Origin of the sequence: Mitsuaria sp. 7 (assembly GCF_001653795.1) — a bacterium.
GTDB lineage: Bacteria > Pseudomonadota > Gammaproteobacteria > Burkholderiales > Burkholderiaceae_C > Roseateles.
On the sequence record NZ_CP011514.1, the window covers coordinates 737,977 to 851,005 of the forward strand.

Genomic DNA, 113,029 nt, shown 5'->3' on the forward strand with positions numbered 1-113,029 from the left:
CACCGCCGCCCGCACGCAGGCCGCCGAGATCGCCAGCCAGCATCCCGCATTCAAGCAGCCAGTCGACCCATCGATTGACACGTCGATCTCGCACGTCGATCCGGCGCCTGTCACGAACTGACCCTGCGACGGACCAGCATCGCATCATGGCGCCGCAAGTCTTCTTCCATTGCTATCCGACGGTGCTCGGTCACTGCGGCATCGCGTGGACCGAGCGCGGCATCGTCGGTTCGCAGCTGCCGGAGGAGAGCCTGTCCGTCACGCGTGATCGCATGCGGGTGCGCTACCCCGCGGGGCGCGAGGAGACGGACTTCGAGCGCCTGCCCGAGCCGGTGAAGCAGGCCTGCCTCGGCGTGCGCGCGCTGCTGGCCGGCGAGGCGCGCGATCTGCTCGAGGTCGAGCTCGACGACAGCGCCGTCCCGGCCTTCGACCGCGAGGTGCTCGCGTTCACGCGGCGCATCCCGGTCGGGCAGACGCTGACCTACGGCGAGGTGGCGTCGCGGCTCGGACAGCCGAACGCGGCACGCGCCGTCGGCCGTGCGGAGGGCCACAACCCGTTCGCACCCATCGTGCCCTGCCATCGCGTGATGGGCGCGCCGACGGCCGGCAAGGCGGCGAACCTCACGGGCTTCTCCGCGCCGGGCGGCGTCGTGACGAAGCTCAAGATCCTCGCGATCGAGGCGCGCGCGACTGGGCAGCAGGTCGGCGAACAGCAGGATCTGTTCTAGGCAAGGAACGTCCTGCGAACATCGGGTGGCACGCGAACACGAGATGTCGTCCGAACACTGAGAGGCCCTTGCGACTTCTCGGAACTTCTCATGTTGAACGGACTCTCCCACGTGATCGCCGCCGACCCCGCGTCGACCTTCCTGTCTGATACCCGCCGGAGCGGCACCGACGGACCGGGCGCCCACATCGGGCCAGGCTCCGCAGACACCTCGGCGATCGATCGCGCCACGCAGGTCGACCAGGCCAACGCCTTGTTCAAGAAGATCTTCGACGACGAGGAGGCCTGGCTCGATCCCCAAGAGCAGCGTTCGATGATCGGCGCCATGGCCGGCGTGGGCCTGGCAATCTCTGGATTCGACGGCTTGGGGGTGAGGGTCCGCCAAGCGATCGCGGACAGCTCTTCCCCGGATTACGTCCCGCGCCCTGGCGCCCGGGTCTTGGAAATCGTCTACGGCCCCGGTCGTGATGGAACGCTCCGGATCATGGCGACAATCAACGACAGCGTCAGAGTTCTCAACCGGCATCCTCCGATAGGGTTCGGCGCGTTGGACGTCGAAGGCGTTGTCGAGGCGCTGTCCGGAGCGCTGCGCCGTCCTCGGGGGGAGAGAAAGACCGACCTTTCGCCGGGTGATGCCGATGACTTCGGGAAGTCGCTGCGCAGCGCCATGCGCCGGGTCGTCGAAGACGATCCAGCGGAGTTCCTGCGCCTGGCGCGACAGGGCGCCCGGGTGTCTTGATCGGACGACTCAGACCCAGCGGTCGTTCGGCTGCGTGCGCTCGTTGTGCGCGGCGCCGGTGTTCACCACGCCGCGCGGTTCGATGACCAGGATGTGCGTCTCGTGCGTGGCGCTGGGCTTGTGCTCGACGCCGCGCGGGACGACGAACAGCTCCCCCGCGCGCAGCGTCACCGCGCCATCGCGGAAGTCCAGCCGCAGTTCGCCGGCGACGACGAGGAAGGCCTCGTCCGTCTCGGCGTGCGCGTGCCAGAGGAACTCGCCTTCCACCTTGGCGATCTTGAACTGGTAGTCGTTCATCTCGGCCACCACGCGCTGCGACCACTGCTCGTGCAGCAGCGAGAGCTTGTCGGCGAGGTTGACGGCGCGGTAGTCCCGGAGCGGCGTGGGGCCGGTGATCGGGTGGGGGTAGTCGTTGTCATGGCGTTCAAGGCGGTCAGCGTGCGGAAGTCGGTTGGAGCGCCCATCTTGGCGACCGGCCGGCGGTCCGTCTTGAACGATCGTGCGTCTAGCTCGAACTGTCCGACATGCGCAGCCACCGCGCGGGCGTGACACCGAAGGCCTTCGCGAACTGGCGCGTCAGATGGCTCTGGTCCGCGAAGCCGGCGTGGACGGCGCAGTCCGCGAGCGGCTGTCCGGCGAGCATCAGCCGGCGCGCGAGGTCCAGCCGCCGCAGCGTCAGGTAGCGATACGGACTGGTCCCGAAGCTGGCGCGGAAATCGCGCGAGAGGCTCCATCGATCGCGGCCCGCGGCGGCGCCGAGTTCCTCCAGCGTGACGGCGCGGTCGAGCCGGTCGTCCATGAACTCGCGTGCGAGGAGGGCGGCCCGGTAGTCGCCGCGCAAGGGGCGCGGCGATGAGCCGGCGGCCAGCTGCAGCGCGGTGGCGAGTTCCAGCAGCCCGTCGTCCTGCTCCAGCGGGTCGAGCGGCGCGGCGAGTTGCGCCAGCAGCGCGCGCGTCGCGCGGGCGAGGCGAGGATCGGTCGACACGCCGCCCGGCACGAAGGGCAGGGCGACGCCGCCGAGCATCTCCTGCAGCCGCGCCGGCGCCAGGTAGAGGATGCGATAGCGGAAGCCGGCATCGGTGCCCGCGTGCCCGTCATGCGGCTCGTCCGGATGCAGCACCACCGTGTGCCCGGCCAGGCTGTGCCGCAGCGCCGAGCGGTAGGTGAAGGACTGGACGCCGCTCAGCGTGCTGCCGATGGCGTAGGTGTCGTGGCGATGCGGCGTGTAGGCCTCGCCATGAAAAAAGGCCTCGAGTCGATCGAGGCCGTCCTGGCCCGCGCCGTGACGCACCCAGTCGGTGTCCGCGGCGGGGGCATGCGTCATGGCAGGCTCAGTCCCAGGGCGCCGCTTCGGTGGCGAGGTCCTCGTCCTTCGAGGGCGAGGCGGTCTGCGACGCCTTGGCGTCCTTAGCATCGGTCGCCGCCGGCTTGGCCGCCGCGCCGCCCGGGGCATGTTCCGCCGCGATCTTGGCCGACTGGCCGATGAAATCCAGCTCGCCGCCCAGGCCCTCGATCATGTCGGGGATCAGCTGCGAGAGTTCGCCGGTCGCCAGCGCGGCGTCCACGTCGAAAGCCTCGTCCTTGGCCGGCTTGTCGCGGCCGTCGAAGACGATGTCCAGGAACTTGATGCCCTTGATCTGCATCGTGTCCGTCAGCGTGAAGGACACGCGTTCCTTCCACGTCATCGCCAGGCGCGTCGGCATCTTGCCGCTGGTCAGGTGCGCCTTCACCTCGTCGGTGTCCAGGTTGTGGCGGGCGTAGCGCACCGCGGCCTTCATCTCGTCGGCGGCCTTGAGTTCGCAGTCGCGGTCGATGATGAAGTCCGCCGGCGGCACGCCGTCCATCAGCCACGCGGACATGCAGGCGGCCGGCGATTCGGCGCTCTGCAGCAGGTGCAGGTTGATCGAGGAGTCGGCCTTCACCAGCAGCGTGATCAGCTCATCGGCCTTGCCGATCGAGCCCGCGTCCACCATCAGGAAGCCCTGCTTGGGGGAGATCCACACCTTCAGGTGGGACTGCAGCGTGAACGCGCGCGGCAGCAGCTCCAGCGTGGCCTGGTCCTTCATGTCGCGCTGCTGCTTCTTGCCGGGACGGCGACCGGTCTCGAGCTCGACGCGCTCGACCATCTCGTCGACCTTCTCGCGCACCACCGAGCCCGGCAGCACACGCTTTTCCATGCGCAGGCTCAGCAGCCAGTGGTCGCCGATCTCTTCCAGCAGGCGGGCGCCCGGTTCGCCACGCGGCGGCACCCAGCCGGCCGACAGCGCTTCCGTGGCGCCGCAAGGAACGAAACGCTCGTTCTCAAGGGCATCCTCGAGCTTCTCGAGATTGGGCTGCCAGTCGTTGGACAGACGGTAAACGATCAGGTTCTTGAACATACGGACGACAACTCGCGACAACTACAGACGACAGCAATGAAAACGGGGCCACGCGGACGACGCGGGCCCCGTTCAAACGATGGGGGATTGTCTCAGTTCTGGCGCTCGCGTCGGCAGCGGAACAACCCCCTTGCGTTCGTTACGACGCTTGCGCTTGCTGTTCGCTGGCGATCTGGCGCAGCGCCTGCTCGAAAGCCTCCGGTGGCTGGCCGCCCGAGATCAGGTACTTCTCGTTGATCACGACCGCGGGCACCGAGCTGATGCCACGGCTCTGCCACAGCGACTCGGACTCGCGCACGTCATCGGCGAACTCACCGCTGTCGAAGACGCGTGCCGCTTCAGCGGCGTCGAGGCCGATCTCGCGGACCGTGTCCAGCAGCGTCTCGCGGTCGCCGGGGTTCTTGCCGTTGGTGTGATACGCCGTCAGCAACGCGAGCTTCAGATCGCGCTGCGCCTGCGCCGACTGCAGCCCGGCCCAGTGCAGCAGCCGGTGCGCGTCGAAGGTGTTCCAGACGCGGCTGCGCGCGCCTTCGGTGAAGGTGAAACCGACGTCGGCGCCGCGCTGCTTCAGATGCGCGCGGATGTCCTTGCGCTGCTCGGGCGTCGAACGGTACTTGCGCGACAGGTGCTCTTCGATGTCCTCGCCCTCGGGGACCATCTGCGGGTTCAGCTCGAAGGGCTGGAAGTGGAGGTCGACCTTCACGTCCGGCACGCGGGCGAGGGCCGTCTCCAGCGACTTCAGGCCGACGGCGCACCAGGGGCAGGCGACGTCGGAGACGAAATCGATGCGCAGCGGTTGCAGCGGCTGGCCGGTGGGAACGGAGGCGGAAGCGGTGGTGTCGTTCATGACACCCACTCTAGCCAGAAGCTCAAGTCAACACGCGGTCGCTGGGCTTTGCCAGATAGAACCACTCGTGGCCGGGCTCCGCGTTGTTGTTCGGGAAGACGATGCGCCCGCCGAAGGGCGCCAGCACCGGCGTGCCGTCGGCGCGGGTGCCGATGCGCTCGCCTTCGGCGATCGCGTCGAAGCTGGCCCAGGCGCGGGTGAACGCGTCATCCATGCTCTCGCGGTCCACGACTTCGTAGAGCTGCAGGCACTCCACGGGGCGTTTCGGGTCGGCGAGCTCGACGCTCTCGGGCGCGATCATGCCCAGCAGCACCAGCGTGCGCAGGATCGCCTTGAACGCGACCTCGGGACCCTGCGGATCGGCGTGCTGGCCGCATTCCAGCGTGATGCAGTAGCCGCCGGTGCTGCGCATGTACTCGGTGGTGCCGACGCCGTAATGCGGGTCCTGCTGCAGCGCCATCTTGCGCGAGCCGTCCGCGGCCTTGTCGGCTCGGCGCTTCAGGCCCAGCGCGTAGGTCGACAGCCAGCCCTCGACCAGACGGGAGGTGCCGACGGCCATCGCCAGCGCGCTCTCGGCCGCCTGGTGGCGGAAGGGCTCCAGTCCGCCGTCGTTGTCGCGCGGGCCGATCATCGCGAAGGCGGGGCCGGGGTTGTTGAAGCTGTGCAGGTCCAGCAGCACGTCGCTGGCGGCGATCCACGGGCACAGGCGGTTGGCGATGCGGTCCTCGAAGTCCTGCGGGATCGGGTTGACGCGCAGGTTGCGGTTCAGGTTGCGTTCGCCCTCGCGGCGCTGCAGCCGGTGGGCCAGCGGATTGACGATGGGGATCATCGTCAGCGTGCCCTTGAGCAGCGTCAGTGCGCCCTCATCCAGCATCGCCAGCACGCGCTGGATGCCGCTGACGCCGGCGACCTCGTTGCCGTGTACGGCGCCCGTCACCAGCAGCTTGGGGCCGGGCTTGAGGCCGGCGAACTGGTGGACGCGGAGATGGGTCGGGTGGTCGGTGCGGGCGTCGCTCATGGCGTGGCGGAGGGGCTCGAAAAAGGAACGCCAAGCATAGGCCCGCACGAGCCCGCGCACCGCGCTGGCGTGCGCGGCGCGTATGCCGGAAACGCGGGCGGCGATGAGTTGAAGTTGGGGGCCGGAAAGGAGGCGGTCAGTCGCCGAGCAACGCTTGCGGATCGAGCGGCGCGTCGCAGGACCAGTGCGTGTTCGGCAACTCGCCGGCGGCGACGCCGTCGACCCAGCGCGTCAGCCGGTACAGCGTGCCGAAGGCGAAGTCCGGCGGCGCTTCGCCGGGACCGGCGAGGAGCTCGCCGCCGCGGCGCACGTTGTCGGCCATCCAGGCCGGCAGGCGCAGGTGATATGGGTTGCGGGCGATCTCGCCGTGGTGGCAGGCAAGCGCCCGCACCAGCAGCGCGGTGTCGCGCTGGCCGGTCTCGACGAGCGTCGTCGGCGCCGGCTGCGTGGCCCAGAACTCGGTGTGCGCGAAGACGGTGGAGATCTTCGCCTGCGCGAGCGCCTCGCTCACGAGCAGGTGCACGCCGATGTGGGTCGGGATGCCGTCGCCCGCGTGCGGCACGAGGATCAGCGCGGGCTTTTCGGCGACCAGCAGTTCGGCGACCAGCCGGACCTGCTGCTGCCACAGCGGCGTGCGCGCGGCGGCGGCTTCCGGCTTCACCTGCTCGAAGCCGTCGGCGGCCAGCAGGCGGAGGTCGAAGCCCAGCACGTCGCAGGCGGCGCCGAGTTCCGTCCAGCGCTCGGCGCGGCGGTCCTGCCGGCTGCCCAGGGTCACGGCGATGTTGGTGACGCGCCAGCCGGCCTCCTGACGCAGCCGCAGCGGTAGCGCGCCGACGATGCATTCATCGTCCGGATGGGGCGCGAAGACCAGCACATGTGGCGCACGCGTCACGTGCGGCACGTGCGATGGCTTGGTACCGGAACCAGCCGGGACCGGCTTCGACGCCAAAGGACTCACACCGGTACGCACGGGTTGCCGCAGCACGGCATACCAGCTGGCGATCCAGGATTCCCAGTCGGCCTGGCTGGCGGCGGGGCTGACGGTCGTCGGAAAACTGGGCGTGGAGGCCGGGGAAGGGGCGTTCGCGTTCATCGGCGGGGCGTTGGCGGCCCGGGCGCCAAGCGTCCGGGCAAGTTCGAGCTACCCATCTTAGCGGGGCGGATCTCTGAATGGTATTACATTGGTAGTAAAACTAGATCAAGACCGGTGTAATCCCGGACAAGACCGGTTGAATCGCCTCAGGGAGCCCGCCGTTGGCCCCCTGTCAGCCCCTTTCGGCCCTTTTCGGCCTTTTCGGCCATTCGCCGCGTCGTCAGGGCGAGGCGCGACCGGGCCAGGTCGCCAGCACGACGCCGCCCAGCGCCAGCGCGTAGGCGAACAGCTGGGTGCCGCTCATCTGCTCGCCGAGCAGGAACAGGCCCACGAGGGCGGTCGAGATCGGCAGGAACACCATGAAGACCCCGGCCTTGGCGGCGCTGACGTACTGCAGGCCCTTCATCCAGAGCCAGACCGTGACGGTGCTGGCGGCGATGGCATAGAAGAGCAGCAGCCCCCAGTCCTTGACCGCGACGGTGCCGAAGTCGAAATCCATGGCCTGCCAGAGTCCCAGCGGCGTGACGAGGACCAGGCCCCAGAGGTTGATCAGCGCGCTGATGCGACGCGGCGCCAGGTCGGCGGTGAGGCGCTTGCCGATGACGACATAGCTGGCCTCGCAACACATGGCCCCCACCAGCAGCAGCGCGCCCCAGGCGGAGGTGTCGCCGAGGTGCTCACCGCCGCCATGGCGATCGAGCGCCACCATCACGATGCCGCCGACCGCCATGGCGATGCCGAACAGCGTTCTCGGCGCGATGCGTTCGCGCAGGAAGAGCCAGCTCATCAGCGCGACCGTCGCCGGGATGCCGGCCATGATCACGCCGGCCACGACGGCCGAGCTGTGCTTCATCCCGAACAGCAGGCAGATCGAGAACAGGAAGTTCCCGAAGAAGGATTCGAGGAAGAGCAGGAAGCGCGTGCGGCCGGTGAGCGGCTTCTCGGTGGGGCCGCGCCTGAGCCACGGCAGCATGAACACGGCGGCCATGCCGAAGCGCAGGAAGGCCAGCAGGAAGACCGGGAACACGACGACCAGCAGCTTGGACAGCCCGACATAGCTGCCGATCACGCTGGTGCTGGCGGCGAGGCTGAGATAGGAGAGCCACGGGACGTGATGCGCCGCGGCGGTGTGCAGACCGGCACCGGTGGGGGCGGGGGACTTCGGCTCGGTTGTGGCGCTGGACATGGTGGGTGATGATGCCCGACGCAAGGAGGGATCAGACATGGCGACAGGGGTGGGAGCGACGACGGCGGGCTCCTCGGGAACGCCCCTCGCACGCAAGCTCGGGATCCAGGCGGGAAGCACGCTGTGGACGCTGGGTGCGCCCGAGGACTACGACGACTGGCTCGCGCCCATGCCCGAGGGCGTCACGCGCGTGAAGCAGCCGTCGGCGACAGTCGACGTCGCCCATGTGTTCCTCGTCGAGCGGCAGGACCTCGCGCATCAGCTGAAGGCCTTGCGCGGCAAGCTGCGCGACGATGCGGCGCTGTGGATCTCGTGGCCGAAGAAGGCCTCGAAGGTCCCGACCACGATCACCGAGGACGTCATCCGCGAGGAGTGTCTGCCGCTGGGCTGGGTCGACGTGAAGGTCTGCGCCGTCAGCGAGGTGTGGTCGGGGCTCAAGCTGGTAGTCCGCAAGGAATTGAGACAAGGGACAGGCACATGAGTTGGACGAATGCATTTGCCGGGGCCGTTGTGGCGCTCGGGCTCGGCGTGTCTGCCGCGGCGCAGGCCTGCAGTTGCATCAGGCCGGACGCGGCGACGATCTTCCGGGAGGCCGACAGCATCGTGATCGCCCGCGTGAAGGCTGTTCACTACCAGCCTGCCTGGATCGGCGAAGCGAGGGTGGTGGGCGACATCGAGGTCCTGGACACGCTGAAGACCACGACGGGAACGCCGATCACACGCATCTGGACCGAGCCGGAGACTCCGGCGTGTGGCCTGCCTCTGCAGGCAGGACTGGTGTATCTGCTGGTGCCCACCGGTGTGGACGGAGATCAGGTCGATCACTGCTGGAGCTGGGCGCTGGGTAGCGGGGACAAGCAAAGGGCTGCGGTGACGAAGGCGCTGTTTGCTCGTCGAAATGAAAGAGAACGGGCCCGCGCCCTTCGTGGAAAGGCAATCGCCGGGGCCGTGGCGGCATCCGGAGGAGCGTCGCGATGAGCGCGCTGTCATGGAGAGCGTTGAGCCTGTCGATGGTTGTCGCGCTGTACGCGCCGTGTGCCGCGCAGGCCTGTTCCTGCGAAATGCCGATCGCGACCCCCTTTTTCAACGACCACGAGCGGATCGTCGTGGCGCGCGTCAAACGGGTGGTGGTGGAGCCGTCGCAGTACGGTGCCGAGCGGCATTTCGCCGCCGTCGAGGTGTTGGAGACGATCCGTTCGACCACGGGGGAATCGCTCACCCGCGTTCATACGCCAGGCGCTGAATCGATGTGCGGACTCCGTCTGGTCGTCGGGCGCGACTATCTGATGTCGCCGATCCCAGGCACCAATGGCGGCGTCACCATGTGCAGCAGCTATGCGATGAGGAACGAGTACGGCTTCGAGGAAAACCTGGTCGCCGACTTGCGACGCCTCCGCGACGAGCGGCGGGAAGGCGTGCCGGTAGGTGTCCGCATCCTTGTCCCGAAGGCATCGGCTGCGTCGACAACGTCATCGAACCAGGCCGTGACGCCGCCCCGCTGATCACTTCAAGCGCCGCAGCGCCATGCGGATCGCATCGATCATCCGATCCAGGTGTTCACGTTCAGCGATCAGCGGCGGCGACAGCGCCAGGATGTCGCCCGTGGTCCGGATCAGCACGCCCTGCTGCCAGCAGTCGAGGAAGGTCTCGAACGCGCGTTTGGTCGGCTCGCCCGCGCGCGGCGCGAGCTCGACGCCGCCGACCAGCCCGAGGTTGCGCACGTCGATGACGTTGGGCTCGCCGCGCAGCGAATGCAGCTGTTCGGCGAAGTAGCCCTGCAGCTCCGACGCGCGCGTCAGCAGGCCGTCCTCCGCGTAGGTGTCCAGCGTCGCGAGGCCCGCCGCGCAGGCCAGCGGATGCGCCGAGTAGGTGTACCCGTGGAAGAACTCGATCAGGTGCTCCGGCCCGGTCATGAAGGTGTCGTGGACGCGCTGCTGGGCGAACACCGCGCCCATCGGCACGCAGCCGTTGGTCAGGCCCTTGGCCACCGTCATCAGGTCCGGCGTCACGCCGAAGGTCTGCGCCGCGAAGGGGCTGCCGGTGCGGCCGAAGCCGGTGATGACCTCGTCGAAGATCAGCAGGATGCCGTGCCTGTCGCAGATCTCGCGCAGGCGCTGCAGGTAGCCCTGCGGCGGGATCAGCACGCCGGCCGAGCCGGCCACCGGCTCCACGATCACCGCGGCGATCGTCGACGCGTCGTGCAGCGCGACCATTCTTTCGAGGTCGTCAGCCAGTTCGGCGCCGTGCGGCGGCAGGCCGACGCTGAAGGCGTTGCGCGCGATGTCGTGCGTGTGGCGCAGATGATCGACGCCCGCCAGCAGCGAGCCGAACATCTTGCGGTTCGCGACCATGCCGCCCACCGACATGCCGCCGAAGTTGACGCCGTGATAGCCGCGCTCGCGACCGATGAGGCGCGTACGCTGGCCTTCGCCGCGGACGCGGTGGTAGGCGAGCGCGATCTTCAGCGCCGTCTCCACCGACTCCGATCCGGAGTTGGTGAAAAACACCTTGTTCATGCCCTCGGGCGCGATCTCCGCAAGCCGCGACGCGAGCTCGAAGGCCTTCGGATGCCCCATCTGGAAGGGCGGCGCGAAGTCGAGCTCCGCCGCCTGCTCCTGGATCGCCTTCACGATGCGCGGCCGGTTGTGGCCCGCGTTCACGCACCACAGGCCCGCGACGCCGTCCAGGATCTGGCGTCCCTGGTCGTCGGTGAAGAACATGCCGTCGGCGCGCGTCAGCAGGCGCGGCGCCTGCTTGAACTGGCGGTTCGCCGTGAACGGCATCCAGTAGGCGTCGAGGTCGGGGCGGGTGGGGGTGGACATGAGGGCTCCCGGAGCGCGCTCGGCGCGCGTGATCAATGGGTTCAACGATGGGCTCAGCGATGAACCCAGTCTAGGCAAGCCCGCGCGCAATCGGTGAGCGTTCCGGCGGCGGGAAAACCCGCACCGGCGCAATCCAGTGCGGCTTGAAGTTGAATTCCTCGAACACAATGCCGTCCATGATCAAGGAAGTGCAACTGGATGCGATCGACCGCGCGATCCTCGCGGTCTTGCAGCACGACGCGCGCATCTCGAACCAGGACCTCGCGCAGCAGGTCCATCTGTCGCCGTCGGCGTGTCTGCGGCGGGTGAAGCGGCTGGAGGATTCCGGCGTGATCGACCGTGTCGTCGCGCTGCTCAATCCGAAGGCGATCGGCAAGCCCGGCACCAGCTGGACCATCGTCAACGTCGAGCGCATGACGCCCACCGCGCTGGCCGAGTTCGAGCAGGCGGTGAAGGACGCGCCCGACATCCTCGACTGCTTCTACGTCGCCGGCAGCAACGACTACCTGCTGCGCTTCGCCTACAAGGACGCCGAGGACCTCGAACGCCTCCACACCCATGTGCTCATGCAGTTGCCGGGCGTGGCGAAGGCGAACTCGATGCTGGTGCTGCGCACCGTCAAGAAGACCAGCGCATTTCCCTTGGAATGAGCGTTGGATTGAGTGTCGGCTTCAGCGTTGGATCCAGCGCTGCGGCGAGCGCTGATCGGGGCTGGCTGCGGAGGGTCAGGCCGTGCGCGGCCGCAGCACGCGCAGCATCGGCAGCAGCTGGATCAGCAGCATCGCGCCGAGGATCAGCGCGCAGCCCAGCAGCCCGGCGCTGTTGAGGCGGTCGCCCATCATCAGGTAGCCGAAGACGGCGGCGAACAGCGTCTCGGACGACAGGATGATCGCCGCGTCCGCCGCATGTGCGTAGCGCTGCGCGACGACCTGGCCGGTGAAGGCCACGCCCACGGACAGCACGCCGGTGTAGAGCAGGGGCCAGGCGGCGGCCTCGATGCCGGCCCAGCTCCACGATTCGAAGCCCAGCGCCCACGCCAGCGAGACGGCGCCGCAGAACAGGAACTGCCCGCCCGCCACGGTGAACGGCGAGTTCATGCGGTCCGCGACCACGCCGACCAGCAGCACATGCACGGCCCAGGGCAGCGAGGAGGCGATGACCCAGGCGTCGCCTGCGCCGATGTTCAGCTCATGCGCGCCCGACAGCAGGAAGGCGCCGACCAGGCAGGCCAGCGCGCCCGGCCACACCGACCAGTGCGGCAGATGGCGCAGCACCAGCCAGCCCAGCAGTGGCACCAGTGGCACGTACAGCGCGGTCAGGAAACCGGCGTTGGTCACCGACGTGTACTGGATGCCGATCTGCTGAAGCGCCGCGCCCGTGGTGAGCAGCGCGCCCAGGCCCATGATCTTCAGCGCGTCGCTGCCGCGCAGCGTCGTCGCGCCCGGCGCGCGCCGCTCGCGCACGATCAGCGGCAGCACGACCAGCGCGCCGATCAGGAACCGGATGCCGGTGAACATCATCGGGCCCATGCTCTCCATCCCGTGGGCCTGGGCGACGAAGGCCGAGCCCCAGATCATCGCGATGAGGGTCAGCAGCAGATTGGCTTGGATGCGGGTCATGGGCAGGGAGTGTCGGGGATCTCGAGGCCCGCGCCGGATGGCACGGGCGGGTCAGCCTTCTTCGGCTGGCAGGGGAGGCTTGCGGGAGCGTTGTCGAGGGGCTCGACGTTCAACTGCTCAGGTAGGCGATCTCTTCATCGCTGAAGCCGGCGGCGCTGCGCGCTTCGACGTTGAACGGCGGACGCAGCCGCGGCGCCTCGTAGCGCTCGACGAGCTCGGGATAGAGCGTGAGTGGATCCAGCCCGCGCTCGCGGCACAGATGGCGGTACCAGTGATTGCCGATGCGGACATGGCCGACCTCGTCGCGCAGGATCACGTCCAGGATCTCCACCGCGCGCGCGTCGCCGGCCTTGGCGAACTTCGCCTGCAGCGGCGGCGTCGCATCCAGCCCGCGCGCCTCCAGCGTGCGCGGCACCAGCGCCATGCGCGCCAGCACGTCGCCCGCGGTGCGCATCGCCATCGTCCACAGGCCGTCGTGCGCGTCGAAGTCGCCGTAGGACTTTCCGAGGCTGCGCAGATGCTCATTGAGGAGCGTGAAGTGCAACGCCTCCTCGGACGCGACCTGCAGCCAGTCGAGATAGTAGGCGCGTGGCATGCCGGGGAAGCGCCAGACCGCGTCCAGCGCCAGGTTGATCGCATTGAACTCGATGTGCGCGATCGCGTGGATCAACGCCGCGCGGCCTTCCGGCGTGAACGGCGAGCGCGAGCCCACCTGCAACGCCGCGAGCAGCCGCGGCCGCTCCGGGCGGCCGGGTGGTTCGGTGTCGGGGGTGAGGAGGGCGGCGATGTCGAGCTCGGCGGCATCGGCCGCACCGTGCAGCTCCCGGGCCGCGAGCGCCTTGGCCTGCGGATCCGCGATCAGAAGCACCTGCAGCGCGCGGGTTCGAAGTTCCATTCGTAGAATTATCCCTTTTGGAGAACCGCATGGCCGTCTACCGCCTCGGCGAACACACGCCGGAACTCGGCACCGGCGTCTGGGTCGCCGACAGCGCGCAGGTCGTCGGCCGCGTCACGCTCGGGGACGAGGTCAGCGTCTGGTTCAACGCCGTCCTGCGCGGCGACAGCGAGCACCTCACCATCGGCGCCGGCAGCAACATCCAGGACGGCAGCGTGCTGCACGCCGACGCCGGCATGCCGCTGGTCCTCGGCCGCAACGTCACCGTCGGGCACCAGGTCATGCTGCACGGCTGCACCGTCGGCGACAACGCGCTGATCGGCATCGGCGCGGTCGTGCTCAACGGCGCGCGCATCGGCGCCAACTGTCTCGTCGGCGCCGGCGCCCTCGTCACCGAGGGCAAGGAATTCCCCGACGGCAGCCTCATCGTCGGCTCGCCCGCCCGCGTCGTGCGTCCGCTCACGCCGGAGCAGATCCAGGGCCTGGCGATGAGCGCCGCCCATTACGTCAAGAACGGCCAGCGTTACGCCGAGGAACTCGTCCGCATTGACGATCCGCAATCCGTCCCCAGATAACTCGAATTCAAAGGAACCTCATGGCTACGTCGATCAAGCCCGCTCCGAGCGAGCTCCACAAATTCCTCTTCGAAGGCCTGCCCGTGCGCGGCATGCTGGTCCGGCTCGACGACAGCTGGAAGGAACTGCTTGGCCGCCGCAAGGAGCCGCTGGCGCCGGCGGTGCGCGACCTGCTCGGCCAGATGACCGCGGCCGGCGTGCTGATGCAGGCCAACATCAAGTTCAACGGCGCGCTGATCTTCCAGGTGATGGGCGACGGGCCGCTGAAGCTGGCGGTCGTCGAGGTGCAGCCGGACGCGAGCTTCCGTTCGACCGCCAAGACGCGCGAGACGGTGGTCGACGATGCGACCCTGCAGCAGATGCTCAACGTGCACGGCCAGGGCCGCGTCGCGATCACGCTCGATCCGAAGGACCGCCTGCCAGGTCAGCAGCCGTATCAAGGCGTCGTGCCGCTGAGCGGCCCGCAGGGGCAGCCGCTGGAGAAGCTCAGCGACGTGCTGCAGCACTACATGCGCCAGTCCGAGCAGCTCGAGACCACGCTGGTGCTGGCTGCCAACGACCAGCTCGCCGCCGGCCTGCTGATCCAGCGTCTGCCGATCGAGGGCGAGGGCAACCTCGAGCCGGGCGCGAGCTCGGGCGTCGAGCGCGAGGAGATGGAAGACGCCTACAACCGCATCAGCATGCTGGCCGCGACCTTGACGGCGGAAGAGCTGCTGACGCTGGACAGCGACACGATCCTGCGCCGCCTGTTCTGGGAAGAGAACGTCCGCCGTTTCGATCCGCAGTACCCGCGCTTCGCCTGCACCTGCTCGCGCGAGCGCGTGGGCCGCATGCTGCTGGGCCTGGGCAGACAGGAAGTGGACGAGATCCTGGCGGAGCTGGGCGGTGTCGAGATCGGCTGCGAGTTCTGCGGCAACCACTATGTCTTCGACCCGGTGGATGTCGGCGAACTCTTCACCGACCCGCAGTACCAGGCCCCCGGCTCGAAGAACGTCCAGTAGCAGGAACCGGGGTCAGCGAGCGCTCGTGGGGCCGGAGTGATGCTGGGGGTTCGCGGACGCGATGCCCCCTGCGTCGCGGAGAGCCCGCGCTTGGCTTTCCGACGTCAGGGCGTATCCACGCGCACAGCCCGATCCAGCGCCGTGGGCTTCACGCGCTGGGTCCCGTGGGCCTTGAAGTAGGCTTCCAGCGCCTCCACGTCCATCGGCCCGGTCTGCACCAGCCGTGCGGTGGTGAAGGTCTTGAAGCTGTCTCCGCCGACCTGCAGGAAGTTGTTGATGGTGACGCGGAGCTTCTGGTCCGGCGTGATCGCCTTGCCGTTCAGCGTCATGCTCCCGGGCACCACGCGCGAGCCGAACGGACGGCGCTTGTCCCAGCGGTAGCTGAAGCCTTGCGAGGTCTGCAGCGCCAGGAATTTCTTCGGGTCGTTGGCCCACCATTGCTCTTCGAGCACGGCTTGCAGCTGCGAGCCGGTCATCTCGACCACCACCAGCGCGTTCGAGAACGGCAGCGCCGCGAAGAGGTCGCCGAAGGTGACCGTGTTGTCCGCGCGGTGGATGAGCCCGGTGCGGACGCCGCCGTTGTTCTGGAACGCGATCTGCGCGCCGCCGTTCTCCGGTGCGCGCGTCGCGGCCAGCATCGCGTCGGCCACGAGCTGGCCCATGGTCGAGCCGCCGCCTTCGTTCTTGTCGTCGCCTTCCTTGCTCAGCGCCTGCGCCAGGAAACCGACCTGGCGCTCGATCAACGGTTGAGCGACGTGCTGGTAGCTGCTGATCAGCAGCGTCTGGCGCGGGTCCTTCGCCGTCTCCGGGCGGACCACGACGTTGTTGGCACGGGCTTCGGTCATGGTGCCGGTGGCGCGGTCCAGGGTCAGGTCGATCTCCGTGACCAGCGTGCCGTACTTGTCGCCGCTGGTGACCAGGCGGCCGTCGATGCGGCAGTTGTAGGCGCGGTGCGTGTGGCCGGAGACGATCAGGCCGACGCGCTTGTCGAGCTGCTTGACGATGTCCACGATCGGGCCGGAGATTTCCGGGCAGTCGTTGATACCGCCGCTCGGGTAGCCGCCTTCGTGGATCATCACGACGAAGGCATGCACGCCCTGGCGTTCGAGCTCGGGCACCAGGCGGTTGATCGTCTGCGCCTCGTCGTCGAAGCGCAGGCCGCGGATGCCGGTCGGGCTCACCAGTTCCGGCGTGCCCTTCAGCGACAGGCCGATGAAGCCCACCGGCACGCCGTCGAAACGCTTGATCGCATAGGCCGGCAGCACGGACTGGCCGGTCTTCTCGTCGATGGTGCTGGCGGCGAGGTACTGGTACTTCGCGCCCTTGAATTCGGTGGGACCCTTGCAGCCGTCCTTCGGATGGCAGCCGCCGCGCTGCTTGCGCAGCAGTTCCTCGATGCCCTGGTCGAACTCGTGGTTGCCGACCGAGGAGAGGTCCAGCCCCATCATGCCCAGCGACTCGATGGTCGACTCGTCATGGAAGAGCGCCGACAGCAGCGGACTCGCGCCGACCAGGTCGCCCGCGGCCACGAACACGTGGTTGGGATTCTTCGCCTTGATCTGCGCAACCACCGTCGCCATCCGCTCGGCGCCGCCGGCGTCCAGCGTGATCGTCTTGTCCGGGTTCTGCGGATCGGGCAGCTTGATGCCGCCGGCCGGCGGGAGCAGGTTGCCGTGGAAGTCGTTGATCGCCAGGACCTTGACCGAGACCGAACCGGTGGTCGGCTTCGCGCTCTTGGCAGCGGCAGGCGACGCCTCCAGCGAGGGCGGCCGCGGCGCCTGCGGGCCGGAGGAACTCAGCGATCCGCAGGCGGCGAGCAGGGCCGCGCTCAGCAGCAGCGACAGGGCGCCCAGCGGGCGGCGGACGGAAGGACGGTTCATCGGGGGAGGCTCCAGGAACGCCGTGAATCTCTGAAATCGCGAAACTTCAGCCCTCCGCAAATGTTTGCGGCGGCGAAGCGGCGGATTGTGCCTCGGCTATATGGCGGGTCCGTGAGCGCTGCGTTCAGGCGCGCGGCAGGCGATCGGTGCCACGGAGGGCGGTGCGGCTGGCGTGCTCGCAGGCCGGGTCGTCGCAGAGTTCGCAGCCTTGCCAGCGGCCATCGCCGCCCAGGCTTTCCTCGCGCTGGAGCAGGCGGCCGAAGAGGCCGTCCTCGCGTCCCAGATGGGGTCTCAGCAGTGGGCCCAGCGCGTTGAGCGCCTGTTGCAGGCGCTCCGGGCCGGCGCCCGACACCAGGCTGTAGCCGAGGCCCGCATCACGCAGCGCGCGGCGCAGCAATCGATCTGTCGGCTGCTGGGCGTGAGGACCGTCGCGCATGTCGTCGGCGATCCAGGGCAGGTCCAGCGCCATCAGCAGCGTGGCGTCCATGCGGGCCTGGACCTGCAGCGCGAACGGGTAAAGGCTGGTGTCGTCGAAGAGCTGCTCGCTGTAGACGGCGGTCATCAGCGGCGTCGTGTCGTGCAGGACGAGGTCGTGATCCGCGGCGGCCGCTTCGGCGCGGCGCCATTGCTCCTCGGCGATCGCGCGTTGCTCGTCGGGGCGGGGCGTGCGCTGCTCGCGCTCGCACCACTCGCGCAGATACTCGCCGACCAGCGCGCAACGCAGCCGCGTCTGGGCGCTCAGGTGCTCCAGCAGCGCGACGCCGAGGCGGCTCTTGCCGGTGCTCTCGGCGCCGACGAGGGCAATGTGCAAGGGCATGGTCAGGCGGCGATGGCCGCCGGTCGCAGCTGCCGCTGCCACGCGCGCCAGCCCGCCACCGACATCGGCACGAACACCGCGTACAGCACGACCGTCAGCCAGTAGCCCTTGAGCGCGAACAAGCCGATGCTCACCAGATTGACCATCACCCAGACGGGCCAGTTCTCCTGGTATTTGCGGCCAAGCAGCCACTGTCCGGTGATGCTCGCCACCGTGGGGAGGGCATCCCAATAGGGGAGGGGGGAATCGGTGCGGTGCTGCAGGAACAGCCCCAGCAGCGGCCAGGCCGCCAGCGTGAACAGCACGGCGGTGACACGGCCCTTCGGCCCCAGCGTGCGCACGTGCAAGGTGTCGCCGTCCGCGGTGCGGCCGCGCATCCACTGCCACCAGCCCCACAGCGCGAGTGCGGCGAACAGCAGCTGCAGCGAGGCTTCGCCGTAGAGCTTGCCGCTCCAGAACAGCAGGAAGTAGAGCAGCGAACTGGTCAGCGCCAGCGGCCATGCCATCACCTGCACGCGCATGTTGCACACGACCATCCAGATCGCGAGCGCGAAGGCGACGAGTTCCAGCCAGCTGATCGGGCTGCCGAGGGCATGGAAGGCGGGCGAGAGCGCCCAGGCGAGCACGGCATCCATCGGCGAGAGCATGCGGGAATTGCGGGGAGGAGTTCGGAAGAGCGATTGTCGCGTGGTCCCGGCGTCTCAGCGACGCAGCGGCACGAAGACCTCGTCCGGCTTGACCATGCCCAGTTCCATGCGGGCCTTCTCCTCGACCATCTCGAGGCCTTCACGCAGGTCGAGCAGTTCGGCCTGCAGCTGCGTGTTGCGCGCGCGGGCCTTCTCGTTGGCCTCGGCCTGCTCGCGCAGTTCGGCGCGCAGCTGGACGCCGCGGGCCAGGCCGCCCTTGCCGAACCAGAGCTGGGCCTGGATGGCGACGAGGAACGCGGTGAGGACGATGGCCAGGGCTTTCACAGGCCGCGAGTTTAGCTGCAACGAAAAAGGGCAGGCCCACGGGCCTGCCCTTCGAACGCGGGGAGCGCCCGCTCTGCGGACGTTCCCGTCGTCGGTCGACGCGGAGGATCAGCGCAGGTTGTAGAACGCCGCGCGGCCCGGGTACACGGCCACGTCGCCCAGGTCTTCCTCGATGCGCAGCAGCTGGTTGTACTTGGCCATGCGGTCCGAGCGCGACAGCGAGCCCGTCTTGATCTGCCCGGCGTTCAGGCCGACGGCGATGTCGGAGATGGTCGAGTCCTCGGTCTCGCCCGAGCGGTGCGAGATCACGGCCGTGTAGCCGGCGCGCTTGGCCATCTCGATGGCGGCGAAGGTCTCGGTCAGCGTGCCGATCTGGTTGATCTTGATCAGGATCGAATTGGCGATGCCCTTGTCGATGCCTTCCTTCAGGATCTTGGTGTTGGTGACGAACAGGTCGTCGCCCACCAGCTGCACCTTCTCGCCCAGCTTCTCGGTGATGTGCTTCCAGCCGTCCCAGTCGCCTTCGGCCATGCCGTCCTCGATCGAGATGATGGGGTACTTGTCGACCCAGGTGGCCAGCATGTCGGTCCACTGCTCGGCCGTCAGCTGGATGCCGCCTTCGCCTTCCAGCACGTACTTGCCGTCCTTGTAGAACTCGCTGGCGGCGCAGTCCAGGCCCAGGGCGATCTGCTCGCCGGCGGTGTAGCCGGCCTTGTCGATCGCTTCCAGGATCATCTGGATCGCGGCTTCGTGGTTCTCGACGTTGGGGGCGAAGCCGCCTTCGTCGCCGACGGCGGTCGACATGCCCTTGGCGTCGATGATCTTCTTCAGCGCATGGAAGACTTCCGCGCCCCAGCGCAGCGCCTCGCGGAACGACGGCGCGCCCACGGGGATGATCATCAGCTCCTGCAGGTCGATGGAGTTGTTGGCGTGCGCGCCGCCGTTGATGACGTTCATCATCGGCACCGGCAGCTGGTTGCCGCTCATGCCGCCGAAGTAGCGGTACAGCGGCAGGCCCGATTCTTCCGCGGCGGCACGCGCCACGGCCATCGAGACGGCCAGCATCGCGTTCGCGCCCAGGCGGCTCTTGTTCTCGGTGCCGTCCAGGTCGATCAGGGTCTTGTCCAGGAATGCCTGCTCGGAGGCGTCCAGGCCCAGCACGGCTTCCGAGATCTCGGTGTTGATGTGCTCGACGGCCTTCAGCACGCCCTTGCCCAGGTAACGCGACTTGTCGCCGTCACGCAGCTCGATGGCTTCACGCGAGCCGGTCGACGCGCCCGACGGCACGGCGGCGCGGCCCATCACGCCGGACTCCAGCAGGACGTCGCATTCCACGGTGGGGTTGCCGCGGCTGTCGAGGATCTCTCGGCCGACGATGTCAACGATGGCGCTCATGGGAACAGTCTCCAGAAGTGAAAAAACTCGGTCGGCGCGCATGGTGCCAGCAACGGGTTACCTTGGCTGAACAACCTGCGTCCGGAAAGAGGGACGACAAAAATGAGGACGGAAAAAAACCACCGGGCCGCATGCCGTCCGTCTGGACAGGCTTGCGGCGCGATGGCTCGTGTCGGGCATGCGGGGGAATCAGACGCCGTCGACCACGATCATGCGCATGACGCCGGCGTTCTCGCGCAGCGATTTGGCATGCTGGTAGGTCTCCGAGGCGTAGAAGGCCTTGGCCGCCGCGCGGTCGGGGAACTTCAGCACCACCAGGCGGTTGGGCGTCCAGGGGCCTTCCAGCACCTCGAACGCGCCGCCGCGGACCAGCACCTCCGCGCCGTGTTCCTGCATCGCCTTCGTGCTCCATTCGCGGTACTTGGCCATCTGGTCGGCATCGGTCACGGTCACGTCGGCAATGATGAAGGCGGGCATGGGCGGTGTCTCTGATCGTTGGTGTCTGAAGTCGTCCCGGATCCCGAGGGCTCAGGCCGCCGCGGGCGCGCTGACCTCGTGGCCGGCCTTGGCCTTGTGCTCCAGCGCGGCCTTGATGAACGCGATGAACAGCGGGTGGCCGTCCCACGGGGTCGACTTGAACTCCGGATGGAACTGCACGCCCATGTACCAGGGGTGCACGGTGCGCGGCAACTCGACGATCTCGGTCAGCTTCTCGCGCTGCGTGATCGCCGAGATCACCAGGCCGGCGTCCTGCAGCTGGTCCAGGTACTGCTCGTTGGCTTCGTAGCGGTGGCGGTGACGCTCGTTCACGACCGGGCCGTAGATCTCGTAGGCCAGCGTGCCCGGCTTGACGTCGGAGCTCTGCGCGCCCAGGCGCATCGTGCCGCCGAGGTCGGACTGGGCCGTGCGCTTCTGGATAGAGCCGTCCGCGTCCTGCCACTCGTCGATCAGCGCGATCACCTTGTGCGGGGCGTCGGGTTCGAACTCGGTCGAGTTCGCGCCGTCCAGGTGGGCCTTGTGGCGCGCGTATTCGATGGTCGCGACCTGCATGCCCAGGCAGATGCCCAGGTAGGGCGTCCTGTGCTCGCGGGCGTACTGGGCGGCGAGGATCTTGCCCTCGACGCCGCGCTTGCCGAAGCCGCCCGGCACCAGGATCGCGTCGTACTTGTCCAGCTGCTTCGAGTGTTCCGCGTCCAGCGTCTCCGAGTCCACATACTCGATGTTGACGCGGGCGTGGTTGTGGATGCCGGCGTGGCGCAGCGCCTCGTTCAGCGACTTGTAGCTGTCCGACAGGTCGGTGTACTTGCCGCACATCGCGATGGTGACTTCGGTCTTCGGGTTCTCGACCTCGTTGACCAGCGTGTCCCAGCGCTTCAGGTCCGCGGACTTGGTGTTGAGCTGCAGCTTGGTGCAGATCATCTGGTCCAGGCCCTGCTCGTGCAGCATGCGCGGGACCTTGTAGATCGTGTTCACGTCCCACATCGAGATCACGCCGTACTCGGGCACGTTCGTGAACAGCGAGATCTTCTCGCGCTCGTCGTCCGGGATGCGGCGGTCGGCGCGGCACAGCAGCGCGTCGGGCTGGATGCCGATCTCGCGCAGCTTCTGCACCGTGTGCTGCGTGGGCTTGGTCTTGAGTTCGCCGGCGGCGGCGATCCAGGGCACGTAGGTCAGGTGCACGAACGCGACGTTGTTCGGACCGGACTTCAGGCTCATCTGACGCGCGGCTTCCAGGAAGGGCAGCGACTCGATGTCGCCGACCGTGCCGCCGATCTCGACGATCGCCACGTCCACGCCGTCCGGCGTGCCGTGACCGGCGCCGCGACGGATGAAGTCCTGCATCTCGTTCGTGATGTGCGGGATGACCTGGACGGTCTTGCCGAGGTAGTCGCCACGGCGCTCCTTCTCCAGCACCGACATGTAGATCTGTCCGGTGGTGAAGTTGTTGCTCTTCTTCATCCGCGTGGTGATGAAGCGCTCGTAATGGCCCAGGTCCAGGTCGGTCTCGGCACCGTCGTCCGTCACGAACACCTCACCGTGCTGGAACGGCGACATCGTGCCCGGATCCACGTTGATGTAGGGATCCAGCTTGATCAGGGTGACTTTGAGGCCGCGGGACTCAAGAAGGGCCGCGAGAGAGGCTGATGCGATGCCCTTGCCGAGAGAGGACACGACACCGCCGGTGACGAAGACGTACTTGGTCATTGTCTTGCAGCGCCGGTTTTCCGAGCGGAGAACCGAAAACGCCGTGGTGGTAAAGCGCGATTATAGACCCACCCCCTACCGGCTTCGCCGGCCCCCTCAAGGGGGCGAGCCCGGTGGCTTGGCGGAGCCAACCCACGGGCTCCGCTTGATATGTCGGCCCTCACGGGCCTCCTCATTCGGCCGTCTTCGCCTTGATCGAATCCATCAGTTCGAGCACCAGCTCGGCGGTGTCGTCGGGTCTTTCGAAGGGGTAGAGGTGGGTGCCCTCGAACCAGCGGAACAGGTCCTTCGCGAGTGCCTTGGAGCCGGCGGCATTGGCCTGGCGGAGTTCCTCGGACTGCGTGCCCGCGATGAAGGCCACCGGGCACTTCGGCGCGTGGTTCTTCAGGATGCGCGGCAGGTTGTGCGGCAGCGTGTTGTAGATGCGGGTCTCGATCTCGCGTGTGAAGCCCAGGCGCACCTGACCGTCCTCGTGCGCGTCGAAGCCGCTGGCGATGTAGTCCTTCAACACGCGGGGATCCCAGCGTGCGAACTTGTTCTTGGCCGCGAAGTGCGCGTGCGCCTCGTCGAGGCTGGGCCACTCGTAGCGGCGCTGGTGCGAGACCTTGCCCGGCGAGACGCGCTTGATCAGTCCGGCGGACTTCACCACCTGCAGGCTGTGCGCGCGCCAGCCGTCGATCACCGGGGAGTCCAGCATCACCAGCCCGGAAGCCAGTGCCGGTTTCCGGCAGGCGACCAGCAGCGACAGCAGCCCGCCGAGCGAGTGGCCGATCAGCATCACCGGCGCGGTCGGCTTGACCTCGTCCTGGATGAAGTGGAGCAGCTCGTCGCGCAGGTGCGGCCAGTTGGTGGTCACCGGATACCGCGGGTCGTGGCCGATGCGCGGCAGCGCATGCACGGTCCAGCCCGCGTCGCGCCAGCGGTCGAAGAGCACCCGGTAGCACCCCGCGGGAAACCCGTTGGCGTGCGAGAAGACGATGGTCCTGGCGGCGTCCATGGGGTCAGGTCTGGCGTGGCGGCGGAGGGCTCACTGCCGGCTGGCGGCCAGCAACTTCAGCTGGTACAGCGCCGCGTGGGCCTCGCGCGGACTCAGGGCGTCGGGGTCGATGTCCCGCAACGCGTCGAGCAGCTCGGACGGCTCCTCGGCCACGGCGCCGGGCGCGGGCTCCGGCGGCGGGGCGAACAGGTCGATCTGCGTCTCGCCTTCGGTGGCGCGGGCTTCGAGCGCCTCCAGCGCCGCGCGGGCCTGGCGCACGACCGGACCCGGCATGCCGGCCAGACGCGCGACCTGCACGCCGTAGCTGCGGCTCGCGGGGCCGGGCTGGATCTCGTGCAGGAAGACGATGTCCTCGCCGCTCTCGACCGCCGACACATGCATGTTGACCGCCTGCGGGTGCTTGGCGGGGAACTCGGTCAGCTCGAAGTAGTGCGTCGCGAACAGCGTGAACGCGCGGCACTTGTCATGCAGGTGGGTGGCGATCGCGCCGGCCAGCGCGAGGCCGTCGAAGGTCGAAGTGCCGCGGCCGATCTCGTCCATCAGCACCAGCGACTGTTCGGTCGCGCTGTGCAGGATGGCGGCGCCTTCGGTCATCTCCAGCATGAAGGTGGACTGCGCGTTCGCGAGGTCGTCCGCCGCGCCGATCCGCGTGTGGATCGCGTCGATCGGGCCGAGCCGACACGCCGACGCCGGCACATAGGCGCCGATCGCCGCCAGCAGCGCGATCAGCGCGACCTGGCGCATGAAGGTGCTCTTGCCGCCCATGTTGGGGCCTGTGATGACCATCAGCTTGGTGCGGGCGTCGAGCCGGCAGTCGTTGGCCATGAACTCGCCGGCGCCGGTTTCGCGCAGCCGCGCCTCGACCACCGGATGGCGGCCGCCCTGGATGTCGATGCAGGGATGCGGGACGAACTCGGGACGGCACCAGTTCAGCGTCGCCGCGCGTTCCGCCAACGCGGCCAGCACGTCCAGCGAGGCGAGCGAGCGCGCCAGGCGGCTCAGCGCCGGCATCTCCTCGGTGAGCTGGTCGATGACCAGATCGAAGAGCATCTTCTCGCGGGCCAGCGCGCGCTCGTTCGCGGACAGCGACTTGTCCTCGAAGGCCTTGAGCTCGGGGGTGATGAAACGCTCGGCGTTCGTCAGCGTCTGCCGGCGCGTGTAGTCGGCGGGAATCTTGCCGAGGCCGCTGTTGGTGACCTCGATATGGAAGCCGTGCACCTTGTTGAACTTGACCCGCAGGTTGTTGATGCCGGTGCGCGCGCGCTCGCGGACCTCCATCGCGAGCAGGAACTGGTCGCAGTCGGTCTGCACGGCGCGCAGGTCGTCGAGTTCCTCGTCGAAGCCCTTGGCGATCACGCCGCCTTCGCGGATCAGCGCCTGCGGTTCTTCCGCGATCGCGCGGGTCAGCAGCTCGGCGATGTGCGGCGATGCGCGCAGGCCTTCGGACAGCTGGTCGAGCAGCGCTGCGCCGCCCGGGACCGTCTGTGCGAGTTCGGGCAGGATCAGCAGCGTCGCGCGCAGTCCGGCGAGTTCGCGCGGACGCACTTGGCGCAGCGCGATGCGAGCGGTGATGCGCTCGACATCGGAGACCTGCCGGAACGCCTCGCGCAGCGGCTCGAAACCGGTGCTCACCAGCTCGGCGATCGCGCCCTGACGCTCGCGGGCGACGGTGCGATCCCGCTCCGGATGCAGCAGCCAGGAACGCAGGGCGCGGCTGCCCATGCCGGTGCGGCAGGTGTCCAGCAGCGACAGCAGCGTCGGCGAGGTCTCGCCGCGCAGCGTCTGCGTCAATTCCAGGTTGCGTTGCGTGGCCGGCGGCAGGTCCAGCAGGTCGGACGCGCGCAGCACGCGCAGGCTCTTCACATGCTTGAGCGCGCGAGTGCCCTGCGTGCTCTCGGCATAGGACAGCAGGCAGGACGCGGCCGCATGGGCGACGGGCAGGTCCTGCGCGTTGAGGCCCTGCAGGTTGACGACGCCCAGCTGTTCGCAGAGCTTGCGGTTGCCCAGGTTGGCATCGAACTGCCAGCTCTGGCGGTTCGTGATCGGCAGCTTGGCGGCCAGCACGGCCTGAGGATGCTTCTCGCGGTCGACCAGGACCTCGGCCGGCGACAAACGGGCGAGCCACGAGGCGAGGTCGCGCTCGCCGCATTGCGCCAGCCCGACCTGACCCTGCGTCATCGAGAGCCAGGCCAGACCGAAGGTCTTGCCCTGCGTCGCGATGGACAGGAGGACCGAGTCCTGCTTGTCGGCGAGCAGTTCCGCATCGATCACGGTGCCCGGCGTGGCGACCCGCGTCACCTTGCGCTCGACGGGGCCCTTGGTGGCGCCCACTTCACCGGTCTGTTCGGCGATTGCCACGGACTCGCCGAGCTTGATCAGCTTGCCGAGATAGGACTCCAGCGAATGCACCGGCACGCCGGCCATGACCACCGGCTCGCCACCGCTCTGGCCGCGGGTCGTCAGCGTGACGTCTAGCAGTGCGTTCGCCTTGCGCGCGTCGTCGAAGAAGACCTCGTAGAAGTCCCCCATCCGGTAGAAAAGCAGCGTGTCCGGATGCTCGGCCTTGAGGCCGAAATACTGCTGCATCATCGGCGTGTGGTGGCTGAAATCGGCGGAGACGGCGCTGGTCATCGGAAGCGGCGGGAGTGGGAAATGGACAACGCCCTCGGGCTGAGGGCGCTGGGGTGGCGGATTGGAGGACGAGTGTAGGGCATGGCCGTTCATGATCGGGCGCTCCGGGTTCATTGGTAGAGGCGGTGCTCGGGATCGAGCCAGACGATGTAGAAGACTTCGTCGACCAGGATGCCGTGGACGCGACCGTGCTTGTTGGCGCTGAGTTGGAATTGCCAGGCTTCGAGTCGCCTCCAATCCGCTGTCAGATGAACGTATCCGGCTGGCTCCGTTGTCGCCCCCCAGTCATGGCGGTGGGCCCGGAGCGACTTGTCCTTCGCGGTGCGGAATTCTGCGGGCCGCAAGGTGGACATGGCCTGAAGTCGCAGTAGCAATTGGCGGAAGTAGGCAGACGCATCAGGCATGTCACTCCACTCGAACTTTCGACTCGACTGCAGATGCATGAATGAAAACCTCAACAGGTGATCCGGCAATCCGAGTGCAGCGTGTTGTCGCGTGGCCGTCCCTGGAAGGGCGTGTTTCCTGGCGGTCATGCAGCCTCCGGGCGAGCGGCTTCGGCTTGAAAGAACCTCTTCATCGACTCGTGTGAGATCTCCTCGGTGCAGCCCGGTTCATGCCTGGAGAAGTCCTTGCGTGCCTCGTTCCATGGGGCTTCGTACCTCGTCCGCATGTGCAAGGAATATCCGGTGTCGACGCCGTAAAGGTCGATGATCTCGTCCACGTGTTTCTGGAGGCGCTCACCCAGATCCTTGGGCTGGGCGATGCGTTCGGTGATCGGGCAATGCCAGTGGTCTCCGTAGAGAGCGTCGATCTCTGGGCAGGAAGGGCCGTGCATCCATGCCTCAAAGCGTTCCTCAAAGGCGGGCTCGTCGAAGTTCGCGAGGTGCCACCCTTGAACGTAGTACAGCAGCTTGTGGAGCTTGGCCGTCGTGATGGGATCGCCGACTTCCTGGAAGGCAGCAAGGATGTATTCGGCGATCTTCTTGGCGGTGGAGGGCATGGCGTTCACCTCTCGGGTCGTTGTGCGAAATGCTTGCAGCCATGCTAGGTCTGCGCCGGCAGCTCGCGCTTCAACCGTTCGCGCCAAAAACGACAAAGCCCTCCAAGGGAGGGCTTCGTTGATCGGCGTCAAGAACGCCGCGGATCGTCGGGAATGCCGATGGAATCAGGCTTCCGCGCCGCCGTCGTTCTTCTTGATGCGCACCGGGGCGCGCTTCTTGGGCGCTTCGGTTCCCCCTTCGGTGGTGGCCGCCGCCTTCTTGCGGGGGGCTGCCTTCTCGGTCGGCTCTCCACCAGCCGCCGCTTCCGCATCGGCATCCAGCGCGTCCTGCGTGATCACGCGGGTGTAGGGCGCCAGGATCTGCACCAGCGGACCGTAGATGCGCGGCGTGCCGGCCACGATCTCGCGCTGGTGCAGGAAGTCCGGCTCGCCGGTGAAGTTGCCCACCAGGCCGCCCGCTTCCTGGATGATCAGCGAGCCCGCGGCCACGTCCCACGGGTGCAGGCCGGTCTCGAAGAAGCCGTCGTAATGGCCGGCGGCCACGTAGCACAGGTCCAGCGCGGCCGCGCCCGGACGGCGCACGCCGGCGACCTCGGTCATGACTTCCTCGAACATCTTCAGGTAGCGCTTGAAGTTGTCGCCGCGGCGGAACGGGAAGCCCGTGCCGATCAGCGCGTCGCTCATGCGGGTGCGCTTGCTCACGCGGATGCGCTTGTCGTTCAGGTAGGCGCCGCGGCCCTTGGTCGCGTAGAACAGGTCGTTGCGGGTCGGGTCGTAGACGACGGCCTGCTGCACGATGTTGCGGTGGGCCAGCGCGATGGACACGCAGTAGAACGGCAGGCCGTGGATGAAGTTGGTCGTGCCGTCCAGCGGGTCGATGATCCACTGGTACTCGGAGTGCTTGGCGCCGTATTCGCGGCCGGACTCTTCGGCCAGGATGCCGTGGTCGGGGTAGGCCTGCAGCAGCGTCTCGATGATCGCCTGCTCGGCGGCCTGGTCCACTTCGGTCACGAAGTCGTTGGGCGACTTGGTGTTGATCTTCAGGATGTCCAGGTCCATCGACGCGCGGTTGATGATCGCGCCGGCGGTACGCGCCGCCTTGATGGCGACGTTGAGCATGGGATGGTGAGCGGCTTGCGTCATGCGGGACGGTTCCTGTGGGAAGTGGACTGGCGAAAGGAAAGAGCGTGCACGCGGCCTTGGGACACTCGGGCCGAATTGAATCGGGAACGAGGCAGGGCCGGCGCGGATAATCGACCATTTTGACACAGACTCGTGGTTTCCCCTATGCCCCCGGCTGACTCCAGCACGACCGCCCGCCCTCCGACGTCGGATCCGACACGTTTCGTGCTGATCGAGACCAGCCACCCCGGCAACGTCGGTTCGACCGCGCGGGCGATGAAGGTGATGGGCTTCCGCGACCTGGTGCTGGTGCGGCCGCGCTTCGCCGACGTGCTGAGCCAGGAGGAGACGGTCGCGATGGCCAGCGGCGCGGCCGACATCCTGGCCCGCGCGCGCATCGTGGATCGCGTCGAGGACGCGCTCGACGGCTGCACCTTCGTCTGCGCGACGGCGATGACGCCGAGGGACTTCGGACCGCCGACGCGCGAGCCCAGATCGCTCTTCGCAGAACTGGCGAGAGGGGAGTCGACCCCCCATCAGGTGGCCTTCCTTTTCGGGTCCGAGCGCTACGGCATGAGCAACGAGGACGTCTACCGCGCGCATGCGGTGCTGTCGATCCCGACGCATCCGGAGTACGGCTCACTGAACCTCGCGCAGGCGGTGCAACTGGTGTCCTACGACTGGCGCCAGGCGCTGGGCGGCTTCGCGGTGGCGGCGCGCACCGCGGATCCGCAACTCGCGGATGCGCAGGCGGTGCAGGGACTGCTGACGCATCTGGAGAGCAGCCTCGTCCACCTCGGCTACCTGGACCCGGCTTCGCCCAAGAAGCTGATGCCGCGCTTGAACCAGCTCTTCAACCGCGCCGGGCTGACGAAGGAGGAGATCCACATCCTTCGCGGCATCGCCCGGGCGATCGAGAAGACCCACCCCGCGGCGGGCACGCCCCCCGCACTTGGGGGAGACGAGTAGGCAGGGCGTCGCCCTCGACGTGGCGCCCATGCGGCACCGCAGTAAGCCTGCGCCGGGCAAGGTCGGGACCCGCCGCTAAACTGGCCGACCCTCAGCTCCAGCCCCTCGCGGGCTGCCATCGGGTCCCCCCACCATGTTCCAGCGTCTTCGCGAAGACATCGCCTGCATCCTCGAACGCGACCCCGCCGCCCGCTCGGCCTGGGAGGTGCTGACCTGTTACCCGGGTCTGCACGCGCTGGTGATGCATCGATGTGCGCACTGGTTCTGGCTGCGTGGCTTCCGCTGGCTGGGGCGCTTCACGTCCCACATCGGACGCTTCCTGACGGGCATCGAGATCCACCCCGGCGCGACCATCGGCCGGCGGGTGTTCATCGACCACGGCATGGGCGTCGTCATCGGCGAGATGACCGAGATCGGCGACGAGGTCACCATCTACCAGGGCGTGACCCTGGGCGGCACCTCGCTGGTGAAGGGCGCCAAGCGGCACCCGACGCTGGAGCGCGGCGTCATCGTCGGTGCGAACGCCTGCATCCTCGGCGGCTTCACGGTCGGGGAGGGCGCGCGCGTCGGCTCCGGCGCGGTGGTGACCAAGCCGGTGCCGCCGGGCGCGACGGCGGTCGGCAATCCGGCGCGTGTCATCGAGGCCAAGCTCGATGCCAGACGCGAGGAAGCGGCTGCGCGCATGGGCTTCTCGGCCTATGGCGTGACGCAGGGCGACGACCCGGTGGCGCTGGCCATGAAGGGCCTGATCGACAACGCCGCGACCCAGGAGCACCAGATCGCGCTGCTGTGGCAGGCGATCGCGAAGCTGTCCGAGCAGGAGCAGACCGATTGCGTGCCGCAGGGCGCGCAGCAGGGCGAGCACTTCGATGCGGCGGAACTGTCGCGGCTGGTGAAGTGAGCCGCTGATCCACTCCGCTCCGCGCGGAAACGCAGAAGGGCGCCGATGGCGCCCTTCGTTCTTTCGAGTGCCCCATCGAGGGGGCTCGAGCAGTGATCAGTGATGGTGACCGTGGTCGCCGTGCGCGTGGCCGTGTTCGACCTCTTCCTGCGACGCGGCGCGGACGTCGGTCACCTTGACGCTGATCTTCAGGTGCTGGCCGGCCAGCGGGTGGTTGCCGTCCAGGTGCACGGTGTCGCCCTTCACCTTCACGACCGTGAAGACATGGAAGCCGTCATCGGCCACCGGCTCTTCCTCGCCGTCCTTGGCCTGGCGGATCTGGATCTGGCCGCCGACCTTCACGCCGGGCGGGAAGTCCTTCTTCGGGATGGTGATCAGCAGGCTCTCGTCGCGCTCGCCGAAGCCGGTCTCGGGCGTCAGCTCGATCGTGGTGGCGAAGCCCTTCTCCTGGCCTTCCAGCGCCGCTTCGACGGCGGGCAGCGTGTTGCCGTAGCCGCCGATCAGCAGCGCCATCGGCTCATCGGTCTTCTCGATGATCTGGCCGAGCTTGTTCGCGACCTTCAGTTCGACGGTGGCGATGGTGTCCTTGGTGATCTTCATGGTGGGTGTGCGTGGTGGAGTTCAGCCCTGGCGCGGCGGCCGTTGGGCGGTCTTGGGACGGAACGCGGCGCAGATCGCGTCGCGTGTTTCGAGGTAGGGGCCGCCGATCAGGTCGATGCAGTACGGCACGGCGGCGAAGATGCCGCTGGCGGCCTCGTGGCCGGCGAGCGTCTCGGCGATCGCCTTGGGCTGGCCGGGCAGGTTGATGATCAGCGCCTGGCCGCGGATCACCGCGACCTGCCGCGACAGGATCGCGGTCGGGACGAAGCGCAGCGAGATCTGCCGCATCTGTTCGCCGAAGCCCGGCATCACGCGGTCGGCGACGTCCATGGTCGCCTCGGGCGTGACGTCGCGGATCGCGGGGCCGGTGCCGCCGGTGGTCAGCACGAGGTCGCACCGCGTCTCGTCGACGAGCTCGCGCAAGGTCCTCGCGATGAGCTCGCGCTCATCGGGGATCAGCCGCGGCTGGAACTCGATCGGATTGATCAGCGCCGAGCGCAGCCAGTCCTGCAGCGCGGGCAGGCCCTTGTCCTCGTAGACGCCGCTGGAGGCGCGGTCGCTGATCGACACGATGCCGATGCGCACCGGTTCCGGAGGAGGCGCGGAAGACAAGGACGCGGACTCACTCATCGTCGTCCTCGGCGCCGTCCGCGTCATCGTCGGCGGACGTCTGGCCCTTGGCCGCGAGCACGTGGCTCTTCACGAGCTGGAACAGCTCGCGCCAGGCGCGGCCGTTGCGCTGCTCGGGCGCCTGGGCGCGGTCCTTGCGGGCGGCGCGGATCAGGCTGCGCAGCTGCTGCGTGTCGACCTCGTCGAAGGCGTCGAGGAAGCCCTGCAGCGCGTTGTCGTCCTCGACGAGGCGCACGCGCCAGCGCTCGGCCTGGTGCAGTTCGAGCGAGTCCTGCGCGCGGCCGAGCTTGAACTCGGCGACGGCTTCGCGGATCGGTTCGGGATCGACCTGGCGCATCAGCTTGCCGATCAGCTGCAGATGGCGCTTCTTGCCGCTGCGGGCGGTGCCGGCGACGATGCGGCGGCCTTCCTTGATCGCGTCGAGCAGCGACTCGGGCAGGTCGAGCGCGGCCACGCGCTTCTCGGGCAGCGTGAGCAGCTCCTCGCCCAGCGCCTGCAGCGCATCCATGTCGCGCTTGAGCTGGCTCTTGCTGGGGCGGTCGTCTTCGAAGTCGTCGAAGTCCGCGCGGTCGTCTTGGTCGTCGTGGTCGGCGTTCATGAGAGGGGAAAAGCGAGAAGCCCCGACCGGGAGGGCGGGGCACAGCGCCCGTATGATAGTCGCCACCCCGCCGCGGCCTCGGATTCCCCCAGGCCGCGCTGCTTTCAAAGAGACCGCATTCATGAGTCAAGCCGAGCAAGGATTCGCCTACAGCCAGGACCACTTCCGCCAGTTGATCGAGGACGTCCTGGCCGAGGCCAAACGCCAGGGCGCCACCGACGCCGGCGCGGAAGTGTCCGAGGGCAGCGGCATGTCCGTGTCGGTGCGGCGCGGCCAGCTGGAGAACGTGGAGCGCAACCGCGACAAGTCGCTGGGCATCTCGGTCTACCTGGGCCAGCGCAGAGGCAACGCGAGCACGTCGGATTTCTCGCCGCAGGCGCTGAAGGACACGGTCCGTGCGGCCTACGACATCGCCCGCTTCACGGCCGAGGATGAGTTCGCCGGCCTGCCGGACGAGCAGGACCTGTCGCTCGACGAGGCGGCGCGGCCGTCGTTGGACCTGTTCCACCCGTGGGCGGTCACCGCCGAGCAGGCCGCCGAACTGGCGCTGCGCTGCGAGGACGCGGCGCTGAAGACGGACGCGCGCATCACCAACTCGGAAGGCGCGGCGGTCTCTGCGCAGCAGTCGCACTTCTATTCGGGCAACTCGCGCGGCTTCCGCGGCGGGTATTCGAGCTCGCGGCATTCGCTGTCGGTGGCTCCGATCGCAGGACGCGGCGCCGGCATGGAGCGCGACGCCTGGTACAGCTCGATGCGCGATGCGGCCGACCTGTCCTCCGCTGAAACGATCGGCCGCTACGCCGCCGAGCGCGCGCTGGCACGGCTCAAGGGCCGCAAGGTCAAGACGGCCAGCGTGCCGGTGCTGTTCGAGGCCCCGGTCGCGGCCGGCCTGCTGGGCGCGCTCGTGCAGGCCACCAGCGGCGGCGCGCTGTATCGCCGCGCCACCTTCCTGCTGGACAGCCTGGACCAGCAGATCCTCTCGCCGCACGTCGAGGTGGTCGAGGATCCGCACATCATCAAGGGCAAGGGCAGCTCGCCCTTCGACGACGAAGGCGTGGTCACCAAGGCCCGCACCGTGGTCGACGCGGGCGTGCTGAAGGGCTACTTCCTGTCGACCTATTCGGCGCGCAAGCTGGGCCTGCGCACGACGGGCCACGCGGGCGGCTCGCACAACCTGACGATGCGCAGCAAGGCGACGGCACCCGGCGACGATCTGCCGACGATGCTGCGCCGCCTCGGCACCGGCCTGTTCGTGACCGAGCTGATGGGGCAGGGCGTCAACTACGTGACCGGCGACTACTCGCGCGGCGCGAGCGGCTACTGGGTCGAGAACGGCGTCATCGCCTTCCCGGTCAACGAGATCACGATCGCGGGCAACGTCAAGGAGATGTTCAAGCAGATCGTGGGCATCGGCGCCGACACGTACACGCTGGGCAGCAAGACGGTGGGATCCATCCTGCTGGAGAACATGAAGCTCGCAGGCGCGTGATCGCCGACTGATCCCGACCGATCTCCGATGAAGCGGCGCCTTGGGCGCCGCTTCGCTTTTGGGGAGCTCTCCGGGGTTGTCAGGTTGACGCCAGCCGTGCGGTGGTTAATCCTCTTTTCGCTCAGAGGCGCCCGTGACGGGGCGCCCATACCAACGAAAAAGGAGACTTCATGGAGCGTCGTTCGTTCGTCAAGAATGCCGGCCTGGCCGGCGTGCTGGCCGCGGGTGCGGCACCGGCCATCGTGCATGCGCAGGCCAACATCCGGTGGCGGATGGCGTCGAGCTTCCCCAAGCAGCTCGACACGATCTACGGCGGCGGCGAGGTCTTCGCCAAGAAGGTCAGCGAGCTCAGCGGCGGCAAGTTCCAGATCAGCGTGCACGCGGGCGGCGAGCTGATGCCGGCCTTCGGCGTGGTCGACGGCGTGCAGAACGCGACGGTCGAGATCGCGCACACGGTGCCGTACTACTTCTTCGGCAAGGACGAGACCTTCGCGATCGGCGCGTCCATCCCGTTCGGACTGAACTCGCGGCAGATGACGGCGTGGACGTTCCACGGCAACGGCCTGAAGCTGATGCGCGAGTTCTACCGGAACTACAACATCATCAACTTCCCCGGCGGCAACACCGGCGCGCAGATGGCGGGCTGGTACCGCAAGGAGATCAAGTCGGCGGCGGACTTCAAGGGCTTGAAGTTCCGCATCGGCGGTTTCGCGGGCCGGGTGATCGAGCGCATGGGCGGCGTGCCGCAGAACCTGCCGGGCGGCGAGCTCTATTCGGCGCTGGAGAAGGGCACGATCGACGCGGCGGAATGGGTCGGCCCGTACGACGACCTGAAGCTGGGCTTCAACAAGGTCGCGCCGTTCTACTACTACCCCGGCTGGTGGGAGGGCGGCCCGCAGGTCGACTTCTTCATCAACACCAAGGCCTATGAAGGGCTGTCGCCGGAGTACAAGGCGATCGTCGAGGCGGCGTCCGCGTACGTGCACGTGGACATGCAGGCCAAGTACGACGTGCTGAACCCGCAGGCGCTCAAGCAACTGGTCGCGGCCAAGACCAAGCTGATGCGCTTCCCGAAGGACACCATGGACCTGGCGTTCAAGGAGTCGATGGCGCTGTACGCGGAGCTGTCGGCGAAGAACCCGAACTGGAAGAAGGTCTACGAGGATTACGCCAACTTCCGGCGTGACCAAAACCTGTGGTTCCGCTTCGCGGAAGCGGGCTTCGACGACTACATGCAGTCGCAGCGGTTCTGATCGAGACCGACATCCGCACTGACATCTGCACCAGGTTCCGCTGACCGCGGGCCGCGCTTCGACAGGGGCGCGGCCCGTTCCGCTTGTGAGGTGACTGTGGGCCGAGGACCGGGTTCACGAGGTCACAATCGGTCCTCGATCAAACGGCATCAGGATGAGTTCATGAATCAGGAAACGCAGTCGCTCGAAGCGCTCCTCAAGGCCCTTCGCGTGCTGCTCACGGTGCTGCTGACGCTGGTCGTCATCGCCGTCATCTGCTTCCGGCTCTTCGCCTACACGTTCACGTATGCGTCGCCGCCGTTCTGGGCGCTTGTGCCGGCGGGCGTGCTCGCGGGGCTGCTGGTCATGATGCTTGTGCCGCAACGGATGCGCCGTGTCGGCGCGGTGCTGCTGCTGGTGCTGTATGCGCTCAGCATCGTCTTCTTCGGCTGGCGCCACGTGATGGAGCTGTACGCATCGGACGGCCCCTACGCCTTCGATCTCTTCGAGGCGGTGTTGATCGTCCTGCTGGCCGTGCCGAGCCTGGTGCGGCCGAGATCCACCTTCTGAGTCCTAACGGTCACCGCGCAGTCGATACCGGCCGCCGATGTTTGAGATCGCAATCTGCGATCTCAAACGCGGTCGAGCGGCGGCCAGGGTTCGCTCTCAGTGCTCGGGTCCTTCCATGGTGAGGATCTGGAAGAAGTGCTCCTCATGGATGGCCACTTCCAGGACGGTCAGGAGCGTCGACATCTCGTGGACCATGTCCGCGGTCATCGCGTTGAGGTGACCGGCTTCGGAGTTGGCGGCACCGAGCGGAACCTGCGTCGCCTTGTTGAGCGCCGACATCTGGATCAGACGCTCGCGCAGGCTGATCAGCGCGGAGCGCGTCGTCATGCGACGGTTCGCGAGGAAGCAGCGGGCGCCGACGCGATCGGGGCGTTGCACTTCGTGTGCACCATCGACCGACGCGTGGTCGGAGATGAGTTCCAGGATCACGTCGAACTCGTTTTCCAGCGGACGGCGATCGAGGATCGGCGTGCGCTCGGGCCAGAACGGCGCGACGCGGATGCCATCGCCCGGAGGGTCCGACGGCGGCAGCTCGCACGCCTTCTCAACGGCGCGCCAGGCGATCTCGCGGGACAGTAGATGGCCCGTGGTCGCGATTTGCTCATGAGTCACTTCAACAGACATGACGTCTTCCTTTCGGAGGGCAGAGGGATCCACCGGGACGGCTCATGTCCATGTGCCATCGGGGTGGGCGAGATGTCGAAAACACGGCATGAGACACGTGCGGCCGCCCTCACGGAACGACCCATCTCGCCCTCGGAATCGAGCCCGAGAAGGAATGAGTTGACCGCTTATCGGAGCGGCCGCCCGTCTCATGCAAAGGTGTTTTCGAGCACCTGGGACGTAGTCTCTGCCTCCGCCAGAAAAAGCGCGATCCGCTAAATCAGTACTCGTCGAGCCAAACACTACTGGTTCCAGTAGGTGCGCAGACTGGAACCGGTCGAGGCGCTCAACGCGTTCGCCGTATGTGCGTCGCCACCCCCATCAGTAGGCCGTCTTCAGAACGAATCGTTCGCATGCAAGACCCGGCACTGACCTTCATCGCAGTGATGCGCGGAGGTCGATGTGGCGGTGTATGTCTCACGCAAATTCCACCGCTGGATGCGGGAGTGCGGTGTGGTGGACGGAGATCTTTGCCGTTCAGTCTTGGAGATGACTCAGGGTCTTGTGGATGCGGACCTTGGAGGAGGGTTGCTGAAAAAGCGGATTGCCCGAAACGGTCAAGGAAAGCGTGGCGGTTTTCGGACGATCGTGACCAAACCGAAATTGGAGGCCTGTCTCTTCGTTTACGGTTTCGCTAAGGGTGATCTGGGGAACATCAGCGCGGCAAGGGAGCTGCACTGCCGAGACATCGCGAGGAAGTTCCTTTCATTGCCCCTCGATCAACGTAAGAAGGAGATCGAGGAGGGCGCATTTTTTGAGGTGAATTGCAATGCACAAGTCCGTATCCCCGTTTGATCGAATGCTGCTGGAGAGCTACTTCAGTCTCAAGCGCGCTGGCGTAGTGAGCGGCGCGAAATACATGGCGGTGCAGGCGCTGTGTCGGCCCACGTTGCAACCGCGGCGGCCGGCCGAGCCCTTCCGTCCGCATAAGCGGCGAGCACTCAGTGCGGCCGGTCCCCGTCGTTGATCAGCGACCCGGTTTTGATTGGAGCGCGATGCACAAGTCCCTATCCCCATTTGATCGAATGCTTCTGCAAACTTACTTTGATCTCAAGCGCGCTGGCTTGGTCAGCGGTGCGAAGTACATGGCAGTTCAGTCGGTGTGCCGACCCACGATGCAGCCGCGTCAACCCGCAGAACCGTTTCGTCCTCGCAAACGCCGAGCGCTCAGTGCCGGCGGTCCCCGACGTTGATACGCGACACGGAACCGCTCATTCGCATCGTCCCGTCTGCCAGTTCGGCGAACTCTCCGGAATGGGCTTGATCCGTCGTTCAGCGCCAGCGCCAACGATGCAGAACTTCGCGTAGTAGCCTCGTGTGGGATCGGAGCGGTCCGAGGGCTTCACGTTGAGCGACACGTAGTAGGCCCTGCCATCTCGCAGCTCGCTCAGCGGTTCCGAAGTACCGCCTTCCGGAACCTCGCCGTATGCAAGGCAGGTAAACGTCGAGACAGGCAATCCACCCACCGCGCGGAAATGCATCGACCACATCTTGCGGTTGGATTGCTCCGCGTCATCGGCGACCGAGATCGCCTGAAGGCGCGCGGCGGGGTCGCGCTTCGCATCCTTGGCCGGCACGGCGAAACAGGGCCGGCCGTTCTCCGGCTTCACCTCTGCCGTACCCATGGCCGATGTGGCCCAGCAGGGGATCGACAGGCAGATCAGCGCACTGACACCAATAGTCTTATGGAAGGTTGCTGCAGCTCGCGAGCCTCTTGAGAAATTCACCGAGCGCTGACCCTCAATCTCCACCCGCCTTGCGCCCCAACGCGACTTGGATCGCCCGCGTGAGTGCCGCCAATTCGATCGGCTTCGCGACATAGCCCTGGAACCCGGCGGAAAGCCCTTCCTGCCGATCCGCCACCATCGCGAACGCCGTCAGCGCCACTGCCGGCAATTGCTCCGGACTGCCTCCCGGCAGCTGCCGCACCGCGCGGATCAGCGAGCGCCCGTCCATCTCCGGCATCCCGATGTCGGACACCAGCAGGTCGTAGTGCTCCTCGCCTTCCTCGAGCCGCGACAGCACCTCCGCCGCGCTCGTCGCCACGCTGACCTTCGCGCCCAGGCGGCTCAGCGCCACCTGGCCGACCTCGCGCGCGTCCTCCTCGTCGTCGACGAGCAGTACCCGCACGCCCGACAGCGTGTCTTCCGACAACTCAACCGGCTCCGCGCACGGCGGCGGCGCCAGCGCCTGGTCCTTCAGCATCGGCAGGCGCAGCGCGAAGACCGAACCGCCGCCCGGGCCCGGACTGTCCGCGCTGATCTGGCCTTGATGCAGCTGCGCGATCGCGCGCGCGATCGCCAGGCCCAGGCCGAGGCCGCCGACCTTGCGGGTCTTCGAGCCGTCCTCCTGACGGAGCCGGTCGAAGACGAAGGGCAGGAAGTCCGGCGAGATGCCGCGCCCCGTGTCCCGCACGCGCAGCAGCGCGCAGCCGTCTTCGTCGACATCGACGTGCACATCGACGCTGCCGCCGCTTTCCGTGAACTTGATGGCGTTGCCGATCAGGTTCGTGAGCACCTGCGACAGGCGCTGCGCGTCACCCGAGATCCACACCGCGTCCGCCGCATGGCAGTTCAACGCGACGCCCTTGCCCTGCGCCTCGTGCAGCGCGCCCAGCACCGAGTCCGAGGCCAGCGCCGCCAGGTCCATCGGCGTCGTCTGCAGCATCAGCTTGCCGGCCGCGACCGCGCTCATGTCGAGCAGGTCGTTGATCATCCGCGCCTGCAGCTGCGCATTGCGACGGATCACCGTCGACGCCTTGCCCAGCAGCGGATGCGCATCCGAGAAGTTGGTCAGGATGTCCGCCCAGCCCGTGATCGCGCTCAGCGGCGAACGCAGCTCGTGCGACAGCACCGCGAGGAACTGGTCCTTGAGCTCGTTGGCGCGCTCGGCCTCTTCCTTGCCCTGGCGCAGCGCCTGCTGCGCCTCGTAGGCCGGCGTCGAGTCCTTGATGATCTTGGAGAAGCCCGTCGTCGCCCCCGCCGCGCTGAACAGCGGCGTCACCACGCCCTCGGCGCGCAGCCGCGTGCCGTCCTGGCGCATCAGCCAGCGGTCGTCGCGCGCCGCGCCCTGCGTCAGCGCCAGCGCCAGCTCGTTCTCCAGCACGCCCGCCGCGCGGTCCTCCGGCGTCAGCAGGATCTCCGCCGACAGGCCGCGCACGGCGTCCAGCGCATGGCCGAAGATCGTGCCCGCCGCGCGATTCCAGTCGCGGATCCGGCCCTCGGTGTCCAGCAGGATCACCGCGTGGTCCTGCAGCGAATCGACCACCCGCGCGTACAGCGCGTCGGCCTCGCGCAACTGCGCCTCGACCTGGATCTGCGCCTCGCGCTGGCGCACCTCGCGCAGCGCGCGGTCGATCGCGACCGGCAGCCGCGTCAGCCGGCCCTTCATCACGTAGTCGGTGGCGCCGCGCTTGAGCAGCTCCACCGTGTTCTCCTCGCCGATCACGCCCGACACGAAGATGAACGGCGTCCCCGGCACCAGCCGCTGCGCCAGCGTCAGCGCCTCCGCGCCGGTGAAACCCGGCAGCTGGTAATCCGACAGAATCAGGTCGAAGCGCTGCGTCTCCAGCGCGCCCAGCAACTGGGCCTCGTCCTTCACCCAGGTCACCCGCGCGCGCGGATGCGTCGTCTCCAGCGACGCGAGCAGCAGTTCGGCGTCGAAGGTCGAATCCTCCAGCAGCAGGATCTCCAGCGGCGGTGAGCCCGCTTCGCTGGGTGGCAGCGACGATTCAGTCATCGGTTCATTCGTAGCGGCGCGTCGTGGCGCGCAGAGAACCCGGCGGCGGTTCGTTCAGCACGGCCCAGAAAACGCCGAGATCCGCGATCGCCCCGACGAACTGCTTGAACTCCACCGGCTTGACGACATACGCGTTCACGCCCAGTTCATAGCTGTGCACCACGTCCGATTCCGTCTGCGACGAGGTCAGCATCACCACCGGGATGCTCTTCAGATGCGCCGTGGCGCGCACCGTCTTCAGCACCTCCAGGCCGTTCACCTTCGGCAGCTTCAGGTCCAGCAGGATCACCGCCGGATTGCCTTCGGCGCGATCCGCATGGGCGCCTTCGCGGTTCAGGTAATCCAGCGCCTCGGCGCCGTCGCGCACGATGATCACTTCATTGGCGAGCTGGCTGCGTTCCAGGGCGACCAGCGTCAGTTCGAGATCGCGGGCGTCGTCTTCAACAAGCAGGATGGGCTTGAGCATGGCGTTCGGGGGTCAGGAGGTCAGAGAAGGGTGTGGCCCGCACCGGCCGATCGCTCGAAGGCGGTCAGGGTGGCATCGCCAGGTGGGAAAGCCCCGTTGCCGGGGGAGGGTTCGATGGCCAGGGACTCCGCCATCTCGCGGGTGGGCACGGTGAACCGGAAACGCGCGCCGCGGTCGGCCTCGCCCCAGGCCTCGACCTGGCCGCCGTGCCGCTCGACGATGCGTCGCACGCTCGCCAGACCGATGCCGGTGCCTTCGAAGGCCTCGGTCTGATGCAGCCGCTGGAACACGCCGAACAGCTTGCCGACGTACTTCATCTGGAAGCCCACGCCGTTGTCCGAGATGCTCAGACCGACGCCTTCCTCGGTGTCGATGCCGGTGATCTCGATGCGCGCGGGATCGCGCGGCCGCGTGTACTTCACGGCGTTGGACACGAGGTTGCGGATGGCCACCTGCAGCAGGATGGGATCGCCCCACAGCCGCGGCAGCGGGCGTTGCACGATCCACTCGATGCGGCGGTCCTTGTTCAGCGTGTTCTGTTCCGCGATCAGGTCGTCGATCAGGTGGCCGGTGTTGATCGAGCCGTGCTTGATCGCCGAGCGTCCCATGCGCGAGAAGTCCAGCAGCGCATCCACCAGCTGACCGGCGTGCGCGGAGGCTTCCTTCACATGCGCCAGGTAGCGGCGCGAGCGCTCGGACAGGAGGCTGCCTTCCATCTCCAGCACCAGATCGACGAAGCCCGCGATGTGGCGCATCGGCGCGCGCAGGTCGTGCGACACGGTGTACGAGAAGGCTTCCAGCTCCTTGTTGACGCGGCCCAGCTCCATGGCGACTTCGGCCATTTCCTCGGCGCGCCGCAACACGATGCCGATCAAGGCTTGCCGCAGCTCCTGCACCGCGTGGACCTCGCCCTGGGTCCAGGGCAGGGACCGTCCGCTGAGCTGCTGCTTCCAGCTCGCGAAACTGCGCCGCGGATGCAGGCGCGAGTCCTGGCCCGTGGCCGATTCCTTGCGCGGATCGCCGGCCCAGACGATGGTCTGGACGATCTCGGGACGGAACCAGACGATGTGGTGGCGATGCAGCTTGGAGATGGAGATCGCCAGCAGCCCCGCCGTCGGTCCCAGCGCCTGTTCCGGCGACGCGTCCGGCAACTCGCTCAGCGACGAGGCTTCGACCGGCAGCCGGTCGCTGTGCCAGACCTGGTCGATGCGGTTGCCCAGCCACTGGCCCAGGGCCAGCAGCGTCGCCTGGTCCGGCGTCTCGCCGACCGCCCAGCAGCTGTCGTTGAGGATCACCGCCGCGCCGGTCGCGCGCGCCAGACGCAGCAGCGGGCCGGGCTCCTCGATCAGGCGCTGCAGCGTCGCGTCGCTGTCCGACAGGTGCGACACGATCGCCAGCGTCAGCTGGCGCAGCCGGAGCTGCTCGGTGACCTGCTCGTTCTCTTCCTTGGCCTCGATCTGCAGCGACAGCAGCTGCCCCAGATGCTCGCAGGCCATGCGCGTCTGCCAGGACAGCTGGCGCGGGTCGTGGTCGTGGCAGGACACCAGTCCCCACAGCTTCCCGCCCACGATGATGGACACCGACATCGAGGCCAGCGTCCGCATGTTGCGCATGTATTCGAGGTGCACCGGCGACACGCTGCGCAGCGCGGCCTGCGACAGGTCCAGCGCCGTGCCGTCGCGCCCGTCGACGAAGCGCACCGGCACCGGCTCGTAGTGCGCGTCGGCGATCAGCCGGATGTGATTGATGCGGTAGAGCTCGCGCGCCTGCGGCGGGATGTCCGAGCCCGGGAAGCGGTGGCCGGCGTAGGCGTCGTAGCCCGGATCGATCGCTTCGGCGAGCACCTCGCCGTGGCCTTCCGCGTCGAAGCGGTAGGCCAGGCAGCGACCGAAGCCGGTCAGCCGCTTCATCTCCGCGACCACGACCCGGCACAGCTCGGTCACCGCGGCGGTGCGCTGCATCATCGGCACCAGGTGGCGCGCCAGGCTGTAGATCGGCGCGCGGTTGCCGGCGTCCTCGGTGTCGGCTTCGAGTTCGAGGTAGGCGAGCTCACCGATGCGGTGACCCGACACGTGCAGCCGGCGCTCGCCGATCGTCAGCGTGCCGCAGGAGACGGGGCCTTCTCCGTCCACCAGACCCGGGCGCGCACCGCGGATCGCGTCCAGCGCACCCTCGATGCGGGCGGGCAGGGCGTCCGGCGCCGACGACAGCAGCGTCGCCCAGTTCTCGCTGAATGCGACCAGGCTGCCGCTGCGCCAGTCCACCGCGGCCAGCCAGCCGTGCGGCTGGATCGCGCCGGGCACGCGGATCGGCTCGCTCGCGCATTGCGCGATCTGCAGGTCGGTCGGGGAGGCGGCCAGCGCGACGGTGTGCATCATGACCTCGGCGAGGCTGAGGATGCGGCGGAAGGGCCGGTCGCAAGAGGCGCGCCGGACGAAGCCGTCGGGGTGTCCGTGGCATCGAGCGGCCCGAAGGTCGCGATCAGCGCGCGGAAGGTGTCCACCGCGGCGCGGCAGGCGGTGGCGCGCTGGTCCTCGTAGTGACCGGCTTCGGATTGGGCGAGCTGGCGGAACTCACGCCACATCGCGCCGGTCCGCGCGCCGAAGCCGTGGAAGTAGGCCGTGCCGTGCTCCGGGGTCAGGCCGTGCGCGGCGAGCAGTTTCGGCGTCAGGACCTGGCCGCCGAGCGCGGAGCCCTCGATGACGTACATCGATCCGATCGCCGCCGCCGGCGACTCCAGCCACAGGCCGTGCTGCGCGGCGAGGGCCGAGGCGCGTATCGCCTCGTCCGCATCGTCTACGGGCAGCTCGAGCGCGGCCAGGTCGCGCGCGGCGAAGGGGGAGCGCACCCGGGCGTCGAACCAGGGGCGCAGTCGCTCGGGCAAGACCAGGCGCACACGCGGTTCCCAGAGCTGCAGGAACTCGTGGAAGCCGCGCAGGATCAAGCCGTAGCGCACGAGCGGCATCGGCGCCTCCAGCCGGAGCAGCGCCTCGATGTCGTCATGCAGCGGCCCGGTGCTGCGGCGCAGGCGGGGGAGCAGGTCGGTGTCGATCGTGGCGTCGGTCGTCGTCATGAAGCTCGGCAAACAGGGCGGAGGCGCATCGCGGATCCGGAAGTGGCGGCCTTGCCGCAACTCCGGTCCGTGAAGGCGCGGATTATGTGCACGCAGGCGTAGGGCAAACATGGGGCCCGCCCCCTACGGACGGGGGGTCTGACGCCGCTGCGCGATACCGGCAAGAATGTCGGACCGTCCTTCCGAGGGAAGGCGATGAGGGCGGCACGCCGTTTGCCGAGTGTTCCCGAATCGACTAATCGCACGTCCGTCGCGCGGCGGCCCATGCCGCGCGCGAGGATGTTGCTTCCCGGACCTCTTGCCGCAGGGTTTGCCATGCCTCCCCACGCCGTCATCGTCGACGACAACCTTGAGTCCAGCGAAACGCTGGGCATCCTCCTTGAGTTGGAGGGTTACACCGCCGCGACCGCCGGGACCTTGCGCGAGGCGCGACAGCGCATGGCCGAGCACCGACCTGACGTCCTCATCCTGGACCGGGCGCTGCCGGACGGGCAGGGCATGGATTTCCTGACGGAGGCGTTGCTGCAGGGGCCGATGACGGTGGTGATGTTGACCGGCACGTCGAGCCCTGGGGATGCCGCTGAAGCGATCCGCCGCGGCGCGAGCGCGTACCTCGTCAAGCCCGCGACGATCGATCAGTTGAAGGAAGTGCTGGACCGTGCGTCGCAGGTGACGCGTCAGGCGGCCTGAGGGCAACACCCGACCCCGCCTCCACAAAATCCCGACTCGATTCCCTCGGTGCGCTGCCGTCGAAGGACGGTGCTGTGTCGGTGTATGGGGGAAGGGTTTTCGCGGCGGAGCCGGGAAAATCTTTCCCCCATGCGGACGCAGAGAGGGGGAAGGGAATCGGGCTTGCGTACTTCCACCGCCGCTGGCCCTCACCCCAGCCCTCTCCCGCAAGCGAGAGAGGGAGTCTGAGCGGCTCGACTCGCGGCGCTGGCTCCTCTTGCCTCGTCTCCCGCTTGCGGGAAAGCGCTGGCTCCTCTTGCCCCCTCTCCCGCTTGCGGGAGAGGGTTGGGGTGAGGGGCGCGCGTAGCGCGCGGGGTCTGTGAAGTCAGCGGAAATCGTCGAGCTGGATCCCGTGGCGGTGCAGCTTGTCGTAGAGCGTCTTGCGCGGTGTCCCGAGCAACTCCATCGCTGCCGGCACCTTGCCGCCTGAGCGGCGCAGCGCCTGCTCGATGAGCGCTTTCTCGACCATCTCCATCTGGCGTGCCAGCGCCAGGTTGGGCACGGCCTGCAGCGCGGCCGAGGAGTCGAGGTCGTCGAGCGCCAGCACGAAGCGGTCGGCGGCGTTGCGGATCTCGCGCACGTTGCCGGGCCAGTCGTGGGCCATCAGCTCGCGCAGCTTTTCCGGGGTCAGTTCCGGCGCCTCGCGCTCGTAGCGCTTGCAGGCCTGGGCGACGAAGTGCTCGAACAGCAGCGGGATGTCCTCGCGACGCTCGCGCAACGGCGGCAGCAGCAGCGTGGCGATGTTGAGCCGGTAGTACAGGTCGCTGCGGAACTGTCCGCGCTCGCCCATCTCCTTCAGGTCGGCCTTGCTGGCCGCGATGAAGCGGACGTTGATGACCTGCTCCTCGTTGGAGCCGAGGCGCTCCACGCGACGTTCCTGCAGCACGCGCAGCAGTTTGATCTGCAGCGCGACCGGCATGGTCTCGATCTCGTCGAGCAGCAGCGTGCCGCCGTTGGCGTGTTCGATCTTGCCGATGCGGCGCTTGCCCGCCGAGGTGAACGCGCCGGACTCGTGGCCGAAGAGTTCGCTCTCGAAGAGGGCCTCGGGGAGGCCGCCGCAGTTGATCGCGACGAAGTTGCGATCGCGGCGCGGGCTCTGGTCGTGCAGGCAGCGCGCGACCAGTTCCTTGCCGGTGCCGGTCTCGCCCAGGATCATCACGTCCGCCGAGGTCGAGGCCAGGTTGAGCACCTGCCGACGCAGTTGCTGCATCGCGGCCGACTTGCCCAGCAGCGCGGCCTCGATGCCGCTGGCGGCCGACAGCTGCGCGCGCAGTTCATCGGCCGAGTGCCGGATCAATCGCAGGTCGAGCGCGCGGCTCGCCGTGTCCAGCAGCCGCTCGGGCGCGAAGGGCTTCTCGATGAAATCGTAGGCGCCGCTGCGCATCGCCTGCACGGCCATGTTCACGTCGCCGTGCGCGGTGATCAGGATCACCGGGATCTGCGGATCGGTCGCCTGCACGTGCGCCAGCAGCGCGCGGCCGTCCATGCCGGGCAGCCGCACGTCGGTGATCACGATGATCTGCGCGCCCGGCTGCACATGCGGCAGCGCTTCTTCAGCCGAGCGGCACGGCACCACGGCCAGCCCCTCGAGTTCCAGCGTCTGCGTCAGGCTGACGCGCACCGGCAGGTCGTCCTCGACGAACACGACCTTGTAGCCCTCAAACATACTGCCCCTCCTCGGCCTGCCAGGTGTCGACCTCCAGGTCGAACTCGAAACACATGCCATGGTCCAGACGGTGCGCCCGCAGCGCGCCGCCGAACTCGTGGACGATCTTTGAAGAGATCACCAGCCCCAGCCCCAGGCCTTCGCCCGCCGGCTTGGTGGTGAAGAACGGCTCGAACAGCCGCGGCAGCAGCGATTCGCTCAAGCCCGGTCCGGTGTCCAGCACCTGCACGCGCACGCGTCGGCCGTCTTCCGCCGGCACGGCCGCGACGCGCAGCCGGCGTTCGTGGCCGTCCTCCGCATGGTGGGCCGGCTCCGACGCGATCGCGTCGATGCCGTTGGCCAGCAGGTTCACGAGCACCTGCTCCAGCCGGTTGGATTCGGCGCTGACCCGCAGTCCCGGCGGCACGTCGACCTCGACGGGCAGGTCCAGCTGGCGCGTGCGGTGCTCCAGCAGCAGTCTCGCGTTGTTCACGCTCGCCAGCAGCGACACCGCCGTGCGCGCGGGCTCCGCCTTGCGGGCGAAGCTCTTCAACTGGCGCGTGATCTGACCCATCCGCTCGACCATGTCGTCCATCGTCTGCAGGTTGTCCGCGACCGCTTGCGTGCGGCCGGCCTCCAGCAGCCTTTGCGAATTCCGTGCCAGCGCACGCAGCGCCGTCAGCGGCTGGTTGACTTCATGCGACAGGCCCGCCGACATCTGCCCCAGCACCGCCAGTTTGCTGGTCTGCAGCAGCTCGCCTTCGGCCTGTCGGCGCTGCGCGATCTGGTCCAGCAATTCTTCGTTGGTCTGGCGGAGTTCCGCCGTGCGCTCGTCGACGATCAGCTCCAACTGGGCATGCGCGTTCTGCAATTCGGTCTTCGCGTGGAAGAGCTGCCGCAGCGCGCGCCGACGCGAGGCGAGGTAGAGCAGCAGGATCCCGATCGCCGCGCCGAAGGCCGCGCCGCTCCACGCCGCGAGCCGCGCCTGCCGCCGCACTTCGGACAGATCGGACAGCGCCAGCAGCCGCAGCCCCAGCGGCAGCAGCTGCCGCTCCTGCGCGAGCAGGGTCGCGCTGGCCGGCGCGGGCGCGCGTACGAGCAGGCTGTTGTAGGCCTCCAGCGCGCCCGGCAGGCCCAGGTCCGGCCCCACCCGCGGGTAGCGCGCGCTGGCCTGCAGCCGGTCGCGCTCGGACGAGTCCGCGCGGTTGAGCACCGCATAGCGCCAGTCCTCGACCGAGCTCATGATCACCACGCCCTGGTCGTCCGAGACCAGGATCCGCTCGCCCTGCGAGCGCAGCCCGAGGTCCACCCAGGTCGACTCCAGCGGCGCGAGATTCAGCTTCACGACGATCACGCCCTGCAGCTGCTGGTTGCGCCGCAGCGGATGCAGCAGGAAGAAGTTGGTCGAGCCGCTCAGCCCCGTCTGGCCGGCGTCGGAGGCGAAGAAGTGGTGCCGGTCCTGCTCGATGGCCTGCTGCAGTCGCAGCGGCGGCGTCAGCGGCTCGCTGGACGCGAGCACGCGGCCCTCCGGATCGGCCACGAAGATCTGCGTCGTGCCCGCGCGCACGTTGACCCGCGCCAGCAGCAGGCTCGCCGCCTTGCGCCTGGCCTCGTCGTCGGGATGTTCGATCAGCCGCGACACGTCGCCGTCGATGGCCAGCAGGCTCGGCAGGTACGCGTGCCGGCCCAGCTCGGTCTGCAGGTTGGAGGCGTAGAGCTCCAGCCGTTCGGTCGCCAGCGCGCTCAATTGATCGAGACTCGCGCGTTCGCTGAAGCGGTGGCCCAGCAGCAGGCCCAGCAGCATCAGCACGCCGGTCAGGTAGAGGTAGAAGGTCGGCCGGCCGAGGAAGTACGCCAGCCGCTGGCGGGCTGAGGTGGGGGCGAAGGAGGAGGAGACGACCGAGGGCATGGGAGGCGGAAAATCGACGCCCAGTGTGCCCAACTTGGCGCATGCCTTGCACCCGGCGCGGCGGCTTTTTTGTCACTGGCGAGGAATCGCCCGGCTGGCTAGGCGGTTTGTGCGGATTTCCGCACCCTGTTGTGTCGCCGAGACTGGGAACACAACGTCGGCTCGCGCGCACGGATGTCGCCTTGTCGGTGAATACCCTTGAAACGAGGCGCTTGGCACGGGGGTTGCACCCCGAAGCGCCGTCACGCGGTGCGAGCCGCGTCCAACTACACGCTGGGGCCTTATGGAGATACTTTTTCAGCAGATCATCAACGGCCTGGTGCTCGGGAGCATGTATGCCCTCGTCGCGCTGGGCTACACGATGGTCTACGGCATCATCAACCTCATCAACTTCGCCCACGGCGACGTGCTGATGGTGGGGGCGCTCGTGAGCTGGACCGTGGTCACGGCGCTCGCGTCGCTGGGCCTGCCCGGCTGGGTGCTGATGCTGGCCGCGCTGGTGTGCGCGATCCTGGTCTGCACGCTGCTGAACTACACGATCGAGAAGATCGCCTACCGGCCGCTGCGCAGCGCGCCGAGACTGGCGCCGCTGATCACCGCCATGGGCATGTCGCTGCTGCTGCAGACGCTGGCCATGATCATCTGGAAGCCGAACCCCAAGCCCTTCCCGCAGCTGCTGCCGGCTGACCCGATCCACCTCGGCGGCGCCGTGATCACGGTGACGCAGATCGTGATCCTCGTGACGACGGTCGTGATCCTGGGCGGTCTGCTGTTCCTGGTGAACCACACCAAGATGGGCCGCGCGATGCGTGCCACCGCGGAGAACCCGCGCGTGGCCTCGCTGATGGGCGTCAAGCCCGACGCGGTCATCTCGCTGACCTTCATCATCGGCGCCGCGCTGGCCGCGGTGGCCGGCCTGATGTGGGCCGCCAACTACGGCACCGCGCAGCACACCATGGGCGTGCTGCCGGGCCTGAAGGCCTTCACCGCCGCGGTGGTGGGCGGCATCGGCAACCTGGCCGGCGCGATGGTCGGCGGGGTGCTGCTGGGCCTGATCGAGGCCATCGGCGCGGGCTACCTCGGCGACTGGACCGGCGGGGTGCTGGGCAGCCATTACTCCGACATCTTCGCCTTCATCGCGCTGATCCTGGTGCTGACGCTGCGGCCGTCCGGCCTGCTGGGCGAACGCGTCGCCGACCGCGCCTGAGGAGCCGACCATGTTCCAGACCAAATCCTCCAAGCTGATCACCTTCTTGATCGCCGGCGTGCTGCTGCTGGTGCTGCCGCTGTTCGCGCAGCAATTCGGCAACGGCCCGGTCCGCATCATCGACCTGGCCCTGCTGTACGTGCTGCTCGCGCTGGGGCTGAACATCGTGGTCGGCTACGCCGGCCTGCTGGACCTGGGCTACGTCGCGTTCTACGCGGTGGGCGCGTACCTCTTCGCGCTGCTCAACAGCCCGCACCTGTCGGAGAACTTCGAGCACATCGCCGCCGCCTTCCCCAACGGGCTGCACCTGCCGCTGCTGCTGGCGATCGCGCTGGCGGCGCTGCTGGCGGGGCTGTTCGGCGTGCTGCTGGGCGCGCCGACGCTGAAGCTGCGCGGCGACTACCTGGCCATCGTGACGCTGGGCTTCGGCGAGATCATCCGGGTGTTCCTGAACAACATGGAATATCCGCTGAACATCACCAACGGCCCGCGCGGCATCGGCCAGATCGACGGCGTGCACTTCCTGGGCTTCGAGTTCAGCCAGAGCCACGAGATCCTGGGCCTGTCCGTCAACTCGGTATCGATGTACTACTACCTGTTCCTGGCGCTGGTGATCGCCTCGGTGCTGATCTGCTACCGGCTCGAGAACTCCCGCATCGGCCGCGCCTGGATGGCCATCCGCGAGGACGAGATCGCCGCCAAGGCCATGGGCATCAACACCCGCAACATGAAGCTGCTGGCCTTCGGCATGGGCGCGACCTTCGGCGGCGTGGCGGGCTCGATGTTCGGCGCGTTCCAGGGCTTCGTGTCGCCGGAATCGTTCAGCCTGCAGGAGTCGATCATGATCGTCGCCATGGTGGTGCTGGGCGGCATCGGCCACATCCCGGGCGTGATCCTGGGCGCGCTGCTGCTGGCCGCGCTGCCGGAAGTGCTGCGCTACGTCGCCGGCCCGCTGCAGGAGATGACCGACGGCCGCCTGGATGCGTCCATCCTGCGCCAGCTGCTGGTGGCGCTGGCCATGATCGTGATCATGCTGATGCGCCCGCGCGGCCTGTGGCCCTCGCCGGAACACGGCAAGTCCCGGCCCTTGCCGCCGGGAGCGCAGCCGCCCGCCAATGCCGGCAGCGCCATCAACGCCTGACCCGCGCCAGGAGCAAGAACCAATGACTGAAACCGTACTGAAAGTGGCCGGCGCCTCCAAGCGCTTCGGCGGTCTGCAGGCGCTGTCGGATGTGGGCATCGAGATCAAGAAGGGCCAGGTCTACGGCCTGATCGGTCCCAACGGCGCCGGCAAGACGACCTTCTTCAACGTGATCACCGGGCTGTACGTGCCCGACGGCGGCAGCTTCGAACTCGGCGGCCAGCCCTACAAGCCGCAGGCGGTGCACCAGGTCGCCAAGACCGGCATCGCGCGGACCTTCCAGAACATCCGGCTGTTCGCCGACATGACGGCGCTGGAGAACGTGATGGTGGGGCGCCATGTGCGCACGCACTCGGGCCTGATCGGCGCGGTGCTGCGCACGCCGGGCTTCAAGAAGGAAGAGGCCGAGATCACCGCCCGCGCCCGCGAGCTGCTCGACTACGTCGGCATCGCCCGGCACGCCGACTTCAAGGCGCGCACGCTGTCCTACGGCGACCAGCGTCGCCTGGAGATCGCGCGCGCGCTGGCGACCGATCCCAAGCTGATCGCGCTGGACGAGCCCGCCGCCGGCATGAACGCGACCGAGAAGGTCGTGCTGCGCGAGCTGATCGACCGCATCCGCAACGACGGCCGCACCATCCTGCTGATCGAGCACGACGTGAAGCTGGTGATGGGCCTGTGCGACCGCGTGTCGGTGCTGGACTACGGCAAGCTGATCGCCTCCGGCACGCCGGCGGAAGTGCAGCGCGACCCCAAGGTGATCGAGGCCTACCTCGGCGCCCACGCGGCGCAAGAAGTTCACGCGGCTCCCTGATCCCGACCCATGGAAACTGAAAAGATGGCAGACAACATCCTCCTCCAGGTCGAAGGCCTCAAGGTCGCGTACGGCGGGATCCAGGCGGTCAAGGGCGTGGACTTCGACGTGCGCCAGGGCGAGCTCGTCTCGCTGATCGGCGCCAACGGCGCGGGCAAGACCACCACGCTCAAGGCCATCACCGGACTGCAGCCGCTGGGCGTGGGCGACGTGAAGTTCATGGGCCGCTCGATCAAGGGCCAGGGCGCCTGGGACCTGGCCAAGCAGGGCCTGGTGATGGTGCCCGAGGGCCGCGGCACCTTCACCCGCATGACGATCACCGAGAACCTGCAGATGGGCGCCTTCATCCGCAAGGACAAGGAGATCGAGGCCGACATCGAGAAGGTCTTCGCCCTGTTCCCGCGCTTGAAGGAGCGTCGCAACCAGCTCGCCGGCACGATGTCCGGCGGCGAGCAGCAGATGCTGGCCATGGGCCGCGCGCTGATGGCCAAGCCCAAGCTGCTGCTGCTGGACGAGCCGTCGATGGGCCTGTCGCCGATCATGGTCGACAAGATCTTCGAGGTCGTGAACGACATCCATCAGCGGGGCGTGACGGTGCTGCTCGTCGAGCAGAACGCCAGCCGCGCGCTGGAGCTGGCCAACCGCGGCTACGTCATGGAGTCCGGCGTGATCACGATGCAGGGCGACGGCAAGACGCTGCTGAACGACCCGAAGGTGCGCGCGGCGTATCTGGGCGAGTAGGTCGGCGAGTCAGCGGGGGAGTGAGCCGGGAGGCTCCTCCTCAAGGTTCCCCGGGCCGGTCCCGGGGCACCATCGCCAGATACTCGTCGATCCGGCCGCCGGCCAGCGGCTTGACCATCACGCGCAGCTCGTTGACGCGCTGCCCCATCGTGAGCCCGTCGCGGCGGCGGACCTCGGTGAAGCCCTGGCGCTCCCAGAAGCGCTCCGCGCGCTGGTTGCCGACCACCACGCCCAGCCGCACCCACAGGGCGCCGTTGCGCTGCATCCAGCGCTCCAGCTCCGCATAGATCTCGCGCGCGGCCGGTGAGCCGTGGAGCTCCGTGGCGACGATGAACAGGCCCACCAGCCAGACCCGGGGCGCCATCAGGTCCGAGACCAGCGAGGCCATCGCGACCAGTTCGCCCTCGTCGTCGGCGTAGCCCAGCAGGCGTTTGGCGCTGAAGCTCCAGCCTTCGGGCGGCAGGTCGCGGATCTCTTCGCGGGCCTCGTCGGGACGGGGCGGGGTGCCGTTCACCTGCTCGAAGTACAGCGGATTCCGTTCGTAGAACCGTTGGAGCAGATCCTCATCGCTGGCCTGGAGTTCGACGACACGGACATTGGGCAGCAAGGGGGAGGACGGGAGAGGGGTCGGCATCGGCGGGGTCCACGCGCCGGCGCGTCGAGGCGCCGGCCATCGGAAAGATCACCGAGCGTACCAAACGGAGCGGCAGGCGAAACCCCGCGTCTGACTTCCCCCGAAGGTGGGGGGACGGGTCTTGCCACCCCGTGATCACCCCGTGACCAGGCCGCCTTCCCAGGCGACCCGGCCACCGGGTGTTGCCAGCCGTTACTGGCGGATGAAGGCCAGCAGGTCGGCGTTGACGCGATCCTTGTGGGTGTCGGTCAGGCCGTGCGGCGCGCCCGCGTAGACCTTCAGCACCGAGCCCTTGATCAGCTTGGCCGAGGCGCGGCCCGCGGCGTCGATGGGCACGATCTGGTCGTCGTCGCCGTGGATGATCAGCGTGGGCTTGTCGAACTTCTTCAGGTCCTCGGTGAAGTCGGTCTCGGAGAACGCCTTGATCGAGTCATAGGTGTTCTTGTGGCCGCCTTGCATGCCCTGGAACCACCAGTTGTCGATCAGGCCTTGCGAGACCTTGGCGCCCGGGCGGTTGAAGCCGTAGAACGGGCCGGCGGGGATGTCCTTGTAGAGCTGCGAGCGGTTGTCGAGCTGCGCCTTGCGGATGCCGTCGAAGACAGCGATGGGCAGGCCGCCGGGGTTCTTCTCGGACTTGACCATGAGGGGCGGGACGGCGGAGATGAGCACCGCCTTGGCGACGCGCGAGGTGCCGTGGCGGCCGATGTAGCGGGCGACTTCGCCGCCGCCGGTGGAGAAGCCGACCAGCACGGCGTTCTTCAGGTTCAGCGTCTCGATGACGGTGGACAGGTCGTCGGCATAGTGGTCCATGTCGTTGCCGTCCCACGGCTGGCTGGAGCGGCCGTGGCCGCGTCGGTCATGGGCGATGACGCGGTAGCCCTGGTCGGCCAGGAAGATCATCTGCGATTCCCAGCTGTCCGAGTTCAGCGGCCAGCCGTGGCTGAACACGATGGGCTGGCCGTTCTTCGGGCCCCAGTCCTTGTAATAGAGCTGCACGCCGTCCTTGGTCGTGATGTAGGAACCCGACGGCTGCGCGCTGACGATGGGCGCCGGCGAGGACTTGGCGTCGGCGGCGAAGGCCGGTGTGGCGACTGCGCCGGTAATGGCGACGGCCAGCGTCGACAGGACCAGCAGTTGACGACGCGATTGGCGGGCGAGGGTGGCGATGGCGTTCATGGTGGGCTCCTTCTTGGGTGGTGAGAGGGGGTGGTGAGAGGGTGGTGGAAAGGCGGGTTGGTGCTGCGGGAAGAGGTGTCAGGTATTTGACTTGCTTGCTAATGGTTTGTGTGCGAAGTAATTGATGCGGTAAAGCGATGGTCTTGTTCGTCGGGTGGGCGTTCAGGCGGCCTTGCGGGCCATCCGTCCGCGCAGCACGAGCAGGCGGTCGCGGAGTTCCATCAGCTCGGAGAGGTCCGAATCCGAGGCGTCGACGATGCACTGCGGCAGATGCGTGGAGCGCTTGCGCAGCGCGCGGCCGGCGGTGGTCAGCGTGATCAGCACCTGACGCTCGTCCTGCGGCGAGCGGTCCCGGCTGACCAGGCCCGCGGCCTCCAGCCGCTTCAGCAGCGGGGTCACGGTGGGGGAGTCGAGGAACACACGTTCCGCGATCTCGCCGACCGTCAGGCCGTCGCGTTCCCACAGGACCAGCATCACGAGGTACTGGGGGTAGGTCAGATCGAGGTCCTTGAGCAGTTCGCGGTAGACCTTGTTCATGCCCAGCATCGTCGAGTACAGCGCGAAGCAGAGCTGTTGATCGATCTCCAGCGGCGGGCAGACGGCGTCGGCGCCGGTCTGCTTCTGCTGCTTGGGGGTGGTGTTGCGTGCCATGGGGTGAACTTTAATTAGTGTGCGAATGAATTGCAAGCGAAATTTTTCAACCCAGCACGCGATGCGGCCGCCCCCTCACTCCGGTTTCTTCGTACAGAAGAACTCCCACACCGACTTCGGCTTGCCGTAACGGTTCAGCGTGCGCTTGTCGAGGTGCTCGATGTCGAAGCACGCGGCGAGCACGTCCTCGATCTTCTCGCGGGTGAAAAACTGCTTGGCGACACCGTCGACGACCGTCAAGGCCCATGACGATGCGTCGTCCGGCGCGCCGTAGTGCCAGTCGTCCTCGGCGTTGACGCAGCCGATCAGGCGGCCGCCCGGGGCCAGCACGCGGGCGATCTCGCACAGCGCGCGGCAGGTGTCGTCACGGTCGAAGTAGTGCAGCGAGAGCTGCGCCACCGCCAGGTCGAAGCCGCCGTCCGGCAGCATCGGCATCGTGCGCACATCGGCCAGCACGTGCCGCGCCCGCGGCGACTGCTGCCGGCAGCGCGCGAGCGCCTCGGCGGAGATGTCGATGCCGGTGACCTCGACGCCCAGTTCGAGCAGCGCGGCCGTCTCCCAGCCGTCGCCGCAGCCGATGTCCAGCGCGCGGCGCACGCCCGGCAGGCGGTGCTGCCAGCCGCTGAGCCAGGCTTCATCCTGACTCAGCGGCTGCGCGGCGTAGCGGCGGTCCCAGACGTCCGATGGCGACTGAGCGTCAGCCGGAGGCGCCGGGGCCCCTTTCCGCTCAATCGCCTCCTCACGCTCGGCATTCGCTCCAAGGGGCCCCGGCGCCGCCGGCTGCGAGGCACCGAGCCCGTCGCCCGGCGGCGCAGCGAGCGGTTCGTCGTCCGGGTGAGGAGGAAGGGCGGTCGGCTCGGCACTCATGCGCTACAGCCTACCGCGTGCCGATGATCGTCGCCGTGCGCCGCCCCACCTTCGCCCGATACAGGCGACACGGCGACGCTCTGCAACGAACAGCGGCCCCGAGGGGCCGCTGTCGTTCCTGCGCTCAGGATGCCTGCGATCAGAACTCCTTCGTCAGACTTACGTAGACCGTGCGGCGCTGCCCGTACTGCGGCGCGCCGACGCCGATGCCCGAACCGTCGCGCAGCTGGTAGCCCTTGTCGAAGAGGTTGAGCACCGACAGCCGCGCCTCCACCGGACCGCCGCCGCCGAGGTCGAACTTCTTGCTCACGTCCGCGTTGACGCTGGTGTACGAGGGCAGGTGCGTGGTGTTGGCGAAACCGTTGCGCAGGCCGCTGCCGAACAGCGCGCTCGCGCCGACCGCGTAGCCGTCGTCCAGGCGCACGTTGACGCCGGCGGAGGCGCTCAGCTTCTGCTCGTGGTCCAGGTGCACCCAGTGGTTGGCGATGAAGTCCAGCTCATCCTGTTCGAAGTTGAACTGGCCCGTCTCCACCTGTTGCGCGCGGGCGTGAGTGGTGCCGAGGTTGGCGTACGCGGACCAGCTCTTCTCCTTGTAGCTCGCCGACAGGTCGACGCCGTAGATGCGGCCCTTCGCGTAGTTGAAGGCCGAATAGATCAGCGCGTTGCCGAACTGGCCCTCGTCCTGCAGGTGCTGCACCGCGCGGTAGTAGCCGTCGATGCCCAGCGTCAGCTTGGACGTGACCTGCCAGGCGGCGCCGGCGTCGTAGTAGTTCGAGCGCTCCGAGCGCACCGCCGTGTTGGCATCCGTCGGCAGCGCATTGGTCGTGCCGGCGAAGGCGGCGACCGAGGTGGTGTCGATCTTCTCGGTCGGCGGCGGCGTGAAGTAGCGCGCGTAGCCGGCATGCAGGCGCACCGTCGGCGCCGCGTCCCAGACGAGGCCGATGCGCGGGCTCAGCTGGTGTTCCTTCGTGACCGTGTCGACCTCGTCGTAGCGCGCGCCGTAGTTCAGCGTCAGCGTGCGGTCCAGCTTCCACTCGTCCTGCAGGTAGGCGCCCCACAGATGGCCGCTCAGCCGGCCGCTGTCGGCGATGCTGACGGGCGTGGTGCCGGTCTGGTTGCCGTCCTCGTCGGCCGGGAAGACCAGCGCGTCGTTGACGGTGCTGGCGTGCTCGCGCTGCGCGAAGAGCCCGGAGCGGATCGTGTGCGCGCTGTCGAGTCGCCAGCTGGCGTCGGCCTGCACGCCGTTGGCCTCGTTGCGGCGCAGGATGTCGGCAGCGACGCCGAGGTACTGCAGATCGCCGGTCTGGTCCGGCGTGTAGTGGACGTCGGTGAAGCGGTGGAACAGCGAGACCTGATAGTCGATGCTGCTGCCGATCACGCTCTGGTAGCTGACGACGGCGAAGCGGTTGCGTTCGCGCTGGTGCGCGTCCAGCGTGCTCGAGTCCTTGTCCGGCGTGTTGGCGAGCGTGAAGGCGGTCGACTGCCCCGGCGAGTTGGGAATCTGGAAGCGGTTGTCGGTCACGCCGGCCATCGCGGTGATGCGGCTGTCGTCGTCGAGCAGGTAGGACACCAGGCCGAAGCCCTTGCCCTGGTGCGTGCGGTCATGCAGCGCGTCGCGCGAGGCCGTCGGGTTCTCGATGCCCAGGTCGTTGCCGAGGAAGGAGCCGCTGAACTCGTAGCTCAGCCGGCCCTGCGTGCCGTGCATCGACAGGTCGAGCTCGCGCGAGCGCTGCGTGCCCAGCGTGATCCCGGCGCTGCCGGCGAAGGGCTTGTCATCGTCGCCGACGCCCTTGGTCGTGATGTCCACGATGCCGGCGGTCCGGTAGCCGTATTGCGCGGGCAGCGCGCCGGTCAGCAGGCTGATGCTGTCGGCGAAGCGCGTCTCCAGCGTCTGGCCGAAGCCGCTGATGGCCTCGGGGATGACGACGCCGTTGATGCGGTACTGCAGGTTGGCGTGGTCGCCGCGCACGTGCAGGCCGCCGTAGGAGTCCTGCACGACGCCGGGCGTCTGCAGCAGCACCTGGTTCAGCGGTGTGTCGTCGCCCTGCGGCAGGCGGGCGATGTCGGTCCTGTCGAACTTGTAGATCGTGCTGCCGGTGTCGGGGGACAGGCCGTTGCGCGCCGCGTCGAGGCGGCTGCGCGCGCCCTGGACCTGGACGGTCGGCAGCGGCGTGCCGCCGGCGGCGGTGGGCGCTTCAACCGTGCTGGCCGTGGTGGCGGCTGCGGAGGAGGCGGTGTCGTCGGCGCGTGCCGGCAGCGCGTGCAGCAGCGGATAGGCGAGCGAGAGGGACAGCGCGAGCGCGCGCAGAGGAGGGTGGGTCATGGTGGGACTCTGGAAATCTGAAATCGGTCGAGCGCAGGCCAGCCATCGAGCCCCGGCCGACTGAGGCTTCAACGAGGCGTTGGAAGCGTTCAGGCGAGGGCGGGCGGCGCTGCGGTCAGGAGGTCGAGGTCAGATCGCCAGCGGCGGGCCGCGGCTGCGCGGCGGCGGCGCGGGCATCGAGCGCGCGACGCGCTCGGCGGCGGCCGCCTGGACGTGCACGGCCTCGGCCAGTGCGAGGACCGGCGCTTCGGCGCGGGCCGAGGCGGCCAGATCGTCGAAGGCCAGACACACCTCGCACAGCTGATCGGCGGACAGGTCGTCCGGATCGGCGTGGGCGACGTCGTCGCGCCCGGCCTGGACCGTGGCGGTCGCGGGCGCGTGCCCCCGCGCACCGGTCAGATGACCGATGCCATGCCACATCGCGCCCTGCTGCGCGAGCAGCATGAACAGCGGGAGCAGCAAGTGCAGGAGGTGCTTGCGCATGGCGCGGAATTATGAAGGCCGCAAGGCGTCCGGCCGAACGTCAGGCTGTCGCGAAGCTGTCGTCAGGAGGTGGGCGTTCTGCGGGCGATCCAAGGCGCCGCCGAGGCCGCGCCCCAAGGCCGCTGCCACTCAGACGCGGATTCCCGCCAATCGCCGCATCCGACGCACGCGCGCCACGGGACTCGACACACTGGGGCCTCATCGCCCGACCTTGGAGTGTTCCCATGAAGATCCCCGTCGCCGCCTGGTTTCGCGAGAACCGCAGCTTCCTGCTGTTCCTCGTCGGCTTCCTGTTCTTCCGCACCGCGATCGCGGACTGGAACCCGGTCCCCAGCGGATCGATGCGGCCGACGATCCTCGAAGGCGACGTCGTCTTCGTCGATCGCGTCGCCTACGACTGGAAGCTGCCCTTGACCGACCTCTCGCTGCGCCGCGTCGGCGAGCCGCAGCGGGGCGACGTCGTCACCTTCGGCTCGCCGCGCGACGGCACGCGGCTGATCAAGCGCATCGTCGCGGTGCCTGGCGACACCGTGGAGCTGCGCGCCGACCGGCTGATCCTCAACGGCCAACCGGCGGACTACGCGCCGGTGGAGGAGGTGGCGGAGGCGATCGCGCCCGGCGTCGAGGTCCGCGGCGTGCGCGCCGTCGAGGCGTGGGGCGGCCAGCGCCGCATCGTGCAGTTCCTGCCCGAGATCCGCGCGCGGCGGGACTTCGGTCCCGTCGTCGTGCCGGCCGACCGGTTCTTCATGATGGGCGACAACCGCGACAACAGCGAGGACTCGCGCTTCATCGGCCTCGTGCCGCGGCGGCTGATCATCGGGCAGGCGCATCGCGTGCTCGTCTCGGCCGACATCACCGGGCACTGGGCGCCGCGCTGGGACCGGTTCGCGGCGCCGTTGCGGTGAGCGCGCACTGCAGGGCGGGCGGGCACCGCACCCCGCACGGATCGCATTGACCCGTCCCCCGCAAGGTCTCTCGCGGCCCGCAGAGAATGGTCCGTCCATCGCGCCGCCATCACGGCCTTCACAACATCCAGACGGAACCTTCATGACGGACCTCTCCAGCTTCCCCATCACCAAGAAGTGGCCAGCGCAGCACCCCGAGCGCCTGCAGCTCTACTCGCTGCCGACGCCCAACGGCGTGAAGGTGTCGATCGCGCTGGAGGAACTGGGTCTGGCCTACGAGCCGCACCTGGTCAGCTTCCAGACCGACGACCAGCTCACGCCCGAGTTCCTGTCGCTGAACCCGAACAACAAGATCCCCGCGATCATCGATCCCGACGGCCCCGGCGGCGAGCCGCTGCCGCTGTTCGAGTCCGGCGCCATCCTGGTCTACCTCGCCGAGAAGACCGGCAAGCTCATCCCGCAAGACCCGGCACGCCGCTACGAGACGCTGCAGTGGGTGATGTTCCAGATGGGCGGCATCGGGCCGATGTTCGGCCAGGTCGGCTTCTTCCACAAATTCGCCGGCAAGGACTTCGAGGACAAGCGTCCGCGCGATCGGTATCTCAACGAATCCAAGCGGCTGCTGGGCGTGCTCGAGCAGCGCCTGACCGGACGCGGCTGGATCATGGGCGACGAGTACACCATCGCCGACATCGCCATCTGGCCGTGGGTCAACAACCTGGTCGGCTTCTACGGCGCGGGCGACCTGGTCGGCTTCAACGAGTTCAAGAACGTCCAGCGCGTGCTGGAAGCGTTCCTGGCGCGCGACGCGGTCAAGCGCGGGCTGAACATCCCGGCGCGGCCGGCGGCCTGAGCCGAGGCCGGCGGGCGGTCAAACGCTCAGACGTCCAAACGCTGAGACGCTCAAACGGTCCAGGAGGTCCGGATCTGCGGCCGCCGCACGGCCGTGACGATCCAGTCGTTCTGGACCGCCGCCAACGGTTTGAAGGCCTCGATGGCGTAGGCGTCGCCTGTGGAGGTCACGACGCCGAAAGTCGTCATGCGGTTGAGCTGGCCGCCCACGTGCGGGCGCGCTACCGCAAAGCGCAGGATGAAGCCTGCGGCTTCGTCGTTGGTGTAGGGCTTGAACCAGCTCAACTGCTGGGCGTTCTGGCCTTGCAGCGTGGTCAGGAAGGCCTGCTTGCAGTCGCGGGCGGGATCCTGGCTCGCCGCCGAATGCGCGACCCGACGCTGGCCGCCGACCCTGTAGCTCACCATCAGGCAGCCGCTGAAATCCTTGCTGATGACGGCGCGGTCGGTGGCGATGTAGTTGCTGCGGCCGTCGACGTAGCCGACGAAGTCGCACAGCGTCGCGCCGAGGAACCGGTTCTGCGACGTGTGCGCCTTGACGGTGTCGGAGTAGCTCGCCAAGCGTGTCAGGCTGATGCCCGGGCGCAACTTCTTGGCCACCTCGGCGGCCATGTCGGCGAGCGGACCGGTCGGATGCGAGATCAAGTCGACGCGACCCAGCACCGACTGGGCGGTCCAGAGCGTCTCGGCGGTGATGTCGTTGCCCAAGGCCGTGGCGGCCGGCGGGGCAATGTCGCCCGGGTCCGTGCCGTTGAAGCGAAGCACATGGCCGGGTTTGATCTTGTCGAACATGGAAAGCTCCCTGGCGCGACGACCCACCGACCATCCGGCGGAACCGCAGCATCGCGCGACGCGATGCTGCCCCGGACAGCCGTCGTCCGCACCTGACTTTCGTCCTTTGAAGACCCGTGCTCAGTAGTGCGGCGGCAGTTCGTCCCGCAGAGCGCCCGCGGCGTCACCGCGGCCTTCGGGCACCTGCCGGCGCAGCTGCATCACCTCGCGCACCAGCGCGTCGATCTGCTCCTGCTGTTTCGCGACCTGCGCGTTCAGGTGGTCGACGAGGTCCTCGGCGAAGCTGGCCTTGATCTCCAGCTCCGTGACGCGGGCCTCGAGGACCCGGACCTCTTCAGCGGCATCGCCGCCGCCGACGTCGTGGCCCGAGGTCTCGCTCATGGCGCCGCCTTCGCCGCCGGCTGCGACATCAGCTCCGAGATCACCGACACCGGCGCGTTCCCGTAGCTCAGGAACTGCTCGTGGAAGGCCTTCAGCTGGAAGTCCTTGCCCAGCGCCTGCTTGCGCTGGTCGCGCAGCTCCATGATGTCGCTGTAGCCGCTGAAGTAGCTCGTCAGCTGCACCGAGGTCAGCTGCACGCGGCGCCATTTCTCACGCGCCTCGCGCTCGGTCTGGAAGGCCTGGCGCTGCAGCAGGTCCAGCGCCTGCGCCTCGGTCATGCCCAGCACGTGCACGTTGTAGTCCAGGATGGTGTTGGTGACGCTGCGCAGGTTCCACTTGCCCCACATCAGCCACATCTCCGGCGCGTTGGCGCCGTAGCCCGACTCGAGCATCATCCGCTCGCCGTAGACCGCCCAGCCCTCGACCATCGCGCCGTTGCCGAACAGCGTCTTCACCAGCGACGGCGACTTGTTCGCGTGCACCAGCTGCGTGTAGTGGCCCGGCACCGCCTCGTGGATGTTGAGGATCTGCAGGATCCAGCGGTTGTACTCGCGCAGCGAGCTCTCCGCCTGCTCCGGGGTCAGGTCATCCAGCGGCGTCACGTTGTAGTACGTGCGGTCCTGCGGCCGGTAGGGGCCGGGCGCCTCGATGCCGGCGCCGGCCACGCCGCGCTGGTAGACCGGCGTCTCGCGCACGATCAGCGGCTTGCTCGCGTCCTGCGTCAGCAGGTCGTGCTCGGTGATCCAGCGCTCCAGCTGCGGGATCTGCGCGCGGATCTCCTTGACGAAGTCCTCGCGCTTGACGTGCTGCTCGCTCAGCTTGCCGATCACCGCGCCGATGCGGGCGAAGCGGTCCTCCGGCTTGGGCGCGTCGCCCATCGTCTGCGTCCACAGCTGGTCGGAGATCTGCGCCATCTGCGTCAGCAGCGCCTCCCGCGCCTTCAACGCGCGCTGGTACATCTGCTCGGCCGAATGCACCGACTGGATGTCGTAGCCGAACTTCTGCTCGTAGAGCGCCTTGCCCAGACGGAAGCTGCGCGCCTTGCTTGTCGTCTTGTCCGTCGCCTTGCCGTCGGCCAGCAGCTGCTGGAGCTGCGTGCGGTAGCCCTCGACGGCGACCTTCGCCGCGGCGATGCGGTCGGCCAGTTGCTTGCGCTCGGCGGCGGTCAGCGAAGCGGCGTCCGGACCTTGCGCGGCCTTGACCACTTCATCCAGCACGCTCAGCACGCCCGGCGCCTGGTCGATCGCCAGCTGCGTGTGTTCCAGCGTCGGCTGCTTCAGCAGCGCCGCACCGGCGCGGTAGTACGCCGGCACCTGCGCCAGTCGCGCCGAGATCGTCTTCAGACGCACCGGCAACGGCGCGTAGTCCGTCGCGAGGATGTAGTCGATCGGGCCGGCGATGTTGAGGAAGGACGGATTCCACTCGTACTCGCGCAGCTCGGTCAGCTGGAAGCGGTCGCTGCGCAGCTTGTTGAGCAGTTGGCCGAGGTCGGTGCGCGAGGCCGCGCTCAGCGCCTTCGCATCGACGGTCTCGAAGCGCTTGAGCCAGTCGCTCGCGAAGCTCAGCGAGCGGGCGCGCATCGCGCGGTCCGGCGCGGGCAGCTCCGCGGCGAATTCGTAGCGGCCGGCGCCGATGGCGGCATCCGGGTCCAGGCGCCAGAGCGCCTCGATGTAGTCGTTGGCCAAGCGCTGGAAGCGGGTGTCGGCGTCAAGCGCCGCGTCCGGCGCGAGCTTGATGACGCCGCGCGTCGCCTGAGGGCCGTCGGCGGCGAGGGCGGCACCGGAGGACAGCGCGACCAGGCTGGTCAGCGCGGCCACGGCCAGCGCGCAAAGGGTGGGGCGGGGGTGACGGGTGGGGCGATTCATCATGGGGCGCGAGCATAGCTTTGCGGGACCCGCTGCGACAGCATGCCAAAAGCAAAGGGCGCCGGTCGATGCGACGGGCGCCCTTGTGTGTCGGCGTGGGTTGATCAAATGGCAACCATACTGGCCATTTGAGCGGAGGCCGGCTTCAGGTCAACAACCACCGGCTGACATGGAAAGTCAGCCAGGACGCGACGTACGCGAGCACGAACAGGTAGGTCAGCATGACCGCCGGGATCTTGTAGCCGCCGGTCTCGCGCTTCACCGCCGCGATCGTCGACAGGCACTGCGGCGCGAAGACGAACCAGGCCAGCAGCGAGAACGCCGTCGGCAGCCCCCAGGTCGAGGCGATCAGCGGCGTGAGCGCCTGCGCGGCCTCGTCGCCGGTGGCCGACAGCGAGTACACCGTGCCCAGCGCGCTGACCGCGATCTCGCGCGCGGCCATGCCCGGCACCAGCGCCAGGCTGATCTGCCAGTTGAAGCCGATGGGCTCGAAGATCGTCGCGAGGCCGCGGCCCAGGTAACCGGCGAAGCTGTACTCGATCGCCGGTCCGGTCGCGCCTTCGGGCGCACCCGGGAAGGTCGACAGCACCCACAGCAGCAGCGTCAGCGCCAGGATGATGCCGCCCACGCGCTTGATGAAGATCTCCGCGCGCTGCAGCAGTCCGATCGCGACGTTGCGCGCATGCGGCCAGTGGTAGCTGGGCAGCTCCATCATCAGCGGACGCACCTGGCGGCCCGCATTCGTGAAGCGCTTCAGCAGCCAGGCCACCGCCATCGCCGCGATGATCCCGGCGAAGTAAAGGACGAACAGCACCAGCCCCTGCAGCTCGATGACGCCCCACAGCTCGCGCTGCGGGATGAAGGCGCCGATCAGCAGCGCGTACACCGGCAGCCGCGCCGAGCAGGTCATCAGCGGCGCGATCAGGATGGTGACGAACCGGTCGCGCGGACTCGCGATCGAGCGCGTCGCCATGATCCCCGGGATCGCGCAGGCGAAGCTCGACAGCAGCGGGATGAAGCTGCGGCCCGACAGGCCCACCGAGCCCATCAGCCGGTCCAGCAGGAAGGCCGCGCGGGGCAGATAGCCTGACTCTTCCAGCAGCAGGATGAAGAAGAACAGGATCAGGATCTGCGGCAGGAACACCAGCACGCCGCCCACGCCCGCGATCAGGCCGTCCACGACCAGGCTGCGCAGATGGCCTTCGGGCAGCAGCGCGCCGGCCTGCTCGCCGAGCCACGCGGTGCCCGCCTCGATCCAGCCCATCGGCGCCTCGGCCCAGGCGAACACCGCCTGGAACAGGAAGAACAGCAGCACCGCCAGCAGGATCGGGCCCAGCACCGGATGCAGCACGAAGCGGTCGACCTTGTCGCTGGGCAGCTCGCCCTGCAGCGCGTCGAGGCCCAGCGCCTTCAGGATGTGGTTGATGCGCGCGGTGTCCTCGCCTTCGGCGGTGACGGCGTCGTTGCGCCAGCGCTCGGGCTCGTCCAGCACCGCACGCAGATCGTCGATGCCTTCGCCGTCCGTGGCCACCGTGCGGATCACCGGCACGCCCAGCAGCGTGCTCAGCTTCTGCGTGTCGACGTTGATGCCGCGGCGCTGCGCCAGGTCGGCCATGTTCAGCGCGACCACGCAAGGGAGGCCCTGACGCTGCACCGACAGGAACAGGCGCAGGTTGCGGCGCAGGTTGGTCGCGTCCAGCACGCACACGATCAGGTCGGGGCGCTTCTCGCCCTGTGCGCGACCGGCCAGCACGTCGACGGTGACGCGCTCGTCCGGCGAGCGCGGATACAGCGAATAGGTGCCCGGCAGGTCCAGCACGCGCAGCAGCTTGCCCGCGGCGGTCTTGAGTCGGCCTTCCTTGCGTTCGACGGTCACGCCGGCGTAGTTGGCGACCTTCTGGCGGCTGCCGGTCAGACGGTTGAACAGGGCGGTCTTGCCGCAGTTCGGATTGCCGACCAGCGCCAGCAGCGGTCCGGCCGGATGGATATGGACGACGGACTCACGCATGAGCGGCTCCCGCATGACCTGACCCTGCGTCGGTCGACGCCGCAAGCCCGGTGGAGGGGACGCCTTCGAGCTCGACGCATTCCGCCTCGGCGCGGCGCAGCGCGAAGGTCGACTGGCCGATGCGCACGACGAGCGGGTCGGCGCCGGGCATGGCGCGGGCGAGCACGGCGACGTGCTCGCCGGCGACGAAGCCCAGTTCCTCCAGCATCTGTTTCCATTCCGGCGCATGCGCCGGGGCCTGCAGCGCCTTGACGCGATGCGCCTGGCCGATGGCGGCCTGCGCGAGGGTGGGGACTTGGAGAACGGCGCTCATGTCGTAGAGATCTAGGGCGGGGCCTGCGGGCTTGCGAAGCGAAAGATTCTAAATGATAGTGATTCTCAACTTCTCTCGCCGAACCGAGGTGAGCGATCGGTCAACCCGAGTGCGGACTGCGATTCGCCCAGAACGGCGATCCCTCGAAAGGGACGAAGTCAGCGAGTGAGGGTGGGGCCGGAGTGATGCTGGAGGTTCGCGGACGCGAGGCCTCCTGCGTCGCGGAGAGCCCGCGCTTGGCAGAACGGAGTCGAGCAACCTGGGCACGAGACGTGCTAGCCGATACCGGCATTTCCGGGCCGACGCAACGCCCTCAAGTAGGGAGCCGCCTCCTGTTTTGGCGACCCCGCAAACGTTTAGCGTTTACCTTGACGTGGCTTACACTCGCGCCTTCTTAGAATGCCCGGCTGCTCCTCACCCTTCGCATCGAGACCGCAAATGATGAAGTCCTTCCTGTCGTTCTCCCCCATCGCGGCTGGCCTGGCCCTGGCCCTGACGGCTGGCGCGGCGACCGCGCAGAGCACCACCCCGGCGGTGATCTTCGACATGGGCGGCAAGTTCGACAAGTCGTTCAACGAGGCTGCGTATCGCGGCGTCGAGCAGTGGAAGAAGGACACGGGCGGCAAGTATCTCGAGTTCGAGATCAGCAACGAGACCCAGCGCGTGCAGGCGATCCGCCGCATGGCCGAGCGGGGCGCGAGCCCCATCATCTCGGTGGGCTTCGCCCAGGCGTCCGCACTGAACCAGGTGGCCAAGGACTTTCCCAAGACCAAGTTCGTCATCATCGACGAGAAGGTCAACCAGCCCAACGTGCAGTCGGTGCTGTTCAAGGAACAGGAAGGCAGCTTCCTCGTCGGCGCGCTGGCCGCGCTGACCAGCAAGACCGGCAAGGTCGGCTTCGTGGGCGGCATGGACATCCCGCTGATCCGCAAGTTCGAGTGCGGCTATGAGCAGGGCGCCAAGGCGGCCAACCCGAAGGCGGAAGTCTTCAAGAACATGACCGGCACCACGGCCTCGGCCTGGAATGATCCGACCCGCGGCGGCGAGCTGGCCAAGGCCCAGTTCGCCAAGGGCGTGGACGTGGTCTTCGCCGCGGCCGGCGGCACCGGCGTCGGCGTCTACCAGGCGGCCAAGGACGCGGGCAAGCTGGCCATCGGCGTCGACAGCAACCAGAACCACATCCAGCCCGGCACCATGCTGAGCTCCATGGTCAAGCGCGTGGACGTCGCCGTCTACAACGTGCTCAAGGAATGGAAGCCCGGCATCAGCGTGCTGGGCCTGAAGGAAGGCGGCGTCGAGTACGCCGTCGACGCGAACAACGCCAAGCTGATCGCCCCCGCGGTCAAGACCAAGGTGGACGCGTACAAGGCCGACATCATCGCCGGCAAGATCAAGGTCGCGGACTACATGGCGGACAACGCCTGCAAGAACTGACCCCTCGCGAGCGAGCGTTCCTGACATGACACAGTCCCCACGCGGCGCCGCCGCGCCCGCGGTCCGTCTGTGCGACATCTCCAAGCGCTTCGGCGCGGTGCAGGCCAACCGGTCGGTGAGCCTGGCCGTCGAGCGCGGCACGGTGCACGGCCTGGTCGGCGAGAACGGCGCCGGCAAGAGCACGCTGATGGCGATCCTGTACGGCTACTACCACGCCGACGAGGGCCACATCGAGGTGGACGGCCAGCGCGTCACCATCGCCAATTCGCAGCAGGCCATCGCCCTGGGCATCGGCATGGTGCATCAGCATTTCATGCTGGTGGACACCCTGTCCGCGCTGGACAACGTGATGCTGGGCGCGGAGCCGGCCTTCTTCCTCTCCCGCGCGAAGCGCCAGGTGCGCCAGGAGCTCGAGGCGCTGATGCGCGACACCGGCCTGACGGTGCGCCTGGATGCGACCGTCGCGGACCTGCCGGTCGGCGAGATGCAGCGCCTGGAGATCCTGAAGGCGCTGTACCGCGGCGCGAAGATCCTGATCCTGGACGAGCCGACGGCGGTGCTGACGCCGCAGGAGACCGACCAGCTGTTCGAGGTGCTGCGCCGCCTGCGCGAGCGCGGCACGACCATCCTGCTGATCACGCACAAGCTGCGCGAGGTGATGGCGCTGTGCGACGCCGTGACCGTGATGCGCGCGGGCGCCGTGATCAAGACCTGCGCGATCGGCGAGACCAGTCCCGAGGACCTGGCCGAGAGCATGGTCGGCCGCAAGGTCAACCTGGGCCGCGACGACGGCGCGGTGAAGCCGCCGTCGGCGCAGCCGGTGCTGAAGGCCGAGGGTCTGACGGTCGCCGGTGATTCCGGCTCCGGCGTGCATCTGCTGAGCAACGCGACGCTGGCGCTGCGTCCGGGCGAGATCGTCGGCGTGGCCGGCGTTTCCGGCAACGGCCAGAGCGAGCTGCTGGAAGTCCTCGCGGGCATGCGCGCGCCGGCCGCCGGCACGCTGCACGTCGCGGGGCGCGACTTCCGCCCGACGTCCTGGATGGACCCGCGCACGGCGCGTGAGCTCAAGCTCGCGCATGTGCCCGAGGACCGCCACGCGCTCGGCATGGTGCTGGACTTCCCCGCATGGGAAACGGCCGCGCTCGGTTATCACGAGCAGGACGCCTACCGCGCCGGCCCGATGGGCCTGGGCATGAACCAGCGCCACCTGCGGGCGCAGACCGCGGAGATGATGGAACGCTTCGACGTCCGTCCGCGCAACGCGGAGCTGGGCTCGTCCAAGTTCTCCGGCGGCAACCAGCAGAAGCTGATCCTGGCGCGCGAGATCGGCCAGAGCCCCGCGGTGCTGCTGGTCGGCCAGCCGACGCGCGGCGTCGACATCGGCGCGATCGAATTCATCCACAACCAGCTGCGCCGCCTGCGCGACGCCGGCTGCGCGATCCTGGTCGTGTCCAGCGAGCTCGACGAGATCCTGGCGCTGGCCGACCGCGTGATCGTCATGAACGCGGGCCGCATCACCGGCGAGCTCTCGATCGACGAGTGCACCGAGAAGAACCTGGGCCTGCTGATGTCGGCTTCCCCGAATCATGAAAAGACCGCCGCCGCGGCGACCGCGCCATGAGTAGCCAAGCCTTGCAGATGCCGCGCTGGATGGACCTGGTCCTCCTGCCGCTGTGGAACCTGCTGATCGCGCTGGCCGTGGCCGGCGGCGTGGTGCTGCTGATCGGCGCGAGCCCGATGCAGGCGCTGACCGTGCTGCTGGAAGGCGCGCTCGGCAGCGCGCGCGGCCTCGGCTACACGCTGTACTACACGACCACCTTCATCTTCACCGGCCTGGCGGTCGCGGTGGCCTTCCACGGCGGCCTGTTCAACATCGGCGGGGAAGGGCAGGCGACCCTCGGCGGCATCGGCGTGGGGCTGGTCTCGCTGTGGCTGGGCGCCAAGCTGCCGGGCTTCGTGATGATCCCGCTGGCGATCGTCGCGGCCGCGCTGTTCGGCATGGTGTGGGCCGCGGTGCCCGGCTACCTGCAGGCCTGGCGCGGCAGCCATGTGGTCATCACGACCATCATGTTCAACTTCCTCGCGGCCAGTCTCAACGGCTACCTGCTCGTGAACTGGCTGCGCCCCAACGGCTCGATGTCGGTCGAGAGCGATGCCTTCGCCGACTCGGCGCGCATGCCGGCGGTCCATGAACTGCTGGCGAAGGTCGGCGTCGAATGGCCGTCCTCGCCGCTGAACCTGTCCATCCTGCTGGCCGTCGCGGCCTGCGTCTTCGTCTGGTGGTTCCTGTGGAAGAGCCGCGCCGGCTACGTGCTGCGCGCGGTCGGTTCCAACCCGAGCGCCGCGCATTACGCGGGCATCAGGCCGCGCTGGCAGGTGCTCGCCGCGATGGGCCTGTCGGGCGCGCTGGCCGGGCTGGTCGGCGTCAACGAGATCGCCGGCGTGCAGGGCAAGCTGACGCTGGACTTCGTCGCCGGCGCCGGCTTCACCGGCATCGCCGTGGCGCTGATGGGCCGCAACCATCCGGTGGGCATCGTGCTGGCCTCGCTGCTGTTCGGCACGCTGTACCAGGGCGGCGTCGAGGTCTCGTTCGAGGTTCCCGGCTTCAGCCGCGAGATGGTGGTGACCGTGCAGGGCCTGATCGTGCTGTTCGCCGGCGCGATGGCAATGGTGAGCGCGCCGATGTTCGCGAAGCTCTATGCGGCCGTGGCCCGCAAGCGTGTTGCAGGCGGCGCAGGCGGTGCCAGCGTCGCTGGAGGGAAGTCGAATGGATGAGGTCCTGATCGGCTCCGTGCTGGCGTCGACGCTGCGCGTCACCACGCCGCTGCTGTTCGCCGCGCTCGCCGGCCTGTTGTCGGAGCGCTCCGGCGTCGTCGACATCGGCCTGGAAGGGAAGATGCTGTCCGCCGCGTTCGCCGCGGCGGCGGTGGCCAGCGTGTCGCACTCGACCACGTTGGGGCTGCTGGCCGCGATCGTCGTGGCCATCGCGATGTCGATGATCCACGGCTTCGCGACGGTGACGCACCGCGGCGACCAGGTCGTGTCCGGCGTCGCGTTGAACATGGTGGCCGCCGGCCTGACGGTCGTGCTGGGCATCGCCTGGTTCGCGCAGGGCGGCCAGACGCCGCCCATCGGCGCGGAGCAGCGCATCACCGGCCTGCTGCCGCAGTGGGCCGAGCCCACGCCCGGCAGCTGGATGGCCTCCGTCATCGGCCACGGCCTGCTGAGCCACAACGCGCTGGTCTACCTGGCCTTCGCGCTGGTCGTCGTCGTGTGGTTCTTCCTGGAGCGCACGCGCCCCGGCCTGCGCCTGCGCGCGGTCGGCGAGAACCCGGCGATGGTCGATGCGGCCGGCGTCTCCGTGCCGCGGCTGCGCTACACCGCGCTGGCGCTCAACGGCGTGCTGTGCGGTCTCGGCGGCGCCTACCTGACGCTGGCGCAGAACGCCTCGTTCTCCCCGAACATGACCGCGGGCCGCGGTTTCATCGCGCTGGCCGCGATGATCTTCGGCAAGTGGAAGCCGGTGCCCACGCTGTGCGCCTGCCTGCTGTTCGGCTTCCTGGACGCCGTCGCGATCCGCCTGCAGGGCGTGTCGCTGCCGGGCATCGGCGAGGTGCCGGTGCAGCTGATCCAGGCGCTGCCCTACATCCTGACGGTGGTGCTGCTGGCCGGCTTCATCGGCCAGGCGATCGCGCCAAAGGCGCTGAGCAAGCCCTACGTGAAGGAGCGCTGAGCATGAGCGCCGACTCGAACCAGACCCAGCCCCTGATCGCCTCGATCCCGCTGCCCGCCGACGTCATCGAGCGTCTGCTGAAGGCCGCGCTCGACGCGCGCCAGCATTCGCATGCGCCGTATTCGAAGTACTTCGTCGGCGCCGCGGTGCTCGACGAGCACGGCCGCATCCACGCCGGCTGCAACATCGAGAACGCCGCCTACCCGCAAGGCTGGTGCGCGGAGACCAACGCGCTGGGCCACATGATCATGGGCGGCGGGCGCGTGGCGCGCGCGGTGATGGTCACCGGCGCCGGGTCGGAAATCATCACCCCCTGCGGCGGCTGCCGCCAGAAGCTGCGCGAGTTCGCGCGGCCCGAAGAACTCATCGTGATCGCGGGCGACGCCTCCGGCGTGCGCGCGCACTGGACCCTGGAGCAGCTGCTGCCCGCCAGCTTCGGTCCGGATCACCTGAAGCCCTGAACGTCGACATCCGCGGCGACATCCCCATCGACATCGACGCGGTCCCGAGCGACCGCGACAGGAGAGAACACATGTCCATCCCACTGCAAGGCGCCGAACTCGACGCCGCCATCACCGCCAGCATCGCCACGCTGAAGTCGACCTTCGGCGAGCAAGGCCCTGAAGTGGCCGTCGTGCTGGGCTCCGGCTGGTCCGGCGCCGTCGACCAGCTGCAGGACGTGCAGCACCTGCCGTACGCGCAACTGCCCGCCTTCCCGCAGCCCAAGGTCGAAGGCCACGTGGCCGAGATCGCCGTGGGCCGCGTCGGCCAGCAACGCGTGGCGATGCTGCGCGGCCGCGCCCACACCTACGAGAGCGGCGACTGCACCGGCATGGCCGGCGCGATCCGCAGCCTGAAGGCCTGGGGCGTGAAGGTGCTGGTGCTGACGAACGCGTCGGGCAGCCTGCGCTCGCACCAGCCGCCGGGCAGCCTGATGCTGATCTCGGACCACATCAACGCGCCGCAGCGTTCGCCGCTGACGGGCCTGCCGGGCAGCGACCGCTTCTGCGACATGAGCGTCGCCTACGACGCCGAGCTGCGCCAGCAGGGCTTCAAGATCGCCCGCGAGCACAACATGGTGCTGACCGAAGGCGTGTACGTGTGGGCCGTCGGTCCGCATTTCGAAACGCCGGCGGAGATCCGCATGTTCGCCGCCTGGGGCGCGGACGCGGTCGGCATGAGCACCGTGCCGGAGACCATCCTGGCGCGTCACGCGGGCCTGCGCGTCGCCGGTCTGGCGCTGATCACCAACATGGCCGCGGGCATGTCCGACGAGGCCCTGACGCACGCGTTGACGCTGCAGCAGGCCAAGATCTCGGGCGACCGCGCGGCGGCCTACCTGGGCCACTACTTGGCCTCGTTGGCGACGCTGGAATCGCTGAAGGCCTGAGGCCCGAGAGCGAAGATCGGGACGCACCGCGTCCCGACGGCCACATAGGCCCCGGACGGGACGGGTCGCCGCGATCGTGCGCGACCCTCTGTGCAGAGCAGTAGGAGTAGTCGATGAAGTCGGAGATGAGTCTCGAACAAGCGGCGCGTCTGGCGCTGCAATGCCTGGACCTGACGAGCCTGAACGACGGCGACACCGCCGCCGACATCGAGGCCCTGTGCCAGCGCGCGATCGGTGCGCCGGAGCGTGGTCACGTGGCGGCCGTGTGCGTGTGGCCGAAGTTCGTCGCGCAGGCGCGCGCCGCGCTGCCCAAGGACATCCGCGTCGCCGCGGTGGCCAACTTCCCCGATGGCAGCCTGGATCTGCCGCGCGTGCTGGCCGAGATCGACGCGATCGCGCAGGCCGGCGCGCAGGAGGTGGACGTCGTGCTGCCGTACCGCGCGCTGATGGCGGGGCAGTCGACGGAGGTCGGTGAATTCCTGTCCGAGGTCCGCCACGCGACGCGACCGCTGACGCTGAAGGTCATCATCGAATCGGGCGAGCTCGGCTCGACCGCGCGCATCGCCGAAGCCACGCGCCAGGCGCTGATGGCGGGGGCGGATTTCGTCAAGACGAGCACCGGCAAGAGCAAGGTGTCGGCGACGCCGGAAGCGGCTGCGGCGATGCTGCGCGAGATCGCCGGCAGCGGCCTGGGCAACGCGGGCTTCAAGGCTTCGGGCGGCATCCGTTCGGTGGTCGATGCCCGCGCGTACCTGCAGCTGGCGGCCGAGGCGCTGGGCGTCGCCGCGCTGACGCCGCAGCGCCTGCGCTTCGGCGCGAGCGGCCTGCTGAGCGACATCGAGGCGGTGCTGGCCGGACAGGACAGCGCGGCCGTCAGCGCCGCGTACTGAAGCACCGGGGAAGCGCCGGGCGCTGAAGAAGCGCTGGAGAAGCGCTCAAGAAGCGCAAGCCGCGCAAGCCGCGACGACCTGCCTCGATGGACGAGGGGCGGGCGCATGACAACAACACATCGAAGGGACGCGGCGATCATGCTGGCGCAGGAAATCATTCGGACCAAGCGCGAGGGACGCGCGCTGGACGAGACCCAGATCCAGCACTTCGTGCGAGGGCTGGTGGACGGCAGCTGGAGCGAGGGCCAGGTGGCCTCGCTGGGCATGGCGGTGTTCCTGCGGGGCATGGGGCGCGACGAGGCGGTGGCGCTCACGCGCGCCATGATGAACAGCGGTCGCGTGCTGAGCTGGCCCGACATGCCGGGCCCGGTGCTCGACAAGCATTCGAGCGGCGGCGTCGGCGACAAGCTCAGCCTGATGATCGCGCCCCTGGTGGCGGCCTGCGGCGGCTATGTGCCGATGATCGCGGGACGTGGGCTCGGACACACGGGGGGAACCGTCGACAAGCTCGAGGCCATCCCCGGCTACACGACGACGCCGGCCCCGGCCGACTTCGACCGCATCGTGCGCACGCTGGGCTGCGCCATCATCGGCCAGACCAGCGACCTGGCGCCGGCGGACAAGCGCTTCTACGCGGTGCGCGACATCACCGCGACGGTGGAAAGCGTGCCGCTGATCACCGCGAGCATCCTGTCCAAGAAGCTCGCGGCCGGGCTGCAGGGCCTGGCGATGGACATCAAGTGCGGCAACGGCGCGTTCGCGGCCACGCCGGAATTCGGACGCGAGCTCGCGCAGAGCATCGTCGACGTGGCCGGCGGCGCAGGCCTGCGCACGCGGGCGCTGATCACCGACATGAACCAGGTGCTGGGCCAGGAAGTCGGCAACGCGCTGGAGGTGCGCGGCGCCATCGACTACCTCACCGGACGCCGACCGCGCGAGGCCCGCACCCATGAACTCACGCTGGCGTTGTGCGCCGAGATGCTGGTGCTGGGCGGGCTTGCGCCCGACACGGCCTCGGCGCGCGTGAAGCTGCAGGCGGCGCTGGACAGCGGCGCGGCCGCGGAGCGCTTCGCGAAGATGGCTGCGGCGCTCGGCGGCCCGGTGGATCTGCTGGAGAAGCCCGAGGCCTACCTCGCGGCGGCGCCGGTCGTCCGTCCGATCCCGGCACCGCGCGCGGGCCGCATCGTCGGCATGAACACGCGCGACCTCGGTCTCGTCATCGTGGAACTCGGCGGCGGTCGCCGCCTGCCCGGCGACGCGCTCGACATGCGCGTCGGGCTCGACCGCTTCGCGCAGCTCGGCGACATCGTGGCCGGGGGCGATCCGATCGCCTTCGTCCACGCCGCCGACGAAGCTTCGGCCGACCGCGCCATCACGCAGGTGCTCGCCGCGGTCACCCTCGGCGACGCCCCGTCGTGGACGCCGACGCCGCTCGTCATGGCGGAACTGGGCTGATCGCTAAAATCCCGGCCCTCGATTCCTGATTTCCGCTGATACGCGACATGTCCGATTCCATCGACCCCATCGACGATCCCATCGACAGCGACGACGCGAACGAGTCGCCAGCGGGCGAGGGCGTCAATCATCCGAAGGCGCGCATCCGCAGCTTCGTCGTGCGCGCCGGTCGCATGGGCACGGGGCAGGTCAAGGCCCTCGCGGAGCTCGGCCCGAAGTTCGTGCTGCCGTTCAAGCCCGAGGCCATGGACTACGAAGCCACCTTCGGGCGCAAGGCGCCCGTGGTCTTCGAGATCGGCTTCGGCATGGGCGGTCCGACCGCGCAGATCGCGCAGACGCTGCCCGGCATCGACTTCATCGGCTGCGAGGTCCACGAACCCGGCGTCGGTGCGCTGCTCAAGCTCATCGGCGAGCAGGACCTCGCGAACATCCGCATCTTCCAGCACGACGCCGTCGAAGTCCTGGACAGCATGATCCCCAAGGGCTCGCTGGCCGGCGTGCACATCTACTTCCCGGATCCCTGGCACAAGAAGCGCCACAACAAGCGCCGGCTCGTGCAGCCGCCGTTCGTGGCCAAGCTGGTGCAACACCTGGCGCCGGGCGGCTATCTGCACCTGGCCACCGACTGGGAGCCCTACGCCCAGCAGATGCTGGAGGTGCTGCGCGCCGATCCGGATCTGGAGAACACCTCGACCCGCGCGGACGGCTACGCCGACAAGCCGGACTACCGCCCGCTGACCAAGTTCGAGAACCGCGGCCTGAAGCTGGGACACGGCGTCTGGGACCTGGTGTTCAAGCGCAAGGCCTGACCCGCCCGCGCGCCACGTCGGGGCGCGCATGCTCCCGTCCCGCCCATCGGGGCGGGAACCCGCGTGACGAAGGTCAGGCGCGGTCGGACCTGCAAGGCCTTTCAGGCATCGCCGGAGGGGCGCACTGTTAGAGTTCCCGCCTATGTCCGAATCCAACTCCCTTGCCGGTCGGCACGTGCTCCTGGGCCTCTCCGGCGGCATCGCCTGCTACAAGATCGCCGAGCTGACGCGGCTGTTCGTGAAGGCCGGCGCCACGGTGCAGGTCATCATGACGGAGGGCGCGGAGGCCTTCATCACGCCGGTGACGATGCAGGCGCTGTCCAACCGCCCGGTCTACACCAGCCAGTGGGATGCGCGCCCCGACAACAACATGGCGCACATCAACCTCACGCGGGAAGCCGACGTGATGGTGATCGCGCCCGCCAGCGCGGACTTCATCGCCAAGCTGGCGCAGGGCCGCGCGGACGATCTGCTGTCGCTGACGGCGCTGGCGCGTCGCGCGCACGAGTGCGCGCTGCTGCTGGCCCCCGCGATGAACCGGGAGATGTGGGCGCACCCGGCCACGCAGCGCAACCTGGCGCAGGTGCAGGCGGACGGCGCCCTGGTGCTGGGCGTCGGTTCCGGCGACCAGGCCTGCGGCGAGGTCGGTGACGGCCGCATGCTGGAGCCGATGCAGCTGCTGGAGCACGTGGTCTCGCATTTCCAGCCCAAGGTGCTGGCCGGGCGCAAGCTGCTGATCACGGCCGGGCCGACCTACGAGGCGATCGATCCGGTGCGCGGCATCACGAACCGCTCCAGCGGCAAGATGGGTTTCGCCGTCGCCCGCGCGGCGGCGGAGGCCGGCGCCGAGGTGACGCTGGTCGCCGGCCCGGTGCACCTGCCGACGCCGCTGGGCGTGACCCGCATCGACGTGCAGAGCGCGCGCGAGATGCTGGACGCGGTGCTGCCGCGCGCGGCCACGCACCAGGTCTTCGTCGCGACGGCGGCGGTCGCGGACTGGCGCCCGGCGCAGACGGCCGAACACAAGATCAAGAAGAACGCGAAGGCCGGCGAGGCGATCGCGCCCGCGCTGGATCTGGCGGAGAACCCCGACATCCTGGCCACGGTCGCCGCGCTGCCGCATCCGCCGCTGTGCGTGGGCTTCGCGGCGGAGAGCCAGGACCTGATCAAGCATGCGCGCGAGAAGCGCCAGCGCAAGAACGTGCCGCTGATCGTGGCCAACATCGGTCCGGCGGCGTTCGGCCAGGAAGACAACGCGCTGACGCTGGTTGATGCCCGCGGCGAACGCGAGCTCTCGCGCGCCGACAAGCTGACGCTGGCCCGCGAGCTGGTGCGCGAGATCGCGCAGCGGCTGACGACCTACGGGGCCTGAGCCCGACGCCGACCTTCAGACCTGCTGATTCCCTCTTCGACTGCTTCTTCGACTGCTTCTTCGACTGTCTCTTCGACTGATTCCATGACCACCATCGATCTGAAGGTGCTCGACCGCCGCATGGCCGAGCAACTCCCCGCCTACGCGACGACCGGCAGCGCCGGCCTGGACCTGCGCGCCTGCCTGGACGAGGCGGTCACGCTGGCGCCCGGCGACACGGTGCTGGTGCCCACGGGTCTGGCGATCCACATCGGCGACGCGGGCCTGGCCGCGATGATCCTGCCGCGCTCGGGCCTGGGTCACAAGCACGGCGTGGTGCTGGGCAACCTGGTCGGCCTGATCGACTCGGACTACCAGGGCCAGCTGATGGTCAGCGTGTGGAACCGCGGCAAGGACGTGTTCACGATCCAGCCGATGGAGCGCATCGCGCAGATGGTGATCGTGCCGGTGGTGCAGCCGACCTTCCGCGTGGTCGATGACTTCAATGCGTCCTCGCGCGGCGAGGGCGGTTTCGGGTCGACCGGCAAGGCCTGACCCGCCTTCATCTCTTTCATCTCCTTCACGCCCTTCGAACGCCGCACGCAGATTCCTGCGGGAGCGGGGTGAGGATGTGCGGGGTGTCCTCCGCCGCGCCGTCGTTTCGAGCGAGTGCGGGCCGACGCGACATTGTTGAGACTGCCAGACTTTCCATTCTGAAAGTCTCGTCCATGGCAGCACCACGCTTCCGCCTGTCCGACCTGGTGGCCTCGCTTGCATGAAGGACATCAATCTTCAAGCACCGCAGCGGCAGGCATCGGTCCCGGGCTCTCCAAGTACCAGCAATGCCGCGCGCGCGGCGGCGGCATCGAGCATCAAACGCAAGCGTGAAGACGAGGCGGTGAACGTCGCCGACGCCACCGGGGGCCCGGTGGAGACAGCGCCAGCCGATGCGTCCGCGCCTGCTCCGGAAGTAGGCGACCAGCCGCTCGCGGAGGGTTCCGGTTCGTCATCGGGCGTGGGGTCGGGTGGCCTCGCCATCGCAGCCGGTCTGGGGCTGGTCGGAGTCCTTGGCGTGGCAGGTGGCGGCGGTGACGCTGGTGCATACGCCCCGATCATTCGGCCAGTGCAACCGCATCCGGATCCAGTGATTGTTCCGCCGGTTCACCCGCCCCCTGTCGTGGCGCAGCCGCTGCATCCGGATCCCCTACTTCCCGAGAACCCGAAGGCGCAGATTCCGAAGCCCGATATGCGCAAGCCGGACCTGCCTCCCGCGACTGCGCCTCACGTGGACCTGACGACACCGACGGGCGCCACGCCATCGACCATGGCGTCGCCCGATCATCCCGGCGTGGACACGAAGCCGACCGAGGCCGAGCTGATCGTCGTTCCGGGAGCGCCGGTGCCCGACAAGACAGCGCCCCTGACTCCCGTGGTTCCACTGAAGCACGACACGGGGATCGACACGAAGGACGGGGACACGAGCGATTCGACGATCAAGGGGGACGTCCTGGCCCCGACGCTGAAGCTGCAGCTCAAGAACGACACCGGTCGCGGGATCCACGAATATGAAACGCATGTGTTTGTGGTCGACCGCGGGCTTGACGAGGACGGCATCACGAAGGATGGCACGCTGACCGTGAAAGGTCTGCAGGACGGTGAGCCATGGCAGTTCAGCGTCGACGGCGGCGCACACTGGATCGATGGCTCAGGCTCGGAGATCGCTGCCGATGCGCTAGGCGCCGATGGAACGAAGACCGTCATGGTGAGGAGAGTTGACGCCGACGGCCGGGCGGGCGGCTCGGAGTTCACGTTCGTGCTGGATACGGCGCCCCCTTTGCCGGTCGGACTTCAACTGGTGCGTGACGACGGCGTGGATGAAGGGGACTTTGTGACCGGCCATGCGAGCTTGCGTGTCATGGGCAGGGAAGAGGGCGCTGCGGTAGGGACGGTTGAACGCGTCCGTATCGTTCACGGCGAAGTCGACGAGGTGCCTGTTCTCGATTACGACGGACTGCACAGGGTCGTTGCCATTCAGACCGACGTCGCCGGCAACTTGAGTGAACCGGGCCCCGCAATCATGTTCTACCTGGACAGGGCGGCAGCAGTGGTCGCACCGAAGCTGTCCGGGGCTGCCGTCCTTCATGGCACGACCGGCGCTGACACTTTCCAGTTGAAGGCAGACATGTCCTCGACGTTCGTGCTGGACTACGACGCGCAACAGAAGGATGTCCTGGATCTCTCAGAAATCCTTTCAGTCCCAAAGGGTGCGTCCATCTACCGCTTCGTGCAGGTTGTCCGGGACGGGGCGGACATCAAATTGACACTCGACCCGGGAGGATCAGCACAGTTCTCCACTGCCCCGATCTTTATTGACCTGGCCAACCAGCAGGCTGATGCGCCCGTGGTCCTTCACACCGCAAACGGCGGTGTCTTCACGGTCTGAAGGCTGCGTGGTCGATGACTTCGATGCGTCCTCGCGCGGCGAGGGCGGTTTCGGATCGACCGGCAAGGCCTGACCCACATCAAGGAAGTTCGCGCCGGGCTGCCCGATCGCCAGGAGCCTGCGGCCGGTCACTGGCTTCGATAGGTGGTTCCGCTAGCGGAAGTTGAGGGGTAGTGCTGCGTTCTTGCGGCTCATCTCCCTGATGCAGGCTGGTGACCGTGAGTCGCTAGCTCATTTGCGCAGCTGTGTATTCCGTGAACAGTAGAGAGACTGCCGTCATCTCTCCTCTCACATCGGAACGCACATGGCGGACATCAAACTTCACGCATCGGAGCGCCAGGCTCCGGTTCACGGTACCTCGAACACGACCCCTGCCGCTCGCATCGCGACGGCGTCGGACATCAAGCGCAAGGTGGAAGACGAGGCGACGGACATCGCCGCTCCCGCCGAGACATCCGCCGAGACATCCACGGAGTCCGCGCCCATCGACGCCGCCGCGCCAGCTTCGGACTTCGAAGCCGCGGCGCAGGCCGAGGCGGCCAGTTCCTCCGCGGCACTGGGCTCAAATGGCCTCGTGATCGCGGGTGGTCTGGGTCTTCTCGGGATCATCGGCGCTGCGGCCGGCGGTGGTGGCGGCGGCGGACACGGCATCACTGCCATTCAGCCCGTGCAGCAGCATCCGGCTCCTGTGATCGTTCCGCCGGTTCAACCGGATCCGATCGTGGCCCAACCGCTGCGTCCGGATCCAGCGGTTCCCGATGACCTCAAGGCGCAAGTGCCGGATCCGGACGTGGACAAGCCGGAAACGCCGTCTGCGGCCATCACGCCGCCGGCCGCCACGTCTCCTGATCATCCGAGCGAACTCCCGAAGCCGACCGGGCCCGAGCACGCCGTCGTTCCGCCGGCGCCCCTGCCCGATACGACGCCGCCCGTACCCCCGACGCTCTCGTTGAAGCACGACACGGGCGCCGACAGCACCGACGGGATCACGAGCAATTCGACGATCAAGGTGGAGGGGCTGGAGCAGGACGCCACCTGGCGCTACAGCGTGGACGGAGGCAAGACCTGGCACGCGGGTCACGGGACGGAGCTGGCCGCGCCCTTGCGCGACGGCGCTCAAGATGTGCAGTTGATCCAGACGGACAAGGCCGGCAATGACAGCGATCCCGCCGTCCTCCAGTTCACGCTCGACACGGGCGCTCCGACACTGAAGCTGAAAAACGATACGGGTCGCGGTGATTTGCACTGGGACACGCAAAAGTTCGTGATTGAGCCAGGACTCGACCGCGATGGCATCACCAAGGACGGGACCCTGACCGTCGAGGGATTGAACGAGGGCGCCTCGTGGACGTACAGCGTCGATGGCGGTACATCCTGGAAGGACGGCGTCGGGAAAGAGATCGCCGCCATCGAACTGGGAGCGGATGGTCGGAAGACGGTGCTGACCCGGCAGATGGTGACGGAGACGACCGAAAGCGGGATCTCGGCGTTCTCTTTCGTCCTCGATACGCAGGTTGTCGACATCATTCCCCGTCTCAAGGCCGTTGATGCCAATGGCGCCACGGGTTTGCCGGAAAGCAGCGCAACGGTCATCGTCCTTGATGGATACGAAGAGGGCGCGCTGGTGCGGATGACCCTCTGGAATCGGGCCCTGGGCGATGGCACGAGCAAGCCAGTGACGGTGATGGGCGTGGGTGAGCTCGCCCTGGACTTGCAGCCCGGTTCCTATGAACTCTCAGAGATCTTTCAAACTGACATTGCGGGCAATGAAACGCTGACTGGGAGGGACGGAGCGCTGCAATTCACAGTCGCGCACCCCGTCATCCCCTGATTGCTCAATCCCCGTGCCCGTGCCCCTCTTCGACGCCCGCCGCCGCCGCATCCACCGGCGCGCTCGCGTTGACGCCGTCGAAGAAGAACGGCTTGCGCGGCTTCTTCGCCGGCCAGACCTCGTTCATCGACGGGATGTCGAAGACGCGGCCGCCCTGCATGACCTGGCTGATGCGGTCGCTCTGGCGGATGTCCTTGAGCACGTCGCCGTCGACGATCACCAGGTCCGCGAGCTTGCCCGGCTCCAGTGAGCCGATGTCCTTGTCCAGGCCGAGGTAGCGCGCCGGGTTGAGCGTCGCGGTGCGGATGGCCTCCAGCGAGGTCATGCCGCCCAGGCCCATCATCCACATCTCCCAGTGCGCGCCCAGGCCTTCACGCTGGCCGTGCGCGCCGATGTTCACCGACACGCCCGCGCGCTGCAGCTCGGTCGCGGTCTTCGCGACCTGGATGACGTTGAAGTCTTCCTCCGGCGCCGTCTCGCGGCGCACGCTGCGCGGCTCCAGCACGGCCTTGGGCACGAACTTGCTGAGGATCGGATGGCGCCACACGTCCGTGCGCGCGTACCAGTAGTGCTCGCCGTCGAGTCCGCCGTAGGCGACGTTCAGCGTCGGCGTGTAGCCGACCTGCGTCTGAGGCCACAGCTGCTTCACGTCGTCGTAGACCTTGGCCACGGGCAGCGCGTGCTCCACGCCGGTGTGGCCGTCGACCACCATCGACATGTTGAGCTGGAACAGCGAGCCGCCTTCCGGCACGACCATCATCCCGGTCTCGCGCGCGGCTTCGAGCACCTGCTGGCGCTGATCGCGTCGCGGCTGGTTGTAGCTCTTCACGCTGATCGCGCCGGCCGACTTCAGCCGCTTCAGATGCGTCTGCGCGTCGTCCAGGCTGTTGATGACCGCGGAGAAATCGGCCTTCGCGCCGTACAGCACCGTGCCCGTCGAGAAGATGCGCGGCCCGACCACGCGGCCCGTGCGCTGCATCTCCGACTGCGTGTAGATGTCGCTGGTGCGGTTGGACGGATCGTGCAGCGTCGTCAGGCCGAAGGCCAGGGACGCGTAGTTGATCCAGCTCTGCTGCGGGACGATCTCGCTCTCGGCCATGGTGCCGTGCCAGTGGGCGTCGATCAAGCCCGGGATCACCGTCTTGCCGGCCGCCTGGATCGTCTCCGTGCCGGCGGGGATGCTTACCGACGCGCGAGGTCCGATCGCCGCGATGCGGTCGCCGTCGACCAGGATCGCGCCGTCCTCGATGACCTCATCGGGCTTGCTCGCGCTCATCGTGACGATGCGCGCGCCGACGATGGCGATGCGGCCCTTGGGCTTGTCGGCGGTCAGCGTCAGCTTGATGGGCGCACCGCGCTCCGCCGGCTTGAAGCCCGGCTGCAGCGCCTGCGTGAGCGGCACGGTGAAGAGCTCGTTGCCCAGCGCGTAGTGCAGCGCATACGGCTGCGACTTGCCGTCGCCCGACCACTGCAGATCGTCGCCCGCGTTGACGTCGAGCTTCTTCACCGGCATGGCCTCGGCCTTCGGGCCGACCGTCTGCAGCTTGCCCGCGGGCGCGAGCGGCGTGACGTAGGTGTGGAAGCGTTCGGTGAAGCCGAGCCACTGGCCGTCCGGCGACACGGTGAAGCGCGTCGCGAATTCGCTCTTGGCGACGGCGAACTCGCTGCGCTCGACCAGGTTCAGGCGCACCAGCTGGTGATTCGAATCGACCTCGCCGGTCGTCTGCTTGCGCGTGACGTAGAGCGTGTCGCTGTCGGCGCCGAACTGCGGTGCCTCGCCGTCCTTGGTGACGCGGCGCGGCTGGCCCTTGCCGTCGGCGGCGGCGACGTAGACGCCGGGCTCCAGGCTGTTCCAGGGCGAGGTCAGGAAGCCGCCCTTGGCCTTCTGGTACGCAATGGTCTTGCCGTCGGGTGAGAAGGCCGGCGAGAGGTACTTGCCCGGCTCCGGCGTGACGACGGTGTCGCGGCCGCCGGCGAGATCGAGCACGCGCACGCGGCCCTGGTCCGCGTCGGTCCAGCTCACGTAGACGAGTTGCTTCCCATCGCGCGAGAAGGCCGGGAAGTATTCGAAGCGTTCCGTCTGCGACGTGAGGCGGCGGGCTTCGCCGACCGGCTGGCCGTCGCGCAGCTCGCTCGCATAGAGGTAGCCGGCGGACGAGAACACCACGCGCTTGCCGTCCGGCGAGACCTTCACCCAGCGCAGCATCTTCGAGTCGAAGGTGGCGGGCGCGACCTCATGCGCGAAGCGCAGCGCGGGCGTGATCTGGCGCTCGTCCTTGACGTGGAAGGGGATCTCGGCGGCGCTCGACTTGAACGGATCGATGCGCCACAGCTTGCCCTGCGCCCAGGCGACAACCTGCTTGGAATCGGGCATCCACGCGATGCCGGGGTAGACGCCGTGCACGGACCAGGATTCCTGCAGGTCGCGTTCCATGCCGGTCCAGGCGGGGAATTCGCGGCCGGTCTTCAGGTCCTTGAGGAACAGCGTGGTGCGGCTGCCCGTGGCGTCGCGCAGCCGGCGGATGAAGGCGAGGTACTTGCCGTCGGGGGACGGCGTGGGCCGGATCGCGCCGCCGGGGCCGGTGACGAAGGGCTCGTTGGTGCCGTCGGTCAGGTCCTGGCGGTAGATGCGGAAGATCTCGCCGGTGCTGTCCTTGTTGTATTCGAACTGGCGGCCCGGGGTGCTGTCCTGCGAGTAGTAGAGGTACTTGCCGTCGGGCGAGAGCGCGGGCTCGCCGAGGTCCTTCTGCCAGTTCGGCTTCTCGTTGAGCTGCTGGCCCTTGCCGCCGTCGACGTGATAGAGCCAGATCTCGCCGCTGCCCAGCGAGCGGGTGCCGGTGAAGTGCTTGCGGGCGGCGATGTACTTGCCGCCGGGATGCCAGACCGGGTTGTTGAGCAGGCGGAAGTCTTCGGTCGAGATCGCGCGGACGTTGGAGCCGTCGGCGTTCATGACCCAGATGTTGTCGCCGCCGCCGGCGTCGGAGACGAAGGCGATCTGCTTGCCGTCGGGCGAGAAGCGGGGCTGCATCTCCCAGGCGATCGAATGCGTGAGGGCCTTGGCTTCGCCACCGCCGACCGGCATCACGTAGAGGTCGCCGAGCAGGTCGAAGACGATCTGCTTGCCGTCGGGACTGACGTCGACCGACATCCAGGTGCCGGTGCGCACGTCGATGCTGGCGGTCTTCTTCTCGCCGGGGGGCTGATTGACGTTCCACTTCGCGACGGGGGCCGAGGCGGCCGCGGCGGGCGAGGGCGCCGCCACAGGGGCTTCAGGCGCGTCAGCGGCGAAGGCGGCAGCCTGCAGCGCGAGTCCGAAAGCGATCACGCCCGCGCGGGCGGGCGTGACGGTGAAAACGGTCGTCAGCGAGAACTGCTTCGTGAGCATCTTGTTCGTCATGGGGCACCCTGGGATGAAGAGTGCCGGCAGCATAGAGGGCCTCTACGCGCAAACCCGACCGGGTTTGCGAGGGCATGACGAATGGCAGTGCGGAGGGCGTATCGGAAGGAGTGAATCTCTCCCATCGATCTACAGTTGACGTTCAGCCAGGGAGAAAAGAGATGCCGACAATGGATGCCTTGCCCCCGACGTTCTTCAAATACATGCCGGCCGGCACGGGAAGGATCGTCCTTACGAACCGTACGCTGAGGTGGTCGTCGCCTCTCATGTTCAACGATCCTTTCGACGTTCCCCGCGAACTGGCCGGCGGCCTTGATCCAGAGACCATCAATGCGGCATACACGAAGGAGATCTCAGGCCTCCTGCAGGATCCTCCTGAGGACATCTCAATCTACAACGACGTCGTTCGAAGACTTTTGGAGCAAGCAAAGGCCGGTAGATTGAAGGGGGCGGTCAAGGACGAACTGGTAGCTCTGCTGCTCAAGCCGGGAGCGGCCAAGCTGGCGATTGGTCAAGGGCGGGCCTTGTGGCAGGCGCTAGTGCCTCAATTGAGAATTCTCTGCCTCACTGAGAGTCCTGCTCATGTCGCGATGTGGTACCACTACGCAGACGAGTACCGGGGTGTAGTCCTCGAGTTTCGTCTTCCATCGAGCGAACAGCGTCCGACGCTGAGACCAAGAAGGGTGAACTATCCGGCTGATCTCCCCGATATCTATACCCACGATGGTTGGGGGCGCCTGATGACGCTAGGCGGAGGTGGCGCTTGGTCTCGCGCTGTTCAGGAAATGGCACTTTTCAGCAAGTCAACTGATTGGCAATACGAAAACGAATGGCGACTTGTTGGCAGCGACGCCGCCGGCAATGCAGAGAAGCTGTATTCGGACTGGGGTTTCGATCCTGGCAATCTTGTGAGCATCAATCTCGGACCGTTGATCTCTTCGGAGGATGAGGCCGCAGTTATGGCTCTTGCTGCTGGATATCCTGGAGCGAGGGTGCGGCGGGTTTCGATCGGCGTTCAACGCGCCATGACGTTTGCGGATGCCTTGGTCACGTCTCCTGCACCAAGCACCGGTTCTGCGTGATGCGAGTGACGGTCAATCTGAGAACGCCTTTTGGGGAGTCGAGATGACAGAGGCTGGACTGCAACGAAGATCCTCTCAAAGACACGTTTGGCCAAGTCTGACGGTGCCTTGAGTTTCTTGCTTGTGTCCTCATTGCCTAGCCCCCGTTGTTCCAATGTCCAAGATGCGCCGATACAGCTCAATCTTGCCTCCGGGCATCGTCCCGCATCCCCGCTATGGATCGCGTCCCATCGCTTCGGGGATCGCCACCCCGGAGGCGGAGATTCGAGACGGCTTCTGGGGGCTCAATCGGGCGGTGATCTTTCCTGAGGCGGTGCTCGTTGCGGACGCGAGCAGGCAGAACTATTCGATCTACCCGCGTCGCTACTACGTGGACATCCTGCGGGATTGCCGGGAATGCGGGCGACCGTTCCTGTTCTTCGCGCAGGAGCAGCGGCACTGGTTCGAGGAACTGCAGTTCTACGTCGACGCGGATTGCGTCCATTGCTCCGAATGCCGCGCTCGGCGGCATGACGCCAAGACGCAGCTTGCCCGGTTCTCCGCAGCGATGAAGGCGGTGGACCTGAGTCGCAAAGACCTGATGACGTTGATCGACGACGCCGCGGATCTTCTGCAAGCCGGAGCCGTTTCGAATCTGTCGAAGCTGGGCGCGCTCAAGAACCGTGCACTCCGGGAATGCGGCGAGTACCCCGGCACCTTGCGCCTTGCGCAAGTGCTCGACGAAGCGCATCGAGGCTGACGGGCGCGGCTGTCGCGCGGGCGGCTCAATTTGTGAGAAGGCTTCTGACCTATTGGTCGAGGACCTCAGTTCATCTCGTCCGACGAGATCAAGCGACAACCAGGGCGTGCCTCGGAAACCGCATTGAGCAACGCGGCAGCGATGCTGCTCGCCGGATTGATTCGGAACCGCTTCGGCAGGACCGGCGTCAGGACCCGGATCAGCGCCATCGCCGCATGTTCGGCGCGCCGGGTTTCCTGGCGCTCTCCACCGATGAGGCTGGGTCGGCAGATCGTCAGCGATCGGAACCCGATGGCCTGGATGTCCTTTTCCACTTCTCCCTTGGTCCTCGTATAGAAGAACCTGGACTCCGCCGATGCGCCCACCGCGCTCACGAGGGCGAAGGTCTCGGCGCCCGCGGCGTGCGCGGCCTTGCCGAAGGCGACGGGAAGCTCGTGGTCGACATGCCGGAACGCCTCTTTCGAGCCGGCCTTGGCCTGCGTCGTTCCCAGTGCACAGATCACCGCTTGAGGCCTGAGCGAAGCCAGCTCCGGAATCAGGTCCTCCAGGCGTGAGACCACCGGGTTCACCAGCTTGGCGGCAGGTGCCAACGGCTTGCGCGTTGGCGCGATGACTTCGGAGAACGCATCGTTGGCAAGCGCGAGCGCCAAGGCCTCGCTTCCCACGAGCCCCGTGGCACCGAGCAGCAGCAGTTTCATCGTCGACTCTCCTCGAACATGTCGAAGCGACGGTTGGGTGTCAGCGGGACTGTTCCCCCTGCCACCGCTCGATCTCTCCGCAATGGCGCTGAATGTACGTCCGGGGCAATAGGTCAGACGGCGTCCGACCTATTCGCGCAGGTCCGTCACCATGCCCCATCGTTCGAACTCCGGCCTGAACTCGTCCAGGCTCAGCAACCCCTTGCATGCATGAGCGCCCGGGGTCAGGTCTTCACCGTGTGCCAACCGCCGCGCCAGCAGGATCGCGGCCATGCAGGGAATCTCGGGCCCATGGTCGTCGTCGGCGGCGATGTGCCATTCCCTTTGAAGGCGCCGACCCGTGGAATCGTCGCCTTCCACGCGCACGACCATGCCGCCGAGCGCGGAGCCGAGGAAATCGAACGCGGGTGCCGTGGCCTGCATCAGCGCGGCGAGTCGCGACGGCTGCTTCAGCAGACCGATGCGCCGCAGCGTTGCCAACCATCCCATCGCGCGCTGCGTGAGGCCTACTTCAAGCGCGGCACGAAAGATCACGCGGTTCGTCACGCCATAGCGCGAAGGGAACAGCTCGAGGTCCGGGATGTCGCACAAGGCGCCGAGGCGCGGTCGCAAGCGGGCGAACTCTACGCGCGTGGGGTTCGCCCATCCGGGGCGCGATGACCAGCGGCCCTCGTCCCAGACCTGGACCGGTCCGCCGCAGTAGCTCAACACCGCGGCGAGCGTCGCCTCTCCGCGCGGTGCGGTCTGCGCCGGCGCGATGCAGATGTCGATGTCGCGGATCGATCGCCACCCGCGCGTGAGCGACTCCACCACGGCGGAGGACAGCGCCGGCACGGTGCTCGCGCCGGAGATGCCGACGCGTCCCGCCGCGAGGAATGCCGCATCCATCGACGACGGGAAGTCACAGACGAATCGACGTCCGTCGGCGAGGTCGATGTAATGGGCGCCAGCCCGCGCGGCCGCCTGCGCGACGTCGTAGGACTGATCCTGGAACGGCCCCGCCGTGTGAATCAGCAACGCCACGCCGAGGCGCCGGAGTTCATCCGAGAACGCGGGCGAGGCCAGATCGATGGCGACGCCTTCGGCGCCCGATCCGAGCTCATCGGCCAGTGCCCGAGCGCGCGCCGCGTTGCGGCCACCGATCATCAACTCGATCGTCGGATCACCCGCCAACGCGCGGCAGATGCGCGCCCCGAAATTTCCGTAGCCTCCCAGTACCAGCGTCTTCAATTCGGCGTCTTCTTTGATTGGATTGAAGGGCGCAGTCTACGGGCGCTCAAAATGAGCGACCTCGTTGAACTGGAACCAAGGCCATGGCAATCAAGCGAATGGACAATGTCCTCATCGTTGTCGACGATCTCGAGGCCGTGAAGGCGTTCTTCATCGAACTGGGCCTCGAGCTGGAGGGCCAGACCGACGTGGAAGGGCCCGACGTCGGGCGCCTCATCGGGCTCGGCGACGTGCGGGCCACGCTCGCCATGCTGCGCACGCCCGACGGGCAGGGCATTGAGCTGGACAAGTTCCACACGCCGGACGCCGTGAGGTTCGGGCCGGTGGACACGCCCGTGAACGCCCTGGGGATCCGCCGCGTCATGTTCGCCGTCGAGGACATCGACGCCGTCGTCGCGCGGATGCTGACCCATGGCGCAGCGCTCATCGGCAGGATGGAATACGGGACCGCCTACCGGCTCGTCTATCTCCGCGGGCCCGAAGGCCTCATCGTCGGGCTGGCAGAACAGCTCGGCTGAGTTCAACCCGCCGACAAGCGCCACGGGTCTTCCCGCTCCGCCGCATCCTGCTGGCGGAAGGCCTTGGGTGACAGCCCGACGGTGCGCTTGAACACCTTCGAGAACCCGAACGCATCCTTGTAGCCGACCGCGGCGGCGACCGCCTCCAGGCTGTGCCGCGTCTGCGCGAGCAGCTGCATCGCACGCTGCATGCGCACCACGCGCAGGTGATTCAGCGGTGTGTCGCCCATGGCCTCGCGGAAGCGCTCCGCCAGCGCCGTGCGCGACAGGCCGGCCCGCTTGGCCAGCTCGTCCAGCGTCCATGGATGCGCGGGGTCGCCATGCATCAGCGCCACCGCGCGGCCCACCAAGGGGTCGTGCACCGCCAGGCTCCAGCCCACGCTCGTCGCCGCGCGACGCGCGATCAACTGGCGCAGCGCGTAGGTGAACAGCAGGTCCAGCAGGCCGTGCGTGATGATCTCCGCGCCGGGCTCGGCCTCGCGCAGTTCCTCGACCAGCAGGCCGCCCGCCAGCGCCAGCGGCCCCAGCCGCGGCATGTCGGCCGCGCGCAGCACCGCCCAGGTCGGCAGTTCCGCGAAGAACGGATGCACCGGTGTATGCCAGAACTGGTACGCGCCGCTGAGCACGGTGGCATCCGTTCCCTCCGGCGTCCCGAACGACCCGATGGCGCTGAACGTCGACGTCTTCCGCGTGTCGATGTTCTCGATGCGCTGGCCCTCCAGGGATGGCCGCAGACTCAGCACGTGCGGATGACCGCGCGCCATCACGGCGATGTCGCCGCCGCTCAAGGTCAGCGGTTCTTCCAGCTCCGGTGCGTGCAGCGTCACGCTGCCGCGCAGCACGACGTGCAGGCCGATGCAGCGGTCGCAGGGGAAGCGCAGCGCGCAATCATCGGACAGCGCGCTGAGGTCCAGCAGGCGCCGCGACAGGCCCGTGTCACGCAGGACGGCGCTCAGCAGGTCGATGCTCATGGATGGGGACTTTGAAGTGGGTGTTCTGGAACGCGAAGACATGAATTATGGATACTTATCCATTCCGAGTCCGGGAACGCGTCCATAGCATGAATGCCTCTTCACTGATTCGGAGTCCTGATCATGATCGTTGTCACCGGCGCCACCGGCCAGTTGGGCCGCCTCGTCATCGACCGCCTGCTGTCCCTGGGCGTCGCGCCCGGCGGCATCGTCGCCGCGGTGCGCTCTCCCGCGAAGGCGGCGGACCTGTCCGCGCGCGGCGTCGTCGTGCGCGAGGCCGACTACACCCGGCCCGACACGCTGACCTCCGCCTTCGCCGGCGCGGAGCGCGTGCTGCTGATCTCCTCGAACGAAGTGGGAGATCGCGTTCCGCAGCATCGCGCCGTCATCGACGCGGCGAAGGCCGCTCGCGTGGGTCAACTCGTCTACACGAGCGTGCTCCACGCCGACCGCTCGCCGCTCGGCCTGGCCGGCGAGCACCGCGAGACCGAGGCGCTGATCCAGGCCTCCGGCCTGACGCATGCGCTGCTGCGCAACGGCTGGTACGTCGAGAACTACCTGGCCGCGTTGCCGATGGCGCTGAAGCACGGCGCCTTCCTCGGCTCGGCGCGCGAGGGGCGCATCTCCTGGGCGCCGCGTGCCGACTACGCGGACGCCGCAGCGGCGGTGCTGACGCGACCCATCAGCGGGAATGAAGTCTTCGAGCTCGCCGGTGACCGCGGACACACGCTGACGGAACTGGCTGCGGAAGTCGCGCGCCAGAGCGGTCAGTCCGTTTCGTACAAGGACCTGCCGCGCGCGGATTACGAGCGAGTGTTGCTGGATGCGGGCCTGCCGGCGGCGTTGGCCGAGCTGCTCGCTGATTCTGACGAGCAGGCCGCCAACGGCGCGCTGCAGGAGGAGGGCGGTGCGTTGGCGAGCCTGATCGGTCGGCCGACGACGACGCTGGATGTCGCGGTGCGCGCGGCGCTCGCTGCGACCTGAGGGTGCAGGGGCCGCTGCGGGAAGGGCACGCTGATCAGCGTCCGTGCAGCAGCCCCTCTTCCCAGACTGCGCAGAGATCACCCAGCAGTGCCTTGGGGATGCGGTCGTCGCCGGCCGCCTCCTTGAGCGTCGCGCGCATGGCTTCGGCGATGCGGGTCAGAACGGGCTTGGGATCATCGACAGCGCAGTGCTGCCGCCCGAACGAGATCAACTCCTCCGTGGTCGGATACGCCTTCGACTGATGACGTCCGGAAACCAGCTTGAGCGCCATCGTGCGGTCCTCCAGCTCCGGACCGCCCGCATAGCGGGTGTAGCGATACACCGCCGTGGTCACGACGTCGAACATGGGTGCGAGCCACGCCTCCTGCGCGGATCGATAGAGCACGCCGAAGTTCTTGAGGTGGGCGTCCCCGTTGCGCACCATGACGGAGAAGGCGACCTGCTCGAAGAACCGGCGCAGATCCGCCTTCGGGAGATGGATCAGGGTCAGCAGATCACTGACGCGCTGGTAGCTGCCGTGGTACTTGCGGTCCGAGAGCACGTCCCGCACCCGCTGGCCGGATAGCGCCGCGACATCCTCGAAGCCCAGACGTTCCACCGCGCCGCCTGGATGCTGGATCACGTCGAAGCGGTCCACGAGCAACAGCTGTCCGTCATCGGAGAGATCAAAACCTGGCACCTCGATGCCCGCACGCTTCGCCGCGCTGAGGCAGAGAAACTCATTGGTCGCCAGGCCCGGATAGGCGGGACTCGCCGCCTTGACGATGAGCGAGGGGATGGGGATCGTGGGCCGGTCGGGAACCATGATCTTGGGCTGCATTCCGGCGATGCCGGCGCCGGTGTTCAGGTGGGCCAGGACCAGTTCCTCGAACAGTTCCGGTCAGGGGGCATCGTCGTCGTCCCTGGCGAATCGCTCCGCGAGTTCTTCCATGGTCGGCATCCCGGCCTTTTCGAAGCGGATACGCAGACCCAGCGCGCGGGTCACGGCCATGAGCGAGGTCACCGTGGACTCTTGACCCGCTTCGAGGCGATAGATCACTTCCCGGACTCTGTTGGCTTTGTCCGCCACATCGGTCTTGGAAAGCTTCAGCGCCTCACGTTGCTTCCTGAGCGCCAAGCCAATGTCCTCAGGGAAGCTTGCAGTGTCAGTCATGGTTGGCATCTCTGGCTTTTCGCCCGTTTTGCAAGTCGTGGCTGGCGAGTCGATCGCCGGTCTTGCAAGTCATGGCTTACGAATCTTGAGAAAAGCCGTGTTTTTGCAAGCCATGGCTTGCATCTCGACCTCAGGCCTAAGAGGAGTGCGGGCCAATACAACCATTGTGGCTTTCGATGTCGATGTGATCGAAAGTTATGACATTGTTTTCGGGCGATATGTGAGATTTGTATTTTGAATTACGCACATATCGACACAAAACACCTTCGAATGATTTCGATACCACCTGTGAAACGTCAGAAATAAGAAAGCATCCGAAATTCAGAATGCAGGTCGGGAACGCATTCCCTGCAGTCTCTCAACCCCGTGATCCCCGCGATCCTGACCCGGAGCCTCCTTTGAAACCCATCCAAGCGCTTTCCTCCGTTGCCCTGGCCCTGCTGCTCGCCAGCGGCTACGCCCAGGCGGCCACCACGTATTACGTCTCCACCACGGGCAACGACGCCAATCCGGGCACGCTCGCGTCCCCGTGGCGGCACATCAACCACGCGGCCACGGTCGCCGCGGCCGGCGCGACCGTCTACGTGCGCGGCGGCGTCTACAACGAGTACGTGACCTTCGCCAAGTCCGGCAACGCCACCGCCGGACCGATCGTCTTCCAGAACTACGCCGGCGAGCTGCCCATCGTCGACGGCACCGGCGTGAACTGCTGCGGCGGCGACATGCGCGGCCTCTTCAACGTGAACAGCAAGAGCTACATCACGATCAACGGCTTCGAGATCCGCAACTACGCCAGCAGCACCAAGAACGACGAGCCGGCCGGCATCGTCGTGATCGGCTCGGGCACGCAGATCAAGCTGCTGAACAACAAGATCCACGACATCAAGACCACCATCGAGAAGACCGGCAACGCGCACGGCATCGCGGTGTGGGGCACGGGCACCACGCCGTACTCGCAGATCACCATCAGCGGCAACGAGGTCTACAACCTCAAGACCGGCCAGACCGAGACCGTCGCGCTCGACGGCAACGTCACCGACTTCACCATCACCGGCAACCTGATTCACGACAACTCCAACATCGGCATCGACGTGATCGGCTTCCAGGGCACCGGCCCCGACGGCCATGACCAGGTGAAGAACGGCACCATCGCCGACAACCGCCTCTACAACATCACGACGACGAAGAACCCGTCCTACAACAACGAGCCCTCGGCCGGCGGCATCTACTGCGACGGCTGCGCCAACGTCGTGATCGAGCGCAACCTCATCCGCAACGCCGACCTCGGCATCGAGGTCGCCGCCGAAACCGCCGGCGAGAAGTCCAGCAACGTGACCGTGCGCAACAACCTGGTCTACGACACGCAGCTGGCCAACATCTCCATCGGCGGCTACGACGCCGGTCGCGGCGGGGCGGACCGCGTGACCGTGGTCAACAACACCCTCTACCAATCGGCCGCGGCCAAGGGCGAGGGCTTCCAGGTCCAGTTCAACACGACCAACAGCGTGTTCAAGAACAACATCGTCTTCCTGTCCAACGCGCAGAGCAGCACCGGCGGCCACATGGTCAACAACGTGGCCACCTGGACCACCTCGCCCGTCGCCTTCGACAACAACGTCTACTTCAACGACGCGGGCAACGCGACCTGGATCTGGAACAACAAGACCTACACGGGCCTGGGCAGCTTCGTCTCCGGCGCGAAGCAGGACACGCACTCGAAGTTCGGGAACCCGCTGTTCTTCAACCTCGCGGGGCGTGACCTGCGCGTGTCGGCGAACTCGCCGGCCGTCGGCGCCGGCACCAACCTCGGCGCGAGCATCGTCGGCGCGACCGACTTCGCCGGCGCCGCACGCGTCATCCAGATCATCGACGCCGGGGCCTACGAGCGCTGAGCACGACGTGACGACGTGACGACGTGACGCCGCGCGTCACGTCAACGACGACGCCATGAAACGGAACGGGCCGCGGTGATGAACCGCGGCCCGTTGCTCATGCGCAAGCGCCGTGCAGGCTTACTTCGCTCGAGCAGTCATGATCGCATCGGCGACGTTCTTCGGCGCTTCGGAGTAATGCTTGAACTCCATCGTGTACGTCGCGCGTCCCTGCGTCGCGGAGCGCAATGACGTGGAGTACCCGAACATCTCCGACAGCGGCACTTCCGCCTTGATGATCTTGCCGCCGCCGATCATGTCGTCCATGCCCTGGACCATGCCGCGGCGGCTGGACAGGTCGCCCATCACCGTGCCGGCGTAGTCCTCGGGCGTCTCGACCTCGACCGCCATCATCGGCTCCAGGATCACCGGGCTCGCGCGCCGGCAGGCTTCCTTGAAGCCCAGCGACGCAGCCATCTTGAACGCGTTCTCGTTCGAGTCCACGTCATGGTACGAACCGAAGGTCAGCGTGACCTTCACGTCCACCACCGGATAGCCCGCCAGGACGCCGTTGGGCAGGCTGTCGATCACGCCCTTCTCCACCGCCGGGATGAACTCGCGCGGCACCACGCCGCCCTTGATCGCGTCGACGAACTCGAAACCCTTGCCCGGCTCCTGCGGCGACAGCGAGAACACCACGTGCCCGTACTGGCCCTTGCCGCCGGACTGGCGCACGAACTTGCCTTCCACGTCCGTCACCGCCTTGCGCACCGTCTCGCGGTACGCCACCTGCGGCTTGCCGACGTTGGCCTCGACGCTGAACTCGCGCTTCATGCGGTCCACGATGATCTCCAGATGGAGCTCGCCCATGCCGGAGATGATGGTCTGGCCCGACTCCTCGTCCGTGCGCACGCGGAAGGACGGATCCTCCGCCGCCAGACGACCGAGCGCGATGCCCATCTTCTCCTGGTCCGCCTTGGTCTTGGGCTCCACCGCCTGCGAGATCACCGGCTCCGGGAAGATCATCCGCTCCAGCGTGATGATGGCCTCGGGGTCGCACAGCGTCTCGCCGGTCGTCACGTCCTTCAGGCCCACGCAGGCGGCGATGTCGCCGGCCAGGATCTCCTTGATCTCCTCGCGCTGGTTGGCGTGCATCTGCAGGATCCGGCCGATGCGCTCCTTCTTGCCGCGCGTCGGGTTGTAGACCGAGTCGCCCGACTTCAGGATGCCCGAGTACACCCGCACGAAAGTCAGCTGACCCACATACGGATCGGTCATCAGCTTGAAGGCGAGGGCGCTGAACTTCGCGCCGTCGTCGGCCGCGCGGGTCGTGTCCTGCTCGTCGTCGTCGGTGCCGTGCACCGGCGGGATGTCCACCGGCGACGGCATGAAGTCGATCACCGCGTCCAGCATGCGCTGCACGCCCTTGTTCTTGAACGCCGTGCCGCACAGCATCGGCTGGATCTCGCCGGCGATCGTGCGCTTGCGGATCGCGCGCCGGATCTCGTCCTCGGTCAGCTCGCCGGTCTCGAGGTACTTGTTCATCAGCTCCTCGTCGGCCTCGGCCGCGGCCTCGACCATCTTCTCGCGCCACTCGTCGGCCTGCGCCTTGAGCTCCGGCGGGATCTCCTGGTAATCGAAGGTCATGCCCTGCGTGGCGTCGTGCCACAGGATGGCCTTCATCTTCAGCAGGTCGATCACGCCCTTGAAATGCTCCTCCGCGCCGATCGGCAGCACCACCGGCACCGGGTTGGCCTTGAGCCGGTCCACCATCATCTGGCGCACGCGGTAGAAGTCCGCGCCCACGCGGTCCATCTTGTTGACGAAGGCAAGACGTGGCACCTTGTACTTGTTGGCCTGGCGCCAGACCGTCTCCGACTGCGGCTGCACGCCGCCGACCGAGTCGTACACCATCACCGCGCCGTCCAGCACGCGCATGGAACGCTCCACCTCGATCGTGAAGTCCACGTGTCCCGGGGTGTCGATGATGTTGATGCGGTGCTCCGGGTACGAGCGGTCCATGCCCTTCCAGAAGCAGGTCGTCGCCGCCGAGGTGATCGTGATCCCGCGTTCCTGCTCCTGCGCCATCCAGTCCATGGTCGCGGCGCCGTCGTGCACTTCACCGATCTTGTGATTGACCCCGGTGTAGAACAGGATGCGCTCCGTCGTCGTCGTCTTGCCGGCGTCGATGTGCGCCGAGATGCCGATGTTGCGGTAGAGCTCGATGGGGGTCTTGCGGGACATGGTGGTCTCCAGTGGGGAGGGACGACCCGCGTGCGCCCGCTTCATGGAAGGCGCGCGCCGGGTCCGAGAACCGACCAATGTAGCGACAAGCCATGACCCCCGCCATCCGCCGTCCGGAAGAGCCCGGCGCTTCAGGGGCTGAGGGCGGCATGGCCCAGCACGCGGCGCGCACGGCGTCACCCCCACGAATGAGGGACAGGAAATCGGGCGAATGCCGGAATGTTCGGGCGATTACGTCACGAAACATCCATACATTCGGTAACTCGAATGAGTAGCAGGGAGCTGCCGTGAAGTTGCGTGTGTTTGTCCGCCTGTTGATGCCGATGCTGGGACTGTCCGCTGTCGCCCTGAATGCGACGGGCGCCGTGGCGGCCCCGGCCACGGCCACGGTCGATGTCGGCATGACCTGCACCGTGCAGGACGGCTGGTGGTCGCTGGACCGCGAGCGTCCGACCCAGCCGGAGCCCGTGAAGGTGCTGGCCGTCAAACCCCTGACCACCGGAACACCCGGTGCGTGGGTGCAGCCGCAGCGCGGCAAGCTGTCCGACCAGCAGCTGCATCTGGCGCTGGAGCGCCTCACCGACTGCCGCTGAACGACCGGCGGCGGGGGTAAACCCGGTCCGGGTGACCGCGCTGGCTAGAATGGCGGGCTCACCGTCGCGGCGCGCGCGGCGCAAACCCCCTGGGACCCCATGGCCAGCACCACCTCCTCCAAGCATCTGATTCATTTCGAGGGGGGCAATGCCCTCTCGTCCTTCCGGGCCGCGGCGCTGCTGGCGCGTCTGCAGGCCGTCAGCGACCGGATCGCCGCCGTGCACGCGCGCCACGTCCACTGGGTCTGGACCGATGCCGCGATCGACGATGAAGGCCGGGGCAAGCTGGCCGCGCTGCTCAACTACGGCGATGCCTACGAAGGCCCCTCCGACGGCGCGCTGATCGTCGTGGCCCCGCGCCTGGGCACGCTGAGCCCCTGGGCCTCCAAGGCCACCGACATCGCCCACAACTGCGGCCTGCCCATCCACCGCGTCGAGCGCGTCACCGAGTTCCGCCTGACGCTGAAGTCGGGCCTGCTCAGCACCCTGACGGGCGGCGCCAAGGCGCTGACCGAGGCCGAGATCCTCGCCTGCGCCGACCTGCTGCACGATCGCATGACCGAGAGCGTGCTGCTGTCGCGCGAGGCCGGCGCCCACCTGTTCGACGAGAAGCAGGCCCAGCCGCTGGCGCACGTGGACGTGCTGGCCCGCGGCCGCGCCGCGCTGGACGACGCCAACGGCGCCTGGGGTCTGGCGCTGTCCGACGACGAGATCGACTACCTGGTCGCCGCCTTCACGAAACTGGGCCGCGACCCCAGCGACGTCGAGCTGATGATGTTCGCGCAGGCCAACAGCGAGCACTGCCGCCACAAGATCTTCAATGCCGAATTCACCATCGACGGGCAGGCGCAGCCGCTGTCGCTGTTCGGCATGATCCGCAACACCGAGAAGCTGCACCCGCAGCACACGGTGATCGCCTACGCCGACAACGCGGCGGTGATGGAAGGCCACCTGATCGAACGCTGGATCGCGACCGGCGACCGCCGCGCGCCGAAGTACGAGGCCCGCGCCGAAACCGCGCACGTGCTGATGAAGGTCGAGACGCACAACCATCCGACGGCGATCTCTCCGCACCCGGGCGCCTCCACCGGCGCCGGCGGCGAGATCCGCGACGAGGGCGCGACCGGCCGCGGCGCCAAGCCCAAGGCCGGCCTGACCGGCTTCTCGGTGTCCAACCTGCACCTGCCGGGCCTGTCGGAGCCCTGGGAGAAGAACCCGGTCGGCAAGCCCGCGCACATCGCCAGCGCGCTGCAGATCATGACCGAGGGCCCGCTGGGCGGCGCTGCCTTCAACAACGAGTTCGGCCGGCCCGCGCTGGGCGGCTACTTCCGCGTCTTCGAGCAGGACGTGGACGGCATCCGCCGCGGGTATCACAAGCCGATCATGATCGCCGGCGGTCTCGGCGCGATCCGCGCGGACCTGACCAAGAAGATCGCCTTCCCGGCCGGCTCGCTGCTGATCCAGCTGGGCGGCCCCGGCATGCGCATCGGCATGGGCGGCAGCGCGGCGAGCTCGATGGCCGCGGGCACCAACACCGCCGACCTGGACTTCGACTCGGTCCAGCGCGGCAACCCCGAGATCCAGCGCCGTGCGCAGGAAGTCCTCAACCACTGCTGGGGCCTGGCCGAGCGCAACCCCATCCTGGCCGTGCACGACGTCGGCGCGGGCGGCATCTCCAATGCGTTCCCGGAACTGGTGAACGACGCCGGCCGGGGCGCGATCTTCGACCTGCGCAAGGTCCCGCTCGAGGAGAGCGGCCTGGCGCCCAAGGAGATCTGGTGCAACGAGAGCCAGGAGCGCTACGTCCTGGTGATCGCGCCGGAAAGCCTGGAACTCTTCACCGCGATGGCCGAGCGCGAGCGCTGCCCGTTCTCCGTCGTCGGCGTGACGACGGAACAACGCGAGCTGGTGCTGGAAGACGGCATCGACGGCGAACGCGCCATCGACATGCCCATGGACGTGCTGCTGGGCAAGCCGCCCAAGATGCACCGCGACGTGACGCGCGTGGCCCGTTCGGGCGGCGCGCTGACGCTGGACGGCGTCGACCTCGCGACCGCCGCGCGCACCGTGCTGCGCCACCCGACGGTGGCCAGCAAGCGCTTCCTGATCACCATCGGCGACCGCACCGTCGGCGGCCTGAACCACCGCGACCAGATGGTCGGCCCGTGGCAGCTGCCGGTGGCCGACGTCGCCGTCACGCTGTCCGACTTCAAGGGCTTCACCGGCGAGGCGATGAGCATGGGCGAGCGCACGCCGCTGGCCGCCGTCGACGCGCCCGCGTCCGGCCGCATGGCCGTCGCCGAGGCCATCACCAACCTGCTGGCCGCGCCCATCGAGCTGTCGCGCGTGAAGCTGTCCGCCAACTGGATGGCCGCCTGCGGCGAACCCGGCGAGGACGCCGCGCTGTACGACACCGTCAAGGCCGTCGGCATGGACCTCTGCCCGGCGCTGGGCATCTCGATCCCGGTGGGCAAGGATTCGCTGTCGATGCGCACGCGCTGGAGCGATGAGGGCGCCGACAACCAGATCCGGCAGGTGACGGCCCCGGTCTCGCTGATCATCACCGCCTTCGCCTCGCTGGCCGACGTGCGGGGCACGCTGACGCCGCAACTGCGGGACGGCGACACGACGCTGGTCCTGGTCGATCTCGGCCAGGGCCGCATGCGCATGGGCGGCTCCATCCTGGCGCAGACGCTGAACCAGTTCGGCCCCGAGGTCCCCGACCTCGACGATCCCGCGCTGCTGAAGGCGCTGGTCGCCGCGGTCAACGAGCTGCGCGGTCAGGGCAAGCTGCTGGCGTACCACGACCGCAGCGACGGCGGCCTGTTCGCCGCGGCGCTGGAGATGGCCTTCGCCGGCCAGCGCGGCGTGAGCCTGAACGTCGACATGCTGGTCACCGAAGGCGACGGCATCAGCGACAGCCGCGCCGAGATGGGCGACTCCAAGAACTGGGCCTCCCAGGTCAGCGCCCGCCGCGAGGAACTGACGCTGAAGGCGCTGTTCAACGAGGAACTGGGCGTCGTGCTGCAGGTCGCCACCGGCGACCGCGACGCGGTGCTGCAGACCCTGCGCGCGCACGGCCTGTCCAAGCTCTCGCACGTGGTCGGCAAGACGAACGACTCGAAGCAGGCCGAGGTCTGGCGCGACGCGAAGAAGGTCTTCGCCGCGCCGCTGAACGAGCTGCAGCAGGAGTGGGACCAGGTCTCGTGGCGCATCGCGCGCGAGCGGGACAACCCCGCCTGCGCCGACCAGGAGCATGCGCTGTCGGCCACACCCGGGCAGGGCCTGCACTGGTCGCCGAGCTTCGACGTGAAGGACGACGTCGCCGCCGCGCTGATCGCCGGCGGCGTCCGCCCGAAGGTCGCGATCCTGCGCGAGCAGGGCGTCAACTCGCATGTCGAGATGGCCTACGCGATGGCGCAGGCCGGCTTCGACGCCTACGACGTGCACATGAGCGACCTGCAGGCCGGCGCGGTCGACCTGAAGGACTTCAAGGGCTTCGTCGCCTGCGGCGGCTTCAGCTACGGCGACACGCTGGGCGCGGGCGAGGGCTGGGCGCGTTCTATCCTCTTCAACCCGGTGCTGAAGGCGGCCTTCGAGGCCTTCTTCGCGCGCGCCGACAGCTTCGCGCTGGGCGTGTGCAACGGCTGCCAGATGCTGGCCGCGCTGTCGCCGATGATCCCCGGCGCGCAGGACTGGCCCAAGTTCGTGCGCAACCGCAGCGAGCAGTTCGAGGCCCGCCTGGCGCAGGTCGAGATCGTCGACTCGCCGAGCATCTTCTTCACCGGCATGGCCGGCAGCCGCCTGCCCATCGCCGTCGCGCACGGCGAGGGCTTCGCGGACTTCTCGCAGCGCGGCAACGCCGACCAGGTGCTGCGTGCGATGCGCTACGTCGACGGCGACGGCCAGCCCACCGAGCAGTACCCGCTCAACCCCAACGGCAGCCCGCAGGGCCTGACCGCGGTGACCACGGCCGACGGCCGCTTCACCGCGCTGATGCCGCATCCGGAACGCGTGTTCCGCAACATCCAGATGAGCTGGACCGGCGGCGACGCCGGCGAGTTCAGCCCGTGGATGCGGATGTTCCGCAACGCCCGGAAGTGGGTGGGGTGAGATCGGGCGGCGTACGAGCCGCCGTGGGGCGTCGATGACGCCGCATCGATGAGCAAGGGCCGCGCAAGCGGCCCTTCGCATTCATCCGGCCTTGGCCTTCACCCACTGGCCCTGTGCGTTGCAGGCCATGACGTAGACCTCGGCGCTGTTGGCCTGCCTGTACAGGGCGATGTTGCCGCCCGAGGTCTTCGGATTGTTCTCCCGCTCGTTGCACGCCTGACCCGGGGAGCGGTGGGGAATGCGGATGCCGTGGAGGCGGGGATCGAACGCCGGGCCGCCGGCCTGGCCGGACGAGGTGTCGATGTAGCCGTTGGACGTGTGCAGGACGCCCGACAGCGCCATGCCGTCCTCGCCGTGGCCCGCGAAGTTCCAATGGCTGCCGTGGCCCACCATGAGGCGCTTGCGCACGACGGCGTGGCCGTGGATGTCGACGACCGGATCCACGGCGGTGGCCGAGACGCCGCCTCCCTGCCGCGCCCCGTGGCCCCCCGTCGGATGCCGGACGATGAGCCCGCCGTTGGCGTGGATCGTCCCGGCGGTCGTCAACTCGCCGCCGATGCCGGCCTTGCCCGTCACGCCCAGATCGCCGACGTTGTGGAGCTGCTGGCCGTTGAAGTCCCAGCGCGCCGTCGGCACGGCGGAGCCGTCGCGGCAGGTCGCGCCGCTGGCGCCGGGCGCGCTGGCACCGCTGGCGCTGCTGGCCACGCCGCAGGCGACGTCCGGCATGGGGCTGCCGCCGCGCGGGTGGATCAACTGGTAAGACGCCAGCACGCCCGGCACGCCGGTGCCGGCGCTGTCGCCCTGCAGCGGGTTGTCGACGGGCTGGGCGCCCTTGCCGCGCAGTTGCGCCGCGACCTGCGCGGACTCTCCGGGCAAGGACACCCGCGCATCGGGTCCCAGCGCCTGCAGGGCCGCCTTCAGTTGCGCGCCATAGCCGAAGGGCAGGTCGCCCTGCGCGAAGAAGGGCTGCGTGTTGTAGAGCATGACGCGGAAGACCGCGGCCCGGCCGCCGCCGACGGCCGGGTCGCAGCTCGCCTGGCAGCGCACGGACACGGCCCAGCGCGGCTCGGCGGACTGGCCGGTGCGGCCGTCGACGATGAGGTTCCCATGCGGGAACGGCAAGGTGTCGCCGAGATCGACGTAGCCGAGCTGCTGCAGCTCCTGGATGGACGGCTGGAAGGCGTTGCGCACGCGCTGCTTGTCGAGCGTCACGCCGCAGGCCGCGGGAGGCGGTCCGCCCGCCAACGGCGCCAACGGCGCCGACGGCGTCTGCGACAGGGGGATCTCGGCGCAGGCGGCCTCCACGGATTTCAGCGCCAGGAGCTCGTGGCCATGATGGCGCACGTAACGCTCGGCGCCGTCACGCAGTGACGCGAGCCGCAGTCCGGCCTGACGCCCACTCTCCACCATCTGCTGGAACTGCTGCACCTGCAGCGCGCCTAGCGACATCGCGCCCAGCAGCGTGAGCGCCACCGTCACCTCGATCAGGCTGAAACCCGATTGCCCGGACGGCCAGGCGCCCGGGCCGGCGGCTCCGGGGGACCGGGGCGGTCCGGGGACTCGGGCGGGCCTGGAGAATCTGGTGGCGCAGGCGTGGCGGAAGGAACGGACGCGGACAGACATGCGGGAGCGACTCCGGGGAGGTGAGGGCCGTCATCGTCCCCCTCCCGGGTGTTCGTGCCAATCCGCGAAGTTGAGCGCCCTGCGGTCGACGCATCGTCCATTCGCGGCAGGCGGATCCCCTGTCCCTGTCACGCCCTGCGCCAGCCGCACGCCGGCGCCGGATCCAGCCGGCGTGGACCCTGCGGCCTACGTGCGGCCTACCGTGCGGCCGACCCTGCCGCGGAATCCGCAGCGATCCCCGCCAGCAACTCGTACGACCGCCGCCGCGCCGCCGGATCGTGCACCGCGCAGGCCACGATGAACTCGTCGGCGCCGGTGCGTTCCTGCGTCGCCAGCAGGCCCTCGCGCACGGTGCGCGGCGAGCCGACGATGGACTCCGACAGCATGCGCTCCACGCCCAGCTTCTCGCCGGCGGTCCACAGCACGTCCATGCTGTCGATCGGTCGCGGCAGCAGACCGCGCTGGCCGCGCTGCATGCCCAGGAAGCGCTGCTGGATGGAGGTGAACAGGCGCTGCGCCTGCGCATCGGTGTCGGCCACGACGACGTTCAACCCGACCGCCGCGTAGGGCGTCGGGTGGCGGGCGCTGGGCCGGTACTGCGCGCGGTACATCTCCAGCGCCTGCATCAGCATCGCCGGTGCGAAATGCGAGGCGAACGCGAACGGCAGGCCCAGGTAGGCGGCCAGCTGCGCGCCGTACAGGCTGGAGCCGAGCAGCCAGACCGGCACCTCGGTGCCCTGGCCGGGCACGGCGCGCACGACCTGACCCTCCTGCGCGGGCGCGAGGTAGCCGATCAGCTCCAGCACGTCCTCGGGGAAGCGGTCCTCATGCGCGGTGGCCAGGTGGCGGCGCAGCGCGCGCATCGTCGGCCCGTCGGTGCCGGGCGCGCGGCCCAGCCCCAGGTCGATGCGCCCCGGGAACAGCGTGGCCAGCGTGCCGAACTGCTCCGCGATCGTCAGCGGCGCATGGTTGGGCAGCATGATCCCGCCCGAGCCGACGCGGATCGTCGAGGTCGCGGCCGCGATCTGGCCGATCAGCACGGCCGTGGCGGACGACGCGACGCCGTCCATGTTGTGGTGCTCGGCGACCCAGTAGCGGGTGTAGCCGAGGCGCTCGGCGTGCTGCGCCAGGGCCATGCTCTCGTGGAGCGCCTGGGCGGCGGAGCCGCCCTCGACGATGAAGGCGAGGTCGAGGATCGAAAGTCGGGCTTGCATGGGCGCGGAGTCTAGGCGCGCGCGCCGGACCGGGGTCCCGGGAGGGTTATCGCGGAATGCGGTAGGCGACCGGTCGGGCGACCGGTCGATCGGTCGGACGATCCGGCCCGCGGGCGATCGCGGAGCGGTCGTCGGTCGCGATCAGTCGCTCGTGAGCGGGGCCTGGACCTGGCGCGTCTTGCCGCCGTTCCAGACGGTCAGCGTGACCTTCTCGCCGACCTGGCGTTCCTCGAGTTCGCCGAGCAGGTCGTCGAGGTCGGCCACCGGTTTGCCGTTGACCGCGGTGATGACGTCGCCGCCCACGATGCGGCCGTCCCTGCCGCGCATGAACGGCTGCAAGCCCGCGCGCTGGGCGCCGCCGCCGGGTTGCAGGCCGATCAGCACGACGCCCTTGGGCAGGCGCAGGACCTGGCGCAGCTGCTCGCTGCCGGCGGTCAGTCCCAGCGCCGGCCGCGTCACGCGGCCGTGCTTGATCAGCTGCGGCACGACGCGGTTCACCTCGTCCGCCGGGATCGCGAAGCCGATGCCGTTGCTGCCGCCGCTCGGACTGAAGATCGAGGTGTTGACGCCGATCAGCCGGCCCGCCGAGTCCAGCAGCGGGCCGCCGGAGTTGCCGGGATTGATCGCCGCGTCGGTCTGGATCGCGCCGCGTATCGTGCGCTGCGTCATCGACTCGATCTCGCGGTTCAGCGCCGAGACGATGCCGCGCGTCAGCGTCTGGTCCAGCCCGAACGGGTTGCCGATCGCATACACCGTCTGTCCGACCAGCAGGTCGCGGCTGCTGCCCATGGGCACGGGCGTCAGCTTCTCGCGCGGCGCGACGATGCGCAGCACGGCCAGGTCGCGGTCCGGATCGACGCCGACCAGGGTCGCGTCGTACGCGCTCTGGTCCGACAGCGTGACCTTGGCCGCCGAGGCGCCGCGGATCACGTGGAAGTTGGTGACGATGTGGCCCAGCTCATCCCAGAGGAAGCCGCTGCCGGTCCCGCTGGGGACCTCCGTCACGTGGCGCGAGAACAGGTCGCGCTGCTGCGCCAGCGTCGTGATGTGGGCCACCGACGGCGACACCTTGCGGAACACCGCGATGTTGTTCTGCTCCTGCGCGTCCAGCGGGCCGCGCGGCGTCACGGGCCGGGGCTGGGCCTGAACGAGGCCCGACCCGACGAGGAGGGGGAGGAGAACGCCGACGAGGACACCGATGGATGCGGCGGAATGAAGCCGGCGCAAGACCTGGCACGACCGGAAGGACATGGCGATGAGGAAAGCCGTGAGACCGGGCGATTATGAAAGCTCCGCGTCGCCGCCGGCCCATCGGGCGATTTCGGCTTCGAGGTGCGCTGCGCGTTCGCGCAGCACGTCGGCGGTGGCCTTGAGCTGCAGGTGCGTGCGCACCCGCGCGAGCAGGATGGGCGGGCTGATCGGCTTGGTGATGTAGTCCACCGCGCCCAGCGACAGCCCGTGGCTCTCGTCCGCGGGGTCGGAGCGCGCGGTGAGGAACAGCACCGGGATGTCGCGCGTGATCGCGTCCGCCTTGAGCCAGCGGCAGAGCTCGTAGCCGTCCATGCCGGGCATCAGCACGTCCAGCAGGATGAGGTCGGGCCGGGGCGACTCGGCCGCGATGCGCAGCGCGCGGTCGCCGGTGGTCGCCACCTTGACGCGGTGCCGTTCCTTGAGCAGCTCGTACAGCTGCGACAGGACCTCGGGCGAGTCGTCCACGATCAGGATGGTCGGGCGTTGGTCTCCGTTCGTGGGGCTCATGGCAGAGGGTCCTCCATCGGTCGGGCGCCGCGAGACGGCGAGTCTGGCTATTCTGACGCGTGCGGCGTCCGGGGCCACAGGGCCTCCCCGGCGCCGTCGTCATGCGCCAGGCCGCGGCGCGCGGTCTCGAAATCGAATCGCGTCGCGGCGGCCAGGGCCTCGCGCAGGGCAGCGGCACGCGGCTCGTCCAGCCCGTGGCGGCCCCGGTCGATCTCCGCCAGGAGCCGCTCGGCGGTGTCCACCGCCGCGGCGTCGTGCTCACCCAGCTGGCGGCGCAGACGCGTCAGCCGCTCCTCCAGCTTCGGGATGCCAGGCGGCTGCGACAGATCGTACAGCGCGCCCGGCATCGTCGGCGGGCTGTCGTCCGCGAGCGTCTCCCCCAGCGCGTGCAACAGGCGGGACAGCGCGACGTGGACCGCCTGCGCCAGTTCGCGCCGCCGTGCCGCCGGCGCCTGCGCGCGGCAGGCGCTCTCCAGCGCGGCGGCGGCCTCGCTCAAGGGCAGCGCGCCTATGGTCGCGGACGAGCCCCGCAGCGAGTGGGCGATGTGCTCCAGCGCCCGCGGATCGTCGGACGCGGCCGCCTGGTCCAGCCGCTCGCCGGTCTCCTGCTGGGAGTGGAGGAAGATCCTCAGCAGGCGCAGGTACAGCCCGGCGTTGTTCGCGGCGGAGGCCATGCCGGAGCGCGCCTCGAGACCGTCGACGACGGGCAGCGCCGGCGCGCTGGCCGGACGCGGCCGGGCGGATCGGGTGGCCGCGGTGGACGGTGTCGATGGTGTCGATGGCATCGATGGCGGGGACCCGTGCGGCAGGCCGTGCGCCAGGGCATGCGCGTGCTGCGGCGGGGCCGGCACCGTCGCGCCCTCGACCGGGTGGACCCAGCGTGCCAGGACCTCGAACAGCATGTCGACGTTCAGGGGCTTGGCGATGTGGTCGTTCATGCCGGTGGCCAGGATGCGCGCGCGATCGGCGCCGGTGACGTTGGCCGTCAGCGCGATGACGGGCAGCTCGCGCCAGCGCGGGTCCTGGCGCAGTTGACGCGTGGCGTCGTAGCCGTCCATCACCGGCATCTGGCAGTCCATCAGCACGCCGTCGAAGCCGTCCGGCGACTGCTGCAGCCGTTCCAGCGCGATCGCGCCGTTGCCCGCGATGGTCACGGCGATGCCGGCGTTCGTCAGCAGTTCCTCGGCGAGTTCCTGGTTGACCTGGTTGTCTTCCACGACCAGCAGCCGCGCGCCGGCCAGACCCGCCATCGCCGCCTGGGTCGCGGCGCGGCGGGCGTGCGCGTCGGCCGACGCGCCGGAGGCGGCCGACGCGCCTGAAGCCCCCAAGGCGTCCCGCAGCGTGGCGTCCGTCACCGGCTTGGCCAACACCGGCAACGGCTGCTCCGTGGGCAGCTCGGCCATGGCCTCGTACAGCCCGTCGTCGTTGCCGAAGGCGGTCACCATCACGATGCGCGGCACCGGGTCTGCCTCCTCGATCAGCCGGGCCGCGGCGGCCACGCCGTCCAACCCCGGCATCCGCCAGTCCATCAGCACCCAGTCGAACGGGCGGTGCTCCCGCGCCGCGGCCTGCACCGCGCGCAACGCGCCCGCGCCGTCGAGGGCCTGATCCACGTGCAGGCCCAGACCTTGGCAGAGCGCGACGAGGACCTCGCGGGCGACGCGGTTGTCGTCGACCACCAGCACGCGGCCGCGCAGCGCCGCGGGTGCTTCCTCCTCCTCGTCATGGTCCTCAGGCGGGGCGATGCCCAGCCGCGCCGTGAAGTGCAGCATCAGGCCCGCCCCGGGCATCGAGTCCACGCGCAGCGTGCCGCCCATCATCTCCACCAGCATCCGGCACACGGCCAGCGCCAGATCGCCGCGATCGGGCGTGTCCGCGTCGATCTCCGCCGGCCGCCGTCCCAGCCGCGTCAGCTCCGCCGGCGACAACGAGGGGCCGCTGTCGCGGACGCTGAAGCGCAGCACGATGCCGTCCTCCCCGGGGGGCCTGGCGCTCTCCTTGGCGTTCTCCTTGTCGACCTTGCCCTCCTTGTTCTCCCCGTCCGTCACCACCGTCACGGCCACCACGACCTCGTCCTGCTCGCTGCGCCGCGCCGCATGCTTGCCGATGTGGGCCAGCACCTGGCCGAGGCGGAACGGGTCGCCGACCAGCGTCGCCGGCAACCCGGCCGGCACGCTCAGCAGCAGTTCCACGCCCTTTTCCTCCAGCCCCACGCCGACCACCTGCACCAGGTGCGCCAGCACCTCGTCGAGCTCGAACGGGATGTGCTCCAGCGCGAGCCGGCCGGCCTCGATGCGGCTGAAGTCGAGGATGTCGTCGATGACGCCGAGCAGCGTCTCCGCGGCGCGGCAGGTCTTGTCCACGTAGTTGCGCTGGCGCGCGTCGAGATCGGTCTGCAGCGCCAGCTCGGACATGCCGATGATCGCGTTCATCGGCGTGCGCAGCTCGTGGCTCATGTTGGCGAAGAAGTCGCCCTTGGCCCGCGTGGTGGCCTCGGCGGATTCACGCGCCACGCGGATCTCGTTCTCGGCGGACAGGCGGTCGGTCAGGTCCGTCAGCAGCACCAGCATCCCCGAGCGGCCGAAGTCCACCGGCAGGAAGGCCGCCTGGCAGATGCGGCGCACGCCGTGCGGGTCGACGATGCGCAGTTCGACGTCGACGTCGCCCCCGCCCCCGCCGGCGGCGCTCTCCAGCAGGGACTGCGCGCGCGCGCGGCTGTCCTCGTCCGCGTACACGTCGGGCCAGGGCTGGCCGATCTCTACATCGACCAGACGCCGGAGCGCCGGATTGGCGATGCTCACCACGCCGTCCGTGATCAGTCCGATGCCGGCGGGCGTGTGCTCGATGATGGTCATGAAACGCTCGCGCTGGCGCAGCAGGGCGATCTCCTGCGTCTGTCGCGCGGCGCTCAGCAGGAGGCTGCGCAGCAGCGCGGCCAGCGCGGCGAAGCACATCAGCGCGGACAGCAGTCCCAGTCCCGCCTGCGCCGGAACGCTGAGCGCGGTCGAGAGATCCGAGACGAGGACCATCCGCCACGGGCCGGCGGCGTCGCGCCAGCCGAGATCGCGCACCGCGACCGCGTGCCGATGTCCTTCGACCCGTGCGTCGCCGGCCTCGGGGGAGAAGGGCAGGGGTCGGGCGTTGCGCGGTTCGTCGAAGTGGCGTCCGTAGCGCCGGCCCGCGGTGAGCTGCCGCCTGCGCTCTTCGGACACGGAACCCGCGATCGTCAGCGCCCAGTCGGGACGCGTCGACGCCATCACCACGCCCTCGGGCGACAGGATCAGCGTGTCCATGTCCGCGCGCTCGGTCAGGAAGCGGTCCAGCGACGGCGCGTAGAACTGGGTGACCACGACGCCGATCACCGGGCTCCGGATGTCGCTGTCCCGGAAGACCGGCGCGCTCAGGTAGATCGACCGGCGCGACGTGGCCTGGCTGAGCGCCATCGAGATCGCGGAGCGCCCGGCCAGGGACTCGCGGAAATACGCGCGGTGGCTGGCGTCCTCACCCATCGGCGAGCGCTGCAGGCCGCGGTTCCATTCCCCGACGATCATGCCGTTGCGGTTGACCACGAAGGTCACGTCCGCGCCGAGCTGGTCGTTGATCGAGGACAGCGTGTCGGCGGCCGGCCGCAGGCGCAGGGCGGCCTGCAGCTCGGTCTGCAGGGCCGCCGCCTTCACGTCCGGGTCCAGGCGCCCCGCCAGGCGCAATGCGCCCATGGCCTTGCTCTCCTCCGTGAGGCCGCGGAACAGCAGGACCTCGCGGTCGATGGTGGTGGCCAGGCGGGCGCGCAGGCGGTCTTCGAGGACCCGCCGGGCCTGGTCGGCGACCAGCGCACCGACGAGCAGCGACAGCGCTGCCGCGATCAGCCACGCGGCGAGCGCATGGCGCGAGAGCAGCGTGGCCAGAGGCCTCATGTCGAGGATCCCCCGGCCGGCGCGCCGGCGTCCCAGCTGAGCAGCGCCAGCGCCTCGTCGAAACGGAATCCCGAAGCCGCCGCCGCGACGCGGCGCAGCAACTGGGCGCGGGCTGGCGGCGGGGGCCGTCGATCGAGCGCGGCCGCCAGCGCGCCGCCGATCTCCACGGCCGTCGCGTCGCTGTGCCGCAGCCGCTCGGCCAGGCGCGACAGCAGCGCTTCCAGCTCGGCGTCGGGAGCGACGGTGCTCGTGGCGTCGGCTCCCACGGCGACTCCCGCGAGTCCGGCGGTCTGCGGCGCTCCCGCGTCACCCGCCGCCGGGTCGGTCGTCGGGCCGCGTCGCAGGCGCGTCAGCGCCTCGAACAGGCGGTCCACGTTCAGCGGCTTGCTCAGGCAGCCGTTCATGCCGGCGGCGAGGATGCGCTCGCGCACTTCCAGGGACGCGCTGGCGGTCAGCGCGATGACGGGCAGCTCGCGCCAGCGCGGGTCCTGGCGCAGGCGGCGCGTGGTCTCGTAGCCGTCCATCTTCGGCATCTGGCAATCCATCAGCACCGCGTCGATGCCGGGGTCGGGGCGCGCCATCAGCTCGAGCGCGGTCTGACCGTCCGGGGCCAGCGTCACGTCCAGGCCGGCGGCGCGCAGCAGCTCGGCGCTCAGTTCGCCGCTGACCGGGTCGTCCTCGACGACCAGCAGCCGCGTGCCGGTCAGCCGCGCCATCGCCGCGCGCGTCGCACCGCCGCGCTGGGGCGCGAAGGTGGGGAGGCTCGCCCGGCCCGTCGCCTCCCCGATCGCCGACAACAGCGTCGAAGCGGTGACTGGCTTGCTCAGCAGCCGCGCCGGCCGATGGCGGGGATCCGCCTCGGCCACCGCGGCGGCGAGCGTCGCGTCGCGGCCGAAGGCGGTGACCAGCAGGATCGCCGGCGGCGAGGCCAGCCGACCGTCCGCGATGAGGCGGGTCGCCTCCAGGCCGTCCAGCACCGGCATCTGCCAGTCCATCAGCACCAGGTCGTAGGGGCGCTTCCCGGCCTCGGCCTCCAGCACGCATTGCGCGGCGTTGGCGCCGTTGACGGCCGTGTCCACGCGCATGCCGAAGCCCGCGCACAAGGCGCCGAGGATGTCCCGCGCGGCGCGGTTGTCGTCGGCCACCAGCACGCGCAGCTGCGACAGGTCGGCCATGACCGCCGAGACCCGCGTGGCCGTCGCACGGCTGCCCTGGCGCAGGCCGAGCCGCACCGTGAAGGAGAAGGTCGATCCCTCGCCCGGGCGCGACGTGACCTGGATGCGGCCGCCCATCATCTCGACCAGCTGGCGACTGACCGCCAGGCCCAGCCCGCTGCCGCCGTACTGGCGCGTCGTCGACGTGTCGGCCTGGTTGAAGCTGTGGAAGAGCCGCGAGATCGTCTCCTGCGTCATGCCGATGCCCGAGTCGGCGACGCTGAAGCGCAGCTCGACCTCGTCCTCCGCGCCATCGCCCGCGCCATCGCCCGAACCATCGCCCGCCGGCACGCGCTCCACCGCGACGATGACCTCCCCGCTGTCCGTGAACTTCACGGCATTGGCGCCCAGGTTGATCAGCACCTGGCCGAGCCGCATCGGATCGCCGATCAACGCGTCGGGGACGTCGGCGGGGCGATGGATCAGCAGCTCCACGCCCTTGTCCTCCGCGCGCAGGCCGATCAGGTCGACAAGGCGGTCCAGCACCGCGTCGAGCTGGAAGGGCACCCGCTCCAGCGCGATGCGGCCGGACTCGATGCTGTTGAAATCGAGGATGTCGTCGATCAGGTCGAGCAGGCTGAGCGCCGCGCCGTTGACCTTCTCGAGGTAGTTGCGCTGGCGCGCGTCCAGGCCGGTCTGCAGCGCCAGGTCCGACATGCCCACGATCACGTTCATCGGCGAGCGGATCTCGTGGCCCATGCCGGCCAGGAAGCTGGACTTGGCGCGGGCCGCGTCCTTGGCGGCCTCCATCGCCCGGCGCGCCTCGCGCGCGGCCTCCTGGCGCCGGGTGATGTCGACCAGCCACAGCACCACGCCGGGCTTGTCGCCCTCGTAGTCGAAGGGCATCGACGAGAGCACGTAGGCGCGCGTCTCGCCGCCGGCGCCGATCAGCCCGACCTCCACGTCCCGCATGCGGCGCCGTTCGCGCAGCACCGCGTCGATCAGTTCGCGGCTGGCGTCGTCCGCGTACGGACGGGGCCAGTCCTGGAACTGCGCGATCCCCAGCTGTTCGGCCAGCAGGGGATTGAGGAATTCGATCCGGCCGTTCACGATCAGGCAGACCCCGACCGGCGCCATGCGGAACATGGTGCGGACCGCGTCGGCGCGCGTGACCATCGCCGCGGCCTGCAGCTCGCGCTCGCGTCGATGGACGGCGATCTGCCGCGTCAGCGCGTAGCCCCCCAGCAGCAGCGCCGCGATCAGGGCCGCCGCCGCCAGCCGCTGCTGCGCGCTCCAGGCGGCGGACAGGTCGTCCAGCAGGACCAGACGCCAGGGACCGGCGGGATCGTTCCACTCGACGGTCGTCTCGGCGACGGCCAGACGCCGGCCGTCGACCTCGACCACCGCGCCGTCGACGGGATCGAAGGGCACCACGCGCGCCCGGGCCGGGTCACGGAAGAGGTCCGCGAAACGTCGCATCGCGGTCAGCGCCTCGGCGCGTTCCGCCGTGACCGGCCCCACGAGCGCCAACTCCCAGTCCGGACGGCTCGCCGCGAAGACCACGCCCTGCGGCGAGATGAGCATCCCGCCCGCATGGGCCCGCGATTTGAAGAAATCGTCCAGCACCGAAGACAGCTTGCGGGCGACCACCGCGCCGGTCACGGTGAGGCTGCCGGTGGCGTGGTTCTCGAACACCGGCGCGGCGTAGAGGAGCGTGCGGATCTTCCGGTCGGGACTCAGCCCCGTGTAGATCGACGACCGGCCCTTCAGCGCCTGCTGGACGTAGGAGCGGGACGACAGGTCGCGGCCGATGAAGGATTCCGTCTGGTCCGGTCCCCACTCCCCCACCACCATGCCGTTCCCGTTGAGGACGATGACGCCGGCGCTCTCCAGGACCTCGGCGAGGGTCCGCAGCGGGGCCTCCCCGGGCCGCAACAGCCGCGCCCGGTCGGCGTCGGTCTCCCTCGTCATCGTCTTGACCAGAGGGTCGACCAGCCCGATCAGTTCGACGGCGCCCATGTCCTTGCCCGACAGGGTGATCTGGACCAGCGAGAGGCCCTCGCGTTCCGTCGTCGTCTGCAAGGCGCGATGCAGCTGGTTCTCCAGGTACCAGCGCTGCGCGGCGCTCAGGCCCCAGCCCGCCGCGATCGAGACGACGAGGGCGGCGCCCCAGGCGATCGCGGACCGGTCGGGCCAGACCCACCTGCTGCGATCGCCGGGCAGCCGCATCAGTGCCCCCGGTCGACGCCGATCGGTGTGAGATCGGGCGGACTCACCGTCTCCATCCAGGCGCGCTTGCGCGCGAGCGAGGCGTCGTCGTCGGCGAAGCGCCGCGCGATCGACTGGAACTCCGGCTGGATGCGCAGGAACGCCTCGACGACGTCCGGATCGAAGTGCGTGCCGCTGCCCTCGGCGATGATCGCCGCCGCCTCCTCGTGCGTCATGCCGTCCTTGTAGACGCGCCGGCTGATCAGCGCGTCGTAGACGTCCGCCAGCGCCATCAGCCGCGCGGACAGCGGGATGGCCTCGCCCCGCAGCCCTTGCGGGTAGCCCGAGCCGTCCCACTTCTCCTGGTGGCAGTAGGCGATGTCCTTGGCCGTGGACAGGAAGGCCACCGGCGTGCCCAGCTGCGACTCGGCCTGCTGGATGGCGTCGCGGCCGAGCGCCGGGTGCGACTTCATGACCTCGAACTCGTCCGGCGTGAAGCGCCCCGGCTTGAGCAGGATGCGGTCGGGGATGCCGATCTTGCCGATGTCGTGCAGCGGCGCCGACTTGAACAGCGTGGCGATGAAGCCCGGCGCGCGCAGCTCGCGGCAGCGCGGGTGGTCCTGCAGCGCCTCGGCCAGCGCCCGCACGTAATGCTGGGTACGGCGGATGTGGTTGCCCGTGTCGCTGTCGCGCGTCTCGGCCAGCGAGGCCATCGCCAGGATGGTGACGTCCTGGATGGCGGCCAGTTCCTCGCTGCGGCGCGCCACCTCGGCCTCCAGGTAGGCGGCCTTGTCGCGCAGGAAATCGGCGCTGGCCTTGAGCTGCAGATGCGTGCGCACGCGCGCCATCACGATGGGCGGGCTGATCGGCTTGGTGATGTAGTCGACAGCGCCCAGCGACAGCCCGCGGGTCTCGTCGGCGACGTCGGACCTGGCCGTCAGGAAGATCACCGGCACGTCGCGTGTCGCCGGATCGGCCTTCAGGCGCCGGCAGACCTCGTGGCCGTCCATGCCGGGCATCATGACGTCCAGCAGGATCAGGTCGGGCCGGGGCTCGGCGCCGGCGATGGCCAGGGCCTTCTCGCCGTGGTTGGCGATCTTCACGCGGTAGCGGTCGCGCAGCAGCTCGCTCATCAGCAGCAGGTTGTCGGGCGTGTCGTCCACGACCAGCACGGTGGCGCCGTCCGACGGATCGGCGGCGTCCCTGCGATCCGCGGCGCCGGCGGCGGAGGTGAGGTCGTTCATGCGGGTCTCCCGGAGGACGCCGCGCGTTCGTCGTCGTTCAGCCAGTCGAGCGCGCCGTCGAAGTCGAAGCGGGCCGCGGAATCCGCCGCGCGACGCAGCAGACGGGCCCGGGCGGTCGGCAGCGGCAGGCGGTCGAGCAGCGCGGTCAGCTCCTGCGCCGCGTCGGTGGCCGAGGAGTCGCTGTCGCGCAGCAGCGCCGTCAGCCGCGCGAGCAGCGCGTCCAGGTGCTCGCGCGAGCCGTCGTCCAGTGTCGGTGCGGCGACTACCGGGGGCGGGGTCGCGGAAACAGTCGCGGACGCGGTCGCGGACGCGGTCGGGGAGAGGGCGGTCGGGGACCAGGAGGGTGAGGAGGGCGCCGACGCCGACGACGCAGCGGACGTCGCCTGCGTCATCGCTTCCCGCGCGAGGTGCCGGCCCAGCGACACCAGCAGCGTCGCCAGCAGCGACTGCGCGCGGATCAGCAGCGGCTCGCGCTCGGCGGCGGAGGCGCGCTGCGAGCAGGCCTCCTCGAGCGCGCCGGCCGCCGCGGCCAGCGGCCGGGCGCCCAGCGTGCCGGCCGCGCCGCGCAGCGAGTGCGCGAGCCGCGTCATCGTGGTCGCATCGCCCGCCGTGGCGGCTTCGGCGAAGTCGGCGGCGAAACCGGTCTGCGTGTCGTGGAAGGTGCGCAGCAGCTTGCGGTAGAGCGGCAGATGGCCCGCCGCCGTC

At 68.6% G+C, this 113,029-nt stretch carries 101 protein-coding genes and 1 pseudogene (2 of these 102 running past the window's edge); 43 read left to right on the plus strand and 59 right to left on the minus strand.

Translation table 11 applies throughout. The annotated features are described in order from the left end of the window. The 3 genes from dusA to ABE85_RS03270 all read left to right on the plus strand — a co-directional run. Window positions 1–121, plus strand: partial view of a tRNA dihydrouridine(20/20a) synthase DusA gene (gene dusA, locus ABE85_RS03260; RefSeq protein ID WP_082938275.1) — the end only. 959 nt of this gene lie to the left of the window's left edge; the window shows 121 of its 1,080 coding nt (coding positions 960–1,080); the start codon falls outside the window, past its left edge; its stop codon occupies window positions 119–121. A gap of 25 nt (window positions 122–146) precedes the next feature. Beyond that, window positions 147–728 (plus strand): methylated-DNA--[protein]-cysteine S-methyltransferase, encoded by a 582-nt coding sequence (locus ABE85_RS03265; RefSeq protein ID WP_067270007.1) that lies wholly within the window; start codon window positions 147–149, stop codon window positions 726–728. Between the two features lie 90 nt (window positions 729–818). Continuing rightward, entirely contained in the window at window positions 819–1,466 is a 648-nt protein-coding gene (locus ABE85_RS03270) for a hypothetical protein (protein ID WP_067270008.1), read from the plus strand. A 9-nt stretch (window positions 1,467–1,475) separates the two neighbouring features. On the opposite strand, the gene ABE85_RS03275 is transcribed toward ABE85_RS03270, so the two are convergent. From ABE85_RS03275 to ABE85_RS03305, 7 genes are all read right to left on the minus strand, one after another. After that, complete coding sequence (locus tag ABE85_RS03275) at window positions 1,476–1,862, minus strand: cupin domain-containing protein (RefSeq protein WP_067281749.1); 387 nt, start codon at window positions 1,860–1,862, stop codon at window positions 1,476–1,478. A gap of 109 nt (window positions 1,863–1,971) precedes the next feature. Beyond that, window positions 1,972–2,790, minus strand: coding sequence for an AraC family transcriptional regulator (locus ABE85_RS03280; protein WP_067270010.1), 819 nt, complete (start codon window positions 2,788–2,790; stop codon window positions 1,972–1,974). A gap of 7 nt (window positions 2,791–2,797) precedes the next feature. Continuing rightward, on the minus strand, window positions 2,798–3,844 hold the full coding sequence (locus ABE85_RS03285) for a recombination-associated protein RdgC (protein WP_067270012.1): 1,047 nt from the start codon (window positions 3,842–3,844) through the stop codon (window positions 2,798–2,800). A 139-nt stretch (window positions 3,845–3,983) separates the two neighbouring features. Continuing rightward, window positions 3,984–4,691 carry a DsbA family protein gene (locus ABE85_RS03290; RefSeq protein WP_067270014.1) on the minus strand — a complete coding sequence of 236 codons (708 nt, stop codon included), beginning with the start codon at window positions 4,689–4,691 and terminating at the stop codon, window positions 3,984–3,986. A gap of 22 nt (window positions 4,692–4,713) precedes the next feature. After that, window positions 4,714–5,709 carry a succinylglutamate desuccinylase/aspartoacylase family protein gene (locus ABE85_RS03295; protein ID WP_067270015.1) on the minus strand — a complete coding sequence of 332 codons (996 nt, stop codon included), beginning with the start codon at window positions 5,707–5,709 and terminating at the stop codon, window positions 4,714–4,716. 136 nt (window positions 5,710–5,845) lie between these two features. Further along, the gene (locus ABE85_RS03300; RefSeq protein WP_067270016.1) at window positions 5,846–6,802 is read right to left on the minus strand and encodes a PIG-L deacetylase family protein; all 957 of its coding nucleotides are present in this window, start codon (window positions 6,800–6,802) and stop codon (window positions 5,846–5,848) included. A 220-nt stretch (window positions 6,803–7,022) separates the two neighbouring features. Beyond that, a complete protein-coding gene (locus ABE85_RS03305) occupies window positions 7,023–7,988 on the minus strand; it encodes a DMT family transporter (protein WP_082938276.1) in 966 nt (321 codons plus the stop codon). Window positions 7,989–8,025: 37 nt separating this feature from the next. On the opposite strand from ABE85_RS03305, the gene ABE85_RS03310 reads away from it, so the two are divergent. Genes ABE85_RS03310 through ABE85_RS03320 form a run of 3 tightly spaced genes read left to right on the plus strand, consistent with a single transcriptional unit; the run spans window position 8,026 to window position 9,490 of the window. Then, window positions 8,026–8,469: a DUF3052 family protein gene (locus tag ABE85_RS03310; RefSeq protein WP_067270017.1), complete on the plus strand. Its 444-nt coding sequence runs from the start codon at window positions 8,026–8,028 to the stop codon at window positions 8,467–8,469. Continuing rightward, window positions 8,466–8,966, plus strand: a complete 501-nt coding sequence (locus ABE85_RS03315) for a hypothetical protein (protein WP_067270018.1) — start codon at window positions 8,466–8,468, stop codon at window positions 8,964–8,966. The genes ABE85_RS03310 and ABE85_RS03315 overlap by 4 nt, the downstream gene beginning before the upstream one ends. Beyond that, on the plus strand, window positions 8,963–9,490 hold the full coding sequence (locus ABE85_RS03320; RefSeq protein ID WP_067270019.1) for a hypothetical protein: 528 nt from the start codon (window positions 8,963–8,965) through the stop codon (window positions 9,488–9,490). The genes ABE85_RS03315 and ABE85_RS03320 overlap by 4 nt, the downstream gene beginning before the upstream one ends. On the opposite strand, the gene ABE85_RS03325 is transcribed toward ABE85_RS03320, so the two are convergent. Beyond that, the gene (locus tag ABE85_RS03325) at window positions 9,491–10,810 is read right to left on the minus strand and encodes an aspartate aminotransferase family protein (protein ID WP_067270020.1); all 1,320 of its coding nucleotides are present in this window, start codon (window positions 10,808–10,810) and stop codon (window positions 9,491–9,493) included. 176 nt (window positions 10,811–10,986) lie between these two features. On the opposite strand from ABE85_RS03325, the gene ABE85_RS03330 reads away from it, so the two are divergent. Next, complete coding sequence (locus ABE85_RS03330; RefSeq protein WP_231993218.1) at window positions 10,987–11,460, plus strand: Lrp/AsnC family transcriptional regulator; 474 nt, start codon at window positions 10,987–10,989, stop codon at window positions 11,458–11,460. Between the two features lie 75 nt (window positions 11,461–11,535). On the opposite strand, the gene ABE85_RS03335 is transcribed toward ABE85_RS03330, so the two are convergent. Both ABE85_RS03335 and ABE85_RS03340 read right to left on the minus strand, forming a co-directional pair. Beyond that, entirely contained in the window at window positions 11,536–12,429 is an 894-nt protein-coding gene (locus tag ABE85_RS03335; protein WP_067270022.1) for a DMT family transporter, read from the minus strand. A 109-nt stretch (window positions 12,430–12,538) separates the two neighbouring features. Further along, window positions 12,539–13,324: a ferritin-like domain-containing protein gene (locus ABE85_RS03340; RefSeq protein ID WP_067270023.1), complete on the minus strand. Its 786-nt coding sequence runs from the start codon at window positions 13,322–13,324 to the stop codon at window positions 12,539–12,541. A 29-nt stretch (window positions 13,325–13,353) separates the two neighbouring features. Between ABE85_RS03340 and ABE85_RS03345 the strand changes: the two genes are divergently transcribed. Next, on the plus strand, window positions 13,354–13,899 hold the full coding sequence (locus tag ABE85_RS03345; RefSeq protein WP_067270024.1) for a gamma carbonic anhydrase family protein: 546 nt from the start codon (window positions 13,354–13,356) through the stop codon (window positions 13,897–13,899). Between the two features lie 20 nt (window positions 13,900–13,919). Beyond that, complete coding sequence (locus ABE85_RS03350; protein ID WP_067270025.1) at window positions 13,920–14,900, plus strand: Hsp33 family molecular chaperone HslO; 981 nt, start codon at window positions 13,920–13,922, stop codon at window positions 14,898–14,900. A 104-nt stretch (window positions 14,901–15,004) separates the two neighbouring features. On the opposite strand, the gene ABE85_RS03355 is transcribed toward ABE85_RS03350, so the two are convergent. From ABE85_RS03355 to ABE85_RS03410, 12 genes are all read right to left on the minus strand, one after another. Beyond that, on the minus strand, window positions 15,005–16,780 hold the full coding sequence (locus tag ABE85_RS03355; RefSeq protein ID WP_082938277.1) for a bifunctional UDP-sugar hydrolase/5'-nucleotidase: 1,776 nt from the start codon (window positions 16,778–16,780) through the stop codon (window positions 15,005–15,007). A 124-nt stretch (window positions 16,781–16,904) separates the two neighbouring features. Next, window positions 16,905–17,597 carry an AAA family ATPase gene (locus tag ABE85_RS03360; RefSeq protein ID WP_067281758.1) on the minus strand — a complete coding sequence of 231 codons (693 nt, stop codon included), beginning with the start codon at window positions 17,595–17,597 and terminating at the stop codon, window positions 16,905–16,907. A gap of 2 nt (window positions 17,598–17,599) precedes the next feature. Continuing rightward, window positions 17,600–18,244 (minus strand): nicotinamide riboside transporter PnuC, encoded by a 645-nt coding sequence (gene pnuC, locus ABE85_RS03365; RefSeq protein WP_231993219.1) that lies wholly within the window; start codon window positions 18,242–18,244, stop codon window positions 17,600–17,602. Between the two features lie 54 nt (window positions 18,245–18,298). Further along, on the minus strand, window positions 18,299–18,568 hold the full coding sequence (gene ftsB / locus ABE85_RS03370; protein WP_067270026.1) for a cell division protein FtsB: 270 nt from the start codon (window positions 18,566–18,568) through the stop codon (window positions 18,299–18,301). Between the two features lie 108 nt (window positions 18,569–18,676). Then, window positions 18,677–19,963 carry a phosphopyruvate hydratase gene (gene eno / locus ABE85_RS03375; protein ID WP_067270027.1) on the minus strand — a complete coding sequence of 429 codons (1,287 nt, stop codon included), beginning with the start codon at window positions 19,961–19,963 and terminating at the stop codon, window positions 18,677–18,679. 189 nt (window positions 19,964–20,152) lie between these two features. Then, window positions 20,153–20,440, minus strand: a complete 288-nt coding sequence (locus ABE85_RS03380) for a DUF1330 domain-containing protein (RefSeq protein WP_067270028.1) — start codon at window positions 20,438–20,440, stop codon at window positions 20,153–20,155. A 51-nt stretch (window positions 20,441–20,491) separates the two neighbouring features. After that, the gene (locus tag ABE85_RS03385; protein WP_067270029.1) at window positions 20,492–22,168 is read right to left on the minus strand and encodes a CTP synthase; all 1,677 of its coding nucleotides are present in this window, start codon (window positions 22,166–22,168) and stop codon (window positions 20,492–20,494) included. Window positions 22,169–22,340: 172 nt separating this feature from the next. Then, entirely contained in the window at window positions 22,341–23,165 is an 825-nt protein-coding gene (locus tag ABE85_RS03390; RefSeq protein ID WP_067270031.1) for an alpha/beta fold hydrolase, read from the minus strand. 30 nt (window positions 23,166–23,195) lie between these two features. Beyond that, window positions 23,196–25,796 carry a DNA mismatch repair protein MutS gene (mutS, locus tag ABE85_RS03395; RefSeq protein WP_067270032.1) on the minus strand — a complete coding sequence of 867 codons (2,601 nt, stop codon included), beginning with the start codon at window positions 25,794–25,796 and terminating at the stop codon, window positions 23,196–23,198. A 110-nt stretch (window positions 25,797–25,906) separates the two neighbouring features. After that, complete coding sequence (locus ABE85_RS03400; RefSeq protein WP_157521896.1) at window positions 25,907–26,239, minus strand: hypothetical protein; 333 nt, start codon at window positions 26,237–26,239, stop codon at window positions 25,907–25,909. A gap of 86 nt (window positions 26,240–26,325) precedes the next feature. After that, window positions 26,326–26,796 (minus strand): Panacea domain-containing protein, encoded by a 471-nt coding sequence (locus ABE85_RS03405; protein WP_067270034.1) that lies wholly within the window; start codon window positions 26,794–26,796, stop codon window positions 26,326–26,328. A 165-nt stretch (window positions 26,797–26,961) separates the two neighbouring features. Beyond that, window positions 26,962–27,939 (minus strand): inositol monophosphatase family protein, encoded by a 978-nt coding sequence (locus ABE85_RS03410; RefSeq protein ID WP_067270035.1) that lies wholly within the window; start codon window positions 27,937–27,939, stop codon window positions 26,962–26,964. Window positions 27,940–28,083: 144 nt separating this feature from the next. On the opposite strand from ABE85_RS03410, the gene ABE85_RS03415 reads away from it, so the two are divergent. Both ABE85_RS03415 and cysE read left to right on the plus strand, forming a co-directional pair. Next, a complete protein-coding gene (locus ABE85_RS03415; RefSeq protein WP_067270037.1) occupies window positions 28,084–28,887 on the plus strand; it encodes an RNA methyltransferase in 804 nt (267 codons plus the stop codon). A 133-nt stretch (window positions 28,888–29,020) separates the two neighbouring features. Continuing rightward, entirely contained in the window at window positions 29,021–29,788 is a 768-nt protein-coding gene (cysE, locus tag ABE85_RS03420; protein ID WP_067270039.1) for a serine O-acetyltransferase, read from the plus strand. Between the two features lie 96 nt (window positions 29,789–29,884). On the opposite strand, the gene ABE85_RS03425 is transcribed toward cysE, so the two are convergent. From ABE85_RS03425 to yjgA, 3 genes are read right to left on the minus strand one after another with little or no spacing between them, the layout of a single operon-like run. Further along, window positions 29,885–30,388, minus strand: a complete 504-nt coding sequence (locus tag ABE85_RS03425) for a peptidylprolyl isomerase (RefSeq protein WP_067270040.1) — start codon at window positions 30,386–30,388, stop codon at window positions 29,885–29,887. Between the two features lie 21 nt (window positions 30,389–30,409). Next, on the minus strand, window positions 30,410–31,018 hold the full coding sequence (gene mog / locus ABE85_RS03430; RefSeq protein ID WP_067270041.1) for a molybdopterin adenylyltransferase: 609 nt from the start codon (window positions 31,016–31,018) through the stop codon (window positions 30,410–30,412). After that, window positions 31,011–31,616: a ribosome biogenesis factor YjgA gene (gene yjgA, locus ABE85_RS03435; protein ID WP_067270042.1), complete on the minus strand. Its 606-nt coding sequence runs from the start codon at window positions 31,614–31,616 to the stop codon at window positions 31,011–31,013. The genes mog and yjgA overlap by 8 nt, the downstream gene beginning before the upstream one ends. Window positions 31,617–31,737: 121 nt before the next feature. On the opposite strand from yjgA, the gene pmbA reads away from it, so the two are divergent. The 3 genes from pmbA to ABE85_RS03450 all read left to right on the plus strand — a co-directional run bounded on the left by pmbA (window position 31,738) and on the right by ABE85_RS03450 (window position 34,907). Next, entirely contained in the window at window positions 31,738–33,105 is a 1,368-nt protein-coding gene (gene pmbA / locus ABE85_RS03440; RefSeq protein WP_067270044.1) for a metalloprotease PmbA, read from the plus strand. A 170-nt stretch (window positions 33,106–33,275) separates the two neighbouring features. Beyond that, a complete protein-coding gene (locus ABE85_RS03445) occupies window positions 33,276–34,358 on the plus strand; it encodes a TRAP transporter substrate-binding protein (RefSeq protein ID WP_067270047.1) in 1,083 nt (360 codons plus the stop codon). A 162-nt stretch (window positions 34,359–34,520) separates the two neighbouring features. Next, window positions 34,521–34,907 (plus strand): hypothetical protein, encoded by a 387-nt coding sequence (locus tag ABE85_RS03450; protein WP_067270048.1) that lies wholly within the window; start codon window positions 34,521–34,523, stop codon window positions 34,905–34,907. Window positions 34,908–35,003: 96 nt separating this feature from the next. On the opposite strand, the gene ABE85_RS03455 is transcribed toward ABE85_RS03450, so the two are convergent. Then, a complete protein-coding gene (locus tag ABE85_RS03455; RefSeq protein ID WP_067270049.1) occupies window positions 35,004–35,531 on the minus strand; it encodes a hypothetical protein in 528 nt (175 codons plus the stop codon). Window positions 35,532–35,978: 447 nt separating this feature from the next. On the opposite strand from ABE85_RS03455, the gene ABE85_RS26755 reads away from it, so the two are divergent. Then, window positions 35,979–36,365, plus strand: coding sequence for a type II toxin-antitoxin system RelE/ParE family toxin (locus tag ABE85_RS26755; protein ID WP_157521898.1), 387 nt, complete (start codon window positions 35,979–35,981; stop codon window positions 36,363–36,365). A gap of 416 nt (window positions 36,366–36,781) precedes the next feature. On the opposite strand, the gene ABE85_RS03460 is transcribed toward ABE85_RS26755, so the two are convergent. From ABE85_RS03460 to ABE85_RS03480, 5 genes are all read right to left on the minus strand, one after another. Then, a complete protein-coding gene (locus ABE85_RS03460) occupies window positions 36,782–37,195 on the minus strand; it encodes a hypothetical protein (RefSeq protein ID WP_067270051.1) in 414 nt (137 codons plus the stop codon). Between the two features lie 115 nt (window positions 37,196–37,310). After that, window positions 37,311–39,308, minus strand: a complete 1,998-nt coding sequence (locus tag ABE85_RS03465; RefSeq protein ID WP_067270053.1) for a response regulator — start codon at window positions 39,306–39,308, stop codon at window positions 37,311–37,313. A gap of 4 nt (window positions 39,309–39,312) precedes the next feature. Continuing rightward, window positions 39,313–39,774, minus strand: a complete 462-nt coding sequence (locus ABE85_RS03470) for a response regulator (protein ID WP_067270056.1) — start codon at window positions 39,772–39,774, stop codon at window positions 39,313–39,315. 20 nt (window positions 39,775–39,794) lie between these two features. Continuing rightward, window positions 39,795–42,152, minus strand: a complete 2,358-nt coding sequence (locus ABE85_RS03475) for an ATP-binding protein (RefSeq protein ID WP_082938279.1) — start codon at window positions 42,150–42,152, stop codon at window positions 39,795–39,797. After that, complete coding sequence (locus ABE85_RS03480) at window positions 42,149–42,847, minus strand: biliverdin-producing heme oxygenase (protein WP_067270059.1); 699 nt, start codon at window positions 42,845–42,847, stop codon at window positions 42,149–42,151. Before ABE85_RS03480 ends, ABE85_RS03475 begins: the two co-directional genes overlap by 4 nt. A 315-nt stretch (window positions 42,848–43,162) precedes the next feature. Here ABE85_RS03480 and ABE85_RS03485 point away from each other — a divergent pair, with 315 nt between their 5' ends. Then, on the plus strand, window positions 43,163–43,537 hold the full coding sequence (locus ABE85_RS03485; RefSeq protein ID WP_067270061.1) for a response regulator: 375 nt from the start codon (window positions 43,163–43,165) through the stop codon (window positions 43,535–43,537). 364 nt (window positions 43,538–43,901) lie between these two features. On the opposite strand, the gene ABE85_RS03490 is transcribed toward ABE85_RS03485, so the two are convergent. Beyond that, window positions 43,902–45,242 carry a sigma-54 dependent transcriptional regulator gene (locus ABE85_RS03490; RefSeq protein WP_067270064.1) on the minus strand — a complete coding sequence of 447 codons (1,341 nt, stop codon included), beginning with the start codon at window positions 45,240–45,242 and terminating at the stop codon, window positions 43,902–43,904. Next, a complete protein-coding gene (locus ABE85_RS03495; protein WP_067270066.1) occupies window positions 45,235–47,130 on the minus strand; it encodes an ATP-binding protein in 1,896 nt (631 codons plus the stop codon). Before ABE85_RS03495 ends, ABE85_RS03490 begins: the two co-directional genes overlap by 8 nt. A gap of 283 nt (window positions 47,131–47,413) precedes the next feature. On the opposite strand from ABE85_RS03495, the gene ABE85_RS03500 reads away from it, so the two are divergent. Genes ABE85_RS03500 through ABE85_RS03515 form a run of 4 tightly spaced genes read left to right on the plus strand, consistent with a single transcriptional unit; the run spans window position 47,414 to window position 51,033 of the window. Next, a complete protein-coding gene (locus tag ABE85_RS03500; RefSeq protein ID WP_067270067.1) occupies window positions 47,414–48,337 on the plus strand; it encodes a branched-chain amino acid ABC transporter permease in 924 nt (307 codons plus the stop codon). Between the two features lie 10 nt (window positions 48,338–48,347). After that, complete coding sequence (locus ABE85_RS03505) at window positions 48,348–49,478, plus strand: ABC transporter permease subunit (RefSeq protein WP_067270069.1); 1,131 nt, start codon at window positions 48,348–48,350, stop codon at window positions 49,476–49,478. A gap of 22 nt (window positions 49,479–49,500) precedes the next feature. Continuing rightward, a complete protein-coding gene (locus tag ABE85_RS03510; protein WP_067270072.1) occupies window positions 49,501–50,292 on the plus strand; it encodes an ABC transporter ATP-binding protein in 792 nt (263 codons plus the stop codon). Between the two features lie 24 nt (window positions 50,293–50,316). Continuing rightward, complete coding sequence (locus ABE85_RS03515; RefSeq protein WP_067270074.1) at window positions 50,317–51,033, plus strand: ABC transporter ATP-binding protein; 717 nt, start codon at window positions 50,317–50,319, stop codon at window positions 51,031–51,033. A gap of 40 nt (window positions 51,034–51,073) precedes the next feature. Here the strand turns inward: ABE85_RS03515 and ABE85_RS03520 are convergent, their stop codons facing one another. From ABE85_RS03520 to ABE85_RS03545, 6 genes are all read right to left on the minus strand, one after another. Further along, window positions 51,074–51,667: a GNAT family N-acetyltransferase gene (locus tag ABE85_RS03520; protein WP_067270075.1), complete on the minus strand. Its 594-nt coding sequence runs from the start codon at window positions 51,665–51,667 to the stop codon at window positions 51,074–51,076. A gap of 192 nt (window positions 51,668–51,859) precedes the next feature. Then, a complete protein-coding gene (locus ABE85_RS03525) occupies window positions 51,860–52,843 on the minus strand; it encodes an alpha/beta fold hydrolase (protein WP_067270077.1) in 984 nt (327 codons plus the stop codon). A gap of 162 nt (window positions 52,844–53,005) precedes the next feature. Next, window positions 53,006–53,494 carry a MarR family winged helix-turn-helix transcriptional regulator gene (locus tag ABE85_RS03530; RefSeq protein WP_082938283.1) on the minus strand — a complete coding sequence of 163 codons (489 nt, stop codon included), beginning with the start codon at window positions 53,492–53,494 and terminating at the stop codon, window positions 53,006–53,008. Between the two features lie 75 nt (window positions 53,495–53,569). Beyond that, a complete protein-coding gene (locus ABE85_RS03535; protein WP_067270079.1) occupies window positions 53,570–54,361 on the minus strand; it encodes a class I SAM-dependent methyltransferase in 792 nt (263 codons plus the stop codon). A gap of 139 nt (window positions 54,362–54,500) precedes the next feature. Continuing rightward, the gene (locus ABE85_RS03540) at window positions 54,501–56,684 is read right to left on the minus strand and encodes a TonB-dependent receptor (RefSeq protein WP_067270081.1); all 2,184 of its coding nucleotides are present in this window, start codon (window positions 56,682–56,684) and stop codon (window positions 54,501–54,503) included. Window positions 56,685–56,813: 129 nt separating this feature from the next. Continuing rightward, on the minus strand, window positions 56,814–57,167 hold the full coding sequence (locus tag ABE85_RS03545; RefSeq protein WP_067270083.1) for a DUF2946 family protein: 354 nt from the start codon (window positions 57,165–57,167) through the stop codon (window positions 56,814–56,816). Window positions 57,168–57,391: 224 nt separating this feature from the next. Between ABE85_RS03545 and lepB the strand changes: the two genes are divergently transcribed. Together lepB and ABE85_RS03555 are read left to right on the plus strand one after the other, a co-directional pair. Beyond that, complete coding sequence (gene lepB / locus ABE85_RS03550; RefSeq protein ID WP_067270084.1) at window positions 57,392–58,072, plus strand: signal peptidase I; 681 nt, start codon at window positions 57,392–57,394, stop codon at window positions 58,070–58,072. A 142-nt stretch (window positions 58,073–58,214) separates the two neighbouring features. After that, window positions 58,215–58,925: a glutathione S-transferase N-terminal domain-containing protein gene (locus ABE85_RS03555; RefSeq protein ID WP_067270085.1), complete on the plus strand. Its 711-nt coding sequence runs from the start codon at window positions 58,215–58,217 to the stop codon at window positions 58,923–58,925. Between the two features lie 50 nt (window positions 58,926–58,975). Here ABE85_RS03555 and ABE85_RS03560 read toward each other — a convergent pair whose 3' ends face one another. The 5 genes from ABE85_RS03560 to ABE85_RS03580 all read right to left on the minus strand — a co-directional run bounded on the left by ABE85_RS03560 (window position 58,976) and on the right by ABE85_RS03580 (window position 64,280). Next, window positions 58,976–59,713: a hypothetical protein gene (locus tag ABE85_RS03560; protein ID WP_067270086.1), complete on the minus strand. Its 738-nt coding sequence runs from the start codon at window positions 59,711–59,713 to the stop codon at window positions 58,976–58,978. A gap of 120 nt (window positions 59,714–59,833) precedes the next feature. Beyond that, window positions 59,834–60,094 (minus strand): SlyX family protein, encoded by a 261-nt coding sequence (locus ABE85_RS03565; RefSeq protein ID WP_067270087.1) that lies wholly within the window; start codon window positions 60,092–60,094, stop codon window positions 59,834–59,836. Continuing rightward, window positions 60,091–61,962: a DUF885 domain-containing protein gene (locus tag ABE85_RS03570; protein WP_082938284.1), complete on the minus strand. Its 1,872-nt coding sequence runs from the start codon at window positions 61,960–61,962 to the stop codon at window positions 60,091–60,093. Before ABE85_RS03570 ends, ABE85_RS03565 begins: the two co-directional genes overlap by 4 nt. Window positions 61,963–62,104: 142 nt before the next feature. Then, window positions 62,105–63,967, minus strand: a complete 1,863-nt coding sequence (locus ABE85_RS03575) for a ferrous iron transporter B (RefSeq protein WP_067270089.1) — start codon at window positions 63,965–63,967, stop codon at window positions 62,105–62,107. Beyond that, window positions 63,960–64,280: a FeoA family protein gene (locus ABE85_RS03580; protein WP_067270090.1), complete on the minus strand. Its 321-nt coding sequence runs from the start codon at window positions 64,278–64,280 to the stop codon at window positions 63,960–63,962. The genes ABE85_RS03575 and ABE85_RS03580 overlap by 8 nt, the downstream gene beginning before the upstream one ends. A gap of 438 nt (window positions 64,281–64,718) precedes the next feature. Between ABE85_RS03580 and ABE85_RS03585 the strand changes: the two genes are divergently transcribed. The 13 genes from ABE85_RS03585 (at window position 64,719) to ABE85_RS03645 (ending at window position 79,616) form a co-directional block, all read left to right on the plus strand. Beyond that, window positions 64,719–65,714, plus strand: a complete 996-nt coding sequence (locus ABE85_RS03585) for a BMP family protein (protein WP_231993221.1) — start codon at window positions 64,719–64,721, stop codon at window positions 65,712–65,714. A 25-nt stretch (window positions 65,715–65,739) separates the two neighbouring features. After that, on the plus strand, window positions 65,740–67,335 hold the full coding sequence (locus tag ABE85_RS03590; protein ID WP_067270092.1) for an ABC transporter ATP-binding protein: 1,596 nt from the start codon (window positions 65,740–65,742) through the stop codon (window positions 67,333–67,335). Further along, window positions 67,332–68,489: an ABC transporter permease gene (locus ABE85_RS03595; protein ID WP_067270094.1), complete on the plus strand. Its 1,158-nt coding sequence runs from the start codon at window positions 67,332–67,334 to the stop codon at window positions 68,487–68,489. The genes ABE85_RS03590 and ABE85_RS03595 overlap by 4 nt, the downstream gene beginning before the upstream one ends. Continuing rightward, window positions 68,482–69,447, plus strand: a complete 966-nt coding sequence (locus ABE85_RS03600; RefSeq protein WP_067270095.1) for an ABC transporter permease — start codon at window positions 68,482–68,484, stop codon at window positions 69,445–69,447. The genes ABE85_RS03595 and ABE85_RS03600 overlap by 8 nt, the downstream gene beginning before the upstream one ends. A gap of 2 nt (window positions 69,448–69,449) precedes the next feature. Continuing rightward, a complete protein-coding gene (locus tag ABE85_RS03605) occupies window positions 69,450–69,908 on the plus strand; it encodes a cytidine deaminase (protein WP_082938285.1) in 459 nt (152 codons plus the stop codon). A 71-nt stretch (window positions 69,909–69,979) separates the two neighbouring features. Next, window positions 69,980–70,837, plus strand: coding sequence for a purine-nucleoside phosphorylase (locus ABE85_RS03610; protein WP_082938286.1), 858 nt, complete (start codon window positions 69,980–69,982; stop codon window positions 70,835–70,837). Window positions 70,838–70,962: 125 nt separating this feature from the next. Beyond that, window positions 70,963–71,727, plus strand: coding sequence for a deoxyribose-phosphate aldolase (deoC, locus tag ABE85_RS03615; protein ID WP_067281775.1), 765 nt, complete (start codon window positions 70,963–70,965; stop codon window positions 71,725–71,727). Window positions 71,728–71,862: 135 nt separating this feature from the next. After that, window positions 71,863–73,182, plus strand: a complete 1,320-nt coding sequence (gene deoA, locus ABE85_RS03620) for a thymidine phosphorylase (RefSeq protein ID WP_067281779.1) — start codon at window positions 71,863–71,865, stop codon at window positions 73,180–73,182. 47 nt (window positions 73,183–73,229) lie between these two features. Next, a complete protein-coding gene (gene trmB / locus ABE85_RS03625) occupies window positions 73,230–73,991 on the plus strand; it encodes a tRNA (guanosine(46)-N7)-methyltransferase TrmB (protein WP_067270096.1) in 762 nt (253 codons plus the stop codon). 142 nt (window positions 73,992–74,133) lie between these two features. Further along, a complete protein-coding gene (gene coaBC, locus ABE85_RS03630; protein WP_067270097.1) occupies window positions 74,134–75,363 on the plus strand; it encodes a bifunctional phosphopantothenoylcysteine decarboxylase/phosphopantothenate--cysteine ligase CoaBC in 1,230 nt (409 codons plus the stop codon). Window positions 75,364–75,447: 84 nt separating this feature from the next. Then, a complete protein-coding gene (dut, locus tag ABE85_RS03635; protein ID WP_067270098.1) occupies window positions 75,448–75,897 on the plus strand; it encodes a dUTP diphosphatase in 450 nt (149 codons plus the stop codon). Between the two features lie 220 nt (window positions 75,898–76,117). After that, window positions 76,118–77,785 carry a type I secretion C-terminal target domain-containing protein gene (locus ABE85_RS03640; protein WP_157521900.1) on the plus strand — a complete coding sequence of 556 codons (1,668 nt, stop codon included), beginning with the start codon at window positions 76,118–76,120 and terminating at the stop codon, window positions 77,783–77,785. Window positions 77,786–78,089: 304 nt separating this feature from the next. Continuing rightward, a complete protein-coding gene (locus ABE85_RS03645; protein ID WP_067270100.1) occupies window positions 78,090–79,616 on the plus strand; it encodes an Ig-like domain-containing protein in 1,527 nt (508 codons plus the stop codon). A 4-nt stretch (window positions 79,617–79,620) separates the two neighbouring features. Here the strand turns inward: ABE85_RS03645 and ABE85_RS03650 are convergent, their stop codons facing one another. Further along, entirely contained in the window at window positions 79,621–83,013 is a 3,393-nt protein-coding gene (locus ABE85_RS03650) for an amidohydrolase family protein (protein WP_067270101.1), read from the minus strand. 170 nt (window positions 83,014–83,183) lie between these two features. On the opposite strand from ABE85_RS03650, the gene ABE85_RS26760 reads away from it, so the two are divergent. Together ABE85_RS26760 and ABE85_RS03655 are read left to right on the plus strand one after the other, a co-directional pair. Next, a complete protein-coding gene (locus tag ABE85_RS26760) occupies window positions 83,184–84,095 on the plus strand; it encodes a DUF2971 domain-containing protein (RefSeq protein ID WP_197507192.1) in 912 nt (303 codons plus the stop codon). Window positions 84,096–84,249: 154 nt separating this feature from the next. Then, the gene (locus ABE85_RS03655) at window positions 84,250–84,834 is read left to right on the plus strand and encodes a zinc-ribbon domain containing protein (protein ID WP_082938288.1); all 585 of its coding nucleotides are present in this window, start codon (window positions 84,250–84,252) and stop codon (window positions 84,832–84,834) included. A 65-nt stretch (window positions 84,835–84,899) separates the two neighbouring features. On the opposite strand, the gene ABE85_RS03660 is transcribed toward ABE85_RS03655, so the two are convergent. After that, window positions 84,900–85,532 (minus strand): NAD-dependent epimerase/dehydratase family protein, encoded by a 633-nt coding sequence (locus ABE85_RS03660; protein WP_067270103.1) that lies wholly within the window; start codon window positions 85,530–85,532, stop codon window positions 84,900–84,902. Window positions 85,533–85,661: 129 nt separating this feature from the next. Further along, entirely contained in the window at window positions 85,662–86,762 is a 1,101-nt protein-coding gene (locus tag ABE85_RS03665; protein ID WP_067270104.1) for a saccharopine dehydrogenase family protein, read from the minus strand. A gap of 83 nt (window positions 86,763–86,845) precedes the next feature. On the opposite strand from ABE85_RS03665, the gene ABE85_RS03670 reads away from it, so the two are divergent. Continuing rightward, window positions 86,846–87,280 (plus strand): VOC family protein, encoded by a 435-nt coding sequence (locus ABE85_RS03670; RefSeq protein ID WP_067270106.1) that lies wholly within the window; start codon window positions 86,846–86,848, stop codon window positions 87,278–87,280. 2 nt (window positions 87,281–87,282) lie between these two features. On the opposite strand, the gene ABE85_RS03675 is transcribed toward ABE85_RS03670, so the two are convergent. Continuing rightward, complete coding sequence (locus ABE85_RS03675) at window positions 87,283–88,251, minus strand: AraC family transcriptional regulator (RefSeq protein ID WP_067270108.1); 969 nt, start codon at window positions 88,249–88,251, stop codon at window positions 87,283–87,285. Between the two features lie 123 nt (window positions 88,252–88,374). Between ABE85_RS03675 and ABE85_RS03680 the strand changes: the two genes are divergently transcribed. Next, window positions 88,375–89,235, plus strand: a complete 861-nt coding sequence (locus ABE85_RS03680; protein WP_067270110.1) for an SDR family oxidoreductase — start codon at window positions 88,375–88,377, stop codon at window positions 89,233–89,235. Window positions 89,236–89,269: 34 nt separating this feature from the next. On the opposite strand, the gene ABE85_RS03685 is transcribed toward ABE85_RS03680, so the two are convergent. Beyond that, window positions 89,270–90,055: a type II toxin-antitoxin system HipA family toxin gene (locus ABE85_RS03685; RefSeq protein ID WP_082938290.1), complete on the minus strand. Its 786-nt coding sequence runs from the start codon at window positions 90,053–90,055 to the stop codon at window positions 89,270–89,272. Between the two features lie 60 nt (window positions 90,056–90,115). Further along, a complete protein-coding gene (locus ABE85_RS03690) occupies window positions 90,116–90,388 on the minus strand; it encodes a helix-turn-helix transcriptional regulator (protein ID WP_082938968.1) in 273 nt (90 codons plus the stop codon). Here ABE85_RS03690 and ABE85_RS27340 point away from each other — a divergent pair. Further along, window positions 90,387–90,626 (plus strand): hypothetical protein, encoded by a 240-nt coding sequence (locus ABE85_RS27340; protein ID WP_157521904.1) that lies wholly within the window; start codon window positions 90,387–90,389, stop codon window positions 90,624–90,626. The genes ABE85_RS03690 and ABE85_RS27340 overlap by 2 nt on opposite strands. A 160-nt stretch (window positions 90,627–90,786) precedes the next feature. Next, the gene (locus tag ABE85_RS03695) at window positions 90,787–92,280 is read left to right on the plus strand and encodes a right-handed parallel beta-helix repeat-containing protein (RefSeq protein ID WP_067270114.1); all 1,494 of its coding nucleotides are present in this window, start codon (window positions 90,787–90,789) and stop codon (window positions 92,278–92,280) included. A 120-nt stretch (window positions 92,281–92,400) separates the two neighbouring features. Here ABE85_RS03695 and fusA read toward each other — a convergent pair whose 3' ends face one another. Then, entirely contained in the window at window positions 92,401–94,503 is a 2,103-nt protein-coding gene (fusA, locus tag ABE85_RS03700) for an elongation factor G (protein ID WP_067270116.1), read from the minus strand. A gap of 287 nt (window positions 94,504–94,790) precedes the next feature. On the opposite strand from fusA, the gene ABE85_RS03705 reads away from it, so the two are divergent. Continuing rightward, window positions 94,791–95,096, plus strand: coding sequence for a hypothetical protein (locus tag ABE85_RS03705; RefSeq protein ID WP_157521906.1), 306 nt, complete (start codon window positions 94,791–94,793; stop codon window positions 95,094–95,096). A 99-nt stretch (window positions 95,097–95,195) separates the two neighbouring features. Beyond that, window positions 95,196–99,209: a phosphoribosylformylglycinamidine synthase gene (gene purL / locus ABE85_RS03710; protein ID WP_067270119.1), complete on the plus strand. Its 4,014-nt coding sequence runs from the start codon at window positions 95,196–95,198 to the stop codon at window positions 99,207–99,209. 81 nt (window positions 99,210–99,290) lie between these two features. Here the strand turns inward: purL and ABE85_RS03715 are convergent, their stop codons facing one another. From ABE85_RS03715 to ABE85_RS03750, 8 genes and pseudogenes are all read right to left on the minus strand, one after another. Next, entirely contained in the window at window positions 99,291–100,832 is a 1,542-nt protein-coding gene (locus ABE85_RS03715; RefSeq protein WP_082938291.1) for a type II secretion system protein, read from the minus strand. Window positions 100,833–101,029: 197 nt separating this feature from the next. Continuing rightward, complete coding sequence (locus tag ABE85_RS03720; RefSeq protein WP_067270121.1) at window positions 101,030–102,046, minus strand: LLM class flavin-dependent oxidoreductase; 1,017 nt, start codon at window positions 102,044–102,046, stop codon at window positions 101,030–101,032. A 141-nt stretch (window positions 102,047–102,187) separates the two neighbouring features. Then, window positions 102,188–103,174 carry a S1C family serine protease gene (locus tag ABE85_RS03725; protein ID WP_231993222.1) on the minus strand — a complete coding sequence of 329 codons (987 nt, stop codon included), beginning with the start codon at window positions 103,172–103,174 and terminating at the stop codon, window positions 102,188–102,190. Between the two features lie 186 nt (window positions 103,175–103,360). After that, window positions 103,361–103,804: pseudogene (locus ABE85_RS03730) on the minus strand (two-component system response regulator); the annotation flags it as partial. Between the two features lie 47 nt (window positions 103,805–103,851). Then, entirely contained in the window at window positions 103,852–107,718 is a 3,867-nt protein-coding gene (locus ABE85_RS03735) for a response regulator (RefSeq protein WP_067270124.1), read from the minus strand. Continuing rightward, window positions 107,715–111,101, minus strand: coding sequence for a response regulator (locus tag ABE85_RS03740; RefSeq protein WP_067270125.1), 3,387 nt, complete (start codon window positions 111,099–111,101; stop codon window positions 107,715–107,717). The genes ABE85_RS03735 and ABE85_RS03740 overlap by 4 nt, the downstream gene beginning before the upstream one ends. Further along, window positions 111,101–112,324: a two-component system response regulator gene (locus ABE85_RS03745; protein WP_082938292.1), complete on the minus strand. Its 1,224-nt coding sequence runs from the start codon at window positions 112,322–112,324 to the stop codon at window positions 111,101–111,103. The genes ABE85_RS03740 and ABE85_RS03745 overlap by 1 nt, the downstream gene beginning before the upstream one ends. Next, window positions 112,321–113,029: the final stretch of a response regulator gene (locus ABE85_RS03750; protein WP_067270126.1), read on the minus strand. Its footprint extends 3,011 nt past the window's final position; the window shows 709 of its 3,720 coding nt (coding positions 3,012–3,720); the start codon falls outside the window, past its right edge; it ends in the stop codon at window positions 112,321–112,323. The genes ABE85_RS03745 and ABE85_RS03750 overlap by 4 nt, the downstream gene beginning before the upstream one ends.

Coding starts and splice junctions, on each gene's coding strand:
- ABE85_RS03265 (WP_067270007.1), top strand. CDS start 147: ATGGCGCCGCAAGTCTTCTTCCATTGCTATCCGACGGTGCTCGGTCAC.
- ABE85_RS03270 (WP_067270008.1), top strand. CDS start 819: ATGTTGAACGGACTCTCCCACGTGATCGCCGCCGACCCCGCGTCGACC.
- ABE85_RS03280 (WP_067270010.1), bottom strand. CDS start 2,790: ATGACGCATGCCCCCGCCGCGGACACCGACTGGGTGCGTCACGGCGCG.
- ABE85_RS03285 (WP_067270012.1), bottom strand. CDS start 3,844: ATGTTCAAGAACCTGATCGTTTACCGTCTGTCCAACGACTGGCAGCCC.
- ABE85_RS03290 (WP_067270014.1), bottom strand. CDS start 4,691: ATGAACGACACCACCGCTTCCGCCTCCGTTCCCACCGGCCAGCCGCTG.
- ABE85_RS03295 (WP_067270015.1), bottom strand. CDS start 5,709: ATGAGCGACGCCCGCACCGACCACCCGACCCATCTCCGCGTCCACCAG.
- ABE85_RS03300 (WP_067270016.1), bottom strand. CDS start 6,802: ATGAACGCGAACGCCCCTTCCCCGGCCTCCACGCCCAGTTTTCCGACG.
- ABE85_RS03305 (WP_082938276.1), bottom strand. CDS start 7,988: ATGTCCAGCGCCACAACCGAGCCGAAGTCCCCCGCCCCCACCGGTGCC.
- ABE85_RS03310 (WP_067270017.1), top strand. CDS start 8,026: ATGGCGACAGGGGTGGGAGCGACGACGGCGGGCTCCTCGGGAACGCCC.
- ABE85_RS03315 (WP_067270018.1), top strand. CDS start 8,466: ATGAGTTGGACGAATGCATTTGCCGGGGCCGTTGTGGCGCTCGGGCTC.
- ABE85_RS03320 (WP_067270019.1), top strand. CDS start 8,963: ATGAGCGCGCTGTCATGGAGAGCGTTGAGCCTGTCGATGGTTGTCGCG.
- ABE85_RS03325 (WP_067270020.1), bottom strand. CDS start 10,810: ATGTCCACCCCCACCCGCCCCGACCTCGACGCCTACTGGATGCCGTTC.
- ABE85_RS03330 (WP_231993218.1), top strand. CDS start 10,987: ATGATCAAGGAAGTGCAACTGGATGCGATCGACCGCGCGATCCTCGCG.
- ABE85_RS03335 (WP_067270022.1), bottom strand. CDS start 12,429: ATGACCCGCATCCAAGCCAATCTGCTGCTGACCCTCATCGCGATGATC.
- ABE85_RS03340 (WP_067270023.1), bottom strand. CDS start 13,324: ATGGAACTTCGAACCCGCGCGCTGCAGGTGCTTCTGATCGCGGATCCG.
- ABE85_RS03345 (WP_067270024.1), top strand. CDS start 13,354: ATGGCCGTCTACCGCCTCGGCGAACACACGCCGGAACTCGGCACCGGC.
- ABE85_RS03350 (WP_067270025.1), top strand. CDS start 13,920: ATGGCTACGTCGATCAAGCCCGCTCCGAGCGAGCTCCACAAATTCCTC.
- ABE85_RS03355 (WP_082938277.1), bottom strand. CDS start 16,780: ATGAACCGTCCTTCCGTCCGCCGCCCGCTGGGCGCCCTGTCGCTGCTG.
- ABE85_RS03360 (WP_067281758.1), bottom strand. CDS start 17,597: ATGCCCTTGCACATTGCCCTCGTCGGCGCCGAGAGCACCGGCAAGAGC.
- pnuC (WP_231993219.1), bottom strand. CDS start 18,244: ATGCTCTCGCCGATGGATGCCGTGCTCGCCTGGGCGCTCTCGCCCGCC.
- eno (WP_067270027.1), bottom strand. CDS start 19,963: ATGAGCGCCATCGTTGACATCGTCGGCCGAGAGATCCTCGACAGCCGC.
- ABE85_RS03380 (WP_067270028.1), bottom strand. CDS start 20,440: ATGCCCGCCTTCATCATTGCCGACGTGACCGTGACCGATGCCGACCAG.
- ABE85_RS03385 (WP_067270029.1), bottom strand. CDS start 22,168: ATGACCAAGTACGTCTTCGTCACCGGCGGTGTCGTGTCCTCTCTCGGC.
- ABE85_RS03390 (WP_067270031.1), bottom strand. CDS start 23,165: ATGGACGCCGCCAGGACCATCGTCTTCTCGCACGCCAACGGGTTTCCC.
- mutS (WP_067270032.1), bottom strand. CDS start 25,796: ATGACCAGCGCCGTCTCCGCCGATTTCAGCCACCACACGCCGATGATG.
- ABE85_RS03400 (WP_157521896.1), bottom strand. CDS start 26,239: ATGCATCTGCAGTCGAGTCGAAAGTTCGAGTGGAGTGACATGCCTGAT.
- ABE85_RS03405 (WP_067270034.1), bottom strand. CDS start 26,796: ATGCCCTCCACCGCCAAGAAGATCGCCGAATACATCCTTGCTGCCTTC.
- ABE85_RS03410 (WP_067270035.1), bottom strand. CDS start 27,939: ATGACGCAAGCCGCTCACCATCCCATGCTCAACGTCGCCATCAAGGCG.
- ABE85_RS03415 (WP_067270037.1), top strand. CDS start 28,084: ATGCCCCCGGCTGACTCCAGCACGACCGCCCGCCCTCCGACGTCGGAT.
- cysE (WP_067270039.1), top strand. CDS start 29,021: ATGTTCCAGCGTCTTCGCGAAGACATCGCCTGCATCCTCGAACGCGAC.
- ABE85_RS03425 (WP_067270040.1), bottom strand. CDS start 30,388: ATGAAGATCACCAAGGACACCATCGCCACCGTCGAACTGAAGGTCGCG.
- mog (WP_067270041.1), bottom strand. CDS start 31,018: ATGAGTGAGTCCGCGTCCTTGTCTTCCGCGCCTCCTCCGGAACCGGTG.
- yjgA (WP_067270042.1), bottom strand. CDS start 31,616: ATGAACGCCGACCACGACGACCAAGACGACCGCGCGGACTTCGACGAC.
- pmbA (WP_067270044.1), top strand. CDS start 31,738: ATGAGTCAAGCCGAGCAAGGATTCGCCTACAGCCAGGACCACTTCCGC.
- ABE85_RS03445 (WP_067270047.1), top strand. CDS start 33,276: ATGGAGCGTCGTTCGTTCGTCAAGAATGCCGGCCTGGCCGGCGTGCTG.
- ABE85_RS03450 (WP_067270048.1), top strand. CDS start 34,521: ATGAATCAGGAAACGCAGTCGCTCGAAGCGCTCCTCAAGGCCCTTCGC.
- ABE85_RS03455 (WP_067270049.1), bottom strand. CDS start 35,531: ATGTCTGTTGAAGTGACTCATGAGCAAATCGCGACCACGGGCCATCTA.
- ABE85_RS03460 (WP_067270051.1), bottom strand. CDS start 37,195: ATGGGTACGGCAGAGGTGAAGCCGGAGAACGGCCGGCCCTGTTTCGCC.
- ABE85_RS03465 (WP_067270053.1), bottom strand. CDS start 39,308: ATGACTGAATCGTCGCTGCCACCCAGCGAAGCGGGCTCACCGCCGCTG.
- ABE85_RS03470 (WP_067270056.1), bottom strand. CDS start 39,774: ATGCTCAAGCCCATCCTGCTTGTTGAAGACGACGCCCGCGATCTCGAA.
- ABE85_RS03475 (WP_082938279.1), bottom strand. CDS start 42,152: ATGATGCACACCGTCGCGCTGGCCGCCTCCCCGACCGACCTGCAGATC.
- ABE85_RS03480 (WP_067270059.1), bottom strand. CDS start 42,847: ATGACGACGACCGACGCCACGATCGACACCGACCTGCTCCCCCGCCTG.
- ABE85_RS03485 (WP_067270061.1), top strand. CDS start 43,163: ATGCCTCCCCACGCCGTCATCGTCGACGACAACCTTGAGTCCAGCGAA.
- ABE85_RS03490 (WP_067270064.1), bottom strand. CDS start 45,242: ATGTTTGAGGGCTACAAGGTCGTGTTCGTCGAGGACGACCTGCCGGTG.
- ABE85_RS03495 (WP_067270066.1), bottom strand. CDS start 47,130: ATGCCCTCGGTCGTCTCCTCCTCCTTCGCCCCCACCTCAGCCCGCCAG.
- ABE85_RS03500 (WP_067270067.1), top strand. CDS start 47,414: ATGGAGATACTTTTTCAGCAGATCATCAACGGCCTGGTGCTCGGGAGC.
- ABE85_RS03505 (WP_067270069.1), top strand. CDS start 48,348: ATGTTCCAGACCAAATCCTCCAAGCTGATCACCTTCTTGATCGCCGGC.
- ABE85_RS03510 (WP_067270072.1), top strand. CDS start 49,501: ATGACTGAAACCGTACTGAAAGTGGCCGGCGCCTCCAAGCGCTTCGGC.
- ABE85_RS03515 (WP_067270074.1), top strand. CDS start 50,317: ATGGCAGACAACATCCTCCTCCAGGTCGAAGGCCTCAAGGTCGCGTAC.
- ABE85_RS03520 (WP_067270075.1), bottom strand. CDS start 51,667: ATGCCGACCCCTCTCCCGTCCTCCCCCTTGCTGCCCAATGTCCGTGTC.
- ABE85_RS03525 (WP_067270077.1), bottom strand. CDS start 52,843: ATGAACGCCATCGCCACCCTCGCCCGCCAATCGCGTCGTCAACTGCTG.
- ABE85_RS03530 (WP_082938283.1), bottom strand. CDS start 53,494: ATGGCACGCAACACCACCCCCAAGCAGCAGAAGCAGACCGGCGCCGAC.
- ABE85_RS03535 (WP_067270079.1), bottom strand. CDS start 54,361: ATGAGTGCCGAGCCGACCGCCCTTCCTCCTCACCCGGACGACGAACCG.
- ABE85_RS03540 (WP_067270081.1), bottom strand. CDS start 56,684: ATGACCCACCCTCCTCTGCGCGCGCTCGCGCTGTCCCTCTCGCTCGCC.
- ABE85_RS03545 (WP_067270083.1), bottom strand. CDS start 57,167: ATGCGCAAGCACCTCCTGCACTTGCTGCTCCCGCTGTTCATGCTGCTC.
- lepB (WP_067270084.1), top strand. CDS start 57,392: ATGAAGATCCCCGTCGCCGCCTGGTTTCGCGAGAACCGCAGCTTCCTG.
- ABE85_RS03555 (WP_067270085.1), top strand. CDS start 58,215: ATGACGGACCTCTCCAGCTTCCCCATCACCAAGAAGTGGCCAGCGCAG.
- ABE85_RS03560 (WP_067270086.1), bottom strand. CDS start 59,713: ATGTTCGACAAGATCAAACCCGGCCATGTGCTTCGCTTCAACGGCACG.
- ABE85_RS03565 (WP_067270087.1), bottom strand. CDS start 60,094: ATGAGCGAGACCTCGGGCCACGACGTCGGCGGCGGCGATGCCGCTGAA.
- ABE85_RS03570 (WP_082938284.1), bottom strand. CDS start 61,962: ATGATGAATCGCCCCACCCGTCACCCCCGCCCCACCCTTTGCGCGCTG.
- ABE85_RS03575 (WP_067270089.1), bottom strand. CDS start 63,967: ATGCGTGAGTCCGTCGTCCATATCCATCCGGCCGGACCGCTGCTGGCG.
- ABE85_RS03580 (WP_067270090.1), bottom strand. CDS start 64,280: ATGAGCGCCGTTCTCCAAGTCCCCACCCTCGCGCAGGCCGCCATCGGC.
- ABE85_RS03585 (WP_231993221.1), top strand. CDS start 64,719: ATGATGAAGTCCTTCCTGTCGTTCTCCCCCATCGCGGCTGGCCTGGCC.
- ABE85_RS03590 (WP_067270092.1), top strand. CDS start 65,740: ATGACACAGTCCCCACGCGGCGCCGCCGCGCCCGCGGTCCGTCTGTGC.
- ABE85_RS03595 (WP_067270094.1), top strand. CDS start 67,332: ATGAGTAGCCAAGCCTTGCAGATGCCGCGCTGGATGGACCTGGTCCTC.
- ABE85_RS03600 (WP_067270095.1), top strand. CDS start 68,482: ATGGATGAGGTCCTGATCGGCTCCGTGCTGGCGTCGACGCTGCGCGTC.
- ABE85_RS03605 (WP_082938285.1), top strand. CDS start 69,450: ATGAGCGCCGACTCGAACCAGACCCAGCCCCTGATCGCCTCGATCCCG.
- ABE85_RS03610 (WP_082938286.1), top strand. CDS start 69,980: ATGTCCATCCCACTGCAAGGCGCCGAACTCGACGCCGCCATCACCGCC.
- deoC (WP_067281775.1), top strand. CDS start 70,963: ATGAGTCTCGAACAAGCGGCGCGTCTGGCGCTGCAATGCCTGGACCTG.
- trmB (WP_067270096.1), top strand. CDS start 73,230: ATGTCCGATTCCATCGACCCCATCGACGATCCCATCGACAGCGACGAC.
- coaBC (WP_067270097.1), top strand. CDS start 74,134: ATGTCCGAATCCAACTCCCTTGCCGGTCGGCACGTGCTCCTGGGCCTC.
- dut (WP_067270098.1), top strand. CDS start 75,448: ATGACCACCATCGATCTGAAGGTGCTCGACCGCCGCATGGCCGAGCAA.
- ABE85_RS03640 (WP_157521900.1), top strand. CDS start 76,118: ATGAAGGACATCAATCTTCAAGCACCGCAGCGGCAGGCATCGGTCCCG.
- ABE85_RS03645 (WP_067270100.1), top strand. CDS start 78,090: ATGGCGGACATCAAACTTCACGCATCGGAGCGCCAGGCTCCGGTTCAC.
- ABE85_RS03650 (WP_067270101.1), bottom strand. CDS start 83,013: ATGACGAACAAGATGCTCACGAAGCAGTTCTCGCTGACGACCGTTTTC.
- ABE85_RS26760 (WP_197507192.1), top strand. CDS start 83,184: ATGGATGCCTTGCCCCCGACGTTCTTCAAATACATGCCGGCCGGCACG.
- ABE85_RS03655 (WP_082938288.1), top strand. CDS start 84,250: ATGTCCAAGATGCGCCGATACAGCTCAATCTTGCCTCCGGGCATCGTC.
- ABE85_RS03660 (WP_067270103.1), bottom strand. CDS start 85,532: ATGAAACTGCTGCTGCTCGGTGCCACGGGGCTCGTGGGAAGCGAGGCC.
- ABE85_RS03670 (WP_067270106.1), top strand. CDS start 86,846: ATGGCAATCAAGCGAATGGACAATGTCCTCATCGTTGTCGACGATCTC.
- ABE85_RS03675 (WP_067270108.1), bottom strand. CDS start 88,251: ATGAGCATCGACCTGCTGAGCGCCGTCCTGCGTGACACGGGCCTGTCG.
- ABE85_RS03680 (WP_067270110.1), top strand. CDS start 88,375: ATGATCGTTGTCACCGGCGCCACCGGCCAGTTGGGCCGCCTCGTCATC.
- ABE85_RS03685 (WP_082938290.1), bottom strand. CDS start 90,055: ATGCAGCCCAAGATCATGGTTCCCGACCGGCCCACGATCCCCATCCCC.
- ABE85_RS27340 (WP_157521904.1), top strand. CDS start 90,387: ATGGTTGGCATCTCTGGCTTTTCGCCCGTTTTGCAAGTCGTGGCTGGC.
- ABE85_RS03690 (WP_082938968.1), bottom strand. CDS start 90,388: ATGACTGACACTGCAAGCTTCCCTGAGGACATTGGCTTGGCGCTCAGG.
- fusA (WP_067270116.1), bottom strand. CDS start 94,503: ATGTCCCGCAAGACCCCCATCGAGCTCTACCGCAACATCGGCATCTCG.
- purL (WP_067270119.1), top strand. CDS start 95,196: ATGGCCAGCACCACCTCCTCCAAGCATCTGATTCATTTCGAGGGGGGC.
- ABE85_RS03715 (WP_082938291.1), bottom strand. CDS start 100,832: ATGTCTGTCCGCGTCCGTTCCTTCCGCCACGCCTGCGCCACCAGATTC.
- ABE85_RS03720 (WP_067270121.1), bottom strand. CDS start 102,046: ATGCAAGCCCGACTTTCGATCCTCGACCTCGCCTTCATCGTCGAGGGC.
- ABE85_RS03735 (WP_067270124.1), bottom strand. CDS start 107,718: ATGAGGCCTCTGGCCACGCTGCTCTCGCGCCATGCGCTCGCCGCGTGG.
- ABE85_RS03740 (WP_067270125.1), bottom strand. CDS start 111,101: ATGCGGCTGCCCGGCGATCGCAGCAGGTGGGTCTGGCCCGACCGGTCC.
- ABE85_RS03745 (WP_082938292.1), bottom strand. CDS start 112,324: ATGAACGACCTCACCTCCGCCGCCGGCGCCGCGGATCGCAGGGACGCC.